The 110,736-nt window shown below is 57.9% G+C and carries 106 protein-coding genes, 15 pseudogenes and 1 riboswitch (1 of these 122 running past the window's edge); of the genes and pseudogenes, 63 read left to right on the top strand and 58 right to left on the bottom strand.

The window, feature by feature from the left end; genetic code table 11:
* The 3 genes and pseudogenes from ACYZT7_RS20910 to ACYZT7_RS20900 form a co-directional block, all read left to right on the top strand.
* Nucleotides 1-21, top strand: partial view of a metal-sensing transcriptional repressor gene (locus ACYZT7_RS20910; protein WP_462038058.1) — the 3' end only. Its footprint begins 297 nt before the window's first position; the window shows 21 of its 318 coding nt (coding positions 298-318); the start codon falls outside the window, past its left edge; it ends in the stop codon at nt 19-21.
* A 54-nt stretch (nt 22-75) separates the two neighbouring features.
* Nucleotides 76-512: pseudogene (locus ACYZT7_RS20905) on the top strand (YqaA family protein).
* Nucleotides 509-1,252 (top strand): TraX family protein, encoded by a 744-nt coding sequence (locus ACYZT7_RS20900; RefSeq protein WP_462038057.1) that lies wholly within the window; start codon nt 509-511, stop codon nt 1,250-1,252. The pseudogene ACYZT7_RS20905 and the gene ACYZT7_RS20900 overlap by 4 nt, the downstream one beginning before the upstream one ends.
* Nucleotides 1,253-1,293: 41 nt before the next feature.
* Here the strand turns inward: ACYZT7_RS20900 and ACYZT7_RS20895 are convergent, their stop codons facing one another.
* On the bottom strand, nt 1,294-2,604 hold the full coding sequence (locus ACYZT7_RS20895) for an MFS transporter (RefSeq protein ID WP_462038056.1): 1,311 nt from the start codon (nt 2,602-2,604) through the stop codon (nt 1,294-1,296).
* 360 nt (nt 2,605-2,964) lie between these two features.
* Between ACYZT7_RS20895 and ACYZT7_RS20890 the strand changes: the two genes are divergently transcribed.
* From ACYZT7_RS20890 to ACYZT7_RS20875, 4 genes are read left to right on the top strand one after another with little or no spacing between them, the layout of a single operon-like run.
* Nucleotides 2,965-3,240, top strand: a complete 276-nt coding sequence (locus ACYZT7_RS20890; protein WP_462038055.1) for a metal/formaldehyde-sensitive transcriptional repressor — start codon at nt 2,965-2,967, stop codon at nt 3,238-3,240.
* A gap of 11 nt (nt 3,241-3,251) precedes the next feature.
* Nucleotides 3,252-4,217 (top strand): CDF family Co(II)/Ni(II) efflux transporter DmeF, encoded by a 966-nt coding sequence (gene dmeF, locus ACYZT7_RS20885; RefSeq protein WP_462038054.1) that lies wholly within the window; start codon nt 3,252-3,254, stop codon nt 4,215-4,217.
* 41 nt (nt 4,218-4,258) lie between these two features.
* Nucleotides 4,259-4,630: a hypothetical protein gene (locus ACYZT7_RS20880; protein ID WP_462038053.1), complete on the top strand. Its 372-nt coding sequence runs from the start codon at nt 4,259-4,261 to the stop codon at nt 4,628-4,630.
* A 3-nt stretch (nt 4,631-4,633) separates the two neighbouring features.
* Nucleotides 4,634-4,816 (top strand): DUF1289 domain-containing protein, encoded by a 183-nt coding sequence (locus ACYZT7_RS20875; RefSeq protein ID WP_462038052.1) that lies wholly within the window; start codon nt 4,634-4,636, stop codon nt 4,814-4,816.
* Between the two features lie 260 nt (nt 4,817-5,076).
* Here the strand turns inward: ACYZT7_RS20875 and ACYZT7_RS20870 are convergent, their stop codons facing one another.
* The 6 genes from ACYZT7_RS20870 to ACYZT7_RS20845 all read right to left on the bottom strand — a co-directional run bounded on the left by ACYZT7_RS20870 (nt 5,077) and on the right by ACYZT7_RS20845 (nt 10,013).
* Nucleotides 5,077-5,544 (bottom strand): DUF411 domain-containing protein, encoded by a 468-nt coding sequence (locus tag ACYZT7_RS20870; protein ID WP_462038051.1) that lies wholly within the window; start codon nt 5,542-5,544, stop codon nt 5,077-5,079.
* On the bottom strand, nt 5,534-6,349 hold the full coding sequence (locus ACYZT7_RS20865) for a c-type cytochrome (RefSeq protein WP_462038050.1): 816 nt from the start codon (nt 6,347-6,349) through the stop codon (nt 5,534-5,536). Before ACYZT7_RS20865 ends, ACYZT7_RS20870 begins: the two co-directional genes overlap by 11 nt.
* Nucleotides 6,350-6,358: 9 nt before the next feature.
* Nucleotides 6,359-7,414 (bottom strand): copper resistance protein B, encoded by a 1,056-nt coding sequence (locus ACYZT7_RS20860; RefSeq protein ID WP_462038049.1) that lies wholly within the window; start codon nt 7,412-7,414, stop codon nt 6,359-6,361.
* Nucleotides 7,386-7,658, bottom strand: a complete 273-nt coding sequence (locus tag ACYZT7_RS20855; RefSeq protein WP_462038048.1) for a hypothetical protein — start codon at nt 7,656-7,658, stop codon at nt 7,386-7,388. The genes ACYZT7_RS20860 and ACYZT7_RS20855 overlap by 29 nt, the downstream gene beginning before the upstream one ends.
* 12 nt (nt 7,659-7,670) lie before the next feature.
* Entirely contained in the window at nt 7,671-9,584 is a 1,914-nt protein-coding gene (locus tag ACYZT7_RS20850; protein WP_462038047.1) for a copper resistance system multicopper oxidase, read from the bottom strand.
* A 222-nt stretch (nt 9,585-9,806) separates the two neighbouring features.
* A complete protein-coding gene (locus tag ACYZT7_RS20845) occupies nt 9,807-10,013 on the bottom strand; it encodes a co-regulatory protein PtrA N-terminal domain-containing protein (protein ID WP_462038046.1) in 207 nt (68 codons plus the stop codon).
* 1,123 nt (nt 10,014-11,136) lie between these two features.
* Here ACYZT7_RS20845 and ACYZT7_RS20840 point away from each other — a divergent pair.
* A complete protein-coding gene (locus ACYZT7_RS20840) occupies nt 11,137-11,526 on the top strand; it encodes a DUF305 domain-containing protein (protein ID WP_462033898.1) in 390 nt (129 codons plus the stop codon).
* A 113-nt stretch (nt 11,527-11,639) separates the two neighbouring features.
* Here the strand turns inward: ACYZT7_RS20840 and ACYZT7_RS20835 are convergent.
* A pseudogene (locus ACYZT7_RS20835) lies at nt 11,640-11,897 on the bottom strand (cation transporter); the annotation flags it as partial.
* 1 nt (nt 11,898) lies between these two features.
* On the opposite strand from ACYZT7_RS20835, the pseudogene ACYZT7_RS20830 reads away from it, so the two are divergent.
* Nucleotides 11,899-12,063 (top strand): annotated as a pseudogene (locus ACYZT7_RS20830) (metal-sensing transcriptional repressor); the annotation flags it as partial.
* 52 nt (nt 12,064-12,115) lie between these two features.
* On the opposite strand, the gene ACYZT7_RS20825 reads toward ACYZT7_RS20830, so the two are convergent.
* From ACYZT7_RS20825 to ACYZT7_RS20805, 5 genes are all read right to left on the bottom strand, one after another.
* A complete protein-coding gene (locus tag ACYZT7_RS20825) occupies nt 12,116-12,316 on the bottom strand; it encodes a heavy-metal-associated domain-containing protein (RefSeq protein ID WP_010465980.1) in 201 nt (66 codons plus the stop codon).
* A 108-nt stretch (nt 12,317-12,424) separates the two neighbouring features.
* Nucleotides 12,425-14,773, bottom strand: coding sequence for a heavy metal translocating P-type ATPase (locus tag ACYZT7_RS20820; protein WP_462038045.1), 2,349 nt, complete (start codon nt 14,771-14,773; stop codon nt 12,425-12,427).
* A gap of 2 nt (nt 14,774-14,775) precedes the next feature.
* Nucleotides 14,776-15,027, bottom strand: a complete 252-nt coding sequence (locus tag ACYZT7_RS20815) for a DUF2933 domain-containing protein (protein ID WP_461970348.1) — start codon at nt 15,025-15,027, stop codon at nt 14,776-14,778.
* Between the two features lie 98 nt (nt 15,028-15,125).
* Entirely contained in the window at nt 15,126-15,662 is a 537-nt protein-coding gene (locus tag ACYZT7_RS20810) for a cupredoxin domain-containing protein (protein ID WP_462038044.1), read from the bottom strand.
* 167 nt (nt 15,663-15,829) lie between these two features.
* Nucleotides 15,830-16,183, bottom strand: coding sequence for a co-regulatory protein PtrA N-terminal domain-containing protein (locus ACYZT7_RS20805; protein WP_462038043.1), 354 nt, complete (start codon nt 16,181-16,183; stop codon nt 15,830-15,832).
* A gap of 208 nt (nt 16,184-16,391) precedes the next feature.
* On the opposite strand from ACYZT7_RS20805, the gene ACYZT7_RS20800 reads away from it, so the two are divergent.
* The 9 genes from ACYZT7_RS20800 to ACYZT7_RS20760 all read left to right on the top strand — a co-directional run bounded on the left by ACYZT7_RS20800 (nt 16,392) and on the right by ACYZT7_RS20760 (nt 26,929).
* Entirely contained in the window at nt 16,392-17,087 is a 696-nt protein-coding gene (locus tag ACYZT7_RS20800) for a heavy metal response regulator transcription factor (RefSeq protein WP_461970352.1), read from the top strand.
* Nucleotides 17,084-18,472, top strand: coding sequence for a heavy metal sensor histidine kinase (locus ACYZT7_RS20795; protein ID WP_462038042.1), 1,389 nt, complete (start codon nt 17,084-17,086; stop codon nt 18,470-18,472). Before ACYZT7_RS20800 ends, ACYZT7_RS20795 begins: the two co-directional genes overlap by 4 nt.
* 370 nt (nt 18,473-18,842) lie before the next feature.
* Nucleotides 18,843-19,226 carry a copper homeostasis periplasmic binding protein CopC gene (gene copC / locus ACYZT7_RS20790; protein ID WP_019821291.1) on the top strand — a complete coding sequence of 128 codons (384 nt, stop codon included), beginning with the start codon at nt 18,843-18,845 and terminating at the stop codon, nt 19,224-19,226.
* Nucleotides 19,227-19,229: 3 nt separating this feature from the next.
* A complete protein-coding gene (gene copD / locus ACYZT7_RS20785) occupies nt 19,230-20,168 on the top strand; it encodes a copper homeostasis membrane protein CopD (protein WP_462038041.1) in 939 nt (312 codons plus the stop codon).
* Between the two features lie 74 nt (nt 20,169-20,242).
* Nucleotides 20,243-20,584 (top strand): hypothetical protein, encoded by a 342-nt coding sequence (locus ACYZT7_RS20780; protein WP_462038040.1) that lies wholly within the window; start codon nt 20,243-20,245, stop codon nt 20,582-20,584.
* Nucleotides 20,585-20,683: 99 nt separating this feature from the next.
* Nucleotides 20,684-21,940: a TolC family protein gene (locus ACYZT7_RS20775; protein ID WP_462038039.1), complete on the top strand. Its 1,257-nt coding sequence runs from the start codon at nt 20,684-20,686 to the stop codon at nt 21,938-21,940.
* On the top strand, nt 21,937-23,421 hold the full coding sequence (locus ACYZT7_RS20770) for an efflux RND transporter periplasmic adaptor subunit (protein WP_462038038.1): 1,485 nt from the start codon (nt 21,937-21,939) through the stop codon (nt 23,419-23,421). Before ACYZT7_RS20775 ends, ACYZT7_RS20770 begins: the two co-directional genes overlap by 4 nt.
* On the top strand, nt 23,418-26,561 hold the full coding sequence (locus ACYZT7_RS20765; protein WP_462038037.1) for an efflux RND transporter permease subunit: 3,144 nt from the start codon (nt 23,418-23,420) through the stop codon (nt 26,559-26,561). The genes ACYZT7_RS20770 and ACYZT7_RS20765 overlap by 4 nt, the downstream gene beginning before the upstream one ends.
* A gap of 11 nt (nt 26,562-26,572) precedes the next feature.
* On the top strand, nt 26,573-26,929 hold the full coding sequence (locus tag ACYZT7_RS20760) for a copper-binding protein (RefSeq protein WP_462038036.1): 357 nt from the start codon (nt 26,573-26,575) through the stop codon (nt 26,927-26,929).
* A gap of 172 nt (nt 26,930-27,101) precedes the next feature.
* Here ACYZT7_RS20760 and ACYZT7_RS20755 read toward each other — a convergent pair whose 3' ends face one another.
* Genes ACYZT7_RS20755 through ACYZT7_RS20745 form a run of 3 tightly spaced genes read right to left on the bottom strand, consistent with a single transcriptional unit; the run spans nt 27,102 to nt 29,913 of the window.
* Nucleotides 27,102-27,893 (bottom strand): ABC transporter ATP-binding protein, encoded by a 792-nt coding sequence (locus tag ACYZT7_RS20755; RefSeq protein WP_462038035.1) that lies wholly within the window; start codon nt 27,891-27,893, stop codon nt 27,102-27,104.
* Nucleotides 27,890-28,891 carry a FecCD family ABC transporter permease gene (locus tag ACYZT7_RS20750; RefSeq protein ID WP_462041838.1) on the bottom strand — a complete coding sequence of 334 codons (1,002 nt, stop codon included), beginning with the start codon at nt 28,889-28,891 and terminating at the stop codon, nt 27,890-27,892. Before ACYZT7_RS20750 ends, ACYZT7_RS20755 begins: the two co-directional genes overlap by 4 nt.
* 8 nt (nt 28,892-28,899) lie before the next feature.
* A complete protein-coding gene (locus ACYZT7_RS20745; RefSeq protein ID WP_462038034.1) occupies nt 28,900-29,913 on the bottom strand; it encodes an ABC transporter substrate-binding protein in 1,014 nt (337 codons plus the stop codon).
* A 140-nt stretch (nt 29,914-30,053) separates the two neighbouring features.
* Nucleotides 30,054-30,256, bottom strand: a riboswitch (cobalamin riboswitch).
* Nucleotides 30,257-30,427: 171 nt separating this feature from the next.
* Between ACYZT7_RS20745 and ACYZT7_RS20740 the strand changes: the two genes are divergently transcribed.
* Nucleotides 30,428-31,024, top strand: a complete 597-nt coding sequence (locus ACYZT7_RS20740; RefSeq protein WP_462038033.1) for an eCIS core domain-containing protein — start codon at nt 30,428-30,430, stop codon at nt 31,022-31,024.
* A 274-nt stretch (nt 31,025-31,298) separates the two neighbouring features.
* Complete coding sequence (locus ACYZT7_RS20735) at nt 31,299-31,994, top strand: tRNA (adenine(22)-N(1))-methyltransferase (protein WP_462038032.1); 696 nt, start codon at nt 31,299-31,301, stop codon at nt 31,992-31,994.
* A gap of 145 nt (nt 31,995-32,139) precedes the next feature.
* Here ACYZT7_RS20735 and ACYZT7_RS20730 read toward each other — a convergent pair whose 3' ends face one another.
* From ACYZT7_RS20730 to ACYZT7_RS20720, 3 genes and pseudogenes are all read right to left on the bottom strand, one after another.
* Nucleotides 32,140-32,547, bottom strand: coding sequence for a hypothetical protein (locus ACYZT7_RS20730; RefSeq protein ID WP_462038031.1), 408 nt, complete (start codon nt 32,545-32,547; stop codon nt 32,140-32,142).
* 71 nt (nt 32,548-32,618) lie between these two features.
* Nucleotides 32,619-32,888: a hypothetical protein gene (locus tag ACYZT7_RS20725; protein ID WP_462038030.1), complete on the bottom strand. Its 270-nt coding sequence runs from the start codon at nt 32,886-32,888 to the stop codon at nt 32,619-32,621.
* Nucleotides 32,889-33,048: 160 nt separating this feature from the next.
* A pseudogene (locus ACYZT7_RS20720) lies at nt 33,049-33,252 on the bottom strand (phage infection protein); the annotation flags it as partial.
* A 200-nt stretch (nt 33,253-33,452) separates the two neighbouring features.
* On the opposite strand from ACYZT7_RS20720, the gene ACYZT7_RS20715 reads away from it, so the two are divergent.
* On the top strand, nt 33,453-35,000 hold the full coding sequence (locus ACYZT7_RS20715; protein WP_462038029.1) for a DUF2235 domain-containing protein: 1,548 nt from the start codon (nt 33,453-33,455) through the stop codon (nt 34,998-35,000).
* Nucleotides 35,000-35,659, top strand: coding sequence for a DUF2931 family protein (locus tag ACYZT7_RS20710; protein WP_462038028.1), 660 nt, complete (start codon nt 35,000-35,002; stop codon nt 35,657-35,659). The genes ACYZT7_RS20715 and ACYZT7_RS20710 overlap by 1 nt, the downstream gene beginning before the upstream one ends.
* 75 nt (nt 35,660-35,734) lie before the next feature.
* On the opposite strand, the gene ACYZT7_RS20705 is transcribed toward ACYZT7_RS20710, so the two are convergent.
* From ACYZT7_RS20705 to ACYZT7_RS20695, 3 genes are all read right to left on the bottom strand, one after another.
* The gene (locus tag ACYZT7_RS20705; protein ID WP_462038027.1) at nt 35,735-36,427 is read right to left on the bottom strand and encodes an RES family NAD+ phosphorylase; all 693 of its coding nucleotides are present in this window, start codon (nt 36,425-36,427) and stop codon (nt 35,735-35,737) included.
* Nucleotides 36,421-36,825, bottom strand: a complete 405-nt coding sequence (locus tag ACYZT7_RS20700; protein ID WP_461970378.1) for an antitoxin Xre-like helix-turn-helix domain-containing protein — start codon at nt 36,823-36,825, stop codon at nt 36,421-36,423. Before ACYZT7_RS20700 ends, ACYZT7_RS20705 begins: the two co-directional genes overlap by 7 nt.
* 82 nt (nt 36,826-36,907) lie before the next feature.
* Entirely contained in the window at nt 36,908-37,771 is an 864-nt protein-coding gene (locus ACYZT7_RS20695; RefSeq protein WP_462038026.1) for a LysR substrate-binding domain-containing protein, read from the bottom strand.
* A 134-nt stretch (nt 37,772-37,905) separates the two neighbouring features.
* Here ACYZT7_RS20695 and ACYZT7_RS20690 point away from each other — a divergent pair, with 134 nt between their 5' ends.
* Both ACYZT7_RS20690 and ACYZT7_RS20685 read left to right on the top strand, forming a co-directional pair.
* Nucleotides 37,906-38,958 carry an agmatine deiminase family protein gene (locus ACYZT7_RS20690; protein ID WP_462038025.1) on the top strand — a complete coding sequence of 351 codons (1,053 nt, stop codon included), beginning with the start codon at nt 37,906-37,908 and terminating at the stop codon, nt 38,956-38,958.
* A 4-nt stretch (nt 38,959-38,962) separates the two neighbouring features.
* Nucleotides 38,963-39,586, top strand: a pseudogene (locus ACYZT7_RS20685) (nitrilase-related carbon-nitrogen hydrolase); the annotation flags it as partial.
* 472 nt (nt 39,587-40,058) lie between these two features.
* Here ACYZT7_RS20685 and ACYZT7_RS20680 read toward each other — a convergent pair.
* Complete coding sequence (locus ACYZT7_RS20680) at nt 40,059-40,364, bottom strand: panthothenate synthetase (RefSeq protein WP_462038024.1); 306 nt, start codon at nt 40,362-40,364, stop codon at nt 40,059-40,061.
* Between the two features lie 327 nt (nt 40,365-40,691).
* Here ACYZT7_RS20680 and ACYZT7_RS20675 point away from each other — a divergent pair, with 327 nt between their 5' ends.
* The gene (locus ACYZT7_RS20675; RefSeq protein ID WP_462038023.1) at nt 40,692-41,162 is read left to right on the top strand and encodes an anti-virulence regulator CigR family protein; all 471 of its coding nucleotides are present in this window, start codon (nt 40,692-40,694) and stop codon (nt 41,160-41,162) included.
* 95 nt (nt 41,163-41,257) lie between these two features.
* Here the strand turns inward: ACYZT7_RS20675 and ACYZT7_RS20670 are convergent, their stop codons facing one another.
* Both ACYZT7_RS20670 and ACYZT7_RS20665 read right to left on the bottom strand, forming a co-directional pair.
* On the bottom strand, nt 41,258-41,692 hold the full coding sequence (locus tag ACYZT7_RS20670; protein ID WP_462038022.1) for a GFA family protein: 435 nt from the start codon (nt 41,690-41,692) through the stop codon (nt 41,258-41,260).
* 72 nt (nt 41,693-41,764) lie between these two features.
* The gene (locus ACYZT7_RS20665) at nt 41,765-42,706 is read right to left on the bottom strand and encodes a carbon-nitrogen hydrolase family protein (RefSeq protein WP_462038021.1); all 942 of its coding nucleotides are present in this window, start codon (nt 42,704-42,706) and stop codon (nt 41,765-41,767) included.
* A gap of 104 nt (nt 42,707-42,810) precedes the next feature.
* On the opposite strand from ACYZT7_RS20665, the gene ACYZT7_RS20660 reads away from it, so the two are divergent.
* Nucleotides 42,811-43,494: a winged helix-turn-helix transcriptional regulator gene (locus ACYZT7_RS20660; RefSeq protein ID WP_462038020.1), complete on the top strand. Its 684-nt coding sequence runs from the start codon at nt 42,811-42,813 to the stop codon at nt 43,492-43,494.
* Between the two features lie 89 nt (nt 43,495-43,583).
* Nucleotides 43,584-44,108: a hypothetical protein gene (locus ACYZT7_RS20655; protein ID WP_462038019.1), complete on the top strand. Its 525-nt coding sequence runs from the start codon at nt 43,584-43,586 to the stop codon at nt 44,106-44,108.
* A 484-nt stretch (nt 44,109-44,592) separates the two neighbouring features.
* Here the strand turns inward: ACYZT7_RS20655 and ACYZT7_RS20650 are convergent, their stop codons facing one another.
* Nucleotides 44,593-45,276 carry an FMN-dependent NADH-azoreductase gene (locus ACYZT7_RS20650; protein ID WP_462038018.1) on the bottom strand — a complete coding sequence of 228 codons (684 nt, stop codon included), beginning with the start codon at nt 45,274-45,276 and terminating at the stop codon, nt 44,593-44,595.
* Nucleotides 45,277-45,382: 106 nt separating this feature from the next.
* On the opposite strand from ACYZT7_RS20650, the gene ACYZT7_RS20645 reads away from it, so the two are divergent.
* On the top strand, nt 45,383-46,237 hold the full coding sequence (locus ACYZT7_RS20645; RefSeq protein ID WP_462038017.1) for a LysR substrate-binding domain-containing protein: 855 nt from the start codon (nt 45,383-45,385) through the stop codon (nt 46,235-46,237).
* A gap of 416 nt (nt 46,238-46,653) precedes the next feature.
* On the opposite strand, the gene ACYZT7_RS20640 is transcribed toward ACYZT7_RS20645, so the two are convergent.
* From ACYZT7_RS20640 to ACYZT7_RS20630, 3 genes are all read right to left on the bottom strand, one after another.
* On the bottom strand, nt 46,654-46,926 hold the full coding sequence (locus ACYZT7_RS20640; RefSeq protein WP_462038016.1) for a hypothetical protein: 273 nt from the start codon (nt 46,924-46,926) through the stop codon (nt 46,654-46,656).
* A gap of 673 nt (nt 46,927-47,599) precedes the next feature.
* Entirely contained in the window at nt 47,600-48,733 is a 1,134-nt protein-coding gene (locus tag ACYZT7_RS20635) for an aminotransferase class V-fold PLP-dependent enzyme (RefSeq protein WP_462038015.1), read from the bottom strand.
* Between the two features lie 200 nt (nt 48,734-48,933).
* Nucleotides 48,934-49,380 (bottom strand): GNAT family N-acetyltransferase, encoded by a 447-nt coding sequence (locus ACYZT7_RS20630; RefSeq protein ID WP_462038014.1) that lies wholly within the window; start codon nt 49,378-49,380, stop codon nt 48,934-48,936.
* A gap of 415 nt (nt 49,381-49,795) precedes the next feature.
* Here ACYZT7_RS20630 and ACYZT7_RS20625 point away from each other — a divergent pair, with 415 nt between their 5' ends.
* Complete coding sequence (locus ACYZT7_RS20625) at nt 49,796-51,154, top strand: MATE family efflux transporter (RefSeq protein ID WP_462038013.1); 1,359 nt, start codon at nt 49,796-49,798, stop codon at nt 51,152-51,154.
* 91 nt (nt 51,155-51,245) lie between these two features.
* Here ACYZT7_RS20625 and ACYZT7_RS20620 read toward each other — a convergent pair whose 3' ends face one another.
* From ACYZT7_RS20620 to ACYZT7_RS20600, 5 genes are all read right to left on the bottom strand, one after another.
* Entirely contained in the window at nt 51,246-51,947 is a 702-nt protein-coding gene (locus ACYZT7_RS20620) for a VIT1/CCC1 transporter family protein (protein WP_462038012.1), read from the bottom strand.
* Nucleotides 51,948-52,016: 69 nt separating this feature from the next.
* On the bottom strand, nt 52,017-52,988 hold the full coding sequence (locus ACYZT7_RS20615) for an FAD:protein FMN transferase (protein ID WP_462038011.1): 972 nt from the start codon (nt 52,986-52,988) through the stop codon (nt 52,017-52,019).
* Nucleotides 52,972-55,152 carry a PepSY domain-containing protein gene (locus tag ACYZT7_RS20610; RefSeq protein ID WP_462038010.1) on the bottom strand — a complete coding sequence of 727 codons (2,181 nt, stop codon included), beginning with the start codon at nt 55,150-55,152 and terminating at the stop codon, nt 52,972-52,974. Before ACYZT7_RS20610 ends, ACYZT7_RS20615 begins: the two co-directional genes overlap by 17 nt.
* A 25-nt stretch (nt 55,153-55,177) precedes the next feature.
* The gene (locus ACYZT7_RS20605; protein ID WP_462038009.1) at nt 55,178-55,648 is read right to left on the bottom strand and encodes a DUF2271 domain-containing protein; all 471 of its coding nucleotides are present in this window, start codon (nt 55,646-55,648) and stop codon (nt 55,178-55,180) included.
* A 92-nt stretch (nt 55,649-55,740) separates the two neighbouring features.
* Nucleotides 55,741-56,064, bottom strand: coding sequence for a PepSY domain-containing protein (locus ACYZT7_RS20600; protein WP_462038008.1), 324 nt, complete (start codon nt 56,062-56,064; stop codon nt 55,741-55,743).
* 132 nt (nt 56,065-56,196) lie between these two features.
* Between ACYZT7_RS20600 and ACYZT7_RS20595 the strand changes: the two genes are divergently transcribed.
* The 4 genes from ACYZT7_RS20595 (at nt 56,197) to ACYZT7_RS20580 (ending at nt 59,814) form a co-directional block, all read left to right on the top strand.
* The gene (locus ACYZT7_RS20595; RefSeq protein WP_282377783.1) at nt 56,197-56,856 is read left to right on the top strand and encodes a response regulator transcription factor; all 660 of its coding nucleotides are present in this window, start codon (nt 56,197-56,199) and stop codon (nt 56,854-56,856) included.
* A complete protein-coding gene (locus tag ACYZT7_RS20590; protein WP_462038007.1) occupies nt 56,853-58,196 on the top strand; it encodes a sensor histidine kinase in 1,344 nt (447 codons plus the stop codon). Before ACYZT7_RS20595 ends, ACYZT7_RS20590 begins: the two co-directional genes overlap by 4 nt.
* A gap of 606 nt (nt 58,197-58,802) precedes the next feature.
* Entirely contained in the window at nt 58,803-59,450 is a 648-nt protein-coding gene (locus tag ACYZT7_RS20585) for a hypothetical protein (RefSeq protein ID WP_462038006.1), read from the top strand.
* A gap of 187 nt (nt 59,451-59,637) precedes the next feature.
* Nucleotides 59,638-59,814: a hypothetical protein gene (locus ACYZT7_RS20580; protein ID WP_462038005.1), complete on the top strand. Its 177-nt coding sequence runs from the start codon at nt 59,638-59,640 to the stop codon at nt 59,812-59,814.
* Nucleotides 59,815-59,881: 67 nt separating this feature from the next.
* On the opposite strand, the gene ACYZT7_RS20575 is transcribed toward ACYZT7_RS20580, so the two are convergent.
* A complete protein-coding gene (locus tag ACYZT7_RS20575; RefSeq protein WP_462038004.1) occupies nt 59,882-60,808 on the bottom strand; it encodes a universal stress protein in 927 nt (308 codons plus the stop codon).
* 176 nt (nt 60,809-60,984) lie between these two features.
* Here ACYZT7_RS20575 and ACYZT7_RS20570 point away from each other — a divergent pair.
* Nucleotides 60,985-61,107 (top strand): annotated as a pseudogene (locus ACYZT7_RS20570) (universal stress protein); the annotation flags it as partial.
* Here the strand turns inward: ACYZT7_RS20570 and ACYZT7_RS20565 are convergent.
* Nucleotides 61,104-61,667, bottom strand: coding sequence for a GNAT family N-acetyltransferase (locus ACYZT7_RS20565; protein ID WP_462038003.1), 564 nt, complete (start codon nt 61,665-61,667; stop codon nt 61,104-61,106). The pseudogene ACYZT7_RS20570 and the gene ACYZT7_RS20565 sit on opposite strands and share 4 nt — an antisense overlap.
* Before the next feature lie 218 nt (nt 61,668-61,885).
* Nucleotides 61,886-62,188, bottom strand: a pseudogene (locus tag ACYZT7_RS20560) (FNR family transcription factor); the annotation flags it as partial.
* A 311-nt stretch (nt 62,189-62,499) separates the two neighbouring features.
* Between ACYZT7_RS20560 and ACYZT7_RS20555 the strand changes: the two are divergent.
* On the top strand, nt 62,500-63,384 hold the full coding sequence (locus ACYZT7_RS20555; protein WP_462038002.1) for a universal stress protein: 885 nt from the start codon (nt 62,500-62,502) through the stop codon (nt 63,382-63,384).
* 104 nt (nt 63,385-63,488) lie between these two features.
* Entirely contained in the window at nt 63,489-64,178 is a 690-nt protein-coding gene (locus ACYZT7_RS20550) for a phosphoribosyltransferase (protein ID WP_462038001.1), read from the top strand.
* 4 nt (nt 64,179-64,182) lie between these two features.
* Here ACYZT7_RS20550 and ACYZT7_RS20545 read toward each other — a convergent pair whose 3' ends face one another.
* Nucleotides 64,183-64,938, bottom strand: a complete 756-nt coding sequence (locus ACYZT7_RS20545) for an SDR family oxidoreductase (protein ID WP_462038000.1) — start codon at nt 64,936-64,938, stop codon at nt 64,183-64,185.
* 205 nt (nt 64,939-65,143) lie between these two features.
* Here ACYZT7_RS20545 and ACYZT7_RS20540 point away from each other — a divergent pair, with 205 nt between their 5' ends.
* Nucleotides 65,144-65,713 (top strand): YceI family protein, encoded by a 570-nt coding sequence (locus ACYZT7_RS20540; protein WP_462037999.1) that lies wholly within the window; start codon nt 65,144-65,146, stop codon nt 65,711-65,713.
* A 205-nt stretch (nt 65,714-65,918) separates the two neighbouring features.
* Complete coding sequence (locus tag ACYZT7_RS20535) at nt 65,919-66,641, top strand: GNAT family N-acetyltransferase (RefSeq protein WP_462037998.1); 723 nt, start codon at nt 65,919-65,921, stop codon at nt 66,639-66,641.
* A gap of 280 nt (nt 66,642-66,921) precedes the next feature.
* Here ACYZT7_RS20535 and ACYZT7_RS20530 read toward each other — a convergent pair whose 3' ends face one another.
* On the bottom strand, nt 66,922-67,575 hold the full coding sequence (locus ACYZT7_RS20530; protein WP_462037997.1) for a TetR/AcrR family transcriptional regulator: 654 nt from the start codon (nt 67,573-67,575) through the stop codon (nt 66,922-66,924).
* 86 nt (nt 67,576-67,661) lie between these two features.
* On the opposite strand from ACYZT7_RS20530, the gene ACYZT7_RS20525 reads away from it, so the two are divergent.
* The gene (locus ACYZT7_RS20525; protein ID WP_462037996.1) at nt 67,662-68,312 is read left to right on the top strand and encodes an NAD(P)H-dependent oxidoreductase; all 651 of its coding nucleotides are present in this window, start codon (nt 67,662-67,664) and stop codon (nt 68,310-68,312) included.
* On the opposite strand, the gene ACYZT7_RS20520 is transcribed toward ACYZT7_RS20525, so the two are convergent.
* Nucleotides 68,269-69,390, bottom strand: a complete 1,122-nt coding sequence (locus ACYZT7_RS20520) for a DmpA family aminopeptidase (RefSeq protein WP_462037995.1) — start codon at nt 69,388-69,390, stop codon at nt 68,269-68,271. The two genes, ACYZT7_RS20525 and ACYZT7_RS20520, sit on opposite strands and share 44 nt — an antisense overlap.
* A gap of 172 nt (nt 69,391-69,562) precedes the next feature.
* Nucleotides 69,563-70,558, bottom strand: a pseudogene (locus ACYZT7_RS20515) (polyamine ABC transporter substrate-binding protein); the annotation flags it as partial.
* Between the two features lie 38 nt (nt 70,559-70,596).
* Between ACYZT7_RS20515 and ACYZT7_RS20510 the strand changes: the two are divergent.
* Entirely contained in the window at nt 70,597-71,373 is a 777-nt protein-coding gene (locus ACYZT7_RS20510; RefSeq protein ID WP_462037994.1) for a helix-turn-helix transcriptional regulator, read from the top strand.
* Here ACYZT7_RS20510 and ACYZT7_RS20505 read toward each other — a convergent pair.
* Nucleotides 71,357-72,298 (bottom strand): class I SAM-dependent methyltransferase, encoded by a 942-nt coding sequence (locus tag ACYZT7_RS20505; protein ID WP_461970425.1) that lies wholly within the window; start codon nt 72,296-72,298, stop codon nt 71,357-71,359. The two genes, ACYZT7_RS20510 and ACYZT7_RS20505, sit on opposite strands and share 17 nt — an antisense overlap.
* A gap of 267 nt (nt 72,299-72,565) precedes the next feature.
* On the opposite strand from ACYZT7_RS20505, the gene ACYZT7_RS20500 reads away from it, so the two are divergent.
* From ACYZT7_RS20500 to ACYZT7_RS20480, 5 genes are all read left to right on the top strand, one after another.
* Complete coding sequence (locus ACYZT7_RS20500; protein ID WP_462037993.1) at nt 72,566-73,186, top strand: cytochrome b/b6 domain-containing protein; 621 nt, start codon at nt 72,566-72,568, stop codon at nt 73,184-73,186.
* On the top strand, nt 73,183-73,968 hold the full coding sequence (locus tag ACYZT7_RS20495) for a molybdopterin-dependent oxidoreductase (RefSeq protein WP_462037992.1): 786 nt from the start codon (nt 73,183-73,185) through the stop codon (nt 73,966-73,968). The genes ACYZT7_RS20500 and ACYZT7_RS20495 overlap by 4 nt, the downstream gene beginning before the upstream one ends.
* Nucleotides 73,969-74,039: 71 nt before the next feature.
* The gene (locus ACYZT7_RS20490; protein ID WP_462037991.1) at nt 74,040-74,321 is read left to right on the top strand and encodes a pentapeptide MXKDX repeat protein; all 282 of its coding nucleotides are present in this window, start codon (nt 74,040-74,042) and stop codon (nt 74,319-74,321) included.
* A gap of 145 nt (nt 74,322-74,466) precedes the next feature.
* Nucleotides 74,467-74,874, top strand: coding sequence for a response regulator (locus ACYZT7_RS20485; RefSeq protein WP_462037990.1), 408 nt, complete (start codon nt 74,467-74,469; stop codon nt 74,872-74,874).
* Nucleotides 74,875-74,952: 78 nt separating this feature from the next.
* On the top strand, nt 74,953-75,630 hold the full coding sequence (locus tag ACYZT7_RS20480; RefSeq protein ID WP_462037989.1) for an HAD family hydrolase: 678 nt from the start codon (nt 74,953-74,955) through the stop codon (nt 75,628-75,630).
* On the opposite strand, the pseudogene ACYZT7_RS20475 reads toward ACYZT7_RS20480, so the two are convergent.
* Nucleotides 75,624-75,820: pseudogene (locus ACYZT7_RS20475) on the bottom strand (methyltransferase); the annotation flags it as partial. The gene ACYZT7_RS20480 and the pseudogene ACYZT7_RS20475 overlap by 7 nt on opposite strands.
* A 57-nt stretch (nt 75,821-75,877) precedes the next feature.
* Nucleotides 75,878-76,816 carry a GlxA family transcriptional regulator gene (locus ACYZT7_RS20470; protein ID WP_462037988.1) on the bottom strand — a complete coding sequence of 313 codons (939 nt, stop codon included), beginning with the start codon at nt 76,814-76,816 and terminating at the stop codon, nt 75,878-75,880.
* Between the two features lie 122 nt (nt 76,817-76,938).
* Between ACYZT7_RS20470 and ACYZT7_RS20465 the strand changes: the two genes are divergently transcribed.
* Both ACYZT7_RS20465 and ACYZT7_RS20460 read left to right on the top strand, forming a co-directional pair.
* The gene (locus ACYZT7_RS20465; RefSeq protein ID WP_462037987.1) at nt 76,939-77,730 is read left to right on the top strand and encodes an SDR family NAD(P)-dependent oxidoreductase; all 792 of its coding nucleotides are present in this window, start codon (nt 76,939-76,941) and stop codon (nt 77,728-77,730) included.
* Nucleotides 77,731-77,799: 69 nt separating this feature from the next.
* A complete protein-coding gene (locus ACYZT7_RS20460) occupies nt 77,800-78,729 on the top strand; it encodes a pyridoxal-phosphate dependent enzyme (protein WP_462037986.1) in 930 nt (309 codons plus the stop codon).
* Nucleotides 78,730-78,781: 52 nt separating this feature from the next.
* Here ACYZT7_RS20460 and ACYZT7_RS20455 read toward each other — a convergent pair whose 3' ends face one another.
* Nucleotides 78,782-79,099 (bottom strand): DUF2388 domain-containing protein, encoded by a 318-nt coding sequence (locus ACYZT7_RS20455; RefSeq protein WP_462037985.1) that lies wholly within the window; start codon nt 79,097-79,099, stop codon nt 78,782-78,784.
* Between the two features lie 114 nt (nt 79,100-79,213).
* A pseudogene (locus ACYZT7_RS20450) lies at nt 79,214-79,309 on the bottom strand (RidA family protein); the annotation flags it as partial.
* Between the two features lie 133 nt (nt 79,310-79,442).
* Here ACYZT7_RS20450 and ACYZT7_RS20445 point away from each other — a divergent pair.
* Nucleotides 79,443-80,036 carry a DinB family protein gene (locus ACYZT7_RS20445; RefSeq protein ID WP_462037984.1) on the top strand — a complete coding sequence of 198 codons (594 nt, stop codon included), beginning with the start codon at nt 79,443-79,445 and terminating at the stop codon, nt 80,034-80,036.
* Here the strand turns inward: ACYZT7_RS20445 and ACYZT7_RS20440 are convergent.
* From ACYZT7_RS20440 to ACYZT7_RS20405, 8 genes and pseudogenes are all read right to left on the bottom strand, one after another.
* Nucleotides 79,957-80,226 (bottom strand): annotated as a pseudogene (locus ACYZT7_RS20440) (type 2 periplasmic-binding domain-containing protein); the annotation flags it as partial. The gene ACYZT7_RS20445 and the pseudogene ACYZT7_RS20440 sit on opposite strands and share 80 nt — an antisense overlap.
* 27 nt (nt 80,227-80,253) lie before the next feature.
* A pseudogene (locus tag ACYZT7_RS20435) lies at nt 80,254-80,600 on the bottom strand (DUF6124 family protein).
* Nucleotides 80,601-80,944: 344 nt separating this feature from the next.
* Nucleotides 80,945-83,131, bottom strand: a complete 2,187-nt coding sequence (locus tag ACYZT7_RS20430; RefSeq protein ID WP_462037983.1) for a lipase family protein — start codon at nt 83,129-83,131, stop codon at nt 80,945-80,947.
* 12 nt (nt 83,132-83,143) lie between these two features.
* Complete coding sequence (locus ACYZT7_RS20425; protein WP_462037982.1) at nt 83,144-83,938, bottom strand: hypothetical protein; 795 nt, start codon at nt 83,936-83,938, stop codon at nt 83,144-83,146.
* Between the two features lie 13 nt (nt 83,939-83,951).
* Nucleotides 83,952-84,675: pseudogene (locus ACYZT7_RS20420) on the bottom strand (hypothetical protein).
* On the bottom strand, nt 84,672-85,526 hold the full coding sequence (locus ACYZT7_RS20415; protein WP_462037981.1) for a DUF4123 domain-containing protein: 855 nt from the start codon (nt 85,524-85,526) through the stop codon (nt 84,672-84,674). Before ACYZT7_RS20415 ends, ACYZT7_RS20420 begins: the two are co-directional and overlap by 4 nt.
* Entirely contained in the window at nt 85,523-87,595 is a 2,073-nt protein-coding gene (locus tag ACYZT7_RS20410; protein WP_462037980.1) for a type VI secretion system Vgr family protein, read from the bottom strand. The genes ACYZT7_RS20415 and ACYZT7_RS20410 overlap by 4 nt, the downstream gene beginning before the upstream one ends.
* A 506-nt stretch (nt 87,596-88,101) precedes the next feature.
* Entirely contained in the window at nt 88,102-88,536 is a 435-nt protein-coding gene (locus ACYZT7_RS20405) for a LysR substrate-binding domain-containing protein (protein ID WP_462041837.1), read from the bottom strand.
* Between the two features lie 62 nt (nt 88,537-88,598).
* On the opposite strand from ACYZT7_RS20405, the pseudogene ACYZT7_RS20400 reads away from it, so the two are divergent.
* Together ACYZT7_RS20400 and ACYZT7_RS20395 are read left to right on the top strand one after the other, a co-directional pair.
* A pseudogene (locus ACYZT7_RS20400) lies at nt 88,599-89,338 on the top strand (SDR family NAD(P)-dependent oxidoreductase).
* 27 nt (nt 89,339-89,365) lie between these two features.
* A pseudogene (locus tag ACYZT7_RS20395) lies at nt 89,366-89,775 on the top strand (SRPBCC family protein).
* A 146-nt stretch (nt 89,776-89,921) separates the two neighbouring features.
* Here the strand turns inward: ACYZT7_RS20395 and ACYZT7_RS20390 are convergent.
* A complete protein-coding gene (locus ACYZT7_RS20390; RefSeq protein WP_462037979.1) occupies nt 89,922-91,316 on the bottom strand; it encodes a sensor histidine kinase in 1,395 nt (464 codons plus the stop codon).
* On the bottom strand, nt 91,294-91,977 hold the full coding sequence (locus tag ACYZT7_RS20385) for a response regulator transcription factor (RefSeq protein ID WP_462037978.1): 684 nt from the start codon (nt 91,975-91,977) through the stop codon (nt 91,294-91,296). The genes ACYZT7_RS20390 and ACYZT7_RS20385 overlap by 23 nt, the downstream gene beginning before the upstream one ends.
* A gap of 278 nt (nt 91,978-92,255) precedes the next feature.
* Here ACYZT7_RS20385 and ACYZT7_RS20380 point away from each other — a divergent pair, with 278 nt between their 5' ends.
* Complete coding sequence (locus tag ACYZT7_RS20380) at nt 92,256-93,194, top strand: hypothetical protein (protein ID WP_462037977.1); 939 nt, start codon at nt 92,256-92,258, stop codon at nt 93,192-93,194.
* A gap of 211 nt (nt 93,195-93,405) precedes the next feature.
* On the opposite strand, the gene ACYZT7_RS20375 is transcribed toward ACYZT7_RS20380, so the two are convergent.
* Nucleotides 93,406-94,017 carry a glutathione S-transferase gene (locus ACYZT7_RS20375; RefSeq protein ID WP_462037976.1) on the bottom strand — a complete coding sequence of 204 codons (612 nt, stop codon included), beginning with the start codon at nt 94,015-94,017 and terminating at the stop codon, nt 93,406-93,408.
* Between the two features lie 76 nt (nt 94,018-94,093).
* Nucleotides 94,094-95,014: a MurR/RpiR family transcriptional regulator gene (locus ACYZT7_RS20370; RefSeq protein ID WP_462037975.1), complete on the bottom strand. Its 921-nt coding sequence runs from the start codon at nt 95,012-95,014 to the stop codon at nt 94,094-94,096.
* Between the two features lie 311 nt (nt 95,015-95,325).
* On the opposite strand from ACYZT7_RS20370, the gene ACYZT7_RS20365 reads away from it, so the two are divergent.
* The 12 genes from ACYZT7_RS20365 (at nt 95,326) to ACYZT7_RS20310 (ending at nt 110,603) form a co-directional block, all read left to right on the top strand.
* Nucleotides 95,326-97,263, top strand: a complete 1,938-nt coding sequence (locus tag ACYZT7_RS20365; RefSeq protein WP_462037974.1) for a bifunctional 5-dehydro-2-deoxygluconokinase/5-dehydro-2-deoxyphosphogluconate aldolase — start codon at nt 95,326-95,328, stop codon at nt 97,261-97,263.
* Between the two features lie 166 nt (nt 97,264-97,429).
* Nucleotides 97,430-98,320 (top strand): myo-inosose-2 dehydratase, encoded by an 891-nt coding sequence (gene iolE / locus ACYZT7_RS20360; RefSeq protein WP_462037973.1) that lies wholly within the window; start codon nt 97,430-97,432, stop codon nt 98,318-98,320.
* Nucleotides 98,320-99,129, top strand: a complete 810-nt coding sequence (gene iolB, locus ACYZT7_RS20355) for a 5-deoxy-glucuronate isomerase (RefSeq protein ID WP_462037972.1) — start codon at nt 98,320-98,322, stop codon at nt 99,127-99,129. Before iolE ends, iolB begins: the two co-directional genes overlap by 1 nt.
* A gap of 43 nt (nt 99,130-99,172) precedes the next feature.
* On the top strand, nt 99,173-100,675 hold the full coding sequence (locus tag ACYZT7_RS20350) for a CoA-acylating methylmalonate-semialdehyde dehydrogenase (RefSeq protein WP_462037971.1): 1,503 nt from the start codon (nt 99,173-99,175) through the stop codon (nt 100,673-100,675).
* Nucleotides 100,676-100,700: 25 nt separating this feature from the next.
* The gene (locus ACYZT7_RS20345) at nt 100,701-101,522 is read left to right on the top strand and encodes a TIM barrel protein (RefSeq protein WP_462037970.1); all 822 of its coding nucleotides are present in this window, start codon (nt 100,701-100,703) and stop codon (nt 101,520-101,522) included.
* A gap of 161 nt (nt 101,523-101,683) precedes the next feature.
* Nucleotides 101,684-103,615: a 3D-(3,5/4)-trihydroxycyclohexane-1,2-dione acylhydrolase (decyclizing) gene (gene iolD / locus ACYZT7_RS20340; RefSeq protein WP_462037969.1), complete on the top strand. Its 1,932-nt coding sequence runs from the start codon at nt 101,684-101,686 to the stop codon at nt 103,613-103,615.
* Between the two features lie 42 nt (nt 103,616-103,657).
* On the top strand, nt 103,658-104,683 hold the full coding sequence (iolG, locus tag ACYZT7_RS20335) for a bifunctional inositol 2-dehydrogenase/D-chiro-inositol 1-dehydrogenase (protein WP_462037968.1): 1,026 nt from the start codon (nt 103,658-103,660) through the stop codon (nt 104,681-104,683).
* 146 nt (nt 104,684-104,829) lie between these two features.
* Entirely contained in the window at nt 104,830-105,690 is an 861-nt protein-coding gene (locus ACYZT7_RS20330) for a sugar phosphate isomerase/epimerase family protein (RefSeq protein ID WP_462037967.1), read from the top strand.
* 68 nt (nt 105,691-105,758) lie between these two features.
* Entirely contained in the window at nt 105,759-106,811 is a 1,053-nt protein-coding gene (locus ACYZT7_RS20325; RefSeq protein ID WP_462037966.1) for a Gfo/Idh/MocA family protein, read from the top strand.
* 148 nt (nt 106,812-106,959) lie between these two features.
* The gene (locus ACYZT7_RS20320; RefSeq protein ID WP_462037965.1) at nt 106,960-107,886 is read left to right on the top strand and encodes a sugar ABC transporter substrate-binding protein; all 927 of its coding nucleotides are present in this window, start codon (nt 106,960-106,962) and stop codon (nt 107,884-107,886) included.
* A gap of 71 nt (nt 107,887-107,957) precedes the next feature.
* Nucleotides 107,958-109,523 (top strand): sugar ABC transporter ATP-binding protein, encoded by a 1,566-nt coding sequence (locus tag ACYZT7_RS20315; RefSeq protein ID WP_462037964.1) that lies wholly within the window; start codon nt 107,958-107,960, stop codon nt 109,521-109,523.
* A gap of 57 nt (nt 109,524-109,580) precedes the next feature.
* Nucleotides 109,581-110,603, top strand: a complete 1,023-nt coding sequence (locus ACYZT7_RS20310) for an ABC transporter permease (RefSeq protein WP_008153855.1) — start codon at nt 109,581-109,583, stop codon at nt 110,601-110,603.
* The last annotated feature ends 133 nt before the right edge of the window (nt 110,604-110,736 follow it).

Here is a 110,736-nt window from a genome sequence, read left to right as displayed (position 1 = left end):
CAAATCACCAAGTACCTGTAGGTCTGACATGCCCATCCACGGCTGGATTGGTTTGAACGCAAAAGGTGAAGATGAGTGTTTGAACTCACCAGCTACGTCGGTCTGTTTCTGGCGGCATTCGGTGCCGCCACGCCGCTGCCGATGCAGTCTGAAGCGGTACTGGTTGGAATGTTGCTTTCCGATCAGTACGTCGCTTCAACGCTCTTGGCGGTCGCCACCCTCGGCAACGTTCTTGGCTCTGCACTGAACTGGATTCTCGGTCGCTCCATTGAGCGATTGCGCACAAGCGCTGGTTCCCGGTGAGCGAGAGCAAGCTTGAAAAGCCCCGGAATTCCTACCTGCGCTACGGGCGCTGGTCGTTGCTGCTGACCTGGGTGCCGATCATTGGCGATCCGCTGACAGTCGTCGCCGGAGTCATGCGCGAGCCACTTTTGAGCTTCCTGCTGATAGTCTCCCTGGCCAAGGGCGTGCGTTATCTCGTGCTGGCCGCCGTCACACTGGGGTGGGCATGACAACTGTTCATACGACCCAGCATGCCTTGCTCAAGAGCCGAAGCAGCAGCCTGGATCTGATCAAGTGGGTGGCGATGCTGACCATGGTCATCGACCACCTTCGGTTAGTGTGGCCGGAGATGAGCACTCTGTTCATTCCGGGGCGGCTCTCTTTTCCGTTGTTCTGTGTCGCTATCGCGGCCAACGTGGCGCGTTCTAAATCGGGCGAACTGCTGACGCCTGCTAATGGTCGTTACCTTCTCTCGATGCTGTTGTTCGCCGTTATTTCAGAAGTGCCGTATCGCTACATCAGCACCTCGGGATCGTTCAACGTATTGGTTACGCTGGTGTTGGGGCTGGTGATTGCCTGGGGTTGGCAGCATCGCACCTTGTTGAGCGGCGCTATGGCGTTAATTGCCACCACAATTGCTTATGTGCTGGATGATCCACTGATGTATGGCTTCTACGGAGCACTTGTTCCAGCGGCGGTCTTGTTAGCGATTAAGAAGCCCGGTGTTCTTTGGTTGCTGCCAGCGGCTCTATGCTTGTTAAGCAATACCCGCAGCAGCATCGTTATCAGGGCGATGGACTTAGAAATTTATTCCTTGCTGGCTTTGAGCACTGCGTTTGCGGCGCCCCTAATCGGACTCTGGCTTTTGCGTCAGACCTTCTCCTTCAAGGTCTGGCCGGTCGGGCTATGGGGCTACTGGTTCTATCCGGGGCACCTTGCCGCTCTGCAAGCCCTTCGATTCCTGATCTGAATGCCCGCCAACTAGCCCTAGTAAATATTAGAAACTCACGATCACTGGTTGGGCCATCGGCGATGCTGATCATCGATCACGTATGGGTGTTCGTGATCCACACCGTCCTGGCCATCGAGGTGCGAGTGATCGCCCGGCAGACCCTTATGGGTATGCTTGATCGACTCTTGGTCATGAGCTGGACGCCAGATTACGATGCTGACCACTAGCGCACTACCGGCCACGACTGCGAGCCCTACAAACGACGCAGTGAGGCTGATATTGGCGCCCAGCCATCCTGCCAATGGGTAGGTAATCAACCAGCAGGCATGGGATAGAGCAAATTGGGCGGCAAACAACGCCGGGCGATCTTCGGCATGCGCTGAGCGACGCAACAGTCGACCGCTCGGAGTCTGGGCCAGGGAGTAGCCCACCCCGAGCACCACCCACAGCGGCAACAGGAAGTTATAGGTGGTCAGGTTGATACCAACCGCTAAACCCGCGACCAATACTCCTCCGCCAAACAGCATGGCCGTTCGGTCTTTGATGTTTTTTAACAACCGAGGCAAGGCCAAGGCCGCGACCATCGAGCCGCCACCAAACGCAGCCAGCGCCAATGCTGTAGAACTTTGAGGCAGGGCGAAGCGCGATTGCACCAGCACCACCGTATTGACGATGACCATGGCACTGGCGGCAGCTACCGTCAGGTTAAGAGCGAGCAACCCTCGCAGCCGGGGCGTGGCCAGGAAGATGCGCATGCCTCGGGTGGTTCGCTCGTAAATACTGCGTCTGGGTGTTGGCTTCGCCTTCGGTAACAACACCGTGGCAACCAGGGCCGCTGAGGCGAGGAAGCCGATGACAGTGCCGACGAATAGGTTATGGAAGCTGATCACGGTCAGCAACGCGGCGGCGAGCATCGGGCTGGCGACACTTTCAAGATCGTAGGCCAGACGCGACAGTGACAGGGCGCGGGTGTAGTCGTCTTCATCCGGCAGTATGTCTGGAATAGTTGCCTGGAACGTCGGGGTGAACGCTGCTGAGGCCGACTGAAGGACGAAAATCAGCACATAGATTTGCCAGACCTCCGTTACGAACGGCAGTGCAAGCGCGACCAGGGCCCGCATCAAATCCAGGGAGACCAGCATTGCTCGACGAGGTAGGCGTTCTGCAAAAGCCGCTGCAATGGGTGCAACGCCGATGTAGGCCGTCATCTTAATCGCCAACGCTGTACCGAGGACGGCACCCGCTTGGGCACCTGCAAGATCGAATGCCAGTAGGCCTAGCGCGACAGTGGCAAGACCCGTTCCTACGAGGGCAATTACTTGGGCCAGGAAGAGGTGGCGGTAGGTTCGGTTGGCTAGAATTTTCAGCATGGAAGATCTCAAGTGGCGAAGTGCGTGACCAGGCGGTTGCCGAAACTTTTCCCGGAAGGAAGCGAGTTACTAGTTTCGCCTTTGTGGATGCACAAATATCCCCCTGGGGAGGATATGGCCCGATCCTAAACCATTGACCATGGCAGCTCAAGAAATAGGCCCTACACCATCTATCAAATGATTGACGTGCGGGTCTGCCCATCGGTTTGTATTGGTTTTGCCCTGCGAAACGATGTGCTCAATGTTTCGATTGCAGATTCAAATGCAGCAACGCTGCCGGTCGGAAGGCTTCCCTCCCTGGCTTGTTTGGCTAATTGGAACGTGTGATGATGCTGTCAATATAGGTAGGGGGGGTATGGTATGGGTCATGTAAGATCGAGCAAAGACAATCTTCTTAAGCGCGTAAAGCGAATCGCTGGGCAAATCCAGGCAATTGAGCGAGCACTCGACTCTGACGATGACTGCTCGAAAACCTTGCTTTTGGTCGCTTCGACCCGTGGCGCGATCAATGGGCTGATGGATGAAATCATCGAAGATCATGCTCGTGAACATGTAGCGAATCCCACACTCAGCAACGAAGAAAGAGCGAAAGGCGTCGAAGAGCTGCTCGAAGCCATTCGCCGCTATTCCAAATAGGATTGACCCAGATGAGTAATTCGTTTACCGACTATTCCCACAACCATATGTTCCTGGGCGCATCGCATGAAGAAAACGCCAAGCGAACCTTGTGGGTGGTAGCTCTGACCGTCGTAATGATGGTCGTTGAGATCACCGCAGGTTATGTCACAGGCTCTATGGCGTTGCTTGCCGATGGATTTCACATGGCAACGCACGCTGGAGCGCTTGGCATAGCCGCAGCTGCTTATGGTTACGCAAAAAGACATGCCTCAAGTGCTCGCTACAGTTTTGGAACTGGCAAGGTGGGAGACTTGGGTGGCTTCGCCTCTGCTCTGATTTTGGGACTGGTCGCCTTGGGAATTGGCGGAGAATCGTTATTCCGTCTCTTTCAACCGACTCAAGTGCAATTCGGGTCAGCGACTCTTATCGCAGTTGTCGGATTAGCAGTGAATGTGGTGAGCGCGCTTTTGCTTTCTGGCGGACATGATCATCACCATGGGCATGACCACGGCCACGATCAATCTCACCATGCGCATGGTCACGACAATAATTTGCGCTCTGCTTACGTTCACGTCATTGCAGATGCCCTGACCTCGGTTCTGGCCATCGCTGCTCTGCTTGCTGGCCGATATCTTGGTTGGGTATGGCTCGACCCTGCAATGGGGATTGTGGGTGCAGTTGTTATTGCACGCTGGGCTTGGTCGTTGATGCGGCTGACTGCGGGTGTATTGCTCGACCAGACAGATGATCATGTAGCCCAAGAAATTCGTGAATTGGTTGAAACGCCTGGAGATGCTTCGATTATTGATCTTCATGTCTGGCAGGTGGGGCCTCAGGCCCGAGCCGCGATTGTTAGCGTCCTGGGCAGCCCAGCAGTGAATGCCGAAGACATACGAGAACGGCTTGCTACGGTTCATGAGGTCACGCATCTGACTGTTGAATACCGCACGAAGCTGGGAACTGGTTCACCAGCTCAAGCCTCCGTTCCGGCTTAGAAATGAACGCATAGTCGACTGAGATGAAAAAGGATCGAGATATGCTTTTGAGCAAACGAGATCAGGCGCAAATCGAGCGTCGTCTGATTGCCGCCCTGACCAAGGCCTGCGAGACGGCCAAAGCGGAGATAGTGGGCTTCTCTTGGTTGACTCACGATGTGGATTACGCGCGATTTCCCTACAGTCTTATAGTTGTTTGGGTCTTCGACACCGATGCCAACTGGGATCAGGTTCTTGCCAATGGGCAAGACAAGCGGATGCTCGAACTCACTACCCTGGCGTTAAGCGAAGCGAATGTTCACGTGAGTCAGGTGTCGGCCATCGTGCATTTCGATAGTGAAGAGCAATGTAAGCGGTCGAATGCCGGCGACTGGCAGCAGCGTTTAACACGTACACGATCTACGCGGAGTTAAACCATGGCCCAGGACATCCAAAACCCATGTATTTCCGTTTGCCAGCTGAACAGCGAACTATGCTTGAGCTGCGGTCGCACCAAGGAAGACATCAGAAAATGGAAGCGGATGAAGCGTCCAGAAAAGATGGCCGCTGTACAACGCGCGACCCTGCGCCTGAAAAGCCTGCAAAAAAAGAACAATTGAACAACCGCAGTTCAGGCCGCTGTTTCGAAAACTTCCGTAATCGACCCAATATAGATGGTCCGTCCCACCTTCACTGATACTGGTAACGGTTGGCAGGTAGCTGTCAGCTAGGGTGGAACATGCACCTGTAATGAATCTTCCTCCTACATCACGTTGGGCATCGCATTTCTGGGGGGGATCGGGTTTGTGCTCGGCAGAAGTACACATCGCTTGCATGGGCATGGGTAGTGACCATGCAAGTATTCAGGAAGGGTTGAAGATTAGTTTTTCGGGTATTCAGCGATGATTTGATCAGTACCTGCTTTGGTCAGGCCGATGACCTGATACGCATCCTGCTTCCCACCGACCTCCATACCAGGCGAGCCTGCCGGCATGCCGGGTACAGCAACTCCGAGAAGGTCATCGCGTTTGCTCAAAGCAACTATTTGCTCAGCAGGTACGTGGCCTTCAACAAACTTTCCGTTGAACACCGCGGTGTGGCATGACGAGAGACGCGGAACAACACCCAGGTCCTGCTTGACCGCGCTCATGTTGGTTTCTACATGATCAACGACGGTGAAGCCGTTGGCTTCAAGGTGCTGCATCCACTTCTTGCAGCATCCACAGTTAGCGTCACGATGGACGTCGATCGTCAGCGATTCTGCTGCATGACCAGCTGAACTGATCAACAGAGCCGCGAATGCAGCAAGGCGAAGTATCCGTCCGGGCCGATAAATGTTATTTCGCATGGGTATGCTCCTTCCCATCAGCATGGGGATGAGTTTTTGGTTGAGCGGCAGGAGTTGCAGAAGCGTCAAGTGAAGCCTCGGCACCCTGAGGATGGGCGTGTTCGGGACTTTCATCCTGAGTAGGTGCTGCGGCAGCCTCATGAGCATGGGCGCTGTTTTTCTCGCCATGATGGTCGTCTGCTTTGGCTACCTCTTCGGCTGCACCCGCATCATGATGTCCAGCAGCAGCCCCTTTTTGGGCATCATGCTGGCCTTCATGGTCATGCATTTTGCTCTCGCCGCCACCGTGTTGATGGCCACCGCTGCTGGCTACTAGGGCGTTGAATTGCTCCGCATTCAATGCAGGCAGCTGCTGGAGAAAAGCGACCATCCCCCAGATGTAGGGATCGGCCATGCTTTTACCCCAGGCGGGCATGCCTGTGGATTTGATTCCATGCTTGATGATCCAGAACGCTGCGGCAGGGTTTCCATCAACGCCCAGTTTTGAAAGATTTGGAGGTGCAGGGTAAAGGCTATTACTTAACTCGGTTCCTGCGACACCCGGAGCAAGGTGGCAGCCAATGCACATTGAGTTGTAGTTGCCAGCACCTGCCCGAACGAGAGTTCCGTCGGTCAAGTCGGGAACTTTGATGTCGCGTGAACGCACTGCTATCGAGCGATCCCGAGCAGTGGACAGCAGTGAGTAAACGAGTTCGGAATGTGGATCATCCGCCCCAACATTAATCACACCAAAATACACCACGCCGGCACCTACTATTGCGGCGACCACACCAGCAGCAGTTAATGTTTTCAATGTTCTTTTCATGTCAGGCTCTCAAAACCACATCCGAATACCGGCGACAAATCGCGCCTCGTTCGCATCCTCTCCTTCATCGCTAGCGAGGTCGGCGGTCTTGCCATAAGAGCGACTCCAGGTAACCCCGATGTAGGGGGCAAACTCCCGGACAATCTCGTAGCGCAACCGCAAACCCACTTCGGTATTGGCCAAACCAGAACCGATGCCGCGTTGAGGATCGTTTTTTCCGTAAAAGTTCATTTCGGCTGTGGGCTGCAGGATCAGGCGATTGGTCAGCAGAATGTCGTAGTCGCCCTCTAACCGAGCCGCGGTCTGGCCGTTCTCACCAATGAAAGCGGTGGCTTCAGCTTCGAAGTTGTAGAGGGCCAGACCCTGGATACCGAAGGCGCCCCAGGTCTGTGGCGAGCCTGGTTTAAAATCCTGACGCACGCCGGTCACCACATCCCACCACGGACTGATCGAGTGCCCCCAAAGCGCTTGGAGTTCGGCGTCTTCAGTCACACCATTGGTACGCTCCCCCTCCGACCGCAGCCATAAACGATCAATGTCGCCACCCATCCAGCCTTTTGCATCCCAACTCAGGGCACTGCCGTTATCAGCGTCCTGATACTCGAACTGATCAAGCAGAAAGAATGTGTTGAGGCTTTTGTCATGAACACCATGGCCTGCCACAGGCGGAAAAGCTGCTTTACGATCAGCATCCGTTAATACAGGAATGGGAGTTCGACTCGTAGTGGTCGCCCCAGCATCCATACTCATTTTGCTGTGATCCATGCCTTCCATCTGGCCTTGGTCCATTTCCCCATGATTCATTTTGCTATGGTCCATAGACCCCATCGAACCATGATCCATCTTGGAATGATCCATCTGGCTGTCTTTGGCGGGGATCGACTTTTGAGGCACCGTCGGTTTCGACTCCGTTCCCGAGGACATGGTCATCGACGGATCCATCTCTTCAGCGGCGCTGGCCCAGCCAACAAAAGCGGTGCTGACTGAAACCGTCAGCGCCATCAGGGTCGGACGTAAAAGCTTGTTGGTCATGATCTCAATCCGCTTTTTTGGTTTTTTTGTCATGATCCATCGACTCATTACTCATCTTGCTGTGATCCATAGAACCATGGTCCATGGAACCGTGATCGGTTTTGGATTCATTGGCCTTGGACTTTTGCGTTGGCTCTGGCTTGTCCGTTGATGATGCAGGAGCGGGATGGGAATGCTCACCACTGCTTTCTCCTGCCAGTGCAAAGGGCACTCCACCCAACAGGCCAAAGGCAAGGGCGCAACCGATCAGCGACTTACGATTCAGATATGTACTCATAACCCGTCTCCTTTACTCATCAACCCGTACTTCACGGAACATGCCCATTTCCATGTGAAATAGCAGGTGGCAGTGATAGGCCCAGCGCCCCAGCGCATCAGCTGTTACTCGATAGCTGCGCTTAGTGCCTGGCGGCATGTCGATCGTGTGCTTGCGCACCATGAAGTTGCCATCCTCATCCTCAAGGTCACTCCACATGCCGTGAAGGTGGATAGGGTGGGTCATCATGGTGTCGTTGACCAAGGTGATACGCAGCCGCTCGCCATACTTGAGGCGCAAAGGCTCAGCATCAGAGAACTTGATGCCGTTGAATGACCAGGCGAACTTTTCCATATGACCGGTCAGGTGCAGCTCAATGGTGCGATTGGGCTCGCGGCCATCCGGGTCCTGGAAAGTGCTCTTAAGGTCTGAGTAGGTAAGCACGCGACGGCCGTTGTTGCGCAAGCCAATACCTGGGTCGTTCAGCTTCGGCGCTGTGCTCATGGCTTGCATATCAACCAACGGGTTGTTGGTTTCGGAAGCCGGGTGAGACTGCATGGCTCCTGTGCCCATGCCTGCCATCTTGCTGTGATCCATGCCGCCGGACATATCACCCTGATCCATGCCGGTCATCTTGCTGTGATCCATACCCGTCATGCCGGACATATCGCCCTGATCCATGACGGTCATCTTGCTGTGATCCATACCAGTCATGCCGGACATATCGCCCTGATCCATGCCAGTCATCTTGCTGTGATCCATGCCAGACATATCGGCCGGTTTCGTGGTGCTGTGGTCCATGCCGGCCATGTTGCCGTGATCCATTCCACCCATTCCCATATCATCCATGGTGACGAGGGGACGCGGGTCGATCGCCGGGACCGGCGCCTTCAATCCTTCACGCACGGCCAGGGTTCCGCGGGCATATCCGGTTCTATCCATGGACTGGGCGAAGATGGTGTAAGCCTCTTCGCTGACAGGCTCCACAATCACGTCATAGGTTTCTGCCACAGCGATGCGGAATTCGTCGACGCTGACCGGGTTGACGTGCTGGCCGTCGGCCGCCACCACGGTCATTTTCAAGCCTGGGATACGGACGTCGAAGTAGCTCATGCCCGAACCGTTGATGAAGCGCAGCCGCAGTTTCTCACCTGGTTTGAAAATACCGGTCCAGTTACCGTCAGGGGCCTGCCCATTCATGAGATAGGTATAAGTATCGCCACTGACGTCTGCGAGGTCGGTGGGGTTCATTTTCATCTCGGCCCACATCTTCCGATCCGCCACCGTTGCGGCCCAGCCTTTGTCGCTCACGTCGTCGATGAAGTTGCCAACGGTACGTTTGTGGTGATTGTAGTAGTCCGACTGTTTCTTGAGCTTGGCCATGACCCGACCAGGATCTTCATCAGTCCAGTCGGTCAGCATCACCACGTAATCGCGGTTGTATTGGAAAGGTTCAGGCTCTTTCGAGTCGATCACGATAGGCCCGTAGACACCGGCCTGTTCCTGAAAACCCGAGTGGCTGTGGTACCAGTAAGTACCATTCTGATGGACTTTAAATTTGTACTCGTACATGCCATCAGGCGCGATACCGTGAAAGCTCAAGCCTGGCACACCGTCCATATTGGCCGGCAGGAGGATCCCGTGCCAATGGATGGAGGTGTCCTGGTCCAGGCGGTTTTTCACCCGCAGCGTGACCGTTTCCCCTTCACGCCAGCGCAGCAGCGGTCCCGGTAAAGAGCCGTTGATGGTCATCGCCGTGCGCGCCGAGCCAGTGATATTCACTGGGGTTTCGCCAATGAAAAGATCAAATTCATTGCCAGTCAGTACGTTCGGAAAACCGGGACTGGTTACTGCCCATACAGGGGTGCGCCACAGGCCAAGACCGCCGAGAATGCCGCCAGCGGCCAGGCCTTTGACGAATGTCCGCCTAGAGGTTTTGGAATGCATGCCGTTTATGTCCACTCAGTCAAAAGGAAGCCGTGCGAAACACTTTGTGCGTTTTGCTTACCGGTTGGGGGGTAACTTCTCTGGAGTTCGTCTCGAATCCCCCTGAGCCTTGCCCGCTGCCGCCAAAGGCGAAAGTCCATAGGGCAGGCGAGCTTGGAAATTGACACATTTGAACCACTATGGTGATTACATTTCTGTCAGCTTGGGGATGCGCCAGGCTGTTCAGCAATTAGCGTGGTCGGCCGTTTTGGCTTTTCTCTCGGCTACGGGGGATTGGGTGCCTTGCTTCTGGGCAACTTGGTACGCTTCCATTGACTCCTTCCTGGCCGCTTCCATGCGTGCGACTGTGCGATCACTGCCGCCTTCGGCTATCGCAAGAGAAGAGACGGTCAAGGCTGCGATGACAAACAGGGTTTTCATGGATTTCATTTGGGTATCCTCGGATGAGATTTGGTTACCCCGTTGAATCCACATCAAGACGTGATTCGTGGGGGATGAGTTCAAGACACGACGTAATCTTAAAACTCTCCTCCTGTCAGAAGCCTTAAGTGAGCATTACCGTTGTGTCAGGTTTCGATTTCCTTCTCGAATTGCGCCCTTGTCTACACTGTGGAGCAGCACCTCGCCAGACAACTACTTGGCTGACACAGTGATAGGTGGCGGGTTGCCCGACAAAGTGAGTAATCAGGGAGAATCTCTCGTCCTACCTCCCGGTGTCAGGATAGTTTTCGTTAACATTACTGATGTGTCAGGCAGACCTTTGCGCTGTTAATGGCATGCCTAACAGCGCACATGTTGTGGTTTGTGTTTCGTCCGTTATAGGCGGCGGACGTTACTAAACTTCATTCGTAACGAAGTGCTAACCAATCAGAAGCTGACAGAAATGTAATCTTGGTTTCAGTCGACTGTCCGCTTATGTCCGTCTAGGGTGAGCTATGAGCACTTGGGTCAACCTGAGCGCATGAAACAGCATCTGGCTCGCATTACAGCTAGGTATTCGTCTGCAATATCCTCATCCGCGAGCAGTCCGAAATGATCAGCTGTTTTTAATGGAAATTGTCGAATGCCGCTGGTCCCAGTACCACTGCTAGCGTTGTCTTTCCTTGAATGCAATGGAGAACATAGCTATGACCGCCCGATGGTCTTTCACATGGACACTCTCCAATGCCAGCAGCATCGCATTGATGCGTGTTGCCACTGCCACAAACCTGTCTGAATGCATCGATGACCCATTGCCTTGAGGCGGGGGGTGAACATTGAAGACTAATGATTGAAATCTGTCAGACGTTGACCCATTTCTTGTTGAGTGGTTACACCTTTCACCACCACGTTTGCGGGGTTTGCGCCGAGATATGTGGCCTGTGCCAGGGGCTGCGAACAGGTCGGTGGTATGGAAAATTGCGTCAGGGCCTACCGCGAATGCGCAGAGAGCTGCCGAAAAATGGCTGGCGCCCCAGTTGAACCACCATTCAGGTACAGAAGTAGCAATTTCCGTGCTTGGGGGCAATGGCATGCCTGTGCCAACCCTCCGGCCTCTAACAGGAGATTTACAATGTCACAGCCTATCAAGCACAACAGCTCTAGCCGATTCACTTTGTCGATGAGGGGGATAGCGATGGCTGTCGCGGTAATGGCAGCAGCGCCGACGTGGACTAATGCCGCAGAACCCACGAAAAGCGAAGCGATGCAGATGCCTTCCGAGCAGAAGGATCATTCGAAGATGATGAAACAAATGGGCGGTATGTCCATGACCGGTGATGTGGATTATGACTTTGCGGCCAACATGCGCATGCACCACCAAATGGCAGTCGAGATGGCGCAAACTGAACTCAAGAACGGGAAAAATCCGGAGATGCTCCGTATGGCCAAGGACATAATTGCCGCACAGAAGAAGGAAATTGCTGAACTCGATCGGTGGATTAAAGCAAACGAAAAACCATGAATAGGGTGTTGCCGAAGTCGATTCCTGCGCCGCGCCGATGAAAGAAAGTGTCATGCTGCACCGGTCGGCGCATACCACCTTGAAAAACGCCGCTACCCTGATCGACCTGCTCACTATGCTGCGATGTTATAACGAGCTGTTTGATTGATTTCAACAGTGATGTGAACCAGCTCCTCATGCACTGACAAGAGGTCTTTGAAGTATGCGGGTGTCGCATTTTGGTCAGTTGTCAAACTCAGGATGCGGGCATATTTCCCTTTGCCTACCCGCCATACATGAAGGTCGCTAATCTGTGCAGAAATAGGGCTTGAGTCGATGACTTCCCGGACCTCCGCAACGGCAGGGGCGTCCATTTCGGCATCCAGCAATACTGTTTTGCAACAGATTGCAGCGGTGAGAGGCGCGGTGAACAGATTGATGGCAGAGGTGCTTGAAGGGCATATCCGTGAGCACCTGGGTGCTGAAGCCGTCACTCCAGAACAACGTCAAGAAGACCTGGATCAGGTCATCTCGGCCCTGCGCTCATATCTGAAATGAGCCCAGGGAGAGTCTGTGCGTGAGGGCGTTAACGCTGGAGCAGATCACCGCCTCAGGCGCTGACCTTGGAAGGAAAACCCAACGCTTCAACAGAAGCGCGGACTCGCTCTGGGCTTTCGATGCTTTCAACGTTGACCTTGCCAGCAGCACGATCCACCGAAACAGCTGCCTCGCTATCCAACGACTGAATGGCTTTGGTAATTTTACTAACACAGCTACCGCAACCAATGCCTGATACGTCTAAGACGAACATAGTTATTCCTCTCGTGTTGATCGGCCTCTTTGGCCGCAGTTACAGCATCAACGTTGACACGATAGGAAGGTCAAGAGTTGTCTGCACCGTTTAAATGGTGTCCAAGTCTCAATCTATTCGGGTGTTCCTCAGCCGCAAGGCATTGAAAACCACGGATGCTGAACTCACGCTCATCGCGATGGCCGCGACCATCGGTGATAAGAGATGTCCGGTCAGTGGATACAGTAGACCTGCTGCGAGCGGGATACCCATCGAGTTGTAGAGAAAGGCGAAGCCCAGGTTCTGTCGCATGTTTTTCACCGTCGCTACAGAAAGGGCACGCGCCCGAAGAATCCCCATCAAATCGCCTTTTACAAGCGTGAGCTGCGCGCTGTTCATCGCGACGTCCGTGCCTGTCCCCATGGCGATACCCACATCTGCCCGGGCCAGAGCCGGCGCATCATTGATACCGTCGCCAGCCATGGCAACTCGCCGGCCGTATTGCTGAAGGTCCGCGACAAGACGTTCCTTGTCCTGAGGCTTCACTTCACCGTGGACTTCTTCAATGCCCATCTCCTTGGCAACAGCTCGTGCCGTGGTGAGACCATCACCAGTGGCCATGATGATTTTTACATTATCAGCCTTGAGCTTGGTGACGGCCTCTTTGGAGGTTGGTTTGATCGGATCTGACACTGCAAGCAACCCTGCCAGTACTCCGTCGACCGCAACATAGATGATGCTGATACCTTCGAGTCGTAACAGCTCTGCACGGTATTGGAGGGGCCTGATACTCACGCCTGCTTCTTCCATTAAGGCGGTATTGCCCAGTTGGATTTTTTTGCCGCTAACCATACCGCTGACACCAATCCCGGATCCGGACTCGAACGATTCAGGCTTGCTCAAAACAAGGTTTTCAGCTCGGGCGTGATCAACGATTGCGTGAGCCAGAGGGTGCTCACTGCCTTGATCCAGACTGGCAGCGAGTTGAAGAACATCATTGGGGTCGAAGTTCTGTGTGGCTTCCACACTGTGAAACACCGGACGCCCCTCTGTCAGGGTGCCTGTCTTGTCGACGATCAGCGTGTCGATCTTGTAAAGGTTCTCGATAGCACTGGCGTCTCTGAACAGCACGCCCATGCTGGCAGCTTTCCCCGTGGAAACCATGATCGACATCGGTGTCGCAAGCCCCAGAGCGCAGGGGCAGGCAATAATCAGCACGGCGACCGCATTAATCAGGCCGAAGACCCAACTGGGCTCAGGACCGAACAGCCCCCACCCCAGAAAAGTCAGCAGGGCAATCACGATTACCCCCATCACAAAGTAACCAGCAACGGCGTCCGCCATACGCTGCATGGGGGCTTTAGAGCGTTGGGCACGGGCCACCATCTGCACGATTTGAGATAGCACGGTTTCGGCTCCAATCTTTTGCGCTTCCATGACCAGGCTGCCATGGGTATTGAGCGTGGCCCCGATCAGGCTATCTCCGCTTCCTTTCATCACTGGTACGGGCTCGCCAGTCAGCATCGACTCATCGATCGCGCTTTCGCCCTCCAGTACCAAGCCATCGACCGGAACTTTTTCACCCGGTCTTACCCGTAGGTGATCGCCCTTATGCACATGCGTCAGAGGGATGTCTTCCTCCGTGCCATCGGTATTGATCCTGCGTGCGGTTTTCGGAGACAGACCAAGAAGAGACGCAATAGCCGCAGACGCTTGTGATCGAGCTTTGAGTTCAAGCATCTGCCCGAACAAAGTCAGCGAGATGATCACTGCTGCGGCTTCGAAATAGACGCCTATACGCCCATCTTGCATAAAGGTGGCGGGAAAACTCTGGGGAAACAGGGTGGCTACGACGCTATAAAGATACGCTGCCGCTGTTCCCAAACCAATCAAGGTCCACATATTTGGACTGCGATGACAAATGGACGCGATACCCCTCACAAAAAAGGGCCAACCGGCCCATAGGGTCACCGGGGTTGCAAGGACCAGCTCCACCCAGTTCTGTGTGGTTCCGTAGAGGAGGTGTAATGAATGTCCCGCCATGGCGAGCACGGTCACTATCACGGTTAACGGCAACGACCACCAAAAGCGACGGGTAAAGTCCTTTAGCTCGGGATTTTCCTCTTCCCCAAGCGCTGGCATGACTGGCTCCAATGTCATGCCACATTTAGGACAGTTGCCGGGACTTGGCTGACGTATCTCTGGGTGCATGGGGCAAGTGAACTCAGTGCCCGCCTGCGGCTCTGGTTGGCTAGAGTGTTCGGCCCCCGGCGGGCTCTCGACATAGCGATCAGGATCAGCTCGAAACTTTTCTTGGCACTTCAGGCTGCAAAACTGATATGTCTGCCTCTCATAAAGCTCACTGAACTTGCTCGGCAGGGTAACAGACATGCCGCACACTGGATCGCGTAGACCTCCATCCTGGGGGGTTACCTGATGGGCGTGATCATGGTCGCGGTGACTCGTGGCGTCAGGCATGACTAGTTTCCCTTATCGTCCTTGTTGGTTTCCGAACTCACGTGTCGGCCATGGCCGCCATGACCGTGCCCAAAAAAATGCATCAACGGACAGATCAACAGAATCAGATAGGGCAGATAAGGTGAGACATGGCCGAAGTGTTCCCGGACCACGTAGAAAACGCCGATCGCAACCAGCATGATCAGTACGACACCCGTTTTGCTCCTCCAGAAGGGTGGAGGGGCGTTTTCAACCGAATGCGGATGGTTAGTCATGATTGAGTTCCTTTTGTCCCTGTAAGAGTTGCGGTGACATCTGCGACTGAGAGTAGTCAACGCACGCTTTGAGGCTGTGATATCGATCAATCCACGCTTTACTTCACTTCAAACTGACCCACCATTCCCGACTGATAGTGGCCCGGTACATTGCAGGCAAACTCCAGGCCTGTGCTCTTGGAAAAGGTCCAGATAAGCTCTTTGGTTGCGCCTGGTTCAATCAGCACGCTGTTGGGATCGTTGTGCTCCATCCCGACCATCTTCATCCCCCCCATGTTGTGTCCCATATCGCTCATCGCTTGCCCATGTCCGGTAGGACTGAGCGTGCCGTTCTGGAACATAGCTACCATCTCTTTCTGATGCGCGGCATGGGCGGCGGCTTTGCCGATATTGAATTCATGCAGCAGCGAGCCTTCGTTGCGCAGGACGAAGCGAACCGTCTCTCCTGGTTTGACATCGATGTTTTTGGGCACGAAGGAGATATCGCCCATTTTCACTTCAATCGTGCGGGTGACCTCGGCCGCCGCTCCAGGCTGACCAATGTCATCCTTCCCGTGGCCAACGCTAGCTATGGCTGTAGAACCGAGGAAAAGGGCAATTGCAGCGCAAACCGGGATAGCAAATTTCGCTTTCATAGTGACCTCAAAGTGAAAGTGGGTAGCACTGGTGATGCTAAGGAAACTTAACTGCCAGTTAACTGACCTGAACACTACATTTCTGTCAGTTTCTGAAATAAAACACGGCGTCGAAGTGACGCCGTTTGTAACCTGGATAAAGCGCGGAAACCTTGAAGATAGAGCCTTTACTGATGTTTTTCTGAAAGCATCAGTTTGTGGTCGCGTTGCATTTGGCTCAAAACGTCATCGACGATTTTGTCGTGCTTCTCCATCCAGGCGAGGTGCTGTTGAGGCGTCATCGATGCGTCGGGATGATCCTTGTGAAGTTCGCTCATGAGATCGCTGAGCATCTTCATATGCTCTGTCATGTACGCATGGCGTTGTCCCTCGGGGGCTTTTTCGGCTTGAATCAGAACGACTTCGGCTTTATCCCGCATGTTTTCCATGCGTACCATCACTCGATCTCCGCCGCCCTCAGCCCATACAGAGGTCGAGAGCAGGATCGAGCCAACCAGAAACAAGGTTTTGAGAGAGTTCATGGGGCAGCTCCTTGAAGGGATGTTGTCAGACTCCCTAGGATTCTTCTCGCTGGAGAGCCGGATTGAGCACTTGAAAGTGTTCATGTTCAAACCCTAGACAACGCTGGCTGACATCTACCTGAAGCCAGGATTACATTTCTGTCAGTTGCTGGTTGGTTCGGCTGATTCGTTGCAAACTCAGCCTCATCATCACTTTGAGAGCCACACCATGAGACTTCTGGTTGCTGAAGACGAACCGAAAATAGGTATCTATTTGCAACAGGGCCTTACGGAAGCTGGGTTCAATGTTGATCGTTTTACCAACGGTACAGAGGCCCTTCAACATGCCCTGAGCGAAGCATATGACCTGCTGATATTAGACGTCATGATGCCGGGCCTGGATGGGTGGGAGGTCCTTCAGAAGGTGCGTTTGTCAGGGAAGGACGTCCCGGTACTTTTTCTGACGGCGCGAGACCGCGTTGAAGATCGAGTCAAGGGGCTTGAGCTGGGGGCAGATGATTACCTGATCAAGCCTTTCGCATTTTCTGAGTTGCTAGCTCGGGTCAGGACGCTGCTCCGTCGCGGTAATAACGTGCCCTCGCAAACCCATATGAAATTGGCCGATCTAGAGGTAGATCTGCTCAAGCGCAGGGCTATTCGGGGCGGCAAACGCATAGATCTTACGGCCAAGGAATTCGCGCTACTGGAACTGCTGCTCCGTCGCCGAGGCGAAGTGCTGCCAAAATCGCTCATCGCCTCGCAAGTCTGGGACATGAACTTTGACAGCGATACCAACGTAATCGAGGTTGCGGTGCGCAGGCTCAGGGCGAAGATCGATGACGACTTTGAGGTCAAGCTGATCCAGACCTGCCGTGGTATGGGCTACATGCTCGATGCACCTGATTCGAAATCGGAGTCGGAATGAATAGTCTATCCCTGACCACCCGCATGAGTTTGATGTTCATGCTTGCGGTAACGGCGGTGCTCACCGTCGCCGGGCTCAGCTTCAATAACCTCAGCCGGCATCACTTCAAAATGCTGGATCAGCAGGCACTGAACGAAAAGCTCCATTCGACCAAAAGAATTTTGGGAGAGCTGAACAGTATCGACCAATTCGACGACTTAAAGCCCGAGCTACAGGCGTTGCTCGGTGCTCACCGTGATTTGACGGCCCTAATCCTGGACAGTGATGGGAGATTGCTTTTCGCTGATCCTGGGCCAGTAAATGTTCCGGAGAGTTTCCGCACGACCACAAACAACAATGTCTGGGAATGGCGAGACCAAGAGCAAATGTTCCGTGGCGTGACGGCACAAGCCATCGTTACGGGGCAAGACAAACCATGGACCGTGATTTTGATCTTTGACGTTACTCAGCATATGTCCTTCTTCGAGACGCTTGAGCGATGGTTCTGGATAGGGCTGGTGATCAGCGCGCTCGTCAGTGCCGCACTGGGCTGGATGGTTGCAAGCAGTGGTATGCGTCCTATTCGGCAGGTGACCAGGGTCGCTGCGTCGATGTCGGCTAAATCACTTAAAGAGCGCATTCCATTAGCGCCTGTTCCAAAAGAGCTTCAGCAGATGGTGCTGTCGTTTAATGCGATGTTATCCAGGCTGGATGATGCTTTTGTCCGGTTATCAAATTTTTCTGCGGACATTGCTCACGAACTGCGCACACCGGTCAGTAATCTGATGACCCATACCGAAGTAGTACTCTCTAGAAAAAGGGATATTGAGGACTACGAAGACAACCTGTACTCCAATCTTGATGACTTGAAGCGTATGAGTCGGATGATTGATGACATGCTTTTTCTGGCGAAATCTGACAACGGTCTGATCACACACGAGAACAAACCAATAGACCTAGTGGAAGTCGTGGAAAAATTGCTTGAGTACTACCGCCTTTTGGCTGATGAGCGAGGGATTGAACTCAAGGTTTCAGGAAGGGGCAGCGTCCGAGGCGATGTCCTTATGCTCCACAGAGCGATTTCTAACCTGCTCTCTAACGCGCTTCGCTACACCTCTGAAGGGAAGACGATCAGTGTCGAAATTCTCCAGAAGGAGATGTCGGTATTGGTCGTCGTGGAGAACCACGGAGAACCCATTGCCCCCGAACACCTTGAAAAGCTTTTCGATCGTTTTTATCGCGTGGACCCAGCGCGGCGAGAAGGGAGTCCAAGCAACGCAGGGCTGGGTCTGTCGATTACCCGATCAATTATTGAAGCGCATGATGGCAAGATCTGGTGTACGTCATGTGACGGGAAAACGGCCTTTCATCTAGAGTTTCCTAGTGTTGACTTGAAGGTCAGCTGAACAACGGCGCATTTGTGATCAACGGCGATCTCTCAGCCTGCGCACAGCGTCCGCTTTCGTTATTTTTGAATGAGTGAAAACCCTAGAATCGCGGGCACGCGGTCTCGTCTTTAAATCCCGCTATGCCCGCCAATTCGCGGCCAAGCACCCGCGTCAAGCTGACTGAAATGTAATCGAACAGTTTGCGTTCGTGTGGCATCGTGTTCTTGCACTGTGACGTTGGGGCCTAGTGAGTTTCTCGTGTTCAACCTGCCCTAGAACACGGAGGCTACTAGCTAATCATCAGTGGTTTTAACAAGAATCGAAAAGTAAAAACTAGATATTCCCAAACAAACCTCGAATCAACAGCTCTTGCTGTGAGGAGTCTTGCATGTCATTCCTTAAAACTACGACCGTAGCTGTTGCACTTACCGCTGGTTTGCTTCTGAGTGCAGTTGCTCAAGCACATCCAAAGCTCCTTTCTTCCACTCCGGCAGAAGGCTCGAATGCGGCGGCCCCTTCGAAAATTGAACTGCACTTTTCTGAGAACCTCACCACTCAGTTTTCCGGTGCAAAACTGATCATGACTGATATGCCTGGCATGCCGAACTCCCCAATGGGTGTTAAGGCCGCCGTCGCTGGTGGCGGTGACCCGAAAACGATGGTGATTACACCGGCAGCACCTTTGACCACCGGTACCTACAAAGTCGAATGGCGTGCTGTCTCCTCGGACACTCACCCGATCACCGGCAACTTCTCATTTAAAGTGAAATGATGTATGAGCGACTCAATAAATATTGTGGTTCGCTTTGCTCTTTATTTCGACCTGATGTTGTTATTCGGATTGGCAATTTTCGGCTTGTACAGCCTCAGGGGAAAGGAAAGAGTATCGGGCACGGTCTTGAATTTTGAGTCGCTTCTTTACGGTACTTCTGTCGCAGGTGTAGCTCTGTCCCTTGTCGCCATGTTGTTGCTTGCGAAAGCAATGAGCGGTGTGTCGGAGCTTATGGAGCTACATCACCATATTTTTGAAATGGTCCTCATGGGGACCGACGTCGGGTTGACCTGGATGGTCCGAATAGCTGCCTTGGTGATGGCAATTATTGGCGTCGCATTGAATAGGCGATTTCCGACACCCAGTCTCTGGATCGTCACCGTATGCGGAGCGATTGCGTTGGCGACGTTGGCTTGGACAGGGCACGGTGCCATGGATGAAGGCAGCCGACGCTACTGGCATTTCATCACCGATATACTCCATCTTTTAGCCGCAGGTGGCTGGTTGGGTGCTCTATTGGCATTCGCTCTACTGCTGCGGTTGAAATCGCTAAAGGGCGAACAAGAAGCTCGAATTCTTGCACGGGTGCTGACTGGTTTTGAATCGGCCGGCGCTGTGATCGTAGTGATCATAAGCATCACAGGTGTAGTGAATTATCTGTTTGTCATCGGTCCAAATCTCGATGAAGTGATGCTCAGTACGTACGGTGTACTGCTGTTTTTGAAGATCCTGCTCTTTGCCGGGATGATCGTGTTAGCCACGCTGAACCGCTTTCACCTAAGTCCGGTATTGGAGCGGTCAGTTCGAAATGGAGAATACTCTGCCGCGGTCAGTGCCTTGCGCCGCAGCATGACACTCGAATTTTTAATGGCAGTCATCATAATTTGTCTTGTCGCATGGTTAGGCACTTTAAGTCCGGAAATGGAAATGAGCGCGGGATAGAGGTTGGTGACAGCCGACTAAGGAGTCTAGAAGGTGAATTGTAAGGGCCATTTCCACAGGCTACACTCCAGCCCATGAAACGCTACCTACGGTGTTGCCTGATTTTCCTGATTAGCTTGGCGCTCCCCCTCAGCGGGATGGCGGGTGTTCAGGCGCCGACTGAGCCCTGCCCCATGAAAACCATGGGCATGGCGATGATGGACGGCATGGGGCAAGACTGCTGCCAGGACATGAAAAGTCCCGCCGAGCACGGCAAACCCTGTAAGCCAGGCCAGGAGTGCAAGACTGGTGGCATGCTGCAAGTCTCCATCATCAAGCCTCCTATCACCTTATCCAGCCCCCTCGTACTGTCCTTCTCCCTAGATTCCCATCCAGTACAACCCCCGTCCGGGGTATGGCGACCGCCACGCACTTGATTCCTGTACCACACTGAGCCTCATTCCGCGTTAGCGGGATGGCATATCTGCGTGCATGTCTGATGAAGCGCGCAGTGGATCATCACAGGAATCGTGAACATGAACTCCAAGTGCTATTGCACAGGGTGGTCCCTCGTGGCCGGCCTGGCGGCAAGCGTACTGGCATTGCCGAGTCTCGCTGCCGCATTGACACTCGATGAAGCTTTGCAGCTGGCTGAAAACAATGCGCCGTCGCTGACTGCACAAGACGCGAAAATTCAGGCTGCCAGTAGTGCGGCCATCCCCGCTGGTGAACTACCCGATCCCAAGTTGCTGCTGGGCGTGCAGAACTACCCCATTGGGGGCCCGGATCGCTGGAGCATCGACCAGGACTTCATGACTATGCAAATGGTCGGAGTCAGTCAGGAGATGCCCAACAGCGACAAGCGCAAAGCGCGCATCGAGGTCGCTGATGCGGCCATTGACCGCGCCGCCGCTGAGCGCCGGGTCGAACGTCTAAAGGTTCGTCAGGCTACGGCGCTGGCCTGGATCAACAGCTACTCCGTTGAGCGTAAAGACGCGCTCTTTCAGGACTTCTACAAAGAAAACCGTCTGCTGGCCGATACCGTCCGTGCACAAATTGCCGGCGGCCGCGCTCAACCTGCTGATGCAGTTACGCCCAAACAGGAAGCGGCACAACTGGAAGAGCAGCAGGACGATCTGATTCGCCAGAGAGCGCAGGCCCGAGCGGCCCTGAAGCGCTGGATTGGACCAGCCGCCAACGACAAACCTGTGGGCAGCTTGCCTCAATGGCCTGTCGAAGCCTCTGGCTACTCTCATAAGCTGCAACATCATCCAGAATTGGCAGCGTTTGCACCAATGACCCGCGAAGCGCAAGCCAAGGTCCGTGAAGCCGTGTCGGAGAAACAGTCGGACTGGAGCTGGGAACTGGATTACCAGCGCCGTGGCCGTGAGTTTGGCGATATGGTCAGCGTGCAATTTTCCTGGGACCTACCGCTGTTTCCTGACTCTCGCCAAAACCCCAAAATCGCGGCCAAACAGGCTGAAGTCAGCCAGCTTGAGGCTGAGCGCGAAGCCCTGTCACGCGAGCACACTCAGCAACTTGAAAACGAACTCGCTGACTATGAGCGCCTGAATCGTGCGGTGCGCCGCAACCAGGAAAGCCTGTTGCCGTTGGCCAAGGAAAAGGTCGAACTCAGCATGGCCAGTTATCGGTCCGGCAAAGGCGATTTAAATGCCGTTGTTGCCGCCCGACGTGAACTCATTGAGGCCCGCCTCAAACAGATCGACGCGGAAGAGCAGCGAGCGTTGACCAGTGCGCGTTTGTATTTTGCTTATGGGGAGTCCAGCCAATGATCCTTACAAAATGGAACGGGGCATTGCTGGTAGGCATCTCGCTGGCATTGGGTGTTGGTGGTGGCTACTGGTTCGCTCATCAGCGCATCAACGGAGTACCAAGTGGCGCCCCGGAGCAGAGCCTCAATTCACAGGGCGAACGCAAAGCACTGTATTGGTACGACCCTATGTACCCGCAGCAAAAGTTCGATAAGCCGGGTAAGTCCCCCTTCATGGACATGCAACTGGTCCCCCAGTACGCCAGTGGAGCAGGGGATCGTGCGACCGTCAGTATCGATCCAAGTCTGGCCCAGAATCTCGGACTGCGTTTTGCGACAGTTACCCGTGGAATCTTTGACTCCAGCCTCGATGCGACAGGTGTCTTGGCGTTCAACGAGCGTGATGTCGCTGTGATTCAAGCACGTACCTCGGGCTTTGTGGAGCGGGTCTATGCCCATGCTCCCGGTGATGTGCTCAAAGCCAACGCGGCGTTGGCGGATATCCTGATGCCGGAATGGGCCGCTGCTCAGACAGAGTTCCTTGCCCTGAAGCGCAGCGGGGATGCTGACCTGTTGGTTGCTGCCCGTCAGCGCCTACGGCTGACAGGGATGCCGGCAGCACTGATTTCTCAGGTAGAGCGTGGCGGTAAGGTTCAGCCGTACCAGACGCTCACCAGCCCCATTGCCGGTGTACTGCAAGAGTTGAACGTACGCGCGGGTATGACCGTGGCGACTGGCGACACTCTGGCACGCGTCAATGGCTTAAGTAGTGTCTGGCTAGCCGTGGCCGTTCCAGAATCGGAGTCCGGAGCTATCACCGTGGGGCAGGCAGTCGAAGCGCGCTTGCCAGCCTTTCCAGGGACAATGCTTAGTGGCAAAGTCAGCGCGATTCTTCCCGAAACCAATCCGGACAGCCGCACCATTCGTGTGCGGGTGGAACTACCCAATCCGGACGGGCGCCTGAGACCAGGTTTGACGGCGCAGGTACGCCTGAATCGCTCGACCGAGCAAAGTGTGTTGTGGGTGCCCAGCGAGGCCGTCATTCGCACTGGCCGACGTGCCTTGGTGATGATCGCCGAAGACGCTGGCCGCTATCGTCCAGTGGAGGTGCAGCTCGGGCAGGAAAGTGATGGCAAGACGGCGATATTGAAAGGTCTGGAAGAAGGACAGAAGGTGGTTACCTCTGGCCAGTTCCTGCTCGACTCGGAGGCCAGTCTTAAGGGTATTGTTGCAACCTCGGAGCAAGAGCCACCACCCAGCGCAGCAGCCTCCAGCTTTCACGAGGCGGATGGGCAAATCGTTGAGATCAACGACAAAGAAGTCACGCTCGCCCATGGCCCCTTCAAGACACTCGGCATGCCGGGTATGACGATGACTTTCCCACTCGCCAATCCGGCTCTGGTGCAGGGCCATAAAACGGGCGACAAGGTTCGGATCGCGGTGAGCCAAACCGACGATGGCTTGCGTGTAGAGCGCTTGGATAAATCGGGGAGCCAGCCATGATCGCTGCCCTCATCCGTTGGTCAGTGGCCAACCGATTCCTGGTACTACTGACGACGCTATTCGTCACGGCTTGGGGTATTTGGTCGGTGCAGAGCACGCCCATTGATGCGCTGCCGGATCTCTCTGATGTTCAGGTGATCATTCGCACCCCGTATCCGGGACAAGCGCCGCAGATTGTTGAGAACCAAGTGACCTATCCGTTGGCCACAACAATGCTCTCGGTGCCGGGCGCCAAGACGGTGCGTGGTTATTCCTTCTTCGGTGACAGCTTCGTTTACGTGCTGTTCGAAGACGGCACTGACTTGTACTGGGCTCGCTCGCGGGTGTTGGAGTATCTAAGCCAAATACAAAGTCGCTTACCGGCCAGCGCCAAGCCGGCGTTGGGACCAGATGCGACGGGGGTGGGTTGGATCTATCAGTACGCACTAGTGGATCGCAGTGGCGGACACGATTTAGCGCAGCTTCGCGCACTTCAGGACTGGTTCCTCAAGTTCGAACTCAAGACCCTGTCCAACGTGGCGGAAGTGGCCACCGTGGGGGGCATGGTCAAGCAATACCAGGTGCAGCTTGATCCGCTCAAACTGGCCAGCCTCGGCATCACTCAGGCGCAGGTAACCGAGGCTATTGGCAAGGCCAATCAGGAAACCGGTGGGGCCGTGCTGGAGATGGCTGAGACCGAGTTCATCGTGCGTGCTTCCGGCTACCTGAAGACACTAAATGACTTTCGGGCAATCCCGCTCAAGCTGGGTTCGGGTGGTGTGCCGGTGACCCTTGGCGATGTCGCCACGATCCAGTTGGGTCCGGAAATGCGGCGTGGCATCACTGAACTCGACGGCGAAGGCGAGACCGTCGGCGGCGTGGTGATTTTGCGCAGCGGCAAGAATGCTCGCGAGACCATTGCGGCGGTCAAAACGAAACTCGACGAACTGAAAAGCAGTTTGCCGGCCGGAGTGGAAATCGTCACCACCTACGACCGCAGCAAGCTGATCGACCGCGCTGTGGAAAATCTCAGCCACAAACTAATCGAAGAGTTCATCGTCGTCGCGTTGGTGTGTGGGATCTTCCTCTGGCACCTGCGCTCATCCCTGGTGGCGATCATCTCCTTGCCGGTTGGTGTGTTGATTGCCTTCATCGTCATGCGCTACCAGGGCATCAACGCCAACATCATGTCCTTGGGCGGGATAGCCATCGCCATCGGCGCCATGGTCGATGCCGCCGTGGTGATGATCGAGAACGCCCACAAGAAGATTGAGGCTTGGCACGTGGCTAATCCCGGAGAGGAATTGAAGGGGGAGCGTCATTGGCACGTGATGACCGAAGCGGCGGCAGAAGTAGGTCCAGCACTGTTCTTCTGTTTGTTGATCATCACCCTGTCGTTCATTCCGGTGTTCACCCTGGAGGCGCAAGAAGGGCGGCTGTTCGGCCCGTTGGCTTTCACCAAGACCTACGCCATGGCCGCAGCGGCGGGATTGTCAGTAACCTTGGTGCCGGTGCTGATGGGCTATTGGATTCGAGGACGAATTCCCAGTGAACAACAGAATCCGTTGAACCGGTGGTTGATTCGGATCTATCAGCCGGCTCTGGACGCGGTCTTGCGTCGACCAAAGATCACGCTGCTGGTGGCGCTATTGGTTTTTGTCAGCGCGCTATGGCCAATGTCTCGCCTGGGTGGCGAGTTTCTCCCCCCGTTGGACGAGGGCGACCTGCTCTATATGCCTTCAGCTCTGCCGGGATTGTCGGCGCAGAAAGCGGCGCAACTGTTGCAACAGACCGACCGCTTGATCAAGACCGTTCCAGAGGTCGAACACGTATTCGGTAAAGCCGGTCGTGCCGAAACTGCCACCGACCCCGCACCGCTGGAGATGTTCGAAACCACCATCCAATTCAAGCCGCACGAGCAATGGCGGCCAGGCATGACCCAGGAAAAGTTGGTGGAAGAACTGGATCGAGTGGTACGAGTCCCTGGGCTTACGAATATCTGGATACCACCGATTCGCAACCGTATCGACATGCTGGCCACGGGGATCAAGAGTCCCATCGGAGTGAAAGTTGCCGGCACCAACCTATCGGAGATCGATGCCGCGACTCAGGCGGTCGAGCGAGTTGCCAAGGGCGTACCCGGTGTCAGTTCGGCTCTGGCCGAGCGGCTGACGGGTGGCCGCTATATCGACGTGGATATCGACCGCAAGGCCGCCGCTCGCTACGGACTGAATATCGCCGATGTGCAATCCATCGTGGCCGGCGCTATCGGCGGTGAAAACGTCGGCGAGACCATTGAAGGTCTTGCACGTTTCCCGATCAACGTGCGTTACCCACGGGAGTGGCGTGACTCGCTCGGTGCCTTGGAGCAGTTGCCGATCTACACCCCGTCAGGCAGCCAGATCACCCTCGGCACGGTGGCAAAGGTCAAGGTCAGTGACGGTCCTCCGATGCTCAAGAGCGAGAATGCACGGCCCTCTGGTTGGGTATACATCGACGTGCGTGGCCGGGACATTGCCTCGGTGGTAGCTGATCTACGCCGGGTAGTCAGTGAGCAGGTCAAGTTGCAGCCAGGCATGAGCCTGAGCTATTCGGGACAGTACGAATTTCTCGAAAGGGCCAACGCTCGACTCAAACTGGTGGTGCCTGCCACTCTGGTGATCATCTTCGTGTTGCTCTACCTGACTTTTGCCCGCTTCGATGAGGTCGTGCTGATCATGGCCACTCTGCCATTCGCACTGACGGGCGGAGCATGGTTCCTCTATCTGTTGGGATTCAACCTGTCAGTCGCCACCGGGGTCGGGTTTATCGCCTTGGCCGGAGTGTCTGCCGAATTTGGCGTGATCATGCTGCTCTACCTGAAGAACGCCTGGGCCGAACGTGAGGACCTCGGCGACAGCACTGAGCACGGGCTGGTTGCGGCCATTCGTGAAGGCGCCGTGCAGCGAGTTCGACCCAAGGCCATGACCGTGGCCGTGATCATTGCCGGTCTGTTACCCATCCTGTTGGGCAGCGGCACCGGCAGCGAGGTCATGAGCCGCATCGCCGCGCCCATGGTTGGCGGCATGATCACGGCGCCCTTACTTTCTCTGTTTGTCATCCCGGCAGCCTATCGCCTGATGCGTCGGCGCCATCTCCCAGTTGAACCCACCACCCCTTAAGGAAAAGTCGTATGAAACTGACCCTGATTGCAGTTGCAAGCACCGTAGTAACGCTGTCTTTTTCTGTCCTGGCAGAGGACATACCGGGCATGAAAATGGGCGGTATGGACGGTATGCAGATGAAGCAGGACGCAAAGCAGGCTCCAGTAGCCAAAGCGCAAGGCACTATCAAGGCTATTAACTCCGAGAAGCACACTGTGACTATCGCTCATGGCGCCGTGCCGGCGGTGCAGTGGCCCGCTATGACCATGGCTTTTTCCGCCACGGCGGAGCAATTGGAGGGTCTAAGCGCTGGAGATCAGGTGGCTTTCGAATTCAGATCTGAGGGCGCGAAAGCCATGATTGTGTCCATTAAAAAGGTGAAATAACCACGAGACGCCTAGCGCTCCCTCCCACACGGTGTTGTAGGTGGGAAGGGGGCTTGGCGTCTGTTTAACGATTTTGTCGTTAACCAACCGCGATCACGTTAAACCGGCGCGACTTGAAGCTGATCATCTCTGTCGCCTGAGGTTCGACATATCTCGAATACTCGAGAGCAAGTCAAACAGAGCGAAATCGCAGAATCTGCGCGCCGTCGAAAGGATCGACAAGGTAATGCCCGTGCACGCCGAACGTATCCTGCAAGCATTGCGGGGTCAGCACCTCAAGTGGCTTGCCGAGGGCCGCTAATCGCCCCCGATCCAGTACCGCCAAACGGTCACAGGTCAGCGCCTGATTCAGGTCATGCAGGGCGATCAATGTCGTCACCGGCAGAGCCTGCACTACTTTTAGAATGGCGAGCTGGTGCTGGATATCCAAGTGATTGGTCGGTTCGTCCAGCAACAGAATCTGCGGGCGCTGGGCCAAAGCGCGAGCGATGTGGACACGCTGACGTTCACCGCCGGACAGACTGTGCCAGGTACGGTTTTTCAGGTGCGTTGCATCGACGTCGCGCAGCGCCTGCAGGACGATGGCATCGTCCTCACTCGACCACGGGCTCAAGGCCGACAGCCATGGCGTTCGGCCCAGGGCTACGGCATCAAACACACTGATGGCATCCAAGGTGTCGGCCTGTTGCTCTACCACCGCCAGGGTTTGCGCGATGGTTCGTCGTGACTGCGCCTTGAGGCACTGGCCGTTGAGGTGGATGTCTCCCCGGCTGGGGACGCGCACGCCGGCCAGCAGTTTGAGCAGCGTGGATTTTCCCGAACCGTTGGGCCCGACGAGGCCCAGGGTTTCACCACGACGGATGTCCAGGTGGATGTCGTGCAGCAACTCAGCGTCGCGGACATGGAACCCGAGGCCGGAACAACTTAGTACGGATTCGTCGATAACAGGCGAGGCAGCATTCATCGGGCATTCCTCCGACCGATCAGGATCAACGCGAACACCGGCGCGCCAACCAGTGCGGTGATGACGCCGACCGGGATCACCTGGCCTTTGATCAGCGTTCGGGAGAGCACATCGGCGGCGATCAGAAACACACCACCCAGCGCGCTCGCCGGCAGCAGACGCGCATGCCGGGTGCCCAGCAGCAGTCGCACGGCATGGGGAATGACCAGTCCGACGAAACCGATGGAACCGACAATCGACACCATCACCGCCGTCACCAGTGCGGCGCAGCTGATCAACAGAAATTGCACTCGGCGTACCGGAATGCCGAGCGAGGCGGCTGAGTCCGCGCCAAAAGTGAAGGCATCCAGCGTCCGACGGTGCCACAGGCACACCGCGAGACCGATCAATGCCACGGGCACCGACAGCCAGACCGACGGCCAGCGCACACCGCTGAGATTGCCCAGCAACCAGAACATGATGCCGCGGGCCTGTTCGGAACTGGCCGACTTGGTGATCAGAAACGCCGTAAGCGCATTGAACAACTGCGAACCGGCAATCCCCGCCAGGATGATTTGCCCGGTGCCGCCGTTTGAACCACTGGCACGGGCCAGCAAAACAACCACGGCGAAGGCGGCAACGGCGCCGGCAAACGCCCCGACCGACAGCGAAATCAGCCCCGCCCCGAGGCCCAGCAATGCCACCAGTACAGCGCCCGTCGAAGCGCCGGCGGAAATGCCGAGCAGATAAGGATCGGCCAGCGGGTTGCGCAACAGCGATTGCAGGATCACCCCGCAGGTGGCCAGGCCCGCGCCGCAGGCCGCTGCCACCAGCGCGCGGGTCAGGCGGTAATTCCAGACGATGCCTTCGTCTATCGGATCGAGGACATAACCGGCAGTCCACAGTTTGTTCGCCAGCACCTGGAACACCACGCTCGGTTCGATGCTCGTTTCACCGATGGTCACACCGGCAATCACGGCCAGCAGCAGTGTCAGCAATGCCAGCAGCGTACGAATCAGCACCCTGGTCATTTCGGCAGGTCGTAGCCGTTGATGGCTGATGCCAGGGTTTCAAGACCGTCGAACATTCTCACGCTGGCCTGCATGGCCATGGCGTCGAGGATGATGATGCGGTTGTTTTTCACGGCGTCCATGTTGCGGGTCACCGGGTCGCTGCGCAGGAATTCCAGTTTCTTTTGATAGTCGTCAGCCGGGAAGCGACGGCGATCCATGCGTGCGATGACCAGGAAGGTCGGGTTGGCCTTGGCGATGGTTTCCCAGCCGACGGTTGGCCATTCTTCATCAGACTGAACCACGTTGCGCACACCCAACGTGTTCAACATGAAGTCGGGAATGCCCTTGTGCCCGGCGACATAGGGGTCGATATCCAGACTGGCGCTGGAGAACCAGAACAGCGCACTGGTGTGCTTCAGATCCTTGTTCTGTACGGTGGCAATGGACTTGGCCAGGCTGGCCTTGAGTTGGGCGGTCAGCTGCTGGCCACGTTCCTGCACGTCGAAGATTTCAGCCAATTGGCTGATGCTTTTGTAGAGGCTGTCGATGTGAAATGCCTCCAGACGTGTGCCATCGGCACCGACCAGGTTGTCCTTGGCTTCGCAGTCGGAGGGCATCAGGTAGGTCGGGATCTTCAGTTCGTGAAATTGGTCGCGAGTACCGACCACGCCTTGCGGGCCGACCATCCACTCCAGCTCCACTGCCACCAGCTGCGGACGCTTGCCGATCACCGCCTCGAAACTCGGCTCGTTATCGGCCAGGCGCTCGATCGTGTCGTTCTCTGTCTTGTACGTGGCCAGCACATCGTTGAACCACAACGAAGTGCCGACCAGCGTGTTGCCAAGGCCCATGGCGTAGAGCATTTCAGTGCCAGCCTGGCCGATGGTCACGACACGGCTGGGTGCCTGCTGAAAGGTCAACGTGCTGCCACAGTTCTCGACGGTCAGGGGATAGTGGGTCGGGGCCGCATGGGCGAGGGTGGACAGTCCCAGGGCAGTGGCGAGGGTGGCAAGGCGGAACAGCAGCATGACGCAATCTCCATGTGACCGTACAAGAGCAGCGGTACGGACTGGAAACACATCATCGAACGCTGCCATTGAAGCAGTGAAGTGCCGATCACTGAGGTGACGCTCGGCGCAAGGATGTCCTTCCCGGACACCCCGCCGGTTAGTGATTTGCTTGGCCGGCAGGTCTCCTGACTGGTGCGTCGTCGCCAGGCTCCAGCCTTCCCGGGAGTGATCCCAGTGGCAGTTCAGGAGCAGGCTCAGCACCTACAGTTGCGGGGGCAGTTCCGTTTGATGCCGTGTCAGGCATCTCGGATTCCCTATTAATCCCATTTGGAAACCGGTGGCCGGCATGGTAGTCGATCATGCCGAATATCACCACTGAGCGCTTTTGGCTGATGACTGCCTGTTCACGACTGACTTTCTCAGGGCGTGAAGCGGTCATCGAGAAGAGACCGATAGCGATACGCTAAAGTTATGCGGGTCGTCGATCAATTGTGATCCATTGTTCGTGCTGCGTCCGTCCCTGGAGCGTCCAATGCCGCCCATCACCACGCGCCTGGTGGCGCTGTTTGTTCTTTGCCTGACGCTTGAAGTGCCAGCCCAGACCAACGCCTGCCCAGCTGGCGAGAAACAAGTGTGCCTGGACGGCTGCATCTGCCTGCCAGACGCAGGACAACTGCTCGGCCCCCTGTCTGATGGCATCTTCCAGATCGCGGCACCTGCCCTGGCGCTGTGGCTGACCCAAGCCCGCGCTGAAGCAGCCAACGCCGACATCCAACCCATTCCACCGCACATCCGGGAGCAACTGCTGCGCTGGTACGACCCCAGCGTGCTGGATATCGCACGCTACAAAGTTAGCGACAACGGCCAATTCAGCGCCGCCACTGCCATGCTGCAAAACCCCGATGTCGGTGCCGTGACGCTGATCGACATCATCCTCTTCCGGGACGCTCAAACCGCAGAACAGAACATCGCGCTCTGGGCTCACGAATTAAAGCATGTGCAGCAGTATCAGGAATGGGGGGTAGAAGGATTCGCCCAGCGGTATACACAAGATTTCAATGCTGTGGAGGCGCCGGCTTATGCCATTCAGGCTGAGGTCAGACGGTTGGTGCGGGAAGGGACTGACTGAAGGGTAGTGAAGCCGCCCATCACGACTGGCTGCATTGTGTCGATTTCGGTCAGTAGTGACAGCAGAAATCGTCCCATTGCAGCCTTTCAAGCACCGCAAAGGTCGGCCAAAATCGGTCCATAGCCAGGGTTCGCTTTGGGCCGATACGCGAGCGCAGGTATGGATCGAGCCATGGCCCTGGTCGCATAAATTTGAAATGCACGGCGTTGCTCGACAGAATCGTGCCCCGATCCGGCCAAAGGTGCCGGACGTTCGTGGTGAAAAGGGGCTGCAGTTGAACGAACAGACATTGTCCATGCGCCTGGAACGCGTGGCGGCGCATGTGCCAGCCGGTGCGCGCCTGGCCGATATCGGCTCGGATCACGGCTACCTGCCGGTGGCGTTGATGCGCCGGGGCGCCATCGCGGCGGCGGTGGCCGGCGAGGTGGCATTGACGCCGTTCCGCTCGGCCGAACGCACCGTGCGCGAGAACGGCCTGGACCAGCGGATCGTCGTGCGCCTGGCCAATGGCCTGGCGGCGATCGAGCCGGGAGACGGAATCACGGCGATCAGCATCTGCGGCATGGGCGGCGAGACGATCCGCGACATTCTCGACAGCGGCAAGGCGCGTCTGAGCGGCCAGGAGCGCCTGATCTTGCAGCCCAACGGCGGCGAGCAGCCACTGCGCCGATGGCTGATGGAAAATGGCTACCGCATCCTCTGCGAGGAACTGCTGCGGGAAAAGCGCTTCGACTACGAAATCATCGTCGCCGAGCGCGCCGGGCCGGTGATGTACACCGCCGAGGAGCTGTACTTCGGCCCGCTGCAGATGCAGGCACGCAGCCCGGCGTTCCTGGTCAAGTGGCAGCGCATGCTGCGCCAGAAGCAGAAGACCCTGACCCACTTCGCCCGAGCGCGGCAGGCCGTGCCCGAGGAGAAGGTGCAAGACGTCGCCCGGCAGGCCCGGTGGATCACCGAGCTGCTGGCTTGAGCCCAGCAACTGATCTGAGGCGGATCTCAGCCCGTACCGATACGCTACCCAAAAACTGCTCCTGGTTTTTCGCGTTATGACAGGCGTGATTCGCGTGTGGCGCTGATCAAGCCCTCGGCCGTGACACCGATGCGCAAGAACGAATCTAAGCGTCAGATTGTTTTTTTGCCAGGCCGATGGCTGTAGTCATATGCGGTACAGCGTAGGCCTTGTACCAATGATTCATTCCCGCAATAGCTTTCTGGGCGGGTGCCGTGTCGGCTGCCCCGACCAATTCCGCGCAAGCCTGCGCCATCGAGACAAGAATGCGGGCTGCTTCGGGAACATAGGGGAGGTCATTCCCAGCTTCATGACGCTCACGAATGATCTGGTAGCGAATGTTCTCCGGGAGTGTCCAGGCACTGATTAAAAACTCCTGAACGGAGTAATCGACGCCTTTGATTTCCACGGTCGCGCAGCGATGTTCCTCACTGAACCCTGCCGCTTCGATCTGCTCACAGCTATCGATAACAGTGTTCATCATTTCTCGAATTTGTTGCCAATCAGTTTTCATTCGAACTCCTTTTCAATGTTGTTCTTGAAGTTACGGGCGGCCTCGATTTCCAGCCCCGGTGTGCTGTCCAGCTACCGACTATGAGCGACGGCGGCCAGTTGCTCGGTATCTACGCGAACAAAAATGGAGTCTCCAATAGCCGTGAGCACGTCCCCCGCGTAGACCTCACAGATGACGCGACTTTTGCGTCCGACATCCGGTAAGTGCTCGGCCATGACATGCACGCCGTCTTCATGCCAGAAGCTTTTGATGTGGAGCCCGTGCGGATTACGGCTGCCGCAGCCGTAACAAACGCCTTCAGGCGCGGCGGTGTCTTGCAGGGAGGTGTCGAGCCTGGACACACCTTGGTCATCCTCAAAATGTGAACTAAACCAGAATCCAGGAACGGCCGCACCTGGCTTTAAAATACAAAACGCCCGATGCGGTGCATCGGGCGTTGGGGTGAAACAGGTGTAAACCTATTTCAGGACTAGACAGTACCGCAGTAAAGACATTTATTCATGCAACGCGGCTTTCGATCAGACGGTCCGAACCACCTTCAGCGACGCGGTTCTCGATCAGACGGTCCGAACCACCTTCAGCGACACGACTTTCGATCAGACGATCCGAGCCGCCTTCAGCGACAACCGGGTGAGCAGAGGTAGCGGCGAAAGCGTTAACTGCAAAAACAGAGAAAGCGATGCTGAGGAGGGTCTGGCGTTTCATGATTTTGTGCTCCGGGGTGTAGTTGTTGGGTATGGAGGCGATGTTACGCCCCGGAATTTTTAAGAGAACTTCATTGAGTTGATGGTGACTATCGACGTGGGCAATGTCTTTGGATGATGGCATCCGGCTACGCGTTGCTTGATTGGATCCGCAATGGCACCCTCAGCACCCGTTGCACCAAGGAGCCAGGTGATCAAGGAATGAGTGGATACGTACCCAACCCCCCGAAAAACTATCGATACGACGAAGCCAAACCCGTCGATATCCATGCCCAGCGCTGGGCCGAGTATGAAAAGCACGGCAAAGTACCGGCGCCTGAGAAGCAAAAAATCAAGGTAGCGCTGCGCATTGGGGTGTTCTTTGACGGGACGCTGAACAATGCGAGCAACTCCGAATCAGGATTAGTGTGCGGCGCCCATCATCCGATCCGCCCGGAAGACGTCGATGCGAGCTGCAAGCCGTATATGGCGGATCCGGAAGGGAGTTATGGGAATGATGTGAGTAATGTCTTCAGGCTGTATGAGCTGTATCCAGCCACCAAAGATGTGAAGGGGGAAGGATCGGCCAAACTCACGCTACGAAGCCTGTACATCGAAGGGATCGGTACGGAAAGTGGGAGCGAAGACAGCTTCGGCAATGCCGCCACTGGACGCGGTGAGACGGGAGTTGCGGGCAAGGTCCAAAACGCATTTTCTCTACTGAAAGTCCTGATCAAACAGGTCATCGATCAAAATCCTGGAAGCGAAATCACTTCGTTAACCTTCGATACGTTTGGTTTCAGTCGAGGGGCTGCAGCAGCCAGGTTTTTTGCAAATGAGGTGGTGCGCTGTAAGCAGGGACCGTTGGGAGAAGTTTTGCGCAGCAACCCTAATGGCTTTAGTGCCAATTTCAGTGGTCAGTACAACAGTGAAATCTTAATGGGCTTTATCGGTCTCTTCGATACTGTTCCCTCGGTCGCCGGCGTTACAAACCTGGGTAATATCCAAAGCCCCGTCGCTCCCGGAATCAAGCTGTACCTGGACCGCAAATATTTTACCGATGTTGTTCAACTGTCAGCCCGTGATGAACACCGTGCGAATTTTGCGTTGAGTACCGTTGTTCCCGCGCATCCCGAAATTGCTGTGCCAGGGGTGCACTCTGATATCGGCGGTGGTTATCGTGAAGAGGTGGAGGAGTGCGTGCTGGTAGGCCCAATGCAAGCACTCTCGGTGCCAAATGGTACTGATGTTAAAGCTACCTCAATCTACCGGGATGCAATGCAGCAAAAAGCAAAAATGGTAGCCAGCGGTTGGCCCGAGACGATGCTGGAAGTTGTTACTCCGAAGCCGACCTTGGCACCTGACAAGGAGCAGGAGACGTCAGGACCAAAAGAAATGCGGGTGTATGCGGGTCTGCAACTCAAGCGAACAGTCAGTGGCAAACTTTCGTTGGTGTATTTGCGATTGATGCACAAATTGGCAAAGGAGAAAGGAGTGCAATTAAACGATGTCCCGGATTCACCCGAGTACGTCTTACCTTCAGAGCTTCTGCCATTTTGTGACAGAGTCCTCGCAGGTAACTACGAGCCCGAACCTGCTGAGCAGAAACTGTTGAAGCTTAAATACATTCACATGTCTGCAAATTGGAGCAACCCGATTGGTGCAAGCCGCGAACGAGGTTTGACCATCCGTTATACCAACGCACCTACAGACGACGGTGTACGAGTACGACATCCTCACGTCCCCGACTCTAACTGGAGAACATTCTGATGCGCTCGATCATCATTTTACTGGGCGCGTTTTTAGTATCGGGCTGTCAGGCAGCCGACCCCTTGTCCGGCAAGAACGACCCAAAGTATCAATGGTGGAGCCTAAGTTTCGTTGAACCCTCCTACATGAAGGTGTGGGTGGAAGACACTGCTGTTGAGGACGTCGACGGCAAGCTGTTTAGTCGCATCGGTGGCGGCACAGCAGCGGGCAGTGAGCCTGAAGACGGCACAGAATCTGCTCGTGGCTGGAATAAAAATATCAGCAGTGGCATCCGTGGCGTAGTCGGGGCAGGTCTACCGAAGCGAATCTATGTTCGTTGGCAGTCGATAGTCGAGTCCAAAACCTATCGCGCATGGGTCGATGTACCGGAAGAGGCGCGAAAGCTCATGCACGCTTCGGTGAATGAGCGTTGCCCAACGACACCTCAGGAGCCAGCCAATTACATAACGATGGTTTACCTCGGACTTGCCCCTGGCGGCATCGTGCAGGTGTGGGTCACGGACAAATGCTTGAAGTCGATCAAAGTTGCACGCGTCCAGGCGGAAATAGAACCTTTGGGGCCAAGCCAAGGTAAAAATGAAGGGCGTTTTGCTTATCCAGTCAGTGACAAGTCGAAGCGCTACGTCGAGCGATTCGGCATTCCATACGGCAGTTGGTAAACGCAAACCCGCAAATAACAAACGGACGCGTACAGGGCGCCCGTTTGCATTGACTCCACCGCCACCCAATCGCAATCAAGCCTCACTGATCTTACTGACACTCGTAATCTGCCCATTCCAGATCATCTCGTAATGCGCTGCTTGAATAACCGATAAAACCGGTCTCGGCGTCATCAGCGCCCAACAGTAACTACCTTGCATGCGCACGGAGTTGTAACGAATGCCGGGACAACCCGCCTCCTTAACGGACCTCCCCAAGCGACGGGAATGGGTGTAATCGTCAGGCGCATAAACAGGATCAGTCATCGAAATGGCTGCAGCATCTTTCATCGCCACGTCCACGAAGGAGCAGGACAGCCCCCGGAAAACAAAGCGCTCAAAGTTCAGGCTGCGGACATTCGCCCAATACAGACTCTGGTGATGCCGCACCTCGGCCAACGCCGTCTCCATGGAGTCCGCCAGGTACAACACACCAAAACTGCCATCGCTGAACCGCGAACCCGCCGGGTTGACGTGGGTAAAAGGCGCTGTCGCGTAAGAGCAGCCAGGAATGCCGAACGGGATCTGATCACGGGGAATCAACTCAAGATGACCCACTTCATTTTTCAGCCTGGGATTCGTCAGCGCCTGTATCTGATACAGCACCTCGAACTCATCTGCGTCCGCAACGTCATCAAACATCGCGATCGGTGGAAACTTCGAATTGACCAGTCGATAGGCCTGTAATTGCTCACCAGCAAGCTCTGCCAGTTCATTCACCTTTACCATTGCGCGCCACGCAGCACGTCAATGCGCCGAAAGGTTTCATACAAAGAAATCATATCGCCCTGAGACATGATCTCAAGCGGGCTACGCCCATTGAAAAACTCGTTGTCGTTGGCCATCGACGGGAAGCCGTAGACGTTCTCCGGGTTATCGAAAACCAAGCGCAGCGCGGCGTGGATGTTGAGCACAAAACTGATGCGCTGCATCTGGTCCGAGTCCAGAGTCACAGCCCAGTCGGGATCACGCTGCCGGGCGCGGGTGTAGGTGCTGCGGGAAATGCGCAGGATGCGGCAGGCCTGATCGCTGGACGCACCCCATTTTTCGAGGATGCCGACGGCCGCGCGCAGGCCCGTCACACACTGGCTCTTGGTAAAGGCTTGTTCCTGGAGGGCAACGGCCATGTTCAATACCTCATCGCGAATCCATAGACTCAAAGATAGTCATGTTGAATCTACAGATCAAGACTGCCTCGACCAGCGGACGTTACAGGCGATTTTCCAGATTGCTCAGCAGCCACTCACTGAAGCTTCGCGCTAGCGCATTATTTTCACTGTCACGATGGGTCAGCATGGCCCAGTTCGGACCACGAATGGTTTGCTCCACCAAGGGTAGCAACACGCCATTAGCGCGTGCCTGTCGACTCAATAATTGGCTGACCAAAGCGATACCGAGCCCCGCGCACGCGGCGTCCAGCAGAAGGCCGGCGTCGGAAAAATTCAGCCCCTGATCTTTCTGGCCGACATCAATGCCAGCCTCCACCGCCCAGTGACTCCAGTCCATTTCCCGCTCGCCATGAAGGGTTGTGCGCTGCTCGCGTGGCTGCGCCAACAGGTTCGGGTGACAAGCAGGGTAGAGGCGGTCGGCGTGCAGCACCTTGAAGCTGCACTCGGCTTGGGAACTGATGTCATCGCGCACCGCGAGGTCGATAGTCTGGGTGGTCATATCCGGGACCTCATCAGTACTGAAAATCCACAGATCAACGTCCGGATGCTCGCGGCGAAAATCCCCCAAACGCGGCAGAAGCCAGTGACGGGCGAACGCCGGTGTGGTGTTGAGGACCAGCTGGTTGGGTTTTTGGTACTGCCCCAGACGGCGAATGCCGACGGCAAGTTGTTGCAGCATCGCCTGGGTGGTGCTGAGCAAGTCGTGACCGGCATCGGTCAGGCTGACGCTGCGTCCACTGCGAAAGAACAAGGGTTGTTCAAGGTACGCCTCAAGGCTGCGGATCTGCTGACTGATCGCAGATTGGGTGAGGTGCAACTCGGCGGCCGCCTTGTGGAAGCTGCCCAGCCGGGCGGCGGCTTCAAAGCCGCGAAGGGTGCTGAGAGGCGGCCAGTGCTTGAGCATATTGATAAGTTCCTCTAATCATTTGTCTGCAAAATCCATCGTTTGTTTGCCTGTATTTACGGCCGTAGCATGCATGCCAGGACCACCCAAGCAGTTTTCATTGAACACAATGACTTAACTTAAAGGTACTTGTCATGCAGCAGAATGCAATTCGAAACAGTGGTTGGATGATGCCGGCCGAGTGGGTGAGGCATGCCGCCACCTGGATGGTCTGGCCACACAACAAGGCACTCTGGGAGTCCGGTTGGGGCGTGACGTTGCCGCTGGTGCAAGAGGATTTCGCTCGCGTGGCCAATGCCATCGCCCGCTTCGAACCGGTGAAACTGGTCGTCGACCCTTCTGCTGTCGCCAGCGCCAAAGCGTTATGTGGGCCAAACATCGAATTGATCGAGCTGGCGGTGAACGACAGCTGGTGTCGGGATTCTGGACCGAGCTTCGTCTGCCATCCGCAACAAGGCCTGGCCGGGGTGAGCTGGCGCTTCAATGCGTGGGGCGGCAAGTCGGCCCACAACCTGGACGAAAGCCTGGCGCGTCGCGCACTCAATCACTTGGGCGCGGAATGCTTTGGTACCGCGCTGAGTAATGAAGGCGGGGCCATCCATGTGGACGGCGAAGGCACGCTGATCACCACCGAATCGGTATTGCTCAACCCCAATCGCAACCCGGGCATGAGCAAGGCTGACATAGAGGAAATCTTCACGCGTCTGCTGGGTGTGAAGAAAACGATCTGGCTGCCAGGCGATCCGGACTATGTGACCGGCGACATGACTGACGGCCATGTCGATGGCGTGTGCGCATTCGCCCGCCCTGGGGTTTTGCTGGTAGACGCCACCCACGACCAGCGTTCGGTATATGCCGAAGTGGCCCGCGAAAACCGTCGTGCGCTGGAGCTGGCCACCGATGCCCAGGGCCGACAGTTCGAGCTGATCGAATTGTATGAGGCCACCGATGCCGTGGACACCGAAGCTGAAGTGTTCTGCGCCTCCTACACCAATTTCTACATCGCCAACGATGCGATCATCATGCCGGCCTACGGTATTGATGCCGACAACGTGGCGGCCGCCGTCCTGGGGCAGGCGTTCCCCGGGCGCGAAGTGGTACCGGTTCGAATCAATCACCTGGCTCATGGCGGTGGCGGAGTGCATTGCATCACCCAGCAACAGCCGGCCTGGCCGGTGGAGGGCTGATGCCATGACACTTCTGACCATCGCTACAACCCAGATGCCCTGCACCTGGGACTTGCCACACAACCTCGATCAGGCCGAGCAACTGGTGCGTGAGGCGGCTGCGAAGGGCGCCCAGGTCATCCTGTTGCAGGAGCTGTTTGCCACACCCTATTTCTGCATCGAGCAAAGCCATAAACACCTGGCGCTGGCTGAAGACTATCGAGACAGCCACGTACTCAAGCGCTTTGCCGCTTTGGCCAAAGAGTTGGGTGTGGTGCTGCCGCTGAGCTGGTTCGAGAAGGCCGGCAATGCTTACTTCAATTCCTTGAGCGTGGCCGATGCCGACGGACGCCTGCTAGGTGTGTATCGCAAGACCCATATCCCCAACGCCATCGGTTATCAGGAGAAGGAATACTTCAGCCCCGGCGATACCGGTTTCCGTATCTGGGACACGGCTTTTGGGCGCATAGGTGTGGGAATCTGCTGGGATCAGTGGTTCCCCGAAACCGCACGCTGCCTGGCGTTGATGGGCGCCGAAGTCTTGCTGTTTCCCACCGCCATTGGTTCTGAGCCTGGCTGCGCGACGCTGGATTCCCGTGACAACCCGGACATTTACATCGATGAGGCCACTTACGCACGGCTGATTCCTGGCAAGGACATTCCTCAGTCCGACATGCGGGCGCGCATGCGAACCTGGACCAAGTTCAAGACGGCCACCGCGAAATGAGAGCGACCGGTCATCAACCGTTGGCTTAGTCTGGATCAAGCATTACTGGTGAAACGTTCGGCCCAGTGCATCCAGGCGAATGGTCTCTTAACTGACCTGCAGAGCCCGGGATTCAAATGGTTTGTCGGCATAATCGAGGCATATTTGAGAAATCGAAAAGTCAGAAATAGAGGCAAGTAATGCTGAAGTGACGCGGCCAAGGTCGGCACCTGTGCCGGCCAGGGTCAATTGCTGGCGTCGCGACGCACGAAAAAGCCCGGCTTGTAAGGCCGGGCTTTTCGTTGGGTACCGCGGTAAAGCTACTCATTCATGCAGCGCGGCTTTCGATCAGACGATCGGAACCACCTTCAGCCACACGATGATGGTGACTATCGACGCCCGCAATGGATGCGCCTCACGCCCAGGTTTGCCCGAGCGTCGCCAGATCGGCCTTTTGCAGATCCTGCGCGCTCAGCACAATACGGAACTTGCAGCTGGCGTTGAAGTTGAGAAAAAAGGGCTCTGCAAAAGCGGGTATGTCGGATGGGTCTTTTACGTCGACCAGAAAGATCCCGCCGCGCATGCCATCCTGCTCAGTAAAGTACGCCGCCTCCGGCTTGATGCTGACCAGAATGCGCTCAATGACCTCGCCCACTTTTCCGGCTTTGACAAGGGAATTGAAGGGTTCATTAGGGCACTCGACCATCAGTAACATCTTCATCATTCAATCCTCTGCTCAACTTGCAACCCTGTAGCCAGACCTTTGCGTCTGGCGCTCATGCCGCAGGCCATTCATTCAACAGTCCTCGCGGTTTGTGTCATGAAGAATAGCGAAGCGTGAGCCAGCCCTCGTGCACGGGTTACGGGCGGTCATGAAGCCTCATTTCAAGGATTGAGAAAGTCCTCATAGTTGCGGATGCGGTAGTCGGCCATGGCTTGGCAGGGGACATCGAGTGGGGCTTGGGTGTTGATGGGAAGAAATGGAACCAACTTCGTCAATAGCGTCTAAATTTCATTGAGATATCCCGCCACGCTGAAGGAACGACTCATGCCCAGATCTTGCTCATTGATTGCAGCTGTTACATGCCTTGCGCTGGTCTGCGGCTCAGGAACTGCGTTAGCCGATCCCGGTAATGGAAAGGGTCAAGGAAACGGCAAGGGAAATCCGCAAAACAGCCAAGTTCATGGCAATCAGGGTGGACAGGGCAGCAAAGGCAAAAATTCCGGGGGCGGCGATTGGGATAATGGCCCAAGCATCAATCGCGCAAGTGTTCTTGGAATTGTTGGCGGGTATCGGGACTATTGGAGCCCCGGACCTGCATTGCCACCCGGCATTCAAAAGAACCTCGCGCGAGGTAAGCCGCTTCCACCAGGGATTGCCAAAAAACTGGACGGCCGGTTGATCGGCAGGCTGCCTCATTATGATGGATATGAATGGCAGCAAGCTGGCACCGACTTGATATTGGTTGCGCTGGCAACCGGGCTCATCTACGAAGTGCTCAACGGTGCTTTTGATTAATGCTTGAGTGGCGCGGGCAATGGGCATGATCCGTATGCCCATTTGAAGGATGTTCTGAGGCGGTTGCCTATGACATTGCCCTTACCTTGCTAGCGCTATTCGTCCACGCTGATGCCCGACCCCCCTAATTCATTGGGGACATCCTTCAGCTTGGGCAATCCATCTTTGATGCGCAGCACAGTCTCCTGATAGTGGACGTGAACACCTGGCGAGTACGCGAGATCCGGGATGACCGCGGCATACACGTCGATGAGCCCCATCCCCGGGTGTTCAGTAAAGATGTGTCCGCCGCACGTCTTGCACCACTTGCGGTAACTGCGCGGTGTCTTGTTGTAGGTGCCGATGTTGTCAGCACCCCGAGTCACTTGCACCGCCTCGGGTTTCCACAGTGTGAAGGCATTGACCGGTCCTGCTGACCAATGCCGACACGACTCGCAATGGCAATAGCCCATTCCGGCCGGCTCGCCGCTGACTGTGAACTCTACTGCGCCGCAAAAACAACTGCCCTTGTAAGACCGTTCAATGCTCATGGCATGACTCCTTGATCAATTGCCAGGCGATACCGCCGGACATGGCATGGATCGCCTGAACGTTGCCTACCTTCACCCGTCGATGTAGCGCACCGCTGTCGCCGGCGTGCGACGCACCTGCAGTTCGAAAATGTCAGGGCGCGCGTAGTGCCCGGTGACGTCGAGCGTCCGCCGCGCTGGCGCCACGAGTGTGACGTCGATGTCCGCATACAGAATGCCTGCCTCTCGGTGTAACGGACCGGCCACGAGCCGCCCTTGGGGATCGACCACCACCGAGTCGCCGTCGTTGATCCATTCATCCGGATCGGGAAACAGCTGCGTACGAGCCGGGAAGTCGTCGGGGATGTCGCTGCCACGCAGCAAGGTGCCGCTGCCGAGCACCCAACAGCGACCTTCGAGTGCAATGTGGCGCATCGTGCAGATCCAGCCATCGCCACTGTCGTACGTGGGTGCGACGTAGATCTCCACCCCTTGGGCATACAGTGAATAGCGTGCCAGCGGCATGTAGCTTTCCCAGCAGATGAGCGTGCCAACACGGCCGACCGGTGTATCGACCGTGCGCAACCCGGAGGCATCACCGAAGCCATGCACCATGCGCTCGGGATTGGTTGGCATCAGCTTGCGGTGTCGATTGAGTACTTCGCCGTTCGCGCCGATAACGACTACGCTGTTGTAGAGCGTTCCGCCACCATGGAGCCGGTCGCATTCATTGATGCCGCACACGATCGTCACGGCGTGAACTCTGGAGGCCTCGCACAATTGGCTCAGGTCACCGTTCGCGATATCGACGGCGTTGGCCAGCAGCCGCGCATGCAACTGGCCCATTACAGCCCCGTCCCTTCCCGCCGCCAGCCGCCAGATCCATGACGGGTAACCTGGAATAAACTGTTCGGGCAAAACGATCAGCGAGGCTCCCGCAGCCGCAGCCTCGGCGACCGATTGCACGGCCCGGGCGATCGTCGCGCTGCGATCGAGCAACACTGGGGGGCGCTGAATGATGGCTACCTTAGTCATGGTGTTCTCCTTTGGCGGTTGGCTTTCGGAGGCTTCAGCGTGCGCGTGACGAAGTGGCGGGGCTAGTTCAAAATCTGAAGCGTTGCAGTTGCGGAGTCCAGGCGATGGAACAAAGCTACGGTCAGTTCTGCACGGTCGCGCGCGGCGCTGAAGCACTGTGCGAGCGCTGGACACCTTTGGTCGTGCGCGAGCTGCTGTGCGGCAGTAAACGCTTCAATGAACTGCACCGCGGCGTACCACGGATGTCCACCAACCTGCTGACACAGCGGCTGCGCCATTTGGAAGAAATCGGCGTCGTGCACCGCACGCCCGCAGGCAAAGTCTGGGAGTACAGCCTGACCGAGGCGGGCGAGGAATTGCGCCCCATCATCATGGCGTTGGGACATTGGGGCGCGCGCTGGATCGGCAGTCGCCTGCGCGATGACGAACTCGACGCGGGCTTGCTGATGTGGGACGTGCGCCGGTTCGTGCGCATCGAAACGTTTCCGTCCCGACCGGTGGTCATCCAGTTCACGTTCCGCGACGCGCGGCCCGGCGAGCAAGCGTGGTGGCTCGTGGTCGAACAGGGCTTGGCAGACCTGTGCCGCGACGACCCCGGACGCGAACTGACGCTCGTCGTGGACTCCAGCGTGCGCGCGTTGACCGAGGTGTGGACGGGCGACCGCACACCGCGGGAGGTTCTTCAATCGCGAGAGCTGCGTGTCGACGGCGCAGTGAAGGATGCGGAACGTTTGTGGCGTTGGCTTGGCACGAGTGCGTTTGCGGGGACTCGGAGCGCGGCACGCTAGCGCTGGCAGCATCCGTCGGTCGCAGGACTTTGAACTGTCTGGGGCTTACAGCGTCATAGGATTCGCGATATCAACCTATGGAAGCCATCATGCTTTTAAAGAATAAGAGTCTCGTTGCTGTAATGTCCTGCGCCCTGATGCTGGCGGCCGCCCCATTACTCCCTGCTGACCTGTCCCTCATGAACTCCGCCTATGCGAAAGACGGTGGTGGTGGTGGTGGTGGTGGTGGTGGTGGTGGTGGTGGTGGTGGTGGTGGCGGCGGCGGTAACGGTGGTGGTAATGGGGGCGGCAACGGAGGTGGTAATGGCGGTGGCCACGGCGGCGGTCACAGCGGTTCAGGTCACTCCGGCAACTCTGACAGCAACGGCCGCGGTAATGGGCTGTCCAGCGATCATGCCGGCAAGGCTGTTCGCGACCGTGGCGAAAGCGGAAACCACTACGGCAGTGTTCGCAATAGTGATAGCGGTCATGGCCAAACGACTTCAGGCATCGCCAACTCCAAAGATACTCGCGGCTTGGACAAAGCCAGAGCAGTCTCGACCACGACACCAGGCGATCACAACACGAAAGGGTTGAGCAAAGCCGGGACTTCGGTATCGAAAAAATCGCACTGATCAGCCATAAGGGTTGATGGGAAAGTCCAACAGACTCAACTGCAAAGCCTGCCGCACACTGGAGCTCAATTTGACTTCTTCGGTGGGTAGTTACCGCGCAATCCCCCGGACTGGGTGCCTGTTTTGCAGGGCAGGGCAGGCACTACCGGGCGGGATCTGGGTTGGGGGTTGGAGCGGCTCCGGGGTTGAGGTTGTTTGCTCATTGTTTGCCTCCTGACTTTCAGGGTTTCGCGAAGGCCTCCTGATAAAGCTTAGCTGCTTGCTGCGATGGGCTGCATCGTTCGGCAGTGGGTGAATAGCTGCAAGTGACCAAAACCCGCAGCACGCAACCCTAAACAAAGCGGGTGCCCGACAAGGCGCCCGTTTTCGTTTATTTCGCTGCTTGAGCCCGCAAGCGCCGGCCGATCACATCCATCAAGTCACAGCCATCGCGCAACGGAATGGCCTGAATTAATTGGGAACTGATTTATTTAATTCAATTTATTTAATTCAGCCGGGACGGCCTCAACAGCAGGGGGGCCTGAAGCGTCAGCGACAAACTGTCTGCCAGGCTCCTGGCCTGCTGAGTCGCGTCCTCACGCGCGCGCAGATCAACGTCTTTCCCCAGGATGGTTTTCTCCACAATCACCGAATGCACATCCGTGACGCCGATAAATTTCAGCCAGGCTTCCACATAGGGCTTCTGGAAGTCGAAGTGCTCCGCCGGTGTGATCGAGTGCGCCGAAAAATCCAGGCCGCGGGCGTACATCACCACGGCGAGTTTGTTGTGCAGCATGCCTTCCAGACCGCATTCCGGGTCAACGCTGAACAGGATGTCTTTCTGCGATACCAGGTCGATGAAGTGCTTGAGTTTGTACGGGATGCTGAAATTCCACAGCGGTACGGACATCACGAGTACATCCGCGCGGTGCAGGTGACTTGCCAACTCTTTTAACGTGTTCCAGGTGTCTTGTTGTGCGGGGGTCAACGGCGTGCCATTGAGCCCGGCGTATTTGGCCTCCATGGCCAGATCATCGAATTCCGGCAGCGTCATGTTCCAGAGGTCGAGGGTGATGATTTCGGTGTCCGGGGTGTTTGCTTGATAACGCGCAATGAAGCTGCGCGCGACTTCAAGGGAAGCCGAACGCTGCTTGCGTGGAGAACACTGAATATGGAGAAGAGTCGTCATGGCACACCTTGAATGTTAGGTAGGCAGGGCAGGTGTGAGCATTGCAACATAGTTGTATTTGAAATATAAATCGTAAATTAGTACTCAATTGATCACGTATAAAACTATGTTCGATGCTCTGCTGCTCAAGACATTTGTCACTGTCGTCGATGAAGACGGCTTCAGCCGTGCAGCCCAGAAGCTGCACCTGACTCAGTCTGCGGTCAGTGGGCATGTGCGGCGATTGGAAGAACAGATTGGTAAACCCCTGTTGACGCGCACCACCCGTTCCCAGCAACTGACTGCCGATGGCGAGCGCCTGGTCTCTTATGCGCGCACGATCCTCGCGCTGAACCGTGATGCCTGGACAGACCTGACACGCACGCCGTTTCACGGGCGGCTGCGGATCGGGGTGTCCGAAGATTTTGTCGAGTCTCGATTACTGCGCACTGTTCAGGATTTCGCGGCGCAGTACCCCGGGATGGAGATCGAGGTGCAGGTGAACATTCCGGGTACGTTACTGGCGCTGATGAAGCAAGGGCATCTGGAGGTGGTCATCGGTTCGCTGTGCGAAACCAGCGAAGCGGGGCTGTTGCTATGGCAAGAACCGCTGGTGTGGGCCTGGTCGGCGCAACCGGTCGCCCGGTTACCAACGCCGTTGCCGCTGGCCCTGTTCCCCGAGCCGTGCCCTTATCGCGAGGCCGCGCTGACGAGACTGGCGCAGGCGGGAATCGCCCAACGCACGGCGATGTTGTGCAGCAGCACCGCCGGGTTGCGGGCGGCGGCCCTGGCAGGCTTCGCGGTAGCTCCCATGCCAATCAGTCAGTTGGGGCAAGGATTGGCGGTTATTGGGGTAGAGCAAGGGTTGCCGGATTTGCCGGATGCGCAATGCCGGCTGTTCACCTCACCTGAAGCGGATCAGGCGATTGTGGCAGCGATCACTCAGCTCATTGTGGAGTACTGCTCTAAGCGGAGGGCTTGATTGTCATTTCAAGGGCCTGCTTGAGCGTCTCGGGTACGTGGTCTTTGCTTTGCTGAAGGGAAGGTCAGCCGTCTGTTGGATGCTGGGGAACCACTTTGATCATGGACATAAAAAACGGGCGCCTTGATGGCGCCCGTTTTCATTTAATCCAACGCCCTGGCCGACCGCACATAGCGGTTTCTACCGTATGAAAGTCTTCATATTTTATTTCCCATACTGACTTGATGAAGAAGCGCTAATTTACTGGCCTCCAGAGGTTTTGTAGGCTCTTAAAATAAAATCATCTTCACATTTTATTTCACATATTTTTTGTGAAATGACTTCGGTGAATGGGCTCACGAAAGGCTCCGTCAGCCGCGTTTACGCACATACCGCAATTACAGAAAACGGGCGCCCATTGAGGCGCCCGTTTTTACTTACTTCTTCACCTGCGCTCGTAAGCGTCGACCGATCACGTCCATCAAGTCACAGCCGTCGCGTAACGGAATGACTAACAGCTGAGAAAAGTCTTTCAACACCACCGTGTCGCAACCAAGTTCAGCGCGGTAGGCAATGTTTTCCAGCACTTGCGTGACCGTGCGAATGCGGTAATCGGCCATGGCTTGCAGGACGTCGAGTGGGGCTTGGGTGTCGATGAGCAGGGAAGCCGGGATCAGGTCGATTCCGGTGAGGGGCATGTATCTTTCCATAGGTGAGATCTCGTTCAGTTAGATGAGACCGCCAACAGATCGTCGCCAAACGAATAGGGTGGCAGTTGCGCGCAGGTTGGCGAACCGGGAACGAAAACCGGCAGACCCGAAGGTCTCCCGCGCGCAACCGCCATAGTACAGCGGTTTTGCAGTTGCGACGACGCCTGCAAATGAGCAGGCGGCCCTCGCATTCGTATCTCGGGTCGCCAAACCCGAATCGCCATTTTGGGCGACGAGATGGACTATAGGCCTCATCAGAACGGCGGGAAAGGTGAGGGATTCCGAGGTTTGTGTAGGAATTTTTATGGTGGTCCTAGGACCGTTACGCCCCTTCCGTGAGCGACTGCTATCGGCCAGAAGCGGTCGGTTGTGACCGTCTGCGGTGGGCTGTGGATTCAACCGGTCGCCATCGTCAGCTTTGGGTCGATCCAAGTCATTCAACCGCCAATCCTCCGCCCCGTGAAAGGCTTCGTTGGAAACCTTTTCTAATAGCGCTGAAGGGCGCACGTGTCAGTAAGACGCGTGCACGGGCTTTCCCTTATGGTTCTAACATGACGTCCGGGCGACCAGGGTCATATTCGTCGAAGATCAGCGCCATGGGCCGGCAGTGCCCAGGGCAGGATGCATTCCTAGAATTTACAAGTTCGGTATGTGCTGCGGGCAAGATGAGGGCTTAGTTAACCATCACCTCGTCCAGTGCCTGTTCGAGGGTGCTGACCGTGCGCTCGATATTGTGCAGCTTTTCGAGTCCGAACAGACCGATACGGAAGGTCTGGAAGTCGGCCGGCTCGTCGCATTGCAACGGCACTCCAGCGGCGATCTGTAGGCCGTGGTCGACAAATTTCTTACCGCTCTTGATGTCGGCATCATCGGTGTAGCTCACCACTACGCCAGGGGCCTGAAAGCCGGCTGCGGCCACGCTTTTGATGCCTTTGCCGGTCAACATTGCGCGCACCCGATCGCCCAGAGCCTGTTGTTCGCCGCGGACCTTGTCGAAACCGTAGGCTTGCGTCTCTTTCATCACTTCGTTAAACCGCGCGAGGGAATCGCTGGGCATGGTCGCATGGTAGGCATGTCCGCCCTGTTCGTAGGCGTGCATGATCTGAAGCCACTTTTTCAGGTCGCAGGCGAAGCTGCTGCTATGCGTCTGCTCGATGCGCTCGAGGGCCAAAGAACTGAGCATCACCAGGGCGCAGCAAGGGGAGGCGCTCCAACCTTTCTGCGGTGCGCTGATCAGCAGGTCGACTGCGCATTTCTGCATATCAACCCAAAGCGTGCCTGAGGCGATGCAGTCCAGCACGAACAGGCCACCCACCGCATGCACGGCGTCGCCGACGGCCCGCAGGTACTCGTCGGGCAGGATAATCCCTGATGAGGTTTCAACGTGGGGGGCGAAGACAATCTGCGGCTTCTGCGCCTGAATGGCTGCCAGCACTTCGTCGAGAGGAGGTGGAGCGTAGGCAGCCTGGCGACCAGTGTCGACCGGTCGGGCTTTCAGCACCGTGGTGGCCGCCGGGATGTTGCCCATCTCAAGGATCTGGCTCCAGCGATAACTGAACCAGCCGTTGCGTATCACCAGGCATTGCTGGTCGGTGGCAAACTGTCGCGCCACCGCTTCCATGCCGAATGTGCCGCTGCCCGGGACCACCGCAACAGCCTGGGCGTTGTAGACCTGTTTCAGGGTCCTGGAAATGTTCTTCATCACGCCTTGAAATGACTGCGACATGTGGTTGAGCGAGCGGTCGGTGTAGACCACTGAGTACTCGACCAGCCCCTCGGGATCGATACTGGGATATAGCTTTGACATGGGGTGACTCCTTTGGCAGAGATCTCAGTGGTATCGACCCTGCCCTAAGCCTTGGCAAATGACAAGATTGCTCGGGATTGAATTGCGACTTCTTCGGTCGATAACGACCCGTTACGAAGGGCAGCAGCCGACCCGAAGCAGCCATTCAGGACGGTCCTGCGCACATGAGTGATCGCCTGCGTTGAGGGACTATCCATTAGTCATTTGATATGTCGGTAAACCTTGGTTGTGCGCAACGAGAATCCTGCCCCCTCGTATAAACGATGGGCAGATTCACGATCTGGGTTGGATGTTAAATCCAGTGTTTTCGCGCCGAGGTCATGGCTTTTTTCTATTGCTGCTTGTATGAGTGCTTTGCCGATCCCTTGTCCTCGAGCACTGGCATCTACTACGACGTCTTCGATCCAAGCACGAACGCCTGTCGGAATACGAAAATGAACTAGGGTTAGCGCCCCCAAAATGCTTCCTCCACTTGCTGCTCTCACGACTAATAAATGGGAGCACTCTGAATCCACGATTTGCTTCAAATCTTCCATTGTCATCGCTTGAGCGTTTTTGGAAAGCTGTGGGAGAAGGTCATTCAAAGAACTGAGCAGTATAGGATCGGACTCTTTAACCACCTCGACGAAAGCGGATTGGTTTGTCATTAGAAATCCTCATAGAAGGCGCTTGTAGTACTGAGACGAATTTTTCGAGTTTCCAGTGCTATCTGGGTGACAGGGGGTGAAGCTTCGATGGTTCAATTCGACCCATTATCCCCAAAAGGGTCTGCGAGTGACCGCTTCTGGTCCAGGCTGTGTGAAAACGTTTTAGAGCAAGTTTGAAAGTCAACATCGGAACGAAAATCGCGTACCTTCGTAAATTTCAGGTCTGCTGAGTAACCAAACACTGACAGATTCTACGTAGCAACGCAGACTTCAAAACAGTGTCTGCGTTTTTACACAGCCTCGGCCGAAAGCGGACATTACTCATGCTACCCAAATCTGCGAAATCGAGAGGGGTGGTGCCCAGTCCCCTAGCGTAGAATTTGCAAATCGCGATCGCACCCGAGACGGACCCTCAATGCAAACCCCCGCCACCCAACACCCCCTCTGGAAAACCTACCTCCTTTTCCTAGCCCCCATGGTCCTCTCCAATTTCCTCCAATCCATGTCGGGCACCATCAACAGCATTTACATCGGCCAAATGCTCGGCACCCAAGCGCTGGCAGCCGTGTCCGGCATGTTCCCGATCGTCTTCTTCTTCATCGCCCTGGTCATCGGCCTCGGCGCGGGTGCTGGCGTGCTCATCGGCCAAGCCTGGGGCGCGCGCGAACCGCATCTGGTGAAAACCATCGCCGGCACAACCTTACTGTTAGGCGCAATGATCGGCCTGACAGCAGCGGTACTCGGCAGCGTATTCGCAAGGCCAGCCTTGCAGGGGTTGGGGACCCCGGCAGACGTACTCGACGACGCCGTGTCCTACGCCCACGTGATGATGTGGATCATGCCGTCGCTCCTGGTCTACGTACTCTTCACCCAACTGCTGCGCGGGGTGAGCGATACGGTGTCGCCGCTGATTGCGTTGGTGGTGTCGACGTGTATCGGGTTGGCGCTGACGCCGGCGTTGATTCGGGGTTGGTTCGGGTTGCCGATGATGGGGATTCAGAGTGCGGCGTATGCCGGGTTGGCGGGGAATTTGTCGGCGATGGGGTGGCTGGCGTGGCGGTTGATTCGCAAGGGGCATCCGTTGGCGCCGGATCGGGAGATGTTTGCGGCGATGCGGCTGGATCTGATGATTCTCGGCAAGGTGTTGCGTATCGGGTTGCCGACCGGGTTGCAGATGGTGGTGTTGTCGGTGTCGGAGCTGGTGATTCTGGCGCTGGTGAATCAGCACGGTTCGCAAGCGACGGCGGCGTACGGGGCGGTGACGCAGATCGTCAATTACGTGCAGTTTCCGGCGCTGTCGATTGCGATCACGGCGTCGATCCTCGGCGCTCAGGCGATCGGGGCTGGGCGCCTTGAGCGCATGGGGCCGATTCTGCGCACGGGGCTGTTGATCAACGTGTGCCTGACCGGTGGGTTGGTGGTGTTGGGTTATCTGTTGTCGCACTGGTTGCTGGGGTTGTTCCTCACGGATGATTCCACCCGGGCGATGGCGGAACACCTGTTGCACATCATGCTCTGGAGCCTGTTGGTGTTCGGCTTCCAGGCGATCGTCGGCGGCATCATGCGCGCCAGCGGCTCGGTGCTGGTGCCCATGGCAATTTCGATTGTTTGCGTGGTGATGGTGCAATTGCCGGTGGCGTATGCGTTGGATGCGCGGTTTGGATTGCAAGGTGTGTGGATGGCGTTTCCGGTGGCGTACCTGGGGATGCTGGCGCTGCAGACGGCGTATTACAAAATGGTCTGGCAGCATCAGAAGATTGAGCGGTTGGTGTAGGCGGCCAGGAGGCGTGCTGAACATGCAGCAGTTCGCAAACCGGTAACAACACTTTGACTCGCGGGCGCCCTTTTTATGGAAGGTGCGCCAGCTAAACCACTGCGCCAAACAAGTGCCCCACCAGTGCCGTAATACCCATGGCCAGAGCCCCCCAGAATGTCACCCGCCAGGCGCCGGTGATGACCTTGGCGCCGCCGGCCCTGGCAGCAATGGCGCCGAGTGTCCCGAGAAACACCAATGACATGCCCGATATCCAGGGCACCGCGCTGTGCTCCGGTGCGACAAACGTCACCGCCAGAGGCAATGCGGCGCCCACCACAAAACTGGCGGCGGAGGCCAGGGCGGCCTGCAAGGGTTTGGCGGTGAGGGTGTTGCTGATGCCCAGTTCGTCCCTGGCATGGGAGCCCAGCGCGTCGTGGGCCATCAATTGGTCGGCCACCTGATGGGCCAGTTCCGGCGAGACGCCGCGATGCATGTAGATGTTGGCGAGTTCAAGGTGTTCGGCTTTCGGGTCGCTCGCCAATTCTGCCCGTTCCCGAGACAGGTCGGCCTGCTCGGTATCGGCCTGGGAGTGAACGGAAATGTACTCGCCTGCGGCCATGGACATGGCACCGGCCATCAGCCCTGCCATTCCGGTGACGAGCAACGTGGCGTGGCTGGCGTTGGCGGCCGCGACGCCGATCAGCAGACTGGCGGTGGAGACAATCCCGTCGTTGGCCCCCAGGACGGCGGCGCGGAGCCAGCCGATACGATCACTTCGGTGGGACTCGGTGTGCCTGCGCATGAATTTCATTGTTTAACGAGACTCACTGTCATTAGGTGTTTCAAGTCGGACGGGTTCCGAGCGGCCCGGCAATCGGCGTCAGCGCGTTTCAATCTGCGCCTGCAACTGGCCGCCGACAATGGATATTTCTTTGAACTGTTCACCCTCGCGCAGCACGAATAACGCGTCCATCCCGCGCTCCTGAGCCAGACGTGGGCCTTCGGTTTCGCCCAATACCATCAGCGCCGTGGCCCAGGCATCGGCGAGCATGCACGAGGCTGCCACCACGGTGACGGCGGCGAGCGGGTTGCACAGCGGTGCGCCGGTAGCCGGGTTCATGGTATGAGCATAGGACTGACCGGCCACGTCGACCCAGTGTCGATAGTCCCCGGATGTCGCAATAGCGGCATCGCTGAGTTCCATCACTCCCATGACTTCACGCACGCCCCGGTTGGGCTTTTCCAGGGCCACGGCCCAGCACTGGCCGTCAGGTTTGACGCCCCGGGCGCGCATCTCGCCATCGATGCCGACCAGGTAGCAGGTAATGCCCAAACCCTCCAGGCAACGAGCCAGTTCATCAACGCCAAAACCTTTGGCGATGCCACTCAAATCAAGGTTCAACGGCACGCGCTTGCGCACCTGATTGCGTTGCGGGTCAACCACCAACGCTGCGCTGGCTAACAGCCGGGCGCGCGGCGGAATCGTGCCCAGCGTCTGCTCTGTGACCGTCTGTTCCCCGGGGCCGAACCCCCAGGCGTTAACCAGATCACCGACAGCGATGTCAAAGGCGCCGCCGGATTGCTGACTGACACGCAGCGCGACAGACAGCACCGTGGCCAGTTCCTTGGGCACTGACAACCATTCCTGTTCTGGGGCGGCGTTGAGACGGTTGAGGTCAGAGTCGGGTTTCCATGCGGACATTTGCTGGTCCACCCGGGCCACGGCGCGCGCCAGACGGTGGTCGATTTCGTCGGTGTCGATCCCGGTGCCTGCATAGAACAGGGCGGTGTAGCGGGTGCCCATGGTTTCGCCGTTCAGGCTATAGCGCTGCAACTCAGTAGACGTCTTCACGGTAGCGTCCTTGTGCCTTGAGGGTCAGCACACTCAGGTTGAGAGGTGCCAACACTTCATCGAGGGCCTGCATCACCCCTTTGGCCATTTCGCGACTGCCACACACCAGCACCTGGGCACCTTTTTCAATCAGTCGGCGCAAGGCCAGGGCATCGCCGATCAGCCGGTCTTGCACGTAGCTGCGGTCCTGAACCTGAGAGAAGGCGGCGCGCAATGCCGTGAGGCGTCGGTCCGACAAGTACTGGTTGAGCTCCGGTTCATAGAGAAAATCCGAGGCCGGGTTGCGCCCGCCCCAATACAAGTGCATCGGGTGTCGGGCCTTGTTGTTGCGGATAAAACCTGCCAGAGGACCGATGCCGGTACCCGCGCCGATCAGGATCACCGGGTGCGAGCCCGATGCGGGACGAAATTGCGGGTTGGGCTGGATAAAAGCTTCGATCTGCGCACCGATATTCAGGCCATGAAGAAATTCCGAGCACATGCCACCTTTGTGTTTACGTACACAGATCTCCAGTACGCCGTCCTGCGAACCACTGGCCAGCGAGTAGAAACGTGGGATCGGGCTGCCCGGGGGCAGAATCCCGACTAGGTCACCGGCCAGAAAGCCCGGCAGTTCGCCGGGTGCTTTGAAGCGGAGTACGTGGGTCGGCGCGTTCACCTGTTCGCCATAGGCAATGCGCACCGACAGCTCCAATTGATGGGTCGGCGGCTGCTGCGGGGTGTGAACCAGCATCAGGTCATGCCCCAACACTTCACCCAAGGTGTGGCCCCAGCGCGCAAATTCCTGAGAGGACTGGCGGTTGACGGTTTCCAGCCCCAGTAACGGCGAGCCACCGGCTTGCAACATCGCATCCTGCACCTGTTGGGCGTACTGACAGAACTGCGCAAACTGGCGGTCGCCCAAGCCCAGCACGGCAAATGGCATGCCGGGGTTGAGGCCGGTTTTGGCCAGCCGTGCCAGGAACTGCGAAGCCGAGGCCGGCGCATCGCCGTCACCGTGGGTCGCGGTGAGGATGAACACGCGTTGGGCGCTGCCGTAGTCGTTGGCGTATTGATTCATCGCCGCGCTATGCACCCGGTGTCCGCCCTGGTGCAAGGCTTCATGCAAGGTGTTGGCAAAGCCCCAGGTGCTGTTGTTTTCACTGCCCACCAGAATCACGCTGTCGGCGGATCGAGCAGGGCTGTTGTGGCGAATGTTCGGGCCAGCCTTGCGGCGGCGCCACCACAACAGGATGCCGGTTACGCTCATCAACGGCACGCAGAGAGCGCAGAGCCCAAGCGGCAGGCCCAGCCACCAGAGGCCTTCGCCGGTGTGCATCTGATAGATCCATTCGTAGAGGTTGTGCATCGAGTCGTGGGCTTGATAGGACAACAAGGCGCCGCTGGCCTGATCCACGTAGCCGTCGCCCTGGGCCGTGCGCAGGGAAAACACGTCCTGAGGGTTGCCGGGGCTCGGGTAGACCAGCTCGCGCAGGTCATTCAGGTCGGTGGCCTGCAAGGCTCGCAGGCTCGCCACCGGTAAGGCCGCGCCGACGCTGACGTGGGCGGGGAAGGCGGGTTCACTCTGACTGCCGTCGGCGATCAAACCGAAGGTGGTGGCGGACATGTAGAGCCCGCTCAATGCCGACAGCAGCAGCCCGAGCAATGCCAGTCGCCCGACTTCTGCATGCCAGCGCTGGCTGAAGCTGCCCCGCAGTGGCCGCAACAGGTTGCGCCAACCGCCCAGACGCCGGGCCAGCAACAGCGCGCCGGACACCGACAGCATCAGCATCAACAGCGCGCCAACACCCGACACTCCGTGTCCAGGCGCGCCAAGGAACAGCGAGCGGTGCAGGTCTTTCACCCAACGTGAGAACGCGGATGGCTCGTAGGGTGCGAGGCCTTGGCCGGTCAGTGGGTCGATTTTTTCGGCGCCGGCCTGACCGTTCTGGTTGTAGTAGACGATAACTGTCCCGGACGCTGTGCGCTGGATCTGCTCCACGCCCGGGAAGTGGCTGGCAACACGCCCGGCCAGTTGGCCGACGTTGAGTTGTCCTGCAGTGGTGGACGTGCTGTGCAGGCGTTCCAGGGCCGGGTCGACAGACAGGATCGCGCCGCTGATGGCCAACAGCATGACCAATAGGGCGGCGATCAGGCCAGGTAGGGAATGGAACTGGCGAAGCATGTTCAGCCTCCAGAAATGGCAGGTGCTACAGATCGTAAGTAAAGGACTCGACGTAGGTACTGCCGGTCGCCGGCTTGCCTGCGCCCTTGAACGTCAGGGGCACGCTGACATCGGCGCGGGCGTCACGTTTGTCCTCAACGGCGCTGTCGATGCGGATCTGATACCCGGCATCGATCAGGGTGTCTGCCAGTTCGACGCTGACTTTGAGCGTACGTCCACTGCCGACACTGGCGCCGCTGATTCCGTCAAACTCGCTCGGTTTCAGCCCGCTGCCACGGGCCCAGTCGCTCAGGTGCTTGTAGTACTTGGCCTTCTTGCCCGCCACCCAGAGGGTTTTCTGGTATTGGCCATTGGCGTCGGTGACGTAGATCGCCAGGTAGGCATCATTTGCGCTGTAGTCCTTGAGCTGGGTAGTCAAGGCCACTTCACGGGCCTGGGCCAGCCCTGGCAGGGCAATGGAGCCAGCGAGGCAGGTTGCTGCGATGATCTTTTTCATTGGGGTGTCCTTTTGATCGTTAGGTCGAGAGCCTGGACCTGCTGGCTGACAGCAACCTGAATGGCAGGAAAAACTCATCGACAGGTGAGGCGTCATTCTGTGAGCGGGCTGCCGAGGTATTCCCTGGCGTCGCCGTTGTCCCGGAAATGGATCTCCAGTGTGCGCAGGCGCAGCGATGCCGGTGAGTAACTGGCTTCAATGGTGTTGCCTTTGCGGTCCACCCCCTTGAGCTCGTAACAACCGTCGTCGACCTTGATGCGCTGCACGCTCCAGCCGTATTGCTGCTCTACCTGCTGACGCAAGGTTTCGCGCGGTTGCCAGTCGCTCACCGGCTCGCTGCAGTCGTCATCCGCCAGGGCGTAACCGCTAACCAGCAGGCTCAACAGCGCGGCATTGGCAAAAAAACCTGATTTCATGATCTGTCTCCTGCCGAGGGCGGCGTCTGTGGCATACCCTAAGGTGCATTCCTGACAACCAGCTGAATCTTCAGATTCACGTCAGGTAAGGCGATTAAGGTGCTGCACGAGAACCATCACAGGAGGTGCCAGATGCGGGTTTTATTGGTCGAAGATGCACCGGGGTTGGGGGAGGCGGTGCGCGAACAGATTGCCGATGACGGCCACGCCGTGGATTGGGTGCAGCGCCTGGACCATGCGCGCAACAGCGTGCGCACCACGCCTTACGACCTGATCCTGCTTGACCTGATGTTGCCGGACGGTCGCGGGCTGGATTTTTTGCGTCAGCAACGCTCGGCAGGGGAGGTGACCCCGGTGATTATCCTGACCGCCCAGGATCAGATTTCCGATCGTATCGCTGGCCTCAACGCCGGCGCAGACGACTACTTGGTCAAACCGTTCGATTTGTTTGAGCTATCGGCCCGTGTGGCGGCGGTGGCCCGGCGCTACAGCGGCAACCCCAATCCGCAGATCAAGCTCGGTGATTTGCAGGTCGACATGAGTGCCCGTACGGTGCTGCGGGCCGGAGCGACTGTGGACCTGACAGCGCGGGAGTGGGCGCTGTTCGAGGCGTTTGTGCAGCGCCCCAGCGCGCTGCTGTCCAAGTCGCAGCTTGAAGAACGGCTATATGCCTTCGGCGCGGAAATTGAGAGCAATACCATCGAGGTCTATATCAGCCGTCTGCGTAAAAAGCTTGGGCGTGACCTGATTGAAACCGTGCGGGGCATGGGGTACCGGTTGATGTCCGTATGAAGCCGTCGTCAAGCCTGCAAAAACGACTTGGCCTGGGGTTGACGTTGGGCACGACCTTACTTTGGCTGGCGGCGACCGTCGGCGCCTGGCTGGTGGTGCAACATGAGTTGAACGAGGCGTTCGACAGTGCACTGGAAGAGACCGCGCAGCGCATCCTGCCCTTGGCCGTGTTGGAAATCAGCAACCGGGAAAACCCCCGTGGGGCACAGCACGTCGCCACCTTGAAAATGCACAAGGAATACCTGACGTATCTGGTGCGCAATGCCAAGGGCGAGATCCTGATGCAGTCCCACGACGCCAACCCGAAAATCTTCAACCAACAACCTACCGAAGGCTTTTCAACCACGAAAAAATACCGTCTGTACGGCGCCAGTGCTCTGCGTGAGACGGTGTTCATCGAAATCGCCGAACCTCTGGAGCATCGCCGTGAAGCCGCGCGGGAAGCTTTGCTTGCCTTGTTGTTGCCGTTATTGGCGCTGATTCCCATCAGCCTATTTGGCACCTGGATATTTGTGCGCATCAGCCTGCGCAGTGTATTGGCCTATCATCGTGCCGTAGAGGCCCGCGGCGTGGGTGATCTGTCGCCGATCAAAGTGGCGCGATTGCCGGCGGAAATCGCCCCGCTGGCCGAGGCGGTCAATCATCTGCTGGAGCGCTTGCGCAAGGCCTTGGAGGCCGAACGCAGCTTTACTGCCAACAGCGCCCATGAACTGCGCACGCCACTGGCCGCGACCCTGGCGCAGATCCAGCGTTTGCGTCACGAAGCACCCGAAGGCCCGTTGCGGTTACGTGCGGCTAAAATCGAAAGCTCGTTACGTGAGCTGACGCGGCTCTCGGAAAAACTCATGCAGCTGGCCAAGGCCGAGGGCGGTGGGCTGTTGTCCGAAACGCCCCAGGACCTCATTCCGTTGCTGGCCCATGTAGTCGATGAGTGGAACCACAGCCGTGGGCACCGGATCGAGTTGCAACTACCAACCCAAGCCAGCGTGTACTCGGCGATTGATCCGGACGCCTTCGCAATCCTGTTGCGCAACCTGGTCGAGAATGCGCTCAAGTATGGCGCCGCGGATCAACCGGTCGAAGTCAGCCTCACCGACCAGGCGCTGCTGCGGGTGGTCAATGGTGGCCCGGCGGTGCCCGAGCCGGTGTTGCAGCGCCTCACCGAGCGCTTTGTGCGGGGTAATAGTGAAACCAGCGGCTCAGGGTTGGGGTTGGCGATTGCCAAAACCATTGTGCAGGGAGTCAACGCGAGAATACGGCTGGTATCGCCGGCTACAGGTCGAACGGAAGGGTTCGAAGTCTGCGTCTGGTTTCCGCTCGCGTCGACTGTCGAAGGCTGAGGGCTGTGCCAAATACTGACGTCATCAACGTTAACGTGCTGTCCGTACGCTCGATAAAGTTAGTATGTTTTTTAAGTGAAAAGTATGACTATTATAGTGGGTGTCAGTCCTAAATGAGAGCGGGGCGCTATTGCACTCATCGTGAGTGTGGCAACAACTAATGGATCCAATAAACACTGTTTAAAACGTATGTAATTCACCAGGCCAGTTACCATGGGCGTTTCGGGTGAAGTGCACGAGCTACTGCGCTGCGAATGTCTTTCGCAATAACCACCGTTTGTCGGTAGTGTGCTCAAAAAAATGAACATTCCCGGATCTCGGGCCTCTGATCCTTCAGCACGTCACCCAAGACCTGCTCCTGCAGCCGCAAAAAAGAAGTGGAAAATTAACCTCATGTGCATTGAATGCTAATGGGGATTTTTTATCTGAAATTCAGGAGGCAATCAATAAGCCGGTCATTGGTTTGCCAGGCGAATCAATGGGCTAAGCAGTGCCAAGTCTATGATTTGGCATATCTTATAAAAAGTAAGATCGCACAGGGTTTTGAAGAGTTGGATACCCTGGTAACTATCGATCTGTACTATCGAATAAGGTGGAGAAAGTACCGTGGCGATAAATACAATTATGAGCCTGCTCGAAAATAAAGAGTTTATGGAGTTTTTGCGATTGGGCGTGATTTACGTTCATTTAGTGTCGTGTTGTGTGGCCATTGGCTTGGTATTGACCAGTGATATTGCGATGGTTAGAGATCTGTTAAAACGAAAAGCATTCACTGAGCATGATCATGCTCACATGGAAAGTCTTCAGAAGTCTGTCATCGTTGCATTGATAGCTTTGTGGGTGACCGGCATCGCCGTCATCGGTATTGATTACCTGGAAAAAGGTATGAATTACTTTATGAATCCAAAGCTTCACGCCAAAGTGATTATAGTCGTGTTGCTGAGTTACAACGGCATGTTGTTGCATCGCCTGGTATTGCCCGCGCTGCAAAAGGCCGGCTCGTTGCTCAATCTTGGCTTCAGCGCACGGATGATGGCGCTGTTCTGCGGCTCGCTGTCGGCCGTGTCCTGGATGTATGCGGCCATGCTGGGAGTCGGGCGCCCGTTGGCTTGGAAATACTCCCTTTGCGAACTGTTGATGGCGTATCCGCTACTGATTGCACTGGGTTTCCTGACGATGCTGGCATTGACTCAGCGTGTGAAACTACAGGACTCCGATGTTATTTCTCCCCGGACAGTTGCGAGCGCACGTTAGGCTGGTTCACTGCGTAAACCTTGCGGGCATGTCCTGAGCCTGAAAGGCGACCTTCTTTGTGCAGGTGATAATAAAAGTCTGCATCAGGGAGGTCGCTTTGTTTGTAAGCCTCCACAAACCCCACATTCAAAGTCACCACTTGATCCTCGATTCTGTGCTCCCGATTCCTTTCTGGCGCCAGCCCCTCATGATGCGTCCCGACGCAAAAGTCGAAAAAGTTTATCTGTACCCCAAACCTATGGGGTTGGCGTTGACGCCGGCGTTGAATCGGGGTTGGTTCGGGTTGCCGGAGGATTCCGCTCGGGCGATGGCGGAGCACCTGTTGCACATCATGCTCTGGAGTCTCCCCGGTCTGCTGGTGTAGGCAACCAAACAATGGGCTGCCGTTAACACGGCGGCCCATTGGCTTTCTGGATTGAATCAATTTGCGATCAACCCGCGAGTTCTTCCGGCGACACCACCCAAACGCTGCAGGGCATTTTGTACAGCAGGTGTTCCACCGTGCTGCCGATCAGCCGCTCCAGGCCGTTATGACCTTCCCGCCCCATGACAATCACGTCGACGTTATAGGCATCGGCATAACTGGCCAGAACCTTGGCCGGATTGCCCATGACCATGTGGCGTCGCTCCGGTGGGATGCCATTGCGCTCGGCCAACTCATTGAAGACTTCGCCCTGTGCATCGAACAGGGTCTTGGCGTTGCTCGAGGAAAAGAAGGCAGAAGCGTTGTCGAAGCCGAATTCATCGGCGCCGATAGAAGACAGGTCATAGGCGTAGAGGACGTCGATCTGGGCGTTGCACGCCGTGGCCAACTTCACCGCATCATGCAGGATTCGGTCATTGAAGCCTTTGTATTGACCGTCGCGATGGAAGGGATCGACCGCCGCGACGATCCTGCGCGGCAAGGCATGCTGCACATGGCTGACAAAATGCAGCGGTACCGGGCATTCGCGCAGTAAGTGGATATCCAGGGGCGTAAACAGCATCCGCGACAGCAGCGACTCGTGTTCCAGCGCTTTGATCAGCACGGCCATCGGCTGCTCTTTGAGGTGGATCAGGATTTCCTGCAAAGGTTTTTCAACCCAGACCACTTCCGTGGTGACGGTCACGCCGATTTTGCGCAAGGGGCGAGCCTGTTCTTCCAGCCACTGACGATGGCGCTCGACATACCCAAGGCGCATCTGTTCCAGGGCTTGTTCATTAACCATGCCGGCGGTCGCCAGGCCTTCCAGGTAATCGAAGGCCACGATGTGCAGCGCTGCATCTTCAGCCTTGGCCAGCGCGGCGGCGCGGTCGAAAGCCGGGCTGCTTTCCATCAGGGGCGAGGCGACCAGCATGAAACGTGATTGTTCGGACATGATAAATCTCCCTTAAATCATTACGCAGACGCTGGCCCGAAATGGCCGCGGGTTAGTTGGATGGGCAGCTGATGCCGATGCTGCCGCTGGCCGAGGTTTGGAGGTTGATCTGCATCAAACAGACGCGTGACGGAGCGGGCTGCCCGACGTGTGGTCACCCGGTATTGCTGACGTTGTTTGCCGCAGACCACCGCACCGATGTCATTGTGATGGGGACGGTGCAGCACAAGGGGTTGAACACGTTATTGGGAACGCCCCGCGATGAACCGTTGGCCGGAACATCGCGGGGAATTTTTTAAAGGTACAGACGATGGATGACCTGACGGCTGTCATCGGGATCATTGTGCGTCTCAAAACCCAGGGCTTTGGCCAGGTCGCGCATGGGGGCGTTGCTGGAGGCATCAACCGAATACATCTGACGAAAACCATTCTTGCGAGCAGCCTTGATCAAATGCTCCATCAGTAGCTGACCCAGGCCCAGATGCTTCCAGTCATCGGCGACGGTCACGGCGCATTCACATTCATGCTCGCCCGTGGCAGCGTAGCGGCTGACGCCGATCTCGATCAGTTGACCGTTTTCATGGACCAGCGCGATGTAAGCCAGACGCTGATTGTTATCGGTGTCCATCAACTGATTGAGCATGGCGGTGCCGGGTTCGTTGATCTGCGCGAGAAAGCGCATATGCCGGGACTCGGCGGACAGGCGCTTGATAAAGGCGTATTCACGCTCGCGGTCTTTTTCCGCCAGCGGCCGGATCAGTATATGGCGGCCATCCTTGAGCGCTTCAATCCAGTATTGTCCGGTGGCTGTCGCGTAGGCGGCCGCAGCCCGATCATTGTGGTCTTTGACATTGAGCATGGGGTGATCCTCCATCCGGTTTGAAAGGCTGGCGCGCGATGTCGAACCACGCGGTTCATTCCTTTTTACGCCGCTGGCGGCGCTTGAATCTGATCTGGATCAGAGAGTCGTGAGAGAAGGCGTTCATTTGCTGATGTTTGATGTAAATCAACTTGGGGGAGGGAACTGGAGGTGACGGTCGAAGAGGTCTTCACGACCCATCCACTGCCGGACATCTTCAGGTAGGAGCCGATTTCCTCGCGGCGCATTTTCAGCACAAAGTCCCTGGATGAATAACCCCGCATATTCAAACGTTGCGACAGGTTCAGCAGAAAGGCCGCCAGGCGCTCATCCGAGTTCATGTTGCCCAGCATCATCAGCATGTCGTGATCGCGGACGATTTCCCGACTCAGTATTTTGTTCAGGTTGTGCTGCAGCGACGGAAGTTCCCGGGCGAGTTTTTCCAGATGAGCAAAGTGGATGGGGCAGACTTCGCTGTCCTCCAGAGCAAACGCATTGCAGGCATGCAGGTCAGTGCTGACGCCAGTACGAGCAGGCGTTTCATTCGGGCGTTCGCCGGAGTAGCCGATAAATGGAAAAGGGCGCTTCATCGTTCAGCTTTGAGCGACGGCCCGGGGGTTTAATGCCAATCAAGTATTGAGCGTTTCAGACACCCGGAATCGACGGATGTCTATGCTTCACACAAGGATTTGATATAGATCAACGGCAGGGGAGTGCTGGAGGAGGAATCTGGATTAACGCGGGTGCTCGACCCTGCGGGGACGCAACGGCTGGCCTCGGCAACGGTCGATGGACAGCGAGCGTCAAAGACCCACCTGACTGGAGGTAGATCATGAGCCAGTATCAACGGTTGTTACTGATAATCAACCCGGCCCTACGCCATTCCCAGGCAATAAACCATGCTGCAGCGCTGACCATGGCCAGCGGCGCGAGATTGCATATCGCCGCCTTGATTCCATCGTTGGATAGGTTGTCGCTGCTCGAAGAAGGTGACCGAGAAAAGGCTCGGGCGCGCTACCTGCAGGATCATTGCGACTGGCTAAAGGCTCAGGCAAAAAGTCTGCGTGGCAGGGGCATCGACGTCACCACAGAGGTGGCATGGGTCGATGATATGCGCGAAGCAATCCTTGATCACGTCATGGAAATGCAGCCCGACCTGTTGATCAAGGAAGTTCAGCATGAGTCAGCGCTTAAACGCGCTTTTTTCACGCCTCTGGATTGGCACTTGCTGCGCCACTGTCCGATACCGCTTTATCTGGTGGGCGGGAGCGGCTACGTGTTGCCACGCAAGGTCGTTGCAGCGGTGGAAGTGTCGGATGCCGCGTCTCCCGACAACGAGCTGAATGACCGGATCATCCAGCAAGCGTGCGGCCTCGCCATGCAGTGTGATGCCGAGTTGCATTTGCTGTACGCCTGCAATATTTCGGCCGCGTTCCTGGCCGACATGGGCGGTCTGACGCTGGCTGATCTCACTAAAGCGCTGCGCAGAGACCTGGAAAAATCATTCCTCAAGTTGGCCGATCGGTTCGGTGTGCCCCCTGATCGTCGACATTTCATTGAGGGGCAACCCGTCACGGCCCTGAGCGAGTTCGCCAACGCGCATCAAGTGGATGTGATTGTGATGGGCAGAGTCCAGTCCCATGGGGTGGACAAGCTTCTGGGCAGCACGACCGAACATATTCTGTATCAGGTGCCTTGCAGCGTTCTGGCGGTCTAGAGGGCGTCGAGGCTGAGCTTGATGTCAGCCACCGTCAGACCGACAATCCGTGGGTGACCGTGTGATGCGAACCGGCAGGCGTGATCGCCTGAGGAGGTTTTCAAATGAGTTCCTCATCGCCAACCCTCTTGCAGGACCGTGCCGCGGCCGGTCGACGTCTTGTGGAGCCGTTACTCAAATACGCGCATAGACCCGATGTCATCGTCCTCGCCTTGCCCCGTGGCGGTGTGCCGGTCGCCTATGAAGTGGCCACCGCCCTGGAGGTTCGCCTCGACCTGATGCTGGTGCGCAAGCTCGGGGTTCCGTCCCATCAGGAGCTCGCCATGGGCGCCATCGCCAGCGGCGACATCCAAATCCTCAATGAACACGCGTTGCGGGCCCACCCGATTGATCAGGCCACGTTCGACACCGTGGTCGCACGGGAAACCCGGGAGCTGTTGCGCCGCGAGCAGGTTTACCGGGGAACGCGCGCGCCTGTGCAACTCAAGGATCAGGTGGTGATTCTGATCGACGACGGCCTGGCGACAGGCGCCTCGATGATGGCGGCGATACACGCGGTGCGCGTGCACGCGCCGTCTCGTATCGTCGTTGCCGTGCCGGTTGCGCCGATAGAGACGGCGCAGGCGCTGCGCAGCGAGGTGGATGAGCTGATATGCCCGCTTATTCCCGACTGGCTCATGTCGATCGGCCGTTGGTACATGGACTTTACCCAGACCTCGGATGCCGAGGTCATCAAGCTGTTGCAGCGGGCCTGGCTGCGAGAGTCCAGCTCCGCTGATCATCATCGTCAATAGCGACTCAAGACGGATGCGTGGTCTCTAGCCAGTCTTCAAACCGGGTCGCTCCGACAATGGGCTTATCGCCTGGCGTGAGGGACTTGTCATTGATCGGCGCGCCGAAGTAAGGAACCGTGTCGTCCGAAACCGCCTCGCGCGGGTCCTTGGTGTGTTTCAGGTACTCACTCACGAACTCGACAATGGGGCGGCGATCCGGGCCGGCCACTTCCTCGGTCTGATTGATCGGCGCTTTTTGAGCGATAGCCGTCAGTGCGGCCGCCACATCGAGCGAGGCCACCGGTTGCAACGCGGCGGACGTTAAATGGATGGTGTTGCCGTCCTCGCGACCCGAGTAAGCAATGGCACCAATGAACTCGAAGAATTGCGTGGCGCGCAGGATGGTGTAGGGAACGCCTGACGCTTTGATGAGTTTTTCCTGGGCCATCTTGGCCCGGAAATAACCACTATCGAGCATACGTTCGGTGCCGACGACTGACAGGGCAACATGGTGTTTGGTGCCGGCTACCTTTTCGGCAGCGAACAGGTTGTGCCCGGCGGTTTCGAAAAAGTGCAACGCCGCGTGGTCCTCGAATGAGGGCGAGTTCGCCACGTCGACCACCACGTCTGCGCCTTTTAACGCCTCCGTCAGCCCTTCGCCGCTGATGACGTTGATGCCGGTACTCGGTGACGCTGCAATGACTTCATGCCCCAGATCCTGGAGGTTCTTGCAGACTTTGCTGCCGATCAGACCACTTCCTCCGATGATGACGAATTTCATGGCCTGTCTCCCGATGCGGTGAGTTGGACCGTCATTAAACACCCGGGCGGCGGCCGTTTCGGGTGGCCACTCGTGTTGGCCGACAGGTGGTCGGAAGTCTGAGCGCCTGGTGGAATAAACCGCGTTCTTTTGCTTTAGTCCACCTATCGCTGGCTAACGTGTGCGGCGCCTCAGCTCATGACGGGAGCCCCGACCGGAGAATCCCATGAAACATCGATTCCCCACGTGCGCGGTGCTGGTTGCCGCCCTCGCATTCGGCGTGTTGCCTTGCGTCCAGGCGGTCGAGTACACGCAGGTGAATGAAGCCGCCAGCACGATCTCCTTCACGTATAAACAGTTCTCCTCGCGGGTATACGGCACGTTCGGCAAGTTCGAGGCCACGCTTGATTTCGACACGGCGAACCCGTCAGCAGCCCACGCCGCACTCACCATCCAGCTCGACAGCATCGATGCCGGAAGCAGCGACGCCAACAGCGAACTGCAAAAGCGTGCCTGGTTCGACTCGGCATCGTATCCAGTGGCGACGTTTGAATCGACCGGCGTGAAGGTATTGAGCGACAACCGTTACTCGATCACCGGCAAACTCACGCTCAGGGGGATCACGCGTGAAGTGGATGTGCCGGTCCTCCTGAAGTCCGAGAACGCCATCGGGATTTTCGATGGCCAGTTAACGCTCAAACGCAGCGACTTCAAAGTCGGTGAGGGTGAATGGGCCGACGGTGTCGTCTCTGACAAGATCAATATCCGGTTTCGCATGGTTGCGCCGGAGCAGTAATTTGCGCGTGGTATTCCACGTTGCTTGCTCCGCCGTGGTTTCGAATTCGAAGACCCAAGGGGGCATCGCCGCGGCGTTCCGACGATGGGACCGGGACATCCAGCATTGCTGTCGACTGACACACCACCTTCGGTCACGTCAGCACGTTATGATAGGCACGCCCGCGAACACATTCTTCACGTCCGTCCCAGAGTCAGAGCCACGAATGCCCCAGATCACCCATTTCAAAACCCCGTGCCCCGAGCACATCAATAGCCAGATCCTGCAGATGGTGGTCGATTACCTGACCGACATCAGCATGGTCGCTATCGCGCCGAGCAACCTGTTGTACAACGTGTACCAATATGCGATCGGCTACGAGGTTCATCTGTATCTGGAGGCATTGAACGGGGCGAAAGGGATAGTCGTGGAGTTGCTCGTCGCGACCGACGAAGACGACCCCGAGAAGGTTGTCGGCTTTCTGTTGTACCTGCCGGTCAAGGACGATCCCGAGGCGTGCGACGTAGCGTATATGGCGGTGCATGCGAGCCATCGGCGTCAGGGTGTCGCCCGAAAGATGCTGCGGGAGATGGTCGGCCGCTATCCGCATGCCGAACTGACATGCGCTGTGGTCAAGGTTCCGTATTTTGAGGCAATGGGATTTCAGGTAGTGGGCGTGCGCGGTACTCAGGTGCTGATGAACACCCGTGACCATGGCACCGACGGCTTGATGGCCCTGCTGGACGTGGCGTCGATCTACAGCTCGCTGGAGGTGCGGCAGATTCATACCTATCTGCTGCAAAAACACGGTAAGCGCGCGATGCTCGATGCGGAAAAGCAGCGTGACCGGCATCTGGACCAGATGACGCGCAAGGCGAATAAGTGTGTCCGCGAGCGACTGGGTGAAGGTGCCGTGCCAGCCCATTCCCCTCGACTGCGGTTGGTCTAGTCAACTTCGACGCAATGCAAAAAAAGCCCTTGGTGCGGACAACGCGCCAAGGGCTTTTTGGTGTCAGGAATTCGTGCAGATAAAAAAAGAGCCTCAAAGCTCTTTGATGGGGAGGAAGTAGAGCCCTCGAGGCTCAAGATGCGCATGAAACAAGTGGTGAGCTTGGTAGGGGTTCATTTCACCCACCACTTACGCAACGGCTTGAGCAAACAAGCGGCTGCGTAAAATCATCGTAGAAAGATGGGGGTTCGCACTCAAGTACCGCTAGTCGCATGCTGTTTCAGGCATCAACCCTGGCGACTTCTCCAGCGTCTCCACGCGCACTCCTTTCAACCATCCCCACGATGGTTTCAAACAATTCGTCCTGTGCCTGCACGGCAGTGACTTCTCCATTTGCCGCGGCGTGGGACAAGGCTTCCGCCGCACCGAGCATCGCCCGCAATCCCGCTGCCTTGATATCACCCGAGCCAGCAAAAGGGGCGAGGGCGGTCCGGCACTTGTTCAGGAAAATCGCTTCGTACTCGCGCTTGATCTTCTCCAGTTCCGGGGAGCTGGCCAGTGCCGCGATGACACCGGGGATTTCGTTGCCCTGAAGCAGTACGCAGTCGACGTACGACGAAGCGATCACTCTGGCGGTGCCGGGCAAAGTCGGTTCGCTGTCCTGAAGCGCAGTATCCATCAGCGCAGTCTGTCGGGCATCGAAGTCCTGGTAGAGCGCCGCCAGTAACCCGGATCGCGTGGTGAAGTGATCGTAAACCACCGGTTTGGTCACCCCGGCTTGCTCGGCGAGCCGACCCAATGTCAGCGCGTCCGTGCCTTCTTCCCGAACGAGTTGCCAGGCGACGTCCAACAACTGGCGTTGGCGGTCCTCCCGGGACATTCGTCGTCGCGGTGGCGGGGTGGAATCTTGCGCGTCTGTTTCGGTGGTTGACATGGCTATGTACCAAAAGTAACTTACTGATCGTAACTTACCAAGAGTATATAAGGTCCGCCTTGTGCTCTCAATCAGGAGTTTCCAGCATGCACGCGCTTATCGTTGTGGCCCATCACGATCCTCGTTCGTTGACGCAAAGCCTGGCCGCGCAAGTCGCTGAGGGCATCACCCTTGACGATCCCGGTCACACCGTTGAAATCGCCGACCTCTCGGCCGAAAGGTTCGATCCGAGGTTCAGCGCCGCTGATCTGGCGGTGCATCACCGGGAAGCGCCGCCTCCTGCTGATGTGGTTGCCGAGCAAGCGCGGATAGACCGCGCCGATGTGGTGGTGCTGGTTTATCCGGTCTACTGGTGGTCGATGCCGGCGCTGCTCAAGGGCTGGATTGATCGGGTGTTCGCCAACGGCTGGGCGTTCGATTTCGGTGCAGATGCCAAGCTGGAGAAGAAGCTTGGTCATCTGCGGGTTCACCTGATCGGTGTGGGCGGTGCCGACGCTGCAACCTATGCCCGGCACGGTTATGCCGAGGCCATGAAGACGCAGATTGACCATGGGATTTTTGATTATTGCGGTGCGCGGGTGGTGACGTCCGAGCTGCTGCTTGAGTCGGAAATTCAGGATCCGGCGGTTCATCTGGATGCCGCGAAAAGCCTCGGTCGCGAGCTCTTTGCGGCAGCCAGACACCTCAATCCTGTTAGCCCTGTTCACCCGGCCAACCCGCCCGACGCAAGGCGTTGAGCAGCGTCCCGGCGTCGAGTCCCGGCACCGCATGGCCATTGCCTTCGGCAGTATCGGAGGCCAGCAAGGCATTGATGATCGCTTCCTCCACCGCTTCGGTGGCGGCCAGGAACAGCTCGCTGATGTGGTCGTTGTTGACCATGCTCAGGTTGTCGCAGGTCGGCGCGCCTTTGCCCTCATAAGCGGCCGGCGGCATGTGTTGGTTCCCGGTGGCGAAGGCGATGAAGATGTCACCGCTGTGGTCTTCATTGCCGCCGCCGGTGCGGGCGAGGCCGAGGCTGGCGCGCTGCGCGAGGCGCGTGCACTGGTGTGGCAGCAACGGCGCATCGGTGGCCAGGCAAACGACGATCGAACCCATGCCAGGATGCGGCAAGGACGCCTTGAGGAACGGCGAGTCGGCCTTTTCCATGTAGCGCCCGACCGGGTAACCGTCGACGCGCAATTCGTTACGGATGCCGTGGTTGGCCTGGACGATAGCGCCGACGGTCCAGCCGCCCTGAGCACTGTTCAGACGTCGCGAAGCAGTGCCGATCCCGCCCTTGAATTCGTGACAGATCATGCCGCTGCCGCCGCCGATGGCGCCTTCGATGACCGGGCCACCCACCGCCGTGCGCAGGGCTTCGGCCACATGTTCAGGCTTCACGTGGAAACCGTTGATGTCGTTGAGCAAACCGTCGAAGGTCTCCAACACCACCGGCATGTTCCAGTAGAGGCGCCCGTCATCGGGCTGGTTCTGGCGATCCAGTGTCACCAGCGCATCGCGCACCACACCCAGGCTGTGGGTGTTGGTGAAGGCGATCGGGCTGGTCAAAAGGCCTGCCTCGCGAATCCACTCAAGCCCCGTGGCATCACCGTTGCCGTTGAGCACATGGACGCCGGCAAAGCACGGTTGCAGGCTGGTGGAACCGGCACGTGGCTCGATCACGGTGACGCCGGTCAAGATGTCGCGGCCGTTTGCGGTGCGTCCTCGCACATTGCTGTGGCCGACTCGGACGCCGGGCACATCGGTGATGGCGTTGAGCGTGCCAGGTTGCAGTTGGCCGAACTGGATGTTCAGGTCGCGGGCACGTGGTTTCATTGTTTCTCTCATCTTGTGGCAGAAAAAGTGGGCCAGGTTGGGCGCGGACCCTGTGGGAGCGAGCTTGCTCGCGATAGCGTTGGGTCAGTCGCCATCAGTGTTGAATGTGATGGCCTCATCGCGAGCAAGCTCGCTCCCACATGGATTGCACCCGGCTGACGGTCATTTGGGTTCACTGACCGTTTTTGACTTTGCTCCAGATCCGCGTCCGCACGCGCTCGGTGGCAGGCGGCAAGGGCTGAAGGGTGAATAACGTGGCCATGGCTTCGGCCGACGGATACACGGCCGGGTTGTTGCGGGTGGCTTCGGCCATCAGGGGCGTCGCGCTGCGGTTGCCATTGGGGTAGGAGAGGTGATCGCTGACGGGGGCGATGACTTCGGGGCGCATCAGATAGTCGATGAAGGCCAGGCCCTGCTCCGGATGCGGCGCGTCCTTGAGCAACACCAGCGTGTCGAACCACACCGGCGCGCCTTCCTTTGGCAAGCTGTAGGCGATCTTCACGCCATTGTTCGCCTGCTCGGCATTGGTCTTGGCTTCCAGCATCGCGCCGGACCAACCCACCGCCACGCAAATGTTGCCGTTGGCCAGGTCGCTGATGAATTTGGACGAGTTGAAGTAGGCGATGTGCGGACGCAGCTTGAGCAGCAGTGCCTCGGCCTTCTTGTAGTCCTCGGGGTTGGTGCTGTTGGGTGGCAGGCCAAGGTAGTGCAGGGCGACTGGCAGCATCTCGGCCGGCGAGTCGAGCATGGCCACGCCGCACTGTCCGAGCTTGGCCAGGTTTTCTTCGTTGAACACCAGGTCCCATGAATCCACCGGCGCCTTGTCGCCCAGCGGGGCGCGGACCTTGTCGATGTTGTAGCCGATGCCGTTGGTGCCCCACAGATAGGGCACGGCGTACTGATTACCCGGATCGTTGTTGGCCAGTTTCGCCAACAGATCGGCATCCATGTTTTTGAAGTCAGGCATCCGAGCATGGGGCAGAGGTGCAAGGGCGCCGGCCTTGATCAGCGTCGGCAGACTGAAGTTGCTGGCCACCACCACGTCGTATCCGCTGCGGCTGGTGAGCAATTTGCCCTCCAGTACTTCAGCACTGTCGAAGGTGTCGTAGACCGGCGCAATCCCGGTGTCACGCTTGAAATCCTGCAGGGTCGTGGGGCCAATGTACTCACCCATTCCCATCATGGGTTACTCGAAAGGGGTAGTGCGTGGACGCGTTGTTGAAAGAGTTACCGGTGCACCAAGGGCTGGCACGGGTATTTGGTGCCGTGGGGCAGGACGGGTTCTGGCGTGCGCTGGTCGACACACTGCGCCTGCTGGTGCCGCTGGATAATGCGTTGGTCGCGGTGATGCGGGCCGGGCGGGTGCCGCGCCTGCTGATTGATTTCGACGCCAAAGGCAGTGCGGATGAGCATGAAGAACTGGCGGATTACAGCGCCGGCATGTACCTGCTCGATCCGTTTTATCAGGCTGCCTGCGCCGGCATTGCCGATGGCTTGCACAGCCTCGACTCGGTCGCACCTGACCAGTTCCAGCAAAGCGAGTACTACCTGAGCTACTTCCGCACCGTGGTGGGCGGTGACGAGTTGCAGTTCATGGTCAACGTCGATGGCGCCGTGCTCGGTTTGTCCCTGGGGCGCTCGACGCGGTTCAGCCCTGAAGAGCAGGGCCGCCTGCTCTGTGTGCGTGATTGGGTGCTGGCGGCGATGCGCCGTCACCTGCAATTGATGCCGCCGGAAGGACCGGCCGCCGAAGCGGTGGCCGGGGATCTGGCGACCTTGCTGGATCGCTTCGACGCGCGCCTGTCGGTGCGGGAAATTGAAACGGCGCGACTGATTCTCCAGGGCTTCTCAAGCAAGGCCATCGCCCAACAGATGGGCATTTCCCCGGAGACGGTGAAGGTGCACCGGCGCAACCTCTATCACAAGCTCAATGTGAATGGGCATGGTGAGTTGTTTGCGTTGGTGCTCAATCCTCCAGCCTGAACACCAACGCCTTCAACCCGCATTCAACATCGGCGTCCGCAAACTCCGGCGGATTGTCCAGCCGTTGCTCGAAACGCAGGCTCGGTGCTTCGCGGGTGACGCCGTCGATGAGGAAGTCCGGACCGAACGCCGGATCGTTCATGCACGCCAGAACCGTGCCCTGGGGGCCGAGCAATTCCGGCAGCCGGCGCAGTACGCGCTGGTAGTCCTTGGTCAGCAGAAAGCTGCCTTTCTGAAAGGACGGCGGGTCGATGATCACCAGGTCGTAAGGGCCCTTGCCGATCACCTTGCCCCAGGACTTGAACAGGTCATGACCAAGGAAAGTCACCTTGCTCAAGTCGTGGCCGTTGAGCCGGTGATTGTCGCGGCCACGGCTCAGTGCCGGGCTCGACATGTCCAGATTGACCACGTGCGTTGCACCACCCTCGATGGCCGCCACCGAGAATCCGCAGGTGTAGGCGAACAGGTTCAGCACGCGCTTGCCCTGGGCATTGGCCCGCACCCAGTCGCGGCCGTAACGCATGTCGAGGAACAGGCCAGTGTTCTGTTTGCGGCCCAGGTCCACCCGGTAATGCAGACCGCCCTCGGTGATCGTCATCTCGTCGATCGCATCCCCCAACAGCCACTCGGTCGTGCTTTGCAGCAGGTAGCGATGTTGCAGCAACAGTGTGTGCGCGCCGGATTGCGTCCACGCAGGCGATTGCGTGACGTCCATCAGCTTTTGTTTCAACGCGTCCAGTTGCGATGCTTCGGGTTCCTTGAACAGCGACACCAGCACCACACCCTGCAGCCAATCGACGGTCAATTGCTCCAGCCCCGGCCAGCACCGGCCACGACCGTGGAACAGCCGACGGGTTTCGGCGGGGGCCGCTGCCAGGGCCGTCAGTAAATGGTCGTGGAGGGTGGAGAGGGCGTCTGAGTTCATCGGGCAGCGTCGGCAATGAGAAGGGGCGGCATTTTAAACACAATTGAGCCAAGGGCGGACCACGCAAAAAAACTGTGGGAGCGAGCTTGCTCGCGATGGCGGAGTGTCAGTCAAACTCAATGTTGAATGTCAGGCCCCCATCGCGAGCAAGCTCGCTCCCACAGGTTATTGGGGGGAGTTGTCACGTTTAATTTAACTTTACGTGAGGATTTAGCGATCTATCGGCTCACATAATCGGCTCCAATGATCAACCGCCGGGAGCCCATCATGTCGCCGTTACCTGCTTCACCCACGGTCAGCACACATCCCCGCTGGCTACGGCTGACCCATTGGCTGAACGCCCTGGCGGTGCTGGTCATGGTCACCAGCGGTTGGCGAATCTATAACGCTTCCCCGCTGTACGACTTCAGTTTTCCCAAAACGATCACCTTGGGTGGCTGGCTCGGCGGGGCGTTGCAATGGCACTTCGCGGCGATGTGGCTTCTGGCCGTCAACGGTCTTGTCTACCTGATCATCAACCTCGTCAGTGGTCGTCTGAAACGGCGCTTTTTCCCGGTTTCGCCTAACGGTGTCCTGCATGACCTGTGGGCGGGGTTGCGAGGGCGGTTGGGGCATGCCGATCTGAGTCATTACAACCAGGTGCAACGGGTGGCGTACCTGTTCGTGATGCTCGACATCACGCTCCTGGTTATTTCCGGGCTGGTGTTGTGGCAGTCCGTTCAATTTCCGCTGTTGCGTGAACTGCTGGGCGGTTACGAAGGCGCACGGCACGTGCACTTCATCGCGATGTCGCTGTTGGTGGCCTTTGTCGCGGTTCATCTGGTGATGGTCGCGCTGGTTCCCAAAACGTTGTGGGCCATGATTGTCGGTCACAAGGAGCCCGTATGAAAAAGCGCATTCAAGGCTCAGGGCTGGACGAGTCGTCCATCCTGACAGATGCCAGGAAAATCATTGCCCCACAGATCGAGGACCGCTCACGACGCTCGTTCCTGATGCGCAGCCTGACCCTCGGCGGCGTGGCCATGTTGTCCGGCTGCAACCTCACCGACAACAAAAGCGTCGAAACCGCGCTGTCCTCGATGTCCCGATTCAACGATCGGGTGCAGGGTTGGTTGTTCAACCCCAATACCCTGGCGCCGACCTATCCCGAGTCAATGATCACCCGGCCGTTTCCTTTCAATGCCTTCTACGGCATCGACGAGGCGCCGACGGTGGAGGAAGAGAGTTACCGACTGGAAGTGACCGGGCTGGTCGCGGACAAGCGCAGCTGGCGGCTCGAAGAGCTGCGAGCCATGGCGCAGATCGAACAGATTACCCGGCACATTTGCGTCGAAGGCTGGAGCGCGATCGGGCGCTGGGGCGGCGTACGGTTCAGCGACTTCCTGAAGCGGGTCGGTGCCGACACGGATGCCAAGTATATCGGCTTCAAATGCGCGGACGACTACTACACCAGCATCGACATGGCCACCGCACTGCATTCGCAAACCTTGTTGACGCTGACCTATGACGGCGCGGTGCTGCCTCGCCAGTACGGCTTCCCGATGAAGCTGCGCATGCCCACCAAGCTGGGCTACAAGAATCCCAAACACATTCAGGCGATGTTCGTCACCAACACCTATCCGGGTGGCTACTGGGAAGACCAGGGCTACAACTGGTTCGGTGGCAGCTGATGGCGCCTGGCCACTTCACTGCGCAGCGCTCGCTGCGCTCATTCGCAACCTGTGCTTCAAGGAGTTTCATCATGAAAAAGTTAGCGACCACCGTACTGTCCATGTGCCTGGCATTTGGCGCCGCCAGCGTGTTTGCCGCCGATGCAACAACCCATAACGGCATGAGCAACGACAGCATGAGCAAGGATTCAATGTCTAAAGACACGATGAAAAAGGACGCCATGTCCAAGGATTCCATGAGCAAGGACACGATGAAGAAAGACACCCTGTCCAAGGACGCCATGGGCAAGGACGAAGTGAAGAAGGACACGATGTCCAAGGACACCCTGAAAAAAGACGCTCCGTCGTACTGATCTGAACACCCTTCTTCGAGGCCAGACCCTGATTTCATCATCCGGTTGTATCAATAATGAATTTCCGCCGAGTCCGCTGCTCATACCTATAAGCAGCGGATATAAGCGCGCGAAATCATTTAGGCAATCAGGGAGTGGCACAGTCATGAGACCAGTATCGACGGCGGGCGATCATCTCCCTGGCGGGTTGATTCTAGTGGTGGAGGACGACCCGCTGATCCTGGATTTTCTCTGCGAAATTCTTCAGGACGAAGGCTTTGTGGTTGAACCGCAGGCCAGCGCGGATGCTGCGTCGAAGTATCTGGAGCAACACTCCGAAGGCGTCCGTCTATTGCTCACGGACATCACCATGCCGGGCAAACTCAATGGCGCGGACCTGGCCAATCTGTTTGGCGACCGCTGGCCGGACAAACCGATCATGATCATGTCTGGCTTCGAAACGCCGAAAAGCGCCGGGGTCAGGCATTCGGTTTCATTCATCAAGAAACCGTGGGCGCTTGGGCAGTTGCTGGATTGTGTGGACGCTGCCTTGAAGTCGAAACGTACCCTGTAGAACCTGCGGCAGATCCTGCCTCGCAAATGCTACATTGCTCGGCGAACCCGCCTGGCACTTGCGAGAGGAAGCACCCCCTTGTCTGCTCACGACTCCGTCTTCAACACCCCTTACCGCGCTTTTCTGTTCGATATGGATGGCACCGTCCTCAATTCCATCGCCGCTGCCGAGCGGATCTGGGCGGCCTGGGCCTTGCGCCACGGCGTTGATGTCGTCTCATTCCTGCCCACCATCCATGGCGTTCGCGCCATCGACACCATCAATCGTCTGGCGTTGCCCGGGGTGAATGCCGAGGCTGAAGCGGCGTTCATCACCGAGGCGGAAATCGAGGATGTCGAGGGGATCATTGAGGTGCCTGGCGCGGCAGACTTTCTAAAGTCGCTGCCCGCCAACCAATGGGCGATCGTCACCTCGGCGCCGAAGGCACTGGCGCTGCGGCGGATGTCTGCGGCGGGCATTCCGGAGCCTTTGGTGATGGTCACTGCCGAAGACGTCAGTGCCGGCAAACCCGATCCCGCGGGCTATCGACTGGCGGCTGAGAGGTTGGGCGTTAAACCGGCCGATTGCCTGATATTCGAAGATGCCACCGTAGGCATTCTCGCGGCTGAAGCGGCGGGTGCGGACCTGATCGTGGTGACCGCGACCCACGACCATCCGATTCAGACCCCGCACGCCAAACTCGCCAGCTATGAGGCAGTCGACTGCCGCGTGGCGGCCGAAGGTCTGCTGCGCCTTGAGCCGCGTGGCCGTCAGTAAACCCCAGGAATCAACCGCCAACTGCGGGCGCAGTAAGCCCCAGTAACAGGCCAACGCCGGAACGAAACGCCAGTACCCAGCCCACGGCATTGATCACCAGGCCCAGGTAACTGGGGTTGCGCAAGGTGCGATAAATCCCGTCAAACCGCGAGGCCGAGGTAGGCGAGGGTGGTGACAATGGCGAAAAACGCCAATTTGGCCGAGATTTTCATCTGCATCTCCACACGTGGACCCGAGACGTTTCATCCTACGCCGAACGGGCATTGCGCCGAATCACCTGTGGCGGCTGCCCGAACGCTCGAAGGAAGGCTTCGCGCATGCGGCGACAGTCGCTGAAGCCCGACTCTTCGGCGATTTGATCGAGGGGCAGTCGCCCGCGCTCCAGCATCTGACGCGCCGTTTCCAGACGCAGGTTTTCGATGGCCTTGGCCGGCGATTGACCGGTTTCCGCCCGGAAGGCCCGACTGAATTGCCGAGGGCTGAGGCGCGCGACGTCCGCCAGTTGCTCCACCGACAACGTCTCGGTGAGGTGCTCTCGCGCATAGCCGAGGACGGTCTGAATGCGGTCGGATTTCGCTTCCAGTTCAAGCAGCGCCGAGTGCTGCGACTGGCCTCCCGCACGGCGGTGGTACATCACCAGTTTCTGCGCCACGGAACGGGCCAGTGCGGCGCCGTGATCCTTTTCAACCATGGCCAGCGCCAGGTCGATGCCGGCGGTCATCCCGGCGGAAGTCCAGATCGAACCGTCGATGACGTAGATGCGGTCTTCTTCCACTTTGATCGATGGAAACCGCGCTTGCAGCTCCCGTGCATAAGCCCAATGGGTGGTGGCCCGCCGTCCGTCGAGCAAACCCGCCTGGGCCAGGACGAACGCTCCGGAGCAGATCGACGCCGTTCGTCGTACGGTTTTAACGTTTGCACGCAGGTAATTCAGCACGCCCTCGGGTGCCTGCTCGAGGATCGCATCGCCGCCAACCACAATCACCGTATCGAACACCTGCTCACCAAAGGCCTGGGTGCCGACACTCAAACCGCCGGAAGCACGCAACGTGCGGCCATCTTCGGACACCACGCTCACTTCATAGAGCGTCTCGCCAGCGCTGAAGTTGGCGTACTCGAACACCGGCATGGCCGCCAGCGCCATGGACTGGAACCCTTCAAACACTACAAACGCCACGGAAGTCATTGAGGTGTCCTCAAAAGGTCATGTCCTAAAAACGTACTTTAAACGTCATTTGAGACGAGCGTGAGTCAATCTATAACGGTTCACACCGGCGAAGATATCGCCTCACTGTGAAGGAAATCGACATGGCCCTCTCATCCCAAGGCACCGCACTGATCACTGGCGCCTCTTCGGGTATCGGCGCGGTGTATGCCGACCGACTCGCCCGACAGGGTTACGACTTGATTCTTGTCGCCCGCAGCCAGGCGAAACTGAACGCCTTGGCCAACCATCTGAGTAACGAAACCGGCCGCGCCGTGGAAGTGGTCGCCGCCGATTTAAAAGACAAGGCCGACTTGCTGCGGGTCGAAGCGATTCTGCGCTCCGACGCCAGTATCACCCTGTTGGTCAACAATGCCGGGGTCGGCGCTGTCATGCCGCTGCTCGGCAGCCCCGTGGATGACATGGAAGACATGATCACCCTCAACGTGACCGCGTTGATGCGCCTGGCTTACGCGGTGGTGCCAGGCTTTGTCGCTCGCGGCACCGGCACTGTGATCAATATCTCTTCGATCGTTGCCATCGCCCCGGAAATACTCAACGGCGTGTATGGCGGGACCAAGGCGTTTGTTCTCGGCTTGAGCCAATCCATGCACCGCGAGCTGGCGGACAAAGGCATTCGTATCCAGGCCGTATTGCCAGGCGCCACCGCCACCGACTTCTGGAGTGAGGCCGGCAACCCGGTGGAAAACCTGCCGCAAGAGATCGTGATGTCTGCCGAGGACATGGTCGATGCCGCGCTGACGGGCTTGGCGAGCGGCGAAGTGGTGACCCTTCCGGGCCTGCACGAAGGCGATCAGTGGAACGCCTACGAAGCCCAGCGCCAGACGCTTTCAGGCTTGTTCGGCCATTCCACGGCGGCACCGCGTTATCGCTGAGACGGTCACCGCCGGGGCAGGGTGAACTAAGCTTGGATTAGGACCGTTCACCCTTAAGGAGCTCCACAAATGCTTCACATCAGAACGCCCTTGATTCTGTATCCAGACCTGTCGACCCCAACCCGACGAATCTGGCTCAAACTGGAAAACCTGCAACCCAGCGGCTCATTCAAACTTCGCGGCATAGGGCTCTTGTGCAGCCAGGCGGCGGAGCAGGGTAAACGCAAAGTGATCTGTCCTTCGGGCGGCAATGCCGGGTTTGCCACCGCCGTGGCTGCTGCCAGCCTGGGGTTGAAAGCCTGCATTGTGGTGCCGCACACCACGCCGGAAACCACCCGCGCACGGATCAGGAAAACCGGGGCCGAGGTGATCGTCCATGGCAAGGTCTGGGACGAAGCCAATCTACGGGCCAAGGAACTCGCGCAGGGCGCAGACACCGAATACGTGCCAGCCTTCGATCACCCGGTGCTGTGGGAAGGGCACAGCACGATGGTCGATGAAATCCTCGAGGATTGTCCTCAGGTCGATGCGTTCGTGATGTCGGTAGGGGGCGGAGGTTTGCTGGCGGGGATTCTCACCGGCTTGATCCGCCACAATCGCATGGACTGCCGGATCATCGCGTGTGAAACCCAGGGTTCTGCGTCTTTTGCCGCCGCTGTCAGTGCCGGACATCCGGTCATATTTCCCCGGATCGATACGGTCGCCAGGTCGCTCGGCGCGACTCGGGTGGCTGCCTGGCCGGTGCAGCATATCGTCGATTTTCCGCACGAATGTGTGGTGCTCAGCGATGACGAGGCGATCATGGGCGTGGTCCGTTACGCCAACGACCTGCGTCAGTTGGTCGAGCCGGCGTGTGGCGTTTCGTTGGCGATTGGATACCTGGACCATCCGGCGATTGCCGATGCCCATGATGCAGTGATTGTGGTGTGCGGCGGCGTGAGCATCAGCGCGCAATTGGTGGCGGGTTGGGCGCGTTTATCAGGCGCTGAAGCACGGTAGGGCTGCAAACGCTATACGGGTGTCGCGAGCCCCACCGCTACTTTTTCAGCCTTCATTGACCCGCAGCAATCCCATCCTGGACGAGGATGGCTCTGGCCAGGTCTTCGTCGCTGGCGTTGAGACCTGGATGTTCCTGACGAATCTGCTTTAAGTATGACTCCAGATAAACACCACGAATTGCGCCACCACTGGCCACGAAGCTGGAGGCGTCATCTCGGGCCGGAATCACCCGTTTGTCATCCTTGAACGTCGAGTACAGCGATGCGGAAACCCCGGCTGACGTGGCGACATCGCCCGCATCCACTTTGGCCATAGCGGAGCCGAAGGGTAAACACAGCAAAAGGGAAGAGATGATCATCAGACGGCGCATGACGGTGTCCTCTGTGAAGCAAAAAAGGAAGTACCTCATCTATTAGGATGCGTGGCGGTCGCCAGGAGTTCCCTGTCGATGCGTGATCAGTCCAAAGACTGCCTCTGAAAACGCTCAGCCCCTCGCCGCACACACGATGATCTCCACCAATAACTCTGGATCAGCCAGCTTTGCTTCGCCACAGGCGCGGGCCGGAGCGTGGCCTGCCGGCTGCCGACTTCGTCATCAGTGGCCCGGCCGATCGGGTGGTCGAGGCGCTTGGCGACCGGTAATCAGCGTTTGCAATGCCGCTCACTGTGAGGGGTATGCTTGGAATTACGCCCATTGCAATGGGAGACCTCTAATGATCAACGTACGCACTGCCCGCATGCTTGCCGATTACAAGCGCTGGGCCAATCAGCGCCTCTTTGACAGCCTGGCCGCGCTGCCGCCAGGTGAGGTCAACAAAGAGCGCGTGTCGGTGTTCAAGAACATGATCGGCACCCTGAACCACATTTACGTGGTGGACTGCATCTGGAAGGCCCACCTCGAAGGCCGAGGGCACGGCTTCAAGACGTCACACGATCTGCTGCATCCCGATCTCGCCGAGCTGCGCATGGCGCAAAAGGACATCGATCGCTGGTACTGCGACTGGAGCGCCCGGCAAACCGATGTCTCGCTGGATAAACCGGTCGAGTTCACCTTTGTCTCGGGGGAGAGCGGCACCATGAGCGCCGGCGCGATGCTGATGCATGTGGTCAATCACGCCAGTTATCACCGGGGTTGGGTGATCCAGATGTATTTCGACATTCCGGCCATGCCGCCGATGACGGACATGCCGATATACCTGCGCGAGACCGATCCGGATTTCAACGCGCTCAGAGCACCGGCAGTTCGGCCGACATGTGTTGGGCAATACGCGAGCGCAACCAACGTTCTGCCGGATCGTTATCGTTGACGCCGTTCCAGACCATGGACAGTTCGGACAGTACGATGTCAAACGGCGGGTCGTCGGCACGCAACTGGCTGCTGCCTTCGATCAACGCGCACGCCGCGTAATCCGGCACTGTGGCGAGCATTTCGGTGCCCGCCAGCAAGGCCCGCAGGCCTGAGAACTGCGGGACCGCCAGAACCACTCGCCGCGAGCGACGGTAGTCGCCCCACAAGAATTTTGGCTATGTTGGCGGGTCTATGCGATCCAGCGCCCGGTTCACAGCGAGTTCGCCGAGCATGATGACTTGGGCTATGCCCAGCAGGGTATTGCGGCTCGACCCATCCGTACGATCTGCCAGATCCATGGTCATGACATGGGCGGAGGCCAGCGATTCGCATGCGTTACCCAACAGGTCTTCGGTGTTGATGTGCGGATCGATGACGTACATCGTGGTGAGTCTGCGCGGGGTGGCTCGGATGTCGGCATAGGACGGGATGCGGTCGGCGTCTTCGTGGAGTTTTTCTGATCGGGGTTTTCGGAGGGGGATACTGGATCGGGGTCCGGGGTATTCGGTGTGACCTTTAACATGGTTGAACTCCTCATATCGCAAAAAAGGAGCCATCAGCTTCGCTACCAAACAAAGGGTGGTGGCCATACGCAGGTTGGTAGACCGGGATATGAGGAGACCGGCGCGCCCGAAGACGCCCTGTGCATGGCCACCATAATGCAGAGAAAAAACGCTGAAAATGATGATGCCGTACACCTCATATACCTGGGCTACCAAACCCCATCGCTGTTATTCAGCGACCGGGAAACGATAAAGCCCAGGCCCAAGGCGCACAAGCCGGCGGATTCTGGTGTAACCGTAGGCAATGACGCAAGGCGCTGTAGCTCTCGGGAAGTTACTTGGAAGGCTTTTAAACACGGGATGTTTAACGGTACGAATCGATATCCAGCGTGTGCGGTGCCCCGATGGTATGCCCATAGGTCGAAGACATCAGCGCATCGCCATCCGGGTCCACCGGCGCCATGGCTAACGGGTCCTTGACCTTGTTTTCAGGATGCGCCAGCCAACGATCGACGTTTTTCGTCAGCTCCTCGGGCTGTTCTGACAGCGATCCGTAAAGGTCTTGTGCGCTAATCCTCTCAGGACGGATCTTTTTCAGTCGGTTGACTGTGGTCTCAATCTTGCTCCGTTCAAGCCTCAGCGCGCGGATGTTGTTCTCTCGGGTGCGAGCGTAGGCATCCGAACGCCCCGGCAAATTATCTTCTTCTTGCCTGAGCTGCCGGGTGATTCGTGCCAGCGCCCCGGCGACCCAATTGAACTCGAGATCTGTAACCCGCGACCTTTTCGATTCGTGCGCTTCCTTCCACCGCAGCAGAACGGCCCAACACGCCGGAATGTACCCGCCGGTCATCAAATGATTTCCAGCCTGGAAGATCTGCGCCAGCAATGGCGGCCGATGCGGCAGCCCGTTTTTCTGCTGAATCGCCAAGGAGCACGCCGCATGCTGGGTGATGGTGTCGCAGCCAGGGTCCCACAGGATCGCGGATATTTTCCCACGAGCAAATTCCACCGGCATGAAGTGCCTCAACGAGCCATGGTGATCGTACGGCTCGCCTGTCCAGTTAGTGATACCCGCAAAGAACACCGACAAACCAGCCGGCACGTTGACAAACGTCAAGGCTAACCCCGCCCCGAACACACCGGCCTTGGTGTCCATCCAGCTGCCGGGCACGCTCGGCACCGGGTCGTTGTGGTTGACGATGCGGTGATGGATCAGGTCCTTCGCGCCGGCGACAAAGTTGGCGTCGCCAGCGCGGGGCGCGCCGTAGGTGTAGAGCTGGATAGCGTAGCGCTCAGGATTACGACGCAGCATCTCCGAAAGTAGCAATGCTACGGCGCCCCCCAAGCTGTGGCCGCAGATCAGCAATTTTTGCCCTGAATAGAATTTATCCAAGTGATTCACAACGAAGTCGTGAGCTATTTTTGCGGACTCGTAGAAGCCGCGGTGCACCTTGCTTTCGGTATCTTCAAATGGCACTTGGAGGGCATCGGCATCGCGCAGGGCATCTGCTTTAAGTTCGGATGTGCCACGCACGGAAATCAGGATCAGTTCGTCGTTGTGGGTAATGAACGCTTGGGTATCAGTCGCTTTCGCCCCCTGCTTTCTGTCATCGAGAAAGTGAATTTTCGCAGGGTTTTCCTGATCATTTTTCAGGCCAGGCTTGTTGACGGCATAAAGGTTTGGGTCGAACGGGACAATTTCCAGACGCTTGGAGTACGGCACATCCTCATACAGAGGGTGGAAAACTTTGGTCTGCGCCGCATCGACACGCCACAGTTCATCAGACTTTGCCAACGCATCGCCGAACCAGTTTCCAACGCTGGGTTGTATCGGGAAGGTGACGGTCAGCGATTCCACAGGTTGTTTGTCGGGCTGCTGGCCAAATGGGCAATAACTTAAGGTTGCCATCAGCGCCAATTGGTACAGGTTCAATACGCAGAATTCGGGGCTGGTCGACAGCATCGGCCGTAGCGCCCGCATTGGGCGCACTTCCAATACATTGTGTTTTTGCGGTACCAGAGCGACGCCGAACTCACCATGTTTGCCCATGAGCTTTGCCGTGCCCTTACGGTGAGGATAATGGCGATAAACTTCTGGGGGTAAATGCGCGACATCTATGACTAGATGCCGCACTTCCACCTGGAAAAAAGCGTCGGCGCAGGCTTGTGCAGGGTTCTTTTTGGTGCGGGTTGAATTTTGATTTCGATACCGGGTTCCTTCGGCTCGTACCTGAAGTTCGGTTATCTCGAGCGGGTAGTGCGGTCGTTTTCTGAGATCTTTATAGGGTTGAATAGCACCTTGATATTTCTCATCAAACGTCAGCGAAATCGGCCCTGCAAAGTGGTCATCAACCTTTGCGGCACCGGTAGCGTTAAGAGATCCCGTGTATTTCTTCCCCTCTGAGTCCGTGACAACGTAGGTCAACCCTGCGTAAGGCTCACCCGAGCCGCTCTCATCGACCAACTGAAAACTACTCCACTTACCTTGAGCCGGGCAGGCAAGCACGCGATTGCTTAGCCGTGACTCCATCTCTTTTTCCAATGATGTCATGTCAAAATCTCCTTATTCCGTGCAGCCGGGGTAAATAGTGCAGACGCGCCCATCCACCATTTTGAAGGTGCTAAAATCGTCGTAATTACCATCGCAATAAGCGCGTTCGTCTTCGAAGCCTTTCCCTAGGCAACGCTTCCATCCACCAGGCACTTCGACCCAGGTGTCGCCCCAGCCCGGCTTTTCCTCCTTGGCCAACTTGATTTTCATTTTCACGGTCTTGCCCGGAAGCTGATCGAGGGTGTAAGCCGAAAACGGATGACCCCGGTCCAACGTGCCCTGTGCATCAGCTGCCTTGCAGTCGAGGATTTTTCTGAGGATGCGAGGCTTGCCTAAGGTCCGAAATAGCCACTGACATTGACCATAAAAAATACTTTCGCCAGCTTCATTGAAGGTGCTTCTGTACTGGTCTTCCACTTCGTCGCGAATGACTACGGCGGCGCCGTCTCCGCTAAAGTCCCGCCGTGTTTTGCCATAAGACGAATTGATTACCAGATCAATTTTCCAGATCACCAACGGACAGCCACTGACTGTTCTGTACATAGCGATTTCAGAGTCCGGCGCGTAACTTTCACGCCATTTCATGTTGTACCCAACTTCCGTATCTCTTCCCCCCGGCACGGTGCAGGTTTCGCCCTTTGCGGGCACATACTCCGCGACGGCTTGGTAGGCAAAATCGGGCGGTAAATCGGCGGTGAATGTGAATGTGTTCGACTGACTCTTTGCACAGCCTGCGATGACTGCGATGCAACAACTCGAGGCAGAAAATTTCAGCAGCAACTTCTGCTGCGAAGAAAAGATTGGCATGTGATTAATGTCCTTATTCCGTGCAGCCGGGGTAAATAGTGCAGGCGCGTCCATCCACCATTTTGAAGCTGCTAAAGTCTTCGTAATTTCCGAAGCAAAACGCGTATTGATCTTCAAAGTTATCGCCCATACAGCGTTTCCAGCCATTAGGTACCTTGACCCAGGTGTCCCCAATGGCGGGTCTTTCCTCATCCGTAACCGGAAAATAGATGACCCCGGTCCAACGTGCCCTGTGCATCAGCTGCTTTGCAGTCAAGGACTTTTCTGAGGATGCGAGGCTTGCCTGAAGTGCGAAACAGCCACTGGCATTGACCGTAAAAGGTGCTTTCACCTGTTCCACTGAAAGTGCCTTTGGATTGCTCCTTCAGTTCATGGCGGATGACGACCAAGGCGCTTTCCCTACCCAAATCGCCTCGATCTTTTCCGTACGCCGAGTTGATCTCCAGCTTGACGCGCCTAACTACCAGCGGGCAGCCCTTGCGCGTTATGCGAATCTCTATTTCAGCATCGGGTTTGTATTCCTTTCGCCATTCGTAATTGAAAACAGGTGCTAAGTTATCCTTCGTTTCAACCGTGCAGGTTTCACCCTCGGCGGGTACGTAGTAGACCGCCGCGACGTAAGCAAAATCGGGCGGCAAATCGGCGATGAAGGTAAATGTGCTCGGTTGCCCACTAGAGCAACCCGTGACCAACGCAAGAAAACAACCCACAACTGCAATGCCTGCTATCCGCCTCATAACGGCGCATCTCCCTGCCAAAACCCCACTAACTGCCGCACCCGTTCAAAGTGCTCCACCGGACTCTCATCCCCCCGCACCTCCCACTGCGGCGACAACGTAAATCCCGGCGCCTGCAAACTCTGAATCAATAGAAATTCCAACTGCTCTGGCTCCAACCAACCCCACGCATCCGCCAAGGCCAAGCGCTCACGCAACCACGCATCAGGGTCATGCAATTCGGCGAGGTTGGCGTAGGCCTCAACATGCTCGGCCAGCAAGTAACGATGGGCGTTGAGCCGGCGAATTTCCGAGGTCTGCGGTTGGGGCAGGGGAGTGCGCAACCAGAGTGGGTTGTCCGGCACGGGATACGTGCCGGGGGCAGGACTTATAGCTGTTTTCCAGGCTATACCGTCCCAGTAGCAGACGCTGATCGCCGGCCCGAGGAAGGTCGGATACTCTTCAGCCGGTAGATGTTTCAGCGCGCGACTCAACACTCGGTTGTCGTGAAAGCGATACAGCACCTGATAGGGACGCGTCCCGACAATCAGCCGCTCTTGCCAGTGATTGACCACCCCGCGCAAGGCACCTTTTTCCACGCTCGCGAGCCAGCCCCAGTTGCGTTCGGGATGATCCAGCAGGTTATCGAGGCGTCTGTCGCCGGACTGATCCAACGTGAAAATAAACGGGCCGGCATCGGCCAGATTCGCGAGGGTGGTGCCGTTGTAGACGCTCAGGTACTGGTCATGTCCGCTGGACTTCAACAACAGCTGACGGGTTTCGCGTTCGTTCTGCGAGTCCAGCACCAGGCACAGTTCATGGCCAGATCGGCGCTGTTCGGTCATCCATTGGCGGGGGAGTGTGTTGATCATGCGGCCGCTCCTTCCGTTGGGCAGACGCCCTCGCGGCAGGCTTCGCAGATCGGGCAGAAGTCCGCCGCCAGCGCGTTGCTTGCCGCCATCAGTCCGGGTTGGGACGATGCGAGCATAGGCGGCAGTTCAGGTGGTACAGACAAGCCATCAACTGACCGAGGCGCGGCGACTGAGGCGGCTGGTACGCGCATCGGAGCTCCACCAATCTGGAATGCGCTGCTGCCGAATATTCCGCCGCCGCCTACCTGTAAATGTTCACCACCGGCTTCGATCAAGAACTTGGCCCCGGCTTTCAGAATGATCTGATCGCCGGCTTCAAAAACAAACAACCGGCCAGCGCTGAGCGCCAGCGTCTGATCAACGTGTGTGTGGCTGTTGCCGGCAACTTGCAGGTAATCGTTGGCCTTGAGCTGTATGTGCCGGTCACCGGTCGTGGTTCGATGCTCCGTGGCTTCCAGCACGGTAAAGCTGTCGCCCTTGACGGTGGTGCGCAGCTCGTTGCCGACCTCCAGACGGCTGTCGTTCTCTATCCGCTGTTCCATATCCCGCTGGGCGCGCAGGTAAATCAATTCCTGGCCGGCACGGTCTTCAACGTGCAGTTCGCTGAACCCTTTGCTGTCCGGCGAGCTGCGGGAACGGAATACGCTGCGGGTTTTGTTGGCGGGTAATTCGTAGGGCACCGGGTTGGCGCTGTTGGGCAGGCAGCCGCTGATTTCAGGATGATCGGGGTCGCCTTCCTGAAAACTGACCTGGACCTCCATGCCTACCCTCGGCACGGCGACGCCGCCAAAGGCATTGCCGGCCAGGAGGGAGGAGACCCGCAGCCAGCAACTGCTTTTATCGTCGTGACGGCCTTCGCGGTCCCAGAAGAACTGCACCTTGACCCGACCGTAGTCGTCGCAGTGGATTTCCTCGCCTTTCGGGCCGGTGACCACTGCGCTCTGATAGCCGGCGATGCGTGGTTTGTCATGGGTCAGCGGCGAGCGGTAGATCACTTCCCAAGGCGTGGCGAGGAATTGGTTGCGATAACCCTGAAAGCCTTTTTCATCGCCGGTGCCGGTATATGCCGCGTACTTTTGCAGGACCTGAGGTTGCGCCCCTTCATGCTCGATTTCGGTCAGCAACCACAAGTCGTTCCATTCTTCGTCCGGATGTTCGGACAGTGGCAGGAAGTGCCCGGAGAGCAGCGCCGGTTGATCGCTTTTACCCCGCGCCACACGGCACTCGGCGCGGTGACGCTCCTGTGCGCGTCGACTCAACAGCTTGCCGCGATCGCGCTGGGTAAAACGACCGGGGTACTGGTAATCCTCCAGATCCGGCTGAGTCCTGGAAATATCAGACCGGCTCTCGGCCTCCAGCAAAATACGCGCTTTGTTGAAGTCATAATCGCGGCGAGTGGTGCGGCTGGTGCCTGCTTTCACTTGCACGTCAAAGTGGTGGATCACAGGCTCTTCGGCGACCATGCCATTGTCATGCTTATAGCGCGTCGGGCGGTCGAGCCTGGGAAACACAGTCTGATCGTCGCCAAACACCATCACATGTTTTTCGCGGCTGTGCTGGAAGTGGTAGTGCAGGCCTTCCTCTTGGCAGAGGCGTTCTATGAACGCTCTATCGGACTCGTCGTACTGAACGCAATACTCACGGTCCGGATAAACGCTGCCCAGCTGAAACTGGTGGAAATCACGATGAATGCCGTGGTCTTCCAGCACCTGCGCAATGATTTGCGGGACGGTCATTTGCTGAAAAATGCGGCAATTGATGCAATGGTCCAAGTACGCCAACCGAGGCACCAGCGTCACGCTGTAGCGGGTCAGGCCATTTCCGAGACTACTTTTGCCTGCGCAATGAATTTGCCCGTGAATGCCGTCGCCAGCGTCATTGAAGGCGAGAAAGGCCAGTTTGTTCAACAGGTCGCTCTGGTTCAGGTCTCGCCTGTCGCTGACCAGCTCGATCTCAAAGGCGTAAGGCTGGCTGATGAACTCCTTGCCGGTGAACGTGAGCACCTGAAGGTCATGTTTGAAGTCGTTGATCGTGAGGCTGAAACGGGCGTGTGGGTTAGCGTCAAACATCCAGTGTTCCTTGTCTGGTGACGTGGCACAGGCTCGGGGACGTTGATGCAACACGTGTGAAAGACCTTCCATGGCCTGATCACAACAGAACGTCCTGAAGCCGGGTTCAGTGCAACGCTAACAAGGGCGCAAGCGAATTGATGTCAGACGGTTCCCAAAATGCAGTAACAAATAACCAAAGCTGCGAGGGCGAGGAGGTGACTGAACCTACCCTCGCAACGTAACGCCCGCCAACTGCTCCAGCATCTGCAGCATCTGCAGCACATGCGTCATATCCCGTGCCGGGTCGCCATCACTCAAGGCCTGATCGAAGAACTGCTTGACCACCGAACACGTACATCCTTGCGCATCAGGTCCAAACGAAAGCCGAAATCGAATAACCTCACGCGTTGGATTTGCGGTGTTCGGGCCGGCGTCATCGCGAGCAAGCTCGCTCCCACAGTAGACCGCGTTCACCTGTGGGAGCGAGCTTGCTCGCGATGAGGTCAGCTGCCTCTGCGCAAATTTCAGCCGCTGTGAACCGGCCCTGATTCAGTCAACACTTTCCTGAACGTCTCCACCAGCGGTCGCAGATTGATCCGGTGCCATGCGGCCCACAGCGGTGTGGTGAAGGAAATCCACGGCACTTCCCGCAGCACCACACCCGGCGGTGCGTTGCGGCTCAAGCCTTTCTGAATCATGGCGATGCCTAGTCCGGAGGCCACCAGAGCCAATGCAGTGGAGGGGCCGGTGGCTTCCATGCGGATGTCCGGGGTGAAGCCAAGCAGATCCGGATCGTCTTCGGTCGGCGGTTCGCTGACCAATGCGATAAGGCGGCTGCGTTGCAGTTCTCGTTGGCTAACCCGGCCGTGGCGGCGGTGATTCCTGGGTCCAGCCGTCCGGACCGGATTGCCAAGGACGTTGCCGCGCTGTCGGCTGTTATTCCCGCAGCGTTCTGGCAGGCGATGCGCGATGCGAAGCTGGTTTCGGAACGTGCGCCATTGCCGACCATTGGAGCTTGAGCATGAAAATCGATTTGACTGGAAAACTCGCCATCGTCAGCGGCAGCACCGCTGGCATTGGCATTGGCCTGGGCATCAGCAAGGCACTGGCCGAATCCGGCGCCACCGTGGTGGTGATCGGCCGCGAAACGGCCAAGGTCGAACAGGCGCTGGCGAGCATTCGCCAGAGCGTGCCGGACGCGAAGTTGCGTGGCCTGACTGCAGACCTCGGCACGGCTGAAGGCGCCGAACAGTTATTCGCTGCCGAACCACGGGCGGACATCCTGGTGAACAACCTCGGGATCTTCAACGACGTGGATTTCTTTCACGGCATTACGTGCCTGATATGGTCAAGCAGGGCTGGGGCCGGGTGATTTTCCTGTCCTCGGAATCCGGTGTGGCGACCCCGGCCGACATGATCAACTACGGCGTGACCAAAAGCGCCAACCTGGCGGTGTCCCATGGTTTGGCCAAGCGGCTGGCGGGCACCGGGGTGACGGTCAATGCGATCCTGCCCGGCCCGACTTTCACCGACGGCCTGGAGCAGATGCTCAAGGACGCCACCGCCGAATCCGGCCGCAGCGCCCGCGAAGAAGCCGACGCCTTTGTGCGCAAGGCCCGGCCGAGTTCAATCATCCAGCGCGTGGCGGATGTCGAAGAAGTCGCCAACCTGGTGGCCTACATCGCCTCGCCGCTGTCTTCGGCCACTACAGGCGCGGCTTTGCGAGTCGACGGCGGCGTTGTCGACAGCATGGCGATCTGAACCTTATTGATTGAGAGAGAACATGACATGGCAACTGCATCAGCGTTTATCGACATTCCGGCTTCGGCCGACGAGGTTTGGCAATTGATCGGCGGCTTCGACACGCTGCCGGACTGGCTGCCGTTCATTCCGAAAAGTGAACTGAGTGAAGGCGGGCGGGTGCGTAGCCTGCAAACGGCGGATGGGGCGGTGGTGGTTGAGCGGCTAGAGGCGTTTGATAACGCTGGGAAGACTTACAGCTATTCGATCCTGCAGGCTCCGTTTCCGGCCACCGACTATCGGGCGACTATCAGGGTTGAGGCGCTAGGCAGGGGGCTCGGGTGACGTGGTCGGGGCGGTTTATGCCGGTCGGTGTGAGTGATGAAGAGGTTGCGGAGTTGTTTAGCGGGATTTATCAGGTCGGGCTTGAAGCGCTGCGGGCCAACTACCCGACCTGATGCACCTTGTGGCAAACACCACAAAACCCTGTGGGAGCGAGCTTGCTCGCGATAGCGGTCTATCAGGCAAAAATGATGTCGCCTGACACTCCGCCATCGCGAGCAAGCTCGCTCCCACAAGGATCTACTTTGTTCTTGAGTTAGTGTCAGGTCTGTGGAATCGGGCTCTGCCGACAATCCAGCACCAACCGCGCACCGCCGAGTTCACTGCTGCCCACCTCCAGCGTAAACCCATGCAGGCTGACAATCGCCGCGACAATCGACAGCCCCAGCCCGAACCCGCTTTTCTGGTTGCCAGCGTCGGCGCGATAAAAGCGTTGAAACACCGCCTCGCGCTCCGCCTCCGGAATTCCAGGCCCTGAATCGAGCACTTCGATCCGCGTATGCCCCCCGTCACTGATCCCACGCAAAACCACCTCGCCACCCGGCGGCGTGAATTTGATCGAGTTACTCAACAAATTCGCCACCGCCTCAAACAACAGCGCTCGATCACCGTTCAACGCAGGCAACGACTCCGGCAATTGCAGTTGAAAAACCAGTTCGCCTTCCTCCGCCAAGGGCAGGTAAAAGTCGTGCAACTCTTGCAGCAACGGCACCGGATCCAGCTGCACAAAACCCGAGCGGCGCTGACGATCTTCCAGCTCGGAAATCCGCAGCAACCCTCGAAAACGCGCCATCAAGGTATCCGCCTCGCCGAGCACTGTATCCAGTTGCACGGCCAGCGTTGAACCCTCGTCAGCTTGCTGCTGAATCCGGTACAGCTGCGCCCGCAGGCGGGTCAGCGGCGTGCGCAAGTCATGGGCGATGTTGTCGCAGACGCCCTTGACCTCGTTCATCAAGCGCTCGATGCGTTCGAGCATGGCGTTGACGATGGCGGCGAGCATATCCAGCTCATCGCGGCGATTGGACAGTGGCAGTCGCCGGGTCAGGTCGCCGGCAACGATGGCCTCGGCGCTGGCCTGAATCCCGCGAATTCGCCGCAGTGGCCGACGGCGCAACAAGTGCCAACCGGCGATACCCGGAAGAATCGTCAAGGTCACGCCCCAGAGCAACGCATGAAGGATGATCCGGGTGACGGCGAACAACGAACCGTTGTCCCGCACCAGCACCAGCCAGCGTCCGTCCTTTGTCTGGGTCGCCACCGCATCACAGCTGTCGGCGGGCAGGGTCGGGTCGTCGGAATCGGCGCAGTCGCTGAGCATGTGGATCCTGCCGTCCAGCGGCAGGCCTTCGGGAATATGGCGTAGAGCGCCGCTGAGGTAGCGATGCTGGTCATCGAACAGGCCATAGGCGTCGATGCCGCGAATGTCGAAGGTCATGCTGATGGCGAGGGCGTCTGCCAGTTGTTCGCCCGAAAAGTGCGAAAACAGGTGCTGACGTTGCATCAGCGAGTGTTTGGCCAGGTTGTCCAGGTAAGCGGAAACCTCGTAGTACATGACCCCCATGAGAATCCCGCTCCAGAGCACGAACAGCGAACTGTAGAGCGCCAGCAAACGGCTGCTGGACGAGCGCCAGCCGTTAGAGGGGTTCAGCAATGACATAACCCGAGCCTCGCACGGTTCGAATCAGTGGGACATTGCCTGGCGGGTCGATCTTCTTGCGCAGCCGACCGATGTGCACGTCGATCAGGTTGGTGCCGGGGTCGAAGTGATAACCCCAGACCTCTTCGAAAATCATCATCCGCGACAGAATCTGCCCGGTGTTGCGCATCAGGAATTCCAGCAATTTGTACTCGGTGGGCAGCAGCGTCAGCAGCTGACCGTTGCGACTGGCTTCATGGCTGATCAGGTTCAGCTCCAGATCCGCCACCCTCAGCGTGGTGGCCTGGGCGGTCACGGTGTTCTGCCGACGCAGCAAGACTTCGACCCGGGCGGCCATTTCATCGGTGGCAAACGGTTTGGTCAGGTAGTCGTCACCGCCAGCGCGCAAGCCGCGCACACGCTCATCGACGTCGGAGAGGGCGCTGATCATCAGGATCGGCGTGGCCACGCCCATGGTCCGCAGCGTGGTGACAATCGCCAGACCATCGAGCTCGGGCAGCATGCGGTCAAGGGTGATCAGGTCGTAATTGCCACTGACCGCGCGCGCAAGACCTTCTCGGCCGTTGTCGACCCAATCCACGTCGAGGCCGTGGCTGCTCAATTCGGCGACGATTTCCCGGGCAGTCACGGCGTCGTCTTCGATGGTCAAGATGCGGGTCATAGGGCGGGCCTGATTAGGAGTACTCAACGGTGTGCGGCATTTTGCCAAGAAATGAGTGCAGGCTTTCTAAATAAAACTTCATGCAGGCGCCTGTTTGGTCAATGCATAAAACCCGCTGCAAATGGCAGTTCCTTGCAAATTGCATGGTCATTGGAAGTTAAAATTTTATAACCTATTGAAATACCGCGATTTATTAAAAGTTGGCGACTGGCACGGTGACTGCATTTTCTTTATTGAAGAGTTGTAACGCCATCTTTCCTGCCTGGAGCGATATAACAATGAATAGATCCTCTGATGGTTTCTCTCCTGCCTTCGAAGAAACGAGCACGCTTTCTGGCGTGTCCTGGGGGGCGATATTCGCAGGGGCCGCTGCGGCGGCGGCGTTGTCGCTGATCCTCGTGTTGCTCGGCTTTGGCCTGGGTTTTTCGGCGGTATCGCCTTGGGCCCATGAAGGCGTGAGCGCCAAGGGCCTGGGTATTTCAACGATTGTCTGGCTGGCCGCTACGCAAATCGTTGCTTCCGGGCTTGGCGGTTATATCGCCGGCCGTCTGCGGGTGAGATGGGCGTACATGCACGGTGATGAGGTTTACTTCCGTGACACCGCCCATGGTTTTCTCGCCTGGTGCGTGGCGACGCTGGTGACGGCGATGCTGGTGGTCGGCTCGGTCAGCAGCATTGTCGGCAGTGGCGTGCAGGCCGGGGCGAGTGTGGTCGGTGGCGCCGCGAGTGCCGCGACGCTGGCGGCGGGTACCGCGGCAAGCACTACCAACAGTGACCCGTACGGTTACTTTGTCGACAGCCTGTTCCGCGATGATCGCCCGACTGCGGTCAGTGATGACGCCGCTCATGGCACCGTGACGCGCATCTTCGTGCGCAGCCTGAGCAACGACGGTCAGCTGGCTGCCGAAGATCGCACCTACCTGGCGCAATTGGTCGCCCAACGGACCAACCTCACTCAAGCGGACGCTGAACGTCGCGTTGATGAAGTGTATGCCCGCACTCAAAAAGCCGTGGCCGACGCCAAACTCGCCACCAAACAAGCGGCCGACACCGCCGCCAAAGTCGCTGCCTGGACTTCGCTGTGGATGTTCATCGCACTGCTGATTGGCGCGTTTTTCGCCAGCCTTGCTGCAACTTTCGGTGGTCGTCGTCGGGATGCGGTCGAGTACCTCGAAACCGACGCTTATGTATCCACCACTTCAGTACCTGTTCGTTAACCCAGGAGAACTCTCATGCGCTCACTACTGCTGTTCTTTCTTGGCATACCCATCCCGATCATCATCCTGATCGCTCTGTTCACCTGATACCACTGGGGCTCACGCCTCCGCCGCTTCTGCCTCTGGTGGAAGCGGCGTTTTTGTGTGAGTGATATTTACAATGATGTTGACTGGTAGTCCGCCATATCGCGAGCAGGCACAACAAATCTATCTACTCGATCGGTGTACTGACAAAATCCTCAAGCCCTTCGGCATACGCGGTAAACGCACTGATCTGTGGAAACCGATTCACATCCACCTGATCCGGCACCACAAGATTGGTGAAACTCCACGCCACCGCCAACGTAATCCCGTCTTGAGCAATCGTCCCGTCAGTCTTCAGCGGCTGCATTTCCAGCTCCCGCTCCAGCGCCGAATACGCCGCCGCCAATTGGCCTTCGACCCGCTCCACCCACGGTTCAAATTGAATATCCGCCGGCCGCAGGTTGCGTTCGTAGTAGAGCTGCACGGACTTTTCGCACGCCGCCAACGCCAGGCCGATCAGGCGCAACGAGCGCAGGCGTTGAGCGAGATCGCTGGGCATCAGGCTGTTGCCGGGACCGGCCAAGGCTTCGAGGTAGTCGATGATCAGCGTCGAGTCGATCAGCACCTCGCCGTCGTCGAGCACCAGGGTGGGCGCCTTGACCACCGGGTTGATCTGCTGGAATTGCTCGAAATGCCGAAACACCGAAACCGACTGGTGTTCCAGTGGGATGCCAAGGCGTTTGGCAGAGATGGCGACGCGCCGTACGTACGGTGAATCCAGCATGCCGATCAGCTTCATTGAACCGCTCCTTCAGATGTCCATTTCGGGATGGACAACCTTAGTTTAGCTTCAGCGAGCTGCAAGCGGCGTGGCGCTAATCCTCGAAGCCGACCTGTTCGTGAATCTCATCGACCTTCAATTCCAGCCGATACGCCACGGCGATAAACAGCGCCTGGCACAGGCACAGCGTCGCACTCAACGAACGGAACGCAAACGAACTGCCTTCGTTGACCAGCAGCACGGTGTTGGCGCGCTTGGCCAGGGGCGAGAGGTTGCTGTCGGTGATGATCAGGGTTTTTGCCTGATTGTGCTGGGCGATGCGCAGGCAATGCTGGGTTTCCTTGCCGTAGGGCGTGAAGCTGATGGCGATCACCAGGTCATTGGCGCGTACGCTGCGCATCTGCTCGCGGTAGCTGCCGCCGAGCCCCGAGACCAAATGAATGCGCTTGTTGGTGTGCTGCAGGTTGTAGACCAGGTAGTCGGCCACCGCGAACGAACGACGCACCCCGACCACGTAGATGTTGTCGGCATTCACTACCAGATCGACGGCCTTGTCGAAGGCCTGATCATCCAGTTCCAGCCCCAGGCGTTCAATGCCCGACAGGGTCGCATTGATGCACTCGCGCGCCAGGTCGCCGCCGCTGGCCTTCTGCGACTTGTTGGCGATCATGCTGCGAATGCGCTGCTGGTAGTTCTGCACCGGCGTGGTCTTGTGGGTGTAGGCCTCGCGGAACAGCGCCTGCATTTCGCTGAAGCCGCTGAACCCGAAACGCTGGGAAAACCGCACGATCGCCGAGGGGTGCACTTCGCACTCGCGGGCGATGTCGCTGATGCGGTCAACCATGATCCGGTCGCTTTGCTGGCTCATGTAACTGGCGATGCGCTTGAGCTGGCGCGGCAGGCCTTCGTATTCGTGGGTGATCAGTTGCAGCAGACGCTCGGCATTGATCGGGGGGCTGGCGAGATCGCTGTCGGGCGTGCTCTCGGTCGTCGCCGGCTGATCGGTGCGGGTCATAAGGAATCCTTCTGGCTTGTTCTTATAGGGACGACGGATAGCGTCATCCCCTGACAATAGGTTGGCTGTGCGCAGTCTACAGGGTAGGCCGGAATAAAATCTTGAGCGTGCAGTCAGTATGAGGTCTGCTGAAACGATGCACTGCCTCTGTAACGCTTTCACCAAAGCTTATTGGAAAAAATATTCCATGTAAAAAATATTTGGAATAATTATTGATTGTTCGGTCCCGGACGTTTTAGTCTGCATCCACCAAGAGCGTTCGGCGCGACCATCGCCCTGAACGCAGGCTGATAAAAATAACAGGAGCCAACATGGGCCAGACTCGTTTTGCCAGTGGGCGTCAATTGGATCTGATTTGCCTGGGGCGCCTTGGCGTCGACCTCTATGCGCAGCAAGTCGGGGCGCGGCTGGAGGATGTGAGCAGCTTCGCCAAATACCTCGGTGGATCGTCCGCCAACATCGCTTTCGGCACTGCTCGGCTGGGTCTGAAATCGGCGATGCTGAGCCGGGTAGGGGACGACCACATGGGCCGCTTCCTCGTTGAATCCCTGACCCGCGAAGGTTGCGATGTCAGCGGCATCAAGGTCGATCGGGAACGCCTGACCGCCATGGTCCTGCTGGGCCTCAAGGATCGCGAAACCTTTCCTTTGGTCTTCTACCGCGAAAACTGCGCCGACATGGCGCTGCGAGCGGAAGACATCAACGAAGCCTTTATTGCCTCCAGCAAGGCCTTGCTGATCACCGGCACCCATTTCTCCACCGACGGCGTCTACACGGCGAGCATCCAGGCGCTGGATTACGCCGAGAAGCACAACGTCAAACGCGTTTTGGACATCGACTACCGCCCGGTGCTCTGGGGCCTGGCCGGCAAGGCGGACGGTGAAACCCGCTTTGTCGCCGACCAGAACGTCAGCCAGCATGTGCAGAAAATTCTCCCGCGTTTCGACCTGATCGTCGGCACCGAGGAAGAGTTTCTGATTGCCGGCGGTTCCGAGGATCTGCTCACCGCATTGCGCAATGTCCGGCGTCTGAGCGCGGCGACGTTAGTGGTCAAGCTCGGCCCGCAAGGCTGCACGGTGATTCACGGGGTGATTCCAGTGCGTCTCGAAGACGGCGCCATTTATCCCGGCGTTCAGGTGGAAGTCTTGAATGTGTTGGGGGCCGGTGATGCGTTCATGTCGGGCTTCCTCTGCGGTTGGCTGGAGGATGCGAGCGACGAGCGCTGCTGCCAGTTGGCCAATGCCTGCGGTGGTCTGGTGGTGTCGCGCCATGCCTGCGCCCCGGCCATGCCGACCCGCGCCGAACTCGACTATCTATTCAACAGCCCGGTGCCGATTACCCGGCCGGATCAGGACGCGGTGTTGCAGCGTTTGCATCAGGTCAGCGTGCCGCGCAAACAGTGGAAGCAGCTGTTCATCTTTGCTTTCGACCATCGCGGGCAACTGGTGGAACTGGCGCACAAGGGCGGTCGCGACCTGAGCGCTATCGGCGAACTCAAGCAGCTTTTTATCAAGGCTGTGGAACGGGTCGAAGCCGATTTGCGCGAGCAGGGTATCGAGGCCGATGTCGGGCTGCTGGCCGATCAACGCTTCGGCCAGGACTCGCTGAACGCCGCCACCGGTCGTGGCTGGTGGGTGGCGCGGCCGGTGGAAGTGCAGGGTTCGCGGCCATTGGCGTTCGAACATGGGCGCTCTATTGGCAGCAACCTGATCGCCTGGCCGCAGGAACAAATCATCAAGTGCCTGGTGCAATTCCACCCCGACGACGAGCCGCTGCTGCGACTTGAACAGGAAGCGCAGATCAAGGGTTTGTATCAGGCCTCCCAGGTCAGTGGTCATGAGCTGCTGCTGGAAATCATCCCGCCCAAGGATCATCCATCGACCCATCCGGACGTGCTGTATCGCGCGCTCAAACGCCTCTACAACCTTGGCATTTACCCGGCCTGGTGGAAGATCGAAGCGCAGAGTGCCGAGGAGTGGAAACAACTCGACGAACTGATTCAGGCGCGTGATCCGTACTGCCGTGGCGTGGTGTTGCTGGGGCTGAATGCACCGGCAGCGGCACTGGCCGAAGGGTTTCAACAGGCCAGCCAGAGCCAGACCTGCCGTGGTTTCGCCGTGGGCCGGACGATTTTCCAGGAGCCAAGCCGCGCGTGGATGGCCGGTGAAATCGATGACGAAGCGCTGATCCGTCAGGTGCAGGGCACGTTCGTCGAACTGATCGATGCCTGGCGTACTGCCCGGGCCTGACGAAACACCGCGTTATCGTTCTTCGCGGGCAAGCCTCGCTCCTACAGGGTTTTGTGGCGTACACACAACGCATGAACATGCACAACCTAATGTAGGAGCGAGGCTTGCCCGCGAAGGCGGCCTCAGACTCAACGGTAAATTAGAAAACAAAAAGAAAGGTGCAGCCATGCCCGCTATTCGAATTGGCATCAACCCGATCTCCTGGAGCAACGACGACCTGCCGTCCCTCGGTGGCGAGACGCCGCTGAGCACCGCCCTGAGTGAAGGCAAGGAAATCGGCTACGAAGGTTTCGAACTCAACGGCAAGTTCCCCAAGGACGCCAAAGGCGTCGGTGACGTGCTGCGGCCTTACGACCTGGCGCTGGTGTCCGGCTGGTATTCCAGCCGTTTGGCCCGTCGCTCGGTGGCCGAAGAAATCGACGCCATTGGCAGCCATGTCGAGCTGTTGGCGAAGAACGGCGCCAAGGTGCTGGTGTACGGTGAAGTCGCTGACTCCATTCAGGGCCAGCGCATTCCGCTGGTCGAGCGCCCGCGTTTCCACACCGAACACGCCTGGCAGGAATACGCCGACAAGCTCACTGAACTGGCGCGCTTCACCTTGTCCCAAGGCGTGCGCCTTGCGTATCACCACCACATGGGTGCCTACGTCGAATCCCCGGCGGACATCGACACGTTGATGGCGTTGACCGGCAGTGAAGTCGGTCTGCTGTTTGATTCGGGCCATTGCTACATGGGCGGCGGCGAGCCGTTGCTGGTGCTGCGCAAACACATCGAACGCGTCTGCCACGTGCATTTCAAGGACGTGCGCAAACCGGTGGTGCAACTGGCGCGCAACAACCTGTGGAGCTTCCCTGACTGCATCATCAACGGCACGTTCACCGTGCCCGGCGATGGCGATATCTATTTCGGCGCCTTGCTCGACGTGCTGCTGGCTGCCGATTACCACGGCTGGCTGGTGGTCGAAGCCGAGCAGGACCCAGCGGTGGCGCCGAGTTATGTCTACGCCAAAAAAGGCTACGACACCTTGCGCACGCTGCTCGACGAGAGGACTAAGTGATGAACCTGCTGGTCAAAAGCAATGCCCGTGGCCGGACCATGGTCGAGCTGGGTAAAGGTGAGCTGGAATACGTCGGCTTCGCCGCTTACCGCTTGAGCCTGGGCGAAACCCTGTCGGTGTCGGCCGGTGATAAAGAACTGTGCCTGGTGCTGCTCAGCGGTCGGGTCAGCATCAAGGGCGAAGCGCCGGGGCAAGGTGCGTTCGACTGGGACAACATCGGTGATCGTCAGTCGGTGTTCGAAGACAAATCACCCTTCGCCGCGTACTTGCCACCCGGCAGTCAGGCGCAAGTGGTCGCGCTCAGCGATGTGCAAATCGCTGTGTGCGCCGCGCCCGGTTCAACGAGCAACGACCTCGGTCCACGGCTGATCAAACCCGACAGCATGAAGCGCAGCGTGCGCGGCAAAGGCGCCAACACCCGTTACGTCTGCGACATTCTGCCGGACACCGAACCGGCCCATTCGCTACTGGTGGTGGAAGTGCGCACGCCATCGGGTCACTCGTCGAGCTACCCGCCGCACAAACACGACACCGACGATTTGCCGCACCAAAGTTTTCTTGAAGAAACCTATTACCACCAGATCAACCCGCCCCAGGGCTTCGTGTTCCAGCGGGTGTACACCGACGATCGCAGCATCGATCAGGCCATGGCCGTGGAAAACAGCGACCTCGTGGTCGTGCCCAAGGGCTACCACCCGGTCAGCGTGCCGTACGGTTACGAGTCGTATTACCTGAACGTGATGGCCGGCCCGAAACGTGTCTGGCAGTTCCATAACGATCCGCAGCACAGCTGGCTGCTCGATCTCTGAACTAAAAGCCTGAATTCCAATTTCTGCACGGAGAACACGATCAATGAGCGACGCCCCGATCATCGGCCATTACATCCACGGTCAAGTGCAAGACAGCAGCAGCGAACGGTTCAGCAACGTCTTCAATCCGGCCACCGGCAGCGTCCAGGCGCGCGTCGGGCTGGCCAGCCAGAAGACCGTAGACGAAGCCGTCGCCTCGGCCCTGAAAGCGTTTCCGGCCTGGTCCGAACAGTCGTCCCTGCGCCGTTCGCGGGTGATGTTCAAGTTCAAGGAATTGCTCGACCAACATCACGATGAACTGGCAGAAATCATCAGCCGCGAACACGGCAAGGTGTTTTCGGACGCCAAGGGCGAAGTCACCCGTGGCATCGAAATCGTCGAGTACGCCTGCGGTGCGCCGAACCTGCTGAAAACCGAGTTCAGCGACAACATCGGCGGCGGCATCGACAACTGGAACCTGCGTCAGCCGCTAGGGGTGTGTGCCGGCGTGACGCCGTTCAACTTCCCGGTGATGGTGCCGCTGTGGATGATCCCGCTGGCGCTGATCACCGGTAACTGCTTCATCCTCAAGCCGTCCGAGCGCGATCCGTCCGCCAGTGTGCTGATGGCCCGTCTGTTGAGCGAGGCCGGTTTGCCGGACGGAGTGTTCAACGTGGTCCAGGGCGACAAGACCGCCGTCGACGCGTTGCTGCAACACCCGGACATCGAGGCGATTTCCTTTGTCGGCTCAACGCCGATTGCCGAGTACATCCACCAGCAAGCGACCTCGCGCGGCAAGCGCGTGCAGGCGCTGGGCGGGGCGAAGAATCACATGATCGTCATGCCCGACGCGGATCTGGATCAAGCCGCCGATGCCTTGATCGGTGCCGCTTACGGCTCGGCCGGCGAGCGCTGCATGGCGATCTCGATTGCCGTGGCGGTGGGCGACGTCGGCGATCAATTGATTGCCAAACTGCTGCCGCGTATCGATCAGCTCAAGGTCGGCGACGGCCTGAAGGGCGACAGCGATATGGGGCCGTTGGTGACCGCCGAGCACAAGGCCAAAGTCGAAGGTTTCATCGACGAAGGTGTGGCCCAGGGTGCGCAGCTGATTGTCGATGGCCGCAACTTCAAGGTGCCGGGCGCCGAGAACGGTTTCTTCGTCGGCGCGACGCTGTTCGACAACGTCACGACCGAGATGAGTATCTACCAGCAGGAGATCTTCGGCCCGGTACTGGGCATCGTTCGCGTGCCGGACTTCGCCAGTGCCGTCGCGTTGATCAACGCCCACGAGTTCGGCAACGGCGTGTCCTGTTTCACCCGCGACGGCGGCATCGCCCGAGCTTTCGCCCGCACGATCAAGGTCGGCATGGTCGGCATCAACGTGCCGATTCCGGTGCCGATGGCCTGGCACTCCTTCGGCGGCTGGAAGCGCTCGCTGTTCGGCGATCACCACGCTTACGGCGAAGAAGGCATCCGCTTCTACAGCCGTTACAAAAGCGTGATGCAGCGCTGGCCCGACAGCATTGCCAAGGGCCCTGAGTTCAGCATGCCGACGGCCAACTAATTCACCTGTGCGGAGAACAACAATAATGAACAAACCCCTGCGTTTCGCCCTGAACCGTATGGTCGCCCCACGTTTGTCCCTGCCCGCGTTCATCGAGTTGGCAGTGACCCTCAAGGCGGACGCCATCGAAATTCGCAACGACCTTAAAGGCGTCGAGATCGAAGACGGCACCGCACCCGAGCGCGTCCGTGAGTTGTGTGCCGCCAAAGGCATCACCGTGCTCTCGATCAACGCGCTGTATCCGTTTGATGTGTGGAATGACGAGCGCCGTGCACACGCCTTGAAGCTGGCCGCTTATGCTCGCGATTGCGGCGCACAAGGGTTGGTCATGTGTCCGCTGAACGACCGTGCCGACCCGCGTAACGAGGCCGCACGAGCTTCAGGTTTGCGCACGGCGTTGACTGAACTGGCGCCGATCCTGCGCGAACACGGCATTCTCGGTTTCATCGAACCGCTGGGTTTCGAAGAGTGCTCGCTGCGCCGTAAACGCACGGCAGTGGACGCGATCAAGGCCATCGGCGGGCTGGATGTGTTCCGTCTGGTGCACGACACCTTCCACCATCACCTGGCCGGCGAACATGAGTTTTTCCCCGAGCTGACCGGGCTGGTGCACATCTCCGGTGTCGAGGATGCCGAGGCACCGTTGGCGACCATTCGCGACGGCCACCGAGTGCTGGTCGGCGAGGGCGACATCCTCGGCAACGCGGCGCAAATCGACACCTTGCTCAGCAGCGGTTACAGCGGCTACCTGTCGTTCGAACCGTTTGCCGACAGCGTCCATGGCCTGGCGGATATCCAGCAGGCAATCGGCGCGAGCATGGATCACCTGAACAAATCCCTGGCCTGACACCGTTATCAGGCTGATCGAGATCCAATGTGGGAGCGAGCTTGCTCCGGGCGGCGTTCCGACGATGACGGCGGTACATTCAACATTGATGTCACCTGACACACCGCCATCGCGAGCAAGCTCGCTCCCACAGGGTTTCTTCGTTTATTGAAGGATCGGTTATGACTACGACACGACTGACCATGGCCCAGGCCCTGGTGAAATTCCTCGATAACCAGTACATCGAGGTCGATGGGGTTCAAAGCAAGTTCGTCGCCGGGATCTTTACCATTTTCGGCCACGGTAATGTGCTCGGCCTGGGCCAGGCCCTGGAGCAGGACAGTGGCGACCTGATCGTCCATCAGGGTCGCAACGAGCAAGGCATGGCCCACGCGGCCATCGGTTTTGCCAAGCAACACCTGCGGCGCAAGATCTACGCCTGTTCCTCATCCGTAGGGCCGGGCGCGGCGAACATGCTGACCGCTGCCGCAACGGCGACCGCCAACCGCATTCCCTTGCTGCTGTTGCCCGGCGACGTTTATGCCTGCCGCCAGCCGGACCCGGTGCTGCAACAGATCGAGCAGTTCCACGACCTGAGCATCAGCACCAACGATGCGTTCAAGGCCGTGAGCAAATATTGGGACCGCATCAACCGTCCCGAGCAACTCATGACGGCTGCGATCCATGCCATGCGTGTGCTCACCGACCCCGCCGAAACCGGCGCGGTGACCCTGGCCTTGCCACAAGATGTGCAAGCCGAGGCCTACGACTACCCCGATTACTTCCTGCAAAAACGCGTGCACCGCATCGAGCGTCGTCCGGCGACTGAAGCGATGCTCGGCGATGCCTTGGCGCTGTTCAAAGGCAAGCGCAAACCGCTGATCATTTGCGGTGGCGGGGTCAAATACTCTGGCGCCAATGCCGCACTGCAGGCGTTTGCGGAGCGCTTCGACATTCCCTTCGCCGAAACCCAGGCCGGCAAGAGTGCGGTGGTGTCCAGTCACCCATTGAATGTTGGCGGGATGGGTGAAACCGGCTGTCTGGCGGCGAATCTGTTGGCCAAGGATGCGGATCTGATTATCGGTATCGGCACGCGCTATAGCGATTTCACCACCGCGTCGAAATCCCTGTTCCAGCATCCTGAGGTGCAATTTCTCAACCTGAACATCAGCCCCTGCGACGCCCTGAAACTTGATGGCGTGCAATTGCTGGCAGACGCCAAAACCGGTTTGCAAGCGCTGGCCGAGACCTTGGGTGATTACCGCGCCGCGTGGGGCGATCAACCGCGTCAGGCCAAGGCGCAACTGGACGAGGAAGTCGACCGCATCTATCAGGTCGAATACCAGACCCAGGACTTCATCCCGGAAATCAACGACCACATGGACCCGGCAGTGCTGCGCGAATTCATCGAGCTGACCGGGTCCTGCCTGACCCAGAGCCGAGTGCTCGGTGTGCTCAATGAAACCCTCTCCGATGATGCAGTGATCGTCGCCGCCGCCGGCAGTCTGCCCGGTGACTTGCAGCGCAGCTGGCGCAGCAAGGGGGTGAACACGTATCACGTCGAGTACGGCTATTCCTGCATGGGTTACGAGGTGAACGCCGCGTTGGGTGTGAAGCTCGCCGAACCTGAGCGCGAGGTCTATGCGCTGGTCGGCGACGGCTCCTACATGATGCTGCATTCCGAGCTGGCGACCTCGATTCAGGAGCGACGCAAGATCAACGTAGTGCTGCTGGACAACATGACGTTCGGTTGCATCAACAACTTGCAGATGGAGCACGGGATGGACAGCTTCGGCACCGAGTTCCGTTTCCGTAACCCGGAAACCGGCAAGCTGGACGGCGGTTTCGTGCCGGTGGATTTCGCCATGAGCGCGGCGGCCTATGGCTGCAAAACCTACAAAGTGAACACCGTTGAAGAACTGAAAGCGGCATTGGCCGATGCGCGATTGCAGACGGTGTCGACGCTGATCGACATCAAGGTTCTGCCCAAAACCATGATTCACAAATACCTGTCGTGGTGGCGGGTCGGCGTGGCGCAAGTCTCCACCAGCCCCCGCACCTATGCGGTGGCCAAGACCCTGAATGAACGACTGGCCAAGGCCCGTCAGTACTGATTGCCCCTGATACCAACAACAAATTTTCACAGGAGAATCTTCATGTCATTGCTCTCTAATTCACTGCGGATCGGCGTCATCGGCACCGGGGCCATCGGCCAGGACCACATTCGTCGTTGCAGCCAGACCTTGCTCAATAGCCAGGTGGTCGCGGTCACCGACATCAATTTGCAACAAGCAGCGAACGTGGTTTCCGACCTGAAGCTGACCGCCGAGGTCTATCCGGACGGCCACGCGCTGATCAAGGCGCCAGAGGTCGAGGCGATCCTCGTCACCTCTTGGGGCCCCAGCCACGAAGAGTTCGTGCTGGCGGCGATTGCGGCGGGTAAGCCGGTGTTCTGCGAGAAGCCGCTGGCGGTCACCGCCGAAGGCTGTCGCAAGATCGTCGAGGCCGAAGTGGCCCACGGCAAGCGCCTGGTGCAGGTCGGCTTCATGCGTCCGTATGACGAAGGTTATCGGGCACTTAAAGCCGTGATCGACAGCGGTCAGATTGGTGAACCGTTGATGTTGCACTGCGCGCACCGTAACCCGACCGTGGGTGAGAACTACAAAACCGACATGGCGATCACCGACACGCTGATCCATGAACTGGACGTGTTGCGCTGGTTGCTCGACGACGATTACGTGTCGGTGCAAGTGGTGTTCCCGCGCAAGAGCAGCAAGGCGCTCGCGCATTTGAAAGACCCGCAGATCGTGCTGCTGGAAACCGCCAAAGGCACGCGCATCGACGTAGAAGTGTTCGTTAACTGCCAATACGGCTACGACATCCAGTGCGAAGTCGTGGGGGAGACCGGCATCGCCAAACTGCCTGAGCCGTCGCAGGTTCAGTTGCGCAGCGGGGCGAAATTGTCCAACGCGATTTTGATGGATTGGAAGGATCGCTTCATCGCGGCGTACGACGTCGAGTTGCAGGCGTTCATTGATGGTGTGCGTGGCGGCCAAGTCGGCGGCCCATCGGCATGGGACGGCTTCGCCGCAGCAGTGGCAGCAGATGCCTGCATCGAAGCCCAAAACAGCGGCCAGATCGTCAAAGTCGGCCTGCCAGAGCGCCCACACTTCTACGGCTAACCACAACCCCTTGTGGGAGCGAGCTTGCTCGCGATAGCGCCGACACATTCAACATCAATGTTGGCTGATACTCCGCTATCGCGAGCAAGCTCGCTCCCACAGGGGGTTGTGTCAAGGCTGAGCCCTTGGTTCAGGAGAACAATAAAATGCGCATCGCACTAGATCCCTACATGTACCGCACTTTGTCCCTGGGCAAGATGGTTGATAAGGTCGCCGAGCTCGGTTACGAACACATCGAACTCTCGCCCCGGGAAGACTTCCTGCCGTTCTACAAAGCCCCGCGAGTCGACAAGGCGCGGATCAAGGAATTTCGCAAAGCCCTGAGCGACACTGGGGTCAAGCTCTCTTCCTTATTACCGATGTACCACTGGGCCGCTGCCGACGAAGGCCTGCGTGTTGCCGCCGTACGCAACTGGAAACGGGCGATCCACATTGCCGTGGAGATGGACTGCGAGTTGGTCAACACCGAGTTCACCGGCCAGTCAGACAACCCGCTGGTCTGCGAGAACCAGTTCATGCGCTCGATGGACGAGCTGATCCCGGAGTTCGAGCGCGAAGGCATCAAGCTGGATATCCAGGCCCACCCTTACGACTTCTGCGAGCGCAACAACGAGTCGGTGGACATCATTCGCGGTCTGGATCGCGAGTGGATCAACTACCTCTATGCGGCGCCGCATACCTTCTTCTATGACGATGGCGTCGGTGATATCGCCTCGATGCTCAAGTACGCCGGGTCCAAGCTCAGCCACCTGATCATCGCCGACACCTACAACCACAAGGCTTCTTCCGGGTTGCGCTACATCGTCAACCCGCCGGGTGTCGTTGCCACCGTGCACCAGCATCTGGACATCGGTCAGGGCGAAGTCGATTGGGACGCGTTTTTCGGTACCTTGCGCGAGATTCAGTTCGACGGTATTGCCACGGTCTCGGTGTTTGCCTGGGAAGACCGGCCGGATGAGTCCAGCCGGATGATGCTCGAGCGCGTAAAAAGCGAACTCTGTCGCTAAGACCTACACAAAACCCTGTGGGAGCGAGCTCGCTCCCACAGGGTCCGCGTCTATAAGGAGAATATTTCATGCGTATCGGACTTGTCGGTTACGGCCATGGCGGCCGGTTTTTCCATGCTCCGCTGATCAGCAGTTTGCCGGCGGCGAAGTTCGTGGGTGTGGTCACTCGTTCACCTGAGCGCCGACAGTTGCTGGCGGCCGAGCATCCAGGGGTGCCAGCGTTCGACAGCATCGGCCAGTTGGTTGAGGCCGGGATCGATGTGCTGGTGGTGTCCACTCCGCTCAAGGGCCGTCCGGCGCTGGTGCTCGATGGCATCGAGCACGGTGTGGCGGTGGTCAGCGACAAACCGTTTGCCGCTGACGCGCAGCAGGCGCAAACCCTGATCACCATGGCCGAGCGCCAGGGTGTGCGGCTCAGCGTCTACCAGAACCGTCGCTGGGACTCGGACTTCCTTACCGTGCGCAAACTCATCGAATCCGGTGCGCTGGGCCAGGTCACCCGTTTCGAATCGCGGATCGAGCGTTACTCACCGCAGGCGGTGAACAACGGCAGTGGCGGTGGCTTCCTGCGCGATCTCGGTAGTCATCTGGTGGATCAGGCGTTGCTTTTGTTCGGTCCGGTGACACGGGTTTACGCCGAACTGGATTACCTGGAAAAAGGCCAGGTCTTCGATAACGGCTTCTTTATGGCGCTGACCCATGCCAGTGGCGTGACTTCGCACCTGGGCGGCAGTTGCCTGCAAAACACCCCCGGCCCGCGCTTTCGGGTGACAGGCACCCAAGGCTGTTACAGCGTCGATGGCCTGGACGGACAGGAAGCCTCGGCGCTCGCCGGGCTCTCGCCCAAATCCGAAGGTGAGCGCTGGGGCGTTGAAGAGCATCGCCGATGGGGCTGGTTCGAACAGGGCGAAGTGCGCGAACGGGTGCCCTCCGAGCGCGGTTGCTGGAATCAGTTCTATTTACAGCTGCAAGCTGCGTTGCAGAGCGGTGGCCCACTGCCGGTGGACGCCCGTGATGCACTGGCCACCACCCGTGTGCTAGACGCTGCGCGACTGAGCGTCGAGCGGCAAGAAGTGGTGGCATTGAGCCCGTTCGAAAGCCATGGAATAAAAACAGAATAAAATTCCAAAATGAGTTGATATAGAAATTATATTCCAATAAAGTCATTTCCAGCGACCTGCCTCGCGACTCGTTTTCACGCTTTTCTCGCTGACTGAAATCGTCACGCCTCATCCATAAAACCAACAAGAATGTGGAGAAAGACTTTTCATGAAGACCAAGATCCGTTTCGCCTCACTTGCCTTGTCCCTGATGTTCGCCAGCGGCGCTGCACTCGCCGATATGAAGATCGGCGTCAGCATGTCGCAGTTCGATGACACCTGGCTGACCTACCTGCGCGAATCCATGGACAAGAAAGCCAAGTCCTATCCCGAGGGCGTGCAGCTGCAATTCGAAGACGCTCGCAGCGACGTGGTCAAGCAGTTGAGCCAGGTCGAAAACTTCATCAGCCAGAAAGTCGATGCCATCGTGGTCAACCCGGTGGATACCGCCGCCACCAAAAAAATCACCGAAGCCGCCGTCAAGGCCGGCATCCCGCTGGTCTACGTCAACCGCCGCCCCGATGACCTGAAGTTGCCCAAAGGCGTGGTCACAGTAGCCTCCAACGATTTGGAGGCCGGCGAAATGCAGATGCAGTACCTGGCCGACAAAATGGGTGGCAAGGGCGATATCGTGATTCTGCTGGGTGACCTCGCGAACAACTCCACCACCAACCGCACCAAGGGCGTCAAAGACGTACTGGCCAAGTACCCGAACATCAAGATTGAGCAAGAGCAGACCGGCACCTGGTTGCGGGATAAAGGCATGACCCTGGTCAACGACTGGCTGACCCAGGGCCGCAAGTTTGACGCGGTCATAGCCAACAACGATGAAATGGCTATTGGTGCTGCGATGGCCCTGCAACAGGCCGGCGTCGAGAAGGGCAGTGTGCTGATCGCGGGTGTCGATGGTACGCCGGACGGCTTGAACGCAATCAAGAAAGGCAACATGGCGGTGTCGGTGTTCCAGGACGCGAAAGGTCAGGCGGACGGCTCGATCGACACTGCAGTGAAAATGGCCAAAAACGAGCCGGTTGAACAGGCCGTGTGGGTGCCATACCGCTTGATCACCCCGCAAAACGTCGACACGTTCAAATAGCCTGTCCATTCAAATAACAACAATAAATACGCAAGGTGGCGACCGCGACCTTGCTGATGGAGTACCTGATCATGTTCGCTTCAGCGACTGCTTCGAGCACCCCGTTGGTGGGTATCCAGCCAGCTGCAACACCTGTCGATGAGCCGTACCTGCTGGAGATCATCAACGTCAGCAAGGGATTTCCCGGTGTGGTGGCCTTGTCCGATGTGCAGCTTCGGGTACGCCCCGGTTCCGTGCTGGCCCTGATGGGCGAAAACGGCGCCGGCAAATCCACCCTGATGAAAATCATTGCCGGCATCTATCAGCCGGACGCCGGTGAATTGCGCCTGAGGGGTAAACCGGTGGTTTTCGAAACGCCATTGGCTGCGCTTCAGGCCGGAATCGCGATGATTCACCAGGAACTCAATCTGATGCCGCACATGAGCATCGCCGAGAACATCTGGATCGGCCGTGAGCAGCTCAACGGTTTCCACATGATCGACCACCGTGAAATGCACCGCTGCACGGCGAAACTGCTGGAACGCCTGCGGATCAACCTCGATCCGGAAGAGCAGGTCGGCAATCTGAGCATCGCCGAACGGCAGATGGTCGAGATCGCCAAAGCGGTGTCCTACGACTCCGACATCCTGATCATGGATGAACCGACCTCGGCCATCACCGACAAGGAAGTCGCGCATCTGTTCTCGATCATTGCCGACCTCAAGCGTCAGGGCAAAGGCATCATCTACATCACGCACAAAATGAACGAAGTGTTCAGCATCGCCGATGAAGTGGCGGTGTTCCGTGACGGCGCCTACATCGGCTTGCAGCGGGCCGACAGCATGGACGGCGACAGCCTGATTTCGATGATGGTCGGCCGCGAGCTGAGCCAGTTGTTCCCTGTGCGTGAAAAGCCGATCGGCGATCTGCTGCTGTCGGTGCGCGACCTTAAACTGGACGGCATTTTCAAGGATGTTTCCTTTGACCTGCACGCCGGCGAGATCCTCGGCATTGCCGGGTTGATGGGCTCGGGACGGACCAACGTTGCCGAAGCGATTTTCGGCATCACCCCGAGCGACGGTGGCGAAATTCGTCTCGACGGCGAAGTGGTGCGCATCAGCGATCCGCACATGGCGATCGAGAAGGGCTTCGCGTTACTGACCGAAGATCGCAAGCTCAGCGGCCTGTTCCCGTGCCTGTCGGTGCTGGAGAACATGGAAATGGCGGTGTTGCCGCATTACGCCGGCCACGGTTTCATCCAGCAAAAAGCCCTGCGCGCCTTGTGCGAAGACATGTGCAAGAAGCTGCGGGTCAAAACCCCGTCGCTGGAGCAGTGCATCGACACCTTGTCCGGCGGTAATCAGCAAAAGGCTTTGTTGGCGCGCTGGCTGATGACCAATCCACGGGTCCTGATTCTCGACGAGCCGACTCGCGGTATCGACGTCGGCGCCAAGGCCGAGATCTATCGGCTCATTTCCTACCTCGCCAGCGAAGGCATGGCGGTGATCATGATTTCCTCGGAGCTGCCGGAAGTGCTCGGCATGAGCGACCGGGTGATGGTCATGCACGAGGGCGACCTGATGGGCACCCTCGACCGCAGCGAAGCGACCCAGGAACGAGTGATGCAATTGGCCTCGGGCATGTCCGCGGTTCACTAATGGATGCCGGCGCTGGTTGTGGCCAGCGTCGGCGACGCGATAGAAGGGTGAGTGTTTATGAACGCGATACTGGAAAACAAGCCAGCAACGGCACCGGTCAAGAGTCGCCGGCGCTTTCCGACCGAGTTGAGTATTTTCCTGGTGCTGATTGGCATCGGCCTGGTCTTTGAAGTGTTTGGCTGGATCGTGCGCGACCAAAGCTTCCTGATGAACTCCCAGCGTCTGGTGCTGATGATCCTGCAGGTGTCGATCATTGGCCTGCTGGCCATCGGTGTGACCCAGGTCATCATCACCACCGGCATTGACCTGTCCTCCGGCTCGGTGCTGGCGCTGTCGGCGATGATCGCTGCCAGTCTGGCGCAAACATCGGACTTCGCCCGGGCGGTGTTCCCGTCGCTCACTGACTTGCCGGTGTGGATCCCGGTGATTGCCGGGCTCGGGGTCGGACTGCTGGCGGGGGCCATCAACGGCAGCATCATTGCTATTACCGGTATCCCGCCGTTCATTGCCACCCTCGGCATGATGGTCTCGGCGCGTGGCCTCGCGCGTTACTACACCGAAGGCCAGCCGGTGAGCATGCTCTCGGATTCCTACACGGCTATCGGACACGGCGCGATGCCGGTGATCATTTTCCTGGTGGTCGCGGTGATCTTTCACATCGCGCTGCGTTACACCAAGTACGGCAAGTACACCTACGCCATCGGCGGCAACATGCAGGCGGCGCGTACCTCGGGGATCAACGTCAAGCGGCATCTGGTGATCGTCTACAGCATCGCCGGGTTGCTGGCAGGCCTGGCAGGTGTGGTGGCTTCGGCACGGGCCGCGACCGGGCAGGCCGGGATGGGCATGTCTTATGAGCTGGACGCGATTGCCGCGGCAGTGATCGGCGGCACCAGCCTGGCCGGTGGCGTAGGACGCATTACCGGCACGGTCATCGGCGCACTGATCCTCGGGGTCATGGCCAGCGGTTTCACCTTTGTTGGCGTCGATGCTTACATTCAGGACATCATCAAAGGCCTGATCATCGTGGTGGCAGTGGTCATCGATCAGTACCGCAACAAGCGCAAACTCAAGCGCTGAGTCGCCGATAAAACCGCTAATGCGCCACGCCTGACCCGCGTGGCGCAGCCGTTTGTCTTCTATATGCAGCCGCTCGATTGAATTTCTTGCTATAAACGCACTCCGATAACCATCGCAAAGGTTGCCATAGAGC

This window comes from Pseudomonas sp. RT4P38, from assembly GCF_054897765.1.
Note: the sequence above shows the minus strand (reverse complement) of the source record. Positions and strands in the feature narration are given on the sequence as shown.

Excerpts from the sequence above, each read along its gene's own strand:
- ACYZT7_RS20900 (WP_462038057.1), top strand. The coding sequence starts at position 509 with ATGACAACTGTTCATACGACCCAGCATGCCTTGCTCAAGAGCCGAAGC.
- ACYZT7_RS20895 (WP_462038056.1), bottom strand. The coding sequence starts at position 2,604 with ATGCTGAAAATTCTAGCCAACCGAACCTACCGCCACCTCTTCCTGGCC.
- ACYZT7_RS20890 (WP_462038055.1), top strand. The coding sequence starts at position 2,965 with ATGGGTCATGTAAGATCGAGCAAAGACAATCTTCTTAAGCGCGTAAAG.
- dmeF (WP_462038054.1), top strand. The coding sequence starts at position 3,252 with ATGAGTAATTCGTTTACCGACTATTCCCACAACCATATGTTCCTGGGC.
- ACYZT7_RS20880 (WP_462038053.1), top strand. The coding sequence starts at position 4,259 with ATGCTTTTGAGCAAACGAGATCAGGCGCAAATCGAGCGTCGTCTGATT.
- ACYZT7_RS20875 (WP_462038052.1), top strand. The coding sequence starts at position 4,634 with ATGGCCCAGGACATCCAAAACCCATGTATTTCCGTTTGCCAGCTGAAC.
- ACYZT7_RS20870 (WP_462038051.1), bottom strand. The coding sequence starts at position 5,544 with ATGCGAAATAACATTTATCGGCCCGGACGGATACTTCGCCTTGCTGCA.
- ACYZT7_RS20865 (WP_462038050.1), bottom strand. The coding sequence starts at position 6,349 with ATGAAAAGAACATTGAAAACATTAACTGCTGCTGGTGTGGTCGCCGCA.
- ACYZT7_RS20860 (WP_462038049.1), bottom strand. The coding sequence starts at position 7,414 with ATGACAAAAAAACCAAAAAAGCGGATTGAGATCATGACCAACAAGCTT.
- ACYZT7_RS20855 (WP_462038048.1), bottom strand. The coding sequence starts at position 7,658 with ATGAGTACATATCTGAATCGTAAGTCGCTGATCGGTTGCGCCCTTGCC.
- ACYZT7_RS20850 (WP_462038047.1), bottom strand. The coding sequence starts at position 9,584 with ATGCATTCCAAAACCTCTAGGCGGACATTCGTCAAAGGCCTGGCCGCT.
- ACYZT7_RS20845 (WP_462038046.1), bottom strand. The coding sequence starts at position 10,013 with ATGAAATCCATGAAAACCCTGTTTGTCATCGCAGCCTTGACCGTCTCT.
- ACYZT7_RS20840 (WP_462033898.1), top strand. The coding sequence starts at position 11,137 with ATGTCACAGCCTATCAAGCACAACAGCTCTAGCCGATTCACTTTGTCG.
- ACYZT7_RS20825 (WP_010465980.1), bottom strand. The coding sequence starts at position 12,316 with ATGTTCGTCTTAGACGTATCAGGCATTGGTTGCGGTAGCTGTGTTAGT.
- ACYZT7_RS20820 (WP_462038045.1), bottom strand. The coding sequence starts at position 14,773 with ATGCCTGACGCCACGAGTCACCGCGACCATGATCACGCCCATCAGGTA.
- ACYZT7_RS20815 (WP_461970348.1), bottom strand. The coding sequence starts at position 15,027 with ATGACTAACCATCCGCATTCGGTTGAAAACGCCCCTCCACCCTTCTGG.
- ACYZT7_RS20810 (WP_462038044.1), bottom strand. The coding sequence starts at position 15,662 with ATGAAAGCGAAATTTGCTATCCCGGTTTGCGCTGCAATTGCCCTTTTC.
- ACYZT7_RS20805 (WP_462038043.1), bottom strand. The coding sequence starts at position 16,183 with ATGAACTCTCTCAAAACCTTGTTTCTGGTTGGCTCGATCCTGCTCTCG.
- ACYZT7_RS20800 (WP_461970352.1), top strand. The coding sequence starts at position 16,392 with ATGAGACTTCTGGTTGCTGAAGACGAACCGAAAATAGGTATCTATTTG.
- ACYZT7_RS20795 (WP_462038042.1), top strand. The coding sequence starts at position 17,084 with ATGAATAGTCTATCCCTGACCACCCGCATGAGTTTGATGTTCATGCTT.
- copC (WP_019821291.1), top strand. The coding sequence starts at position 18,843 with ATGTCATTCCTTAAAACTACGACCGTAGCTGTTGCACTTACCGCTGGT.
- copD (WP_462038041.1), top strand. The coding sequence starts at position 19,230 with ATGAGCGACTCAATAAATATTGTGGTTCGCTTTGCTCTTTATTTCGAC.
- ACYZT7_RS20780 (WP_462038040.1), top strand. The coding sequence starts at position 20,243 with ATGAAACGCTACCTACGGTGTTGCCTGATTTTCCTGATTAGCTTGGCG.
- ACYZT7_RS20775 (WP_462038039.1), top strand. The coding sequence starts at position 20,684 with ATGAACTCCAAGTGCTATTGCACAGGGTGGTCCCTCGTGGCCGGCCTG.
- ACYZT7_RS20770 (WP_462038038.1), top strand. The coding sequence starts at position 21,937 with ATGATCCTTACAAAATGGAACGGGGCATTGCTGGTAGGCATCTCGCTG.
- ACYZT7_RS20765 (WP_462038037.1), top strand. The coding sequence starts at position 23,418 with ATGATCGCTGCCCTCATCCGTTGGTCAGTGGCCAACCGATTCCTGGTA.
- ACYZT7_RS20760 (WP_462038036.1), top strand. The coding sequence starts at position 26,573 with ATGAAACTGACCCTGATTGCAGTTGCAAGCACCGTAGTAACGCTGTCT.
- ACYZT7_RS20755 (WP_462038035.1), bottom strand. The coding sequence starts at position 27,893 with ATGAATGCTGCCTCGCCTGTTATCGACGAATCCGTACTAAGTTGTTCC.
- ACYZT7_RS20745 (WP_462038034.1), bottom strand. The coding sequence starts at position 29,913 with ATGCTGCTGTTCCGCCTTGCCACCCTCGCCACTGCCCTGGGACTGTCC.
- ACYZT7_RS20740 (WP_462038033.1), top strand. The coding sequence starts at position 30,428 with ATGCCGCCCATCACCACGCGCCTGGTGGCGCTGTTTGTTCTTTGCCTG.
- ACYZT7_RS20730 (WP_462038031.1), bottom strand. The coding sequence starts at position 32,547 with ATGAAAACTGATTGGCAACAAATTCGAGAAATGATGAACACTGTTATC.
- ACYZT7_RS20715 (WP_462038029.1), top strand. The coding sequence starts at position 33,453 with ATGAGTGGATACGTACCCAACCCCCCGAAAAACTATCGATACGACGAA.
- ACYZT7_RS20710 (WP_462038028.1), top strand. The coding sequence starts at position 35,000 with ATGCGCTCGATCATCATTTTACTGGGCGCGTTTTTAGTATCGGGCTGT.
- ACYZT7_RS20705 (WP_462038027.1), bottom strand. The coding sequence starts at position 36,427 with ATGGTAAAGGTGAATGAACTGGCAGAGCTTGCTGGTGAGCAATTACAG.
- ACYZT7_RS20700 (WP_461970378.1), bottom strand. The coding sequence starts at position 36,825 with ATGGCCGTTGCCCTCCAGGAACAAGCCTTTACCAAGAGCCAGTGTGTG.
- ACYZT7_RS20695 (WP_462038026.1), bottom strand. The coding sequence starts at position 37,771 with ATGCTCAAGCACTGGCCGCCTCTCAGCACCCTTCGCGGCTTTGAAGCC.
- ACYZT7_RS20690 (WP_462038025.1), top strand. The coding sequence starts at position 37,906 with ATGCAGCAGAATGCAATTCGAAACAGTGGTTGGATGATGCCGGCCGAG.
- ACYZT7_RS20680 (WP_462038024.1), bottom strand. The coding sequence starts at position 40,364 with ATGAAGATGTTACTGATGGTCGAGTGCCCTAATGAACCCTTCAATTCC.
- ACYZT7_RS20675 (WP_462038023.1), top strand. The coding sequence starts at position 40,692 with ATGCCCAGATCTTGCTCATTGATTGCAGCTGTTACATGCCTTGCGCTG.
- ACYZT7_RS20670 (WP_462038022.1), bottom strand. The coding sequence starts at position 41,692 with ATGAGCATTGAACGGTCTTACAAGGGCAGTTGTTTTTGCGGCGCAGTA.
- ACYZT7_RS20665 (WP_462038021.1), bottom strand. The coding sequence starts at position 42,706 with ATGACTAAGGTAGCCATCATTCAGCGCCCCCCAGTGTTGCTCGATCGC.
- ACYZT7_RS20660 (WP_462038020.1), top strand. The coding sequence starts at position 42,811 with ATGGAACAAAGCTACGGTCAGTTCTGCACGGTCGCGCGCGGCGCTGAA.
- ACYZT7_RS20655 (WP_462038019.1), top strand. The coding sequence starts at position 43,584 with ATGCTTTTAAAGAATAAGAGTCTCGTTGCTGTAATGTCCTGCGCCCTG.
- ACYZT7_RS20650 (WP_462038018.1), bottom strand. The coding sequence starts at position 45,276 with ATGACGACTCTTCTCCATATTCAGTGTTCTCCACGCAAGCAGCGTTCG.
- ACYZT7_RS20645 (WP_462038017.1), top strand. The coding sequence starts at position 45,383 with ATGTTCGATGCTCTGCTGCTCAAGACATTTGTCACTGTCGTCGATGAA.
- ACYZT7_RS20640 (WP_462038016.1), bottom strand. The coding sequence starts at position 46,926 with ATGGAAAGATACATGCCCCTCACCGGAATCGACCTGATCCCGGCTTCC.
- ACYZT7_RS20635 (WP_462038015.1), bottom strand. The coding sequence starts at position 48,733 with ATGTCAAAGCTATATCCCAGTATCGATCCCGAGGGGCTGGTCGAGTAC.
- ACYZT7_RS20630 (WP_462038014.1), bottom strand. The coding sequence starts at position 49,380 with ATGACAAACCAATCCGCTTTCGTCGAGGTGGTTAAAGAGTCCGATCCT.
- ACYZT7_RS20625 (WP_462038013.1), top strand. The coding sequence starts at position 49,796 with ATGCAAACCCCCGCCACCCAACACCCCCTCTGGAAAACCTACCTCCTT.
- ACYZT7_RS20620 (WP_462038012.1), bottom strand. The coding sequence starts at position 51,947 with ATGAAATTCATGCGCAGGCACACCGAGTCCCACCGAAGTGATCGTATC.
- ACYZT7_RS20610 (WP_462038010.1), bottom strand. The coding sequence starts at position 55,152 with ATGCTTCGCCAGTTCCATTCCCTACCTGGCCTGATCGCCGCCCTATTG.
- ACYZT7_RS20605 (WP_462038009.1), bottom strand. The coding sequence starts at position 55,648 with ATGAAAAAGATCATCGCAGCAACCTGCCTCGCTGGCTCCATTGCCCTG.
- ACYZT7_RS20600 (WP_462038008.1), bottom strand. The coding sequence starts at position 56,064 with ATGAAATCAGGTTTTTTTGCCAATGCCGCGCTGTTGAGCCTGCTGGTT.
- ACYZT7_RS20595 (WP_282377783.1), top strand. The coding sequence starts at position 56,197 with ATGCGGGTTTTATTGGTCGAAGATGCACCGGGGTTGGGGGAGGCGGTG.
- ACYZT7_RS20590 (WP_462038007.1), top strand. The coding sequence starts at position 56,853 with ATGAAGCCGTCGTCAAGCCTGCAAAAACGACTTGGCCTGGGGTTGACG.
- ACYZT7_RS20580 (WP_462038005.1), top strand. The coding sequence starts at position 59,638 with ATGATGCGTCCCGACGCAAAAGTCGAAAAAGTTTATCTGTACCCCAAA.
- ACYZT7_RS20575 (WP_462038004.1), bottom strand. The coding sequence starts at position 60,808 with ATGTCCGAACAATCACGTTTCATGCTGGTCGCCTCGCCCCTGATGGAA.
- ACYZT7_RS20565 (WP_462038003.1), bottom strand. The coding sequence starts at position 61,667 with ATGCTCAATGTCAAAGACCACAATGATCGGGCTGCGGCCGCCTACGCG.
- ACYZT7_RS20555 (WP_462038002.1), top strand. The coding sequence starts at position 62,500 with ATGAGCCAGTATCAACGGTTGTTACTGATAATCAACCCGGCCCTACGC.
- ACYZT7_RS20550 (WP_462038001.1), top strand. The coding sequence starts at position 63,489 with ATGAGTTCCTCATCGCCAACCCTCTTGCAGGACCGTGCCGCGGCCGGT.
- ACYZT7_RS20545 (WP_462038000.1), bottom strand. The coding sequence starts at position 64,938 with ATGAAATTCGTCATCATCGGAGGAAGTGGTCTGATCGGCAGCAAAGTC.
- ACYZT7_RS20540 (WP_462037999.1), top strand. The coding sequence starts at position 65,144 with ATGAAACATCGATTCCCCACGTGCGCGGTGCTGGTTGCCGCCCTCGCA.
- ACYZT7_RS20535 (WP_462037998.1), top strand. The coding sequence starts at position 65,919 with ATGCCCCAGATCACCCATTTCAAAACCCCGTGCCCCGAGCACATCAAT.
- ACYZT7_RS20530 (WP_462037997.1), bottom strand. The coding sequence starts at position 67,575 with ATGTCAACCACCGAAACAGACGCGCAAGATTCCACCCCGCCACCGCGA.
- ACYZT7_RS20525 (WP_462037996.1), top strand. The coding sequence starts at position 67,662 with ATGCACGCGCTTATCGTTGTGGCCCATCACGATCCTCGTTCGTTGACG.
- ACYZT7_RS20520 (WP_462037995.1), bottom strand. The coding sequence starts at position 69,390 with ATGAAACCACGTGCCCGCGACCTGAACATCCAGTTCGGCCAACTGCAA.
- ACYZT7_RS20505 (WP_461970425.1), bottom strand. The coding sequence starts at position 72,298 with ATGAACTCAGACGCCCTCTCCACCCTCCACGACCATTTACTGACGGCC.
- ACYZT7_RS20500 (WP_462037993.1), top strand. The coding sequence starts at position 72,566 with ATGTCGCCGTTACCTGCTTCACCCACGGTCAGCACACATCCCCGCTGG.
- ACYZT7_RS20495 (WP_462037992.1), top strand. The coding sequence starts at position 73,183 with ATGAAAAAGCGCATTCAAGGCTCAGGGCTGGACGAGTCGTCCATCCTG.
- ACYZT7_RS20490 (WP_462037991.1), top strand. The coding sequence starts at position 74,040 with ATGAAAAAGTTAGCGACCACCGTACTGTCCATGTGCCTGGCATTTGGC.
- ACYZT7_RS20485 (WP_462037990.1), top strand. The coding sequence starts at position 74,467 with ATGAGACCAGTATCGACGGCGGGCGATCATCTCCCTGGCGGGTTGATT.
- ACYZT7_RS20470 (WP_462037988.1), bottom strand. The coding sequence starts at position 76,816 with ATGACTTCCGTGGCGTTTGTAGTGTTTGAAGGGTTCCAGTCCATGGCG.
- ACYZT7_RS20465 (WP_462037987.1), top strand. The coding sequence starts at position 76,939 with ATGGCCCTCTCATCCCAAGGCACCGCACTGATCACTGGCGCCTCTTCG.
- ACYZT7_RS20460 (WP_462037986.1), top strand. The coding sequence starts at position 77,800 with ATGCTTCACATCAGAACGCCCTTGATTCTGTATCCAGACCTGTCGACC.
- ACYZT7_RS20455 (WP_462037985.1), bottom strand. The coding sequence starts at position 79,099 with ATGCGCCGTCTGATGATCATCTCTTCCCTTTTGCTGTGTTTACCCTTC.
- ACYZT7_RS20445 (WP_462037984.1), top strand. The coding sequence starts at position 79,443 with ATGATCAACGTACGCACTGCCCGCATGCTTGCCGATTACAAGCGCTGG.
- ACYZT7_RS20430 (WP_462037983.1), bottom strand. The coding sequence starts at position 83,131 with ATGACATCATTGGAAAAAGAGATGGAGTCACGGCTAAGCAATCGCGTG.
- ACYZT7_RS20425 (WP_462037982.1), bottom strand. The coding sequence starts at position 83,938 with ATGCCAATCTTTTCTTCGCAGCAGAAGTTGCTGCTGAAATTTTCTGCC.
- ACYZT7_RS20415 (WP_462037981.1), bottom strand. The coding sequence starts at position 85,526 with ATGATCAACACACTCCCCCGCCAATGGATGACCGAACAGCGCCGATCT.
- ACYZT7_RS20410 (WP_462037980.1), bottom strand. The coding sequence starts at position 87,595 with ATGTTTGACGCTAACCCACACGCCCGTTTCAGCCTCACGATCAACGAC.
- ACYZT7_RS20390 (WP_462037979.1), bottom strand. The coding sequence starts at position 91,316 with ATGTCATTGCTGAACCCCTCTAACGGCTGGCGCTCGTCCAGCAGCCGT.
- ACYZT7_RS20385 (WP_462037978.1), bottom strand. The coding sequence starts at position 91,977 with ATGACCCGCATCTTGACCATCGAAGACGACGCCGTGACTGCCCGGGAA.
- ACYZT7_RS20380 (WP_462037977.1), top strand. The coding sequence starts at position 92,256 with ATGAATAGATCCTCTGATGGTTTCTCTCCTGCCTTCGAAGAAACGAGC.
- ACYZT7_RS20375 (WP_462037976.1), bottom strand. The coding sequence starts at position 94,017 with ATGAAGCTGATCGGCATGCTGGATTCACCGTACGTACGGCGCGTCGCC.
- ACYZT7_RS20370 (WP_462037975.1), bottom strand. The coding sequence starts at position 95,014 with ATGACCCGCACCGATCAGCCGGCGACGACCGAGAGCACGCCCGACAGC.
- ACYZT7_RS20365 (WP_462037974.1), top strand. The coding sequence starts at position 95,326 with ATGGGCCAGACTCGTTTTGCCAGTGGGCGTCAATTGGATCTGATTTGC.
- iolE (WP_462037973.1), top strand. The coding sequence starts at position 97,430 with ATGCCCGCTATTCGAATTGGCATCAACCCGATCTCCTGGAGCAACGAC.
- iolB (WP_462037972.1), top strand. The coding sequence starts at position 98,320 with ATGAACCTGCTGGTCAAAAGCAATGCCCGTGGCCGGACCATGGTCGAG.
- ACYZT7_RS20350 (WP_462037971.1), top strand. The coding sequence starts at position 99,173 with ATGAGCGACGCCCCGATCATCGGCCATTACATCCACGGTCAAGTGCAA.
- ACYZT7_RS20345 (WP_462037970.1), top strand. The coding sequence starts at position 100,701 with ATGAACAAACCCCTGCGTTTCGCCCTGAACCGTATGGTCGCCCCACGT.
- iolD (WP_462037969.1), top strand. The coding sequence starts at position 101,684 with ATGACTACGACACGACTGACCATGGCCCAGGCCCTGGTGAAATTCCTC.
- iolG (WP_462037968.1), top strand. The coding sequence starts at position 103,658 with ATGTCATTGCTCTCTAATTCACTGCGGATCGGCGTCATCGGCACCGGG.
- ACYZT7_RS20330 (WP_462037967.1), top strand. The coding sequence starts at position 104,830 with ATGCGCATCGCACTAGATCCCTACATGTACCGCACTTTGTCCCTGGGC.
- ACYZT7_RS20325 (WP_462037966.1), top strand. The coding sequence starts at position 105,759 with ATGCGTATCGGACTTGTCGGTTACGGCCATGGCGGCCGGTTTTTCCAT.
- ACYZT7_RS20320 (WP_462037965.1), top strand. The coding sequence starts at position 106,960 with ATGAAGACCAAGATCCGTTTCGCCTCACTTGCCTTGTCCCTGATGTTC.
- ACYZT7_RS20315 (WP_462037964.1), top strand. The coding sequence starts at position 107,958 with ATGTTCGCTTCAGCGACTGCTTCGAGCACCCCGTTGGTGGGTATCCAG.
- ACYZT7_RS20310 (WP_008153855.1), top strand. The coding sequence starts at position 109,581 with ATGAACGCGATACTGGAAAACAAGCCAGCAACGGCACCGGTCAAGAGT.